Source organism: Streptomyces sp. NPDC039465, from assembly GCF_055639315.1.
Genome location: NZ_JBVKAP010000004.1, coordinates 29,493 through 141,519, shown reverse-complemented (window position 1 = coordinate 141,519; position 112,027 = coordinate 29,493). Strand labels below are relative to the sequence as shown.

Annotated in this window: 103 protein-coding genes, 12 tRNA genes, 1 other RNA gene and 1 pseudogene (1 of these 117 running past the window's edge); 59 read left to right on the top strand and 58 right to left on the bottom strand. The window is 71.5% G+C overall.

What is annotated here, in order from left to right; translation table 11 throughout:
* The 6 genes from efeB to ACZ7LT_RS15075 all read right to left on the bottom strand — a co-directional run.
* A protein-coding gene (gene efeB / locus ACZ7LT_RS15100) for an iron uptake transporter deferrochelatase/peroxidase subunit (RefSeq protein WP_471236478.1) crosses the window boundary here: on the bottom strand, positions 1–185 show its start. The gene continues 1,066 nt to the left of window position 1, outside the view; only the first 185 of its 1,251 coding nucleotides appear in the window; its start codon is at positions 183–185; the stop codon falls past the left edge of the window.
* A 9-nt stretch (positions 186–194) separates the two neighbouring features.
* Complete coding sequence (locus ACZ7LT_RS15095) at positions 195–2,186, bottom strand: copper resistance CopC/CopD family protein (protein ID WP_471236477.1); 1,992 nt, start codon at positions 2,184–2,186, stop codon at positions 195–197.
* Positions 2,187–2,212: 26 nt separating this feature from the next.
* Entirely contained in the window at positions 2,213–2,701 is a 489-nt protein-coding gene (locus ACZ7LT_RS15090) for a copper chaperone PCu(A)C (RefSeq protein ID WP_471236476.1), read from the bottom strand.
* Complete coding sequence (locus tag ACZ7LT_RS15085) at positions 2,698–3,393, bottom strand: SCO family protein (RefSeq protein WP_471236475.1); 696 nt, start codon at positions 3,391–3,393, stop codon at positions 2,698–2,700. The genes ACZ7LT_RS15090 and ACZ7LT_RS15085 overlap by 4 nt, the downstream gene beginning before the upstream one ends.
* A gap of 50 nt (positions 3,394–3,443) precedes the next feature.
* Positions 3,444–4,187: a YcnI family copper-binding membrane protein gene (locus ACZ7LT_RS15080; RefSeq protein ID WP_471236474.1), complete on the bottom strand. Its 744-nt coding sequence runs from the start codon at positions 4,185–4,187 to the stop codon at positions 3,444–3,446.
* A 100-nt stretch (positions 4,188–4,287) separates the two neighbouring features.
* The gene (locus tag ACZ7LT_RS15075) at positions 4,288–5,103 is read right to left on the bottom strand and encodes a hypothetical protein (RefSeq protein WP_471236473.1); all 816 of its coding nucleotides are present in this window, start codon (positions 5,101–5,103) and stop codon (positions 4,288–4,290) included.
* Between the two features lie 206 nt (positions 5,104–5,309).
* Here ACZ7LT_RS15075 and ACZ7LT_RS15070 point away from each other — a divergent pair, with 206 nt between their 5' ends.
* A complete protein-coding gene (locus ACZ7LT_RS15070; protein WP_471236472.1) occupies positions 5,310–5,831 on the top strand; it encodes an ATP-binding protein in 522 nt (173 codons plus the stop codon).
* 90 nt (positions 5,832–5,921) lie between these two features.
* On the opposite strand, the gene ACZ7LT_RS15065 is transcribed toward ACZ7LT_RS15070, so the two are convergent.
* Both ACZ7LT_RS15065 and ACZ7LT_RS15060 read right to left on the bottom strand, forming a co-directional pair.
* Positions 5,922–7,382 carry an aminopeptidase P family protein gene (locus tag ACZ7LT_RS15065; protein WP_471236471.1) on the bottom strand — a complete coding sequence of 487 codons (1,461 nt, stop codon included), beginning with the start codon at positions 7,380–7,382 and terminating at the stop codon, positions 5,922–5,924.
* A gap of 143 nt (positions 7,383–7,525) precedes the next feature.
* A complete protein-coding gene (locus ACZ7LT_RS15060) occupies positions 7,526–9,031 on the bottom strand; it encodes a PP2C family protein-serine/threonine phosphatase (protein ID WP_471236470.1) in 1,506 nt (501 codons plus the stop codon).
* A gap of 452 nt (positions 9,032–9,483) precedes the next feature.
* Here ACZ7LT_RS15060 and ACZ7LT_RS15055 point away from each other — a divergent pair, with 452 nt between their 5' ends.
* Both ACZ7LT_RS15055 and ACZ7LT_RS15050 read left to right on the top strand, forming a co-directional pair.
* Positions 9,484–10,167: a bifunctional DNA primase/polymerase gene (locus ACZ7LT_RS15055; protein ID WP_471236469.1), complete on the top strand. Its 684-nt coding sequence runs from the start codon at positions 9,484–9,486 to the stop codon at positions 10,165–10,167.
* A gap of 252 nt (positions 10,168–10,419) precedes the next feature.
* Entirely contained in the window at positions 10,420–11,007 is a 588-nt protein-coding gene (locus ACZ7LT_RS15050; RefSeq protein WP_471236468.1) for a hypothetical protein, read from the top strand.
* A gap of 261 nt (positions 11,008–11,268) precedes the next feature.
* Here the strand turns inward: ACZ7LT_RS15050 and ACZ7LT_RS15045 are convergent, their stop codons facing one another.
* The 3 genes from ACZ7LT_RS15045 to ACZ7LT_RS15035 form a co-directional block, all read right to left on the bottom strand.
* Positions 11,269–12,237, bottom strand: a complete 969-nt coding sequence (locus ACZ7LT_RS15045; RefSeq protein WP_471236467.1) for a DUF5926 family protein — start codon at positions 12,235–12,237, stop codon at positions 11,269–11,271.
* Positions 12,238–12,479: 242 nt separating this feature from the next.
* A complete protein-coding gene (locus ACZ7LT_RS15040; protein ID WP_471236466.1) occupies positions 12,480–13,085 on the bottom strand; it encodes an ATP-binding protein in 606 nt (201 codons plus the stop codon).
* Positions 13,086–13,208: 123 nt separating this feature from the next.
* Positions 13,209–14,015 carry a glycerophosphodiester phosphodiesterase gene (locus tag ACZ7LT_RS15035; RefSeq protein WP_471236465.1) on the bottom strand — a complete coding sequence of 269 codons (807 nt, stop codon included), beginning with the start codon at positions 14,013–14,015 and terminating at the stop codon, positions 13,209–13,211.
* Between the two features lie 246 nt (positions 14,016–14,261).
* Here ACZ7LT_RS15035 and ACZ7LT_RS15030 point away from each other — a divergent pair, with 246 nt between their 5' ends.
* Complete coding sequence (locus ACZ7LT_RS15030; RefSeq protein WP_471236464.1) at positions 14,262–15,731, top strand: S1C family serine protease; 1,470 nt, start codon at positions 14,262–14,264, stop codon at positions 15,729–15,731.
* Positions 15,732–15,789: 58 nt separating this feature from the next.
* Positions 15,790–15,874: transfer RNA gene (locus tag ACZ7LT_RS15025), tRNA-Ser, on the top strand.
* Between the two features lie 91 nt (positions 15,875–15,965).
* Here ACZ7LT_RS15025 and ACZ7LT_RS15020 read toward each other — a convergent pair.
* Entirely contained in the window at positions 15,966–16,844 is an 879-nt protein-coding gene (locus ACZ7LT_RS15020; protein WP_471236463.1) for a bifunctional DNA primase/polymerase, read from the bottom strand.
* A 306-nt stretch (positions 16,845–17,150) separates the two neighbouring features.
* Between ACZ7LT_RS15020 and ACZ7LT_RS15015 the strand changes: the two genes are divergently transcribed.
* From ACZ7LT_RS15015 to ACZ7LT_RS14980, 8 genes are all read left to right on the top strand, one after another.
* Positions 17,151–17,456, top strand: coding sequence for a hypothetical protein (locus tag ACZ7LT_RS15015; protein ID WP_471236462.1), 306 nt, complete (start codon positions 17,151–17,153; stop codon positions 17,454–17,456).
* Between the two features lie 205 nt (positions 17,457–17,661).
* Positions 17,662–18,885, top strand: coding sequence for an acyl-CoA dehydrogenase family protein (locus tag ACZ7LT_RS15010; protein ID WP_471236461.1), 1,224 nt, complete (start codon positions 17,662–17,664; stop codon positions 18,883–18,885).
* Positions 18,882–19,769, top strand: coding sequence for a bifunctional MaoC family dehydratase N-terminal/OB-fold nucleic acid binding domain-containing protein (locus tag ACZ7LT_RS15005; protein ID WP_471236460.1), 888 nt, complete (start codon positions 18,882–18,884; stop codon positions 19,767–19,769). The genes ACZ7LT_RS15010 and ACZ7LT_RS15005 overlap by 4 nt, the downstream gene beginning before the upstream one ends.
* Positions 19,770–19,771: 2 nt before the next feature.
* Positions 19,772–20,851 (top strand): acyl-CoA dehydrogenase family protein, encoded by a 1,080-nt coding sequence (locus ACZ7LT_RS15000; RefSeq protein WP_471236459.1) that lies wholly within the window; start codon positions 19,772–19,774, stop codon positions 20,849–20,851.
* Positions 20,848–21,243, top strand: coding sequence for a MaoC family dehydratase (locus ACZ7LT_RS14995; protein WP_471236458.1), 396 nt, complete (start codon positions 20,848–20,850; stop codon positions 21,241–21,243). The genes ACZ7LT_RS15000 and ACZ7LT_RS14995 overlap by 4 nt, the downstream gene beginning before the upstream one ends.
* Positions 21,240–22,406 carry a lipid-transfer protein gene (locus tag ACZ7LT_RS14990; protein WP_471236457.1) on the top strand — a complete coding sequence of 389 codons (1,167 nt, stop codon included), beginning with the start codon at positions 21,240–21,242 and terminating at the stop codon, positions 22,404–22,406. The genes ACZ7LT_RS14995 and ACZ7LT_RS14990 overlap by 4 nt, the downstream gene beginning before the upstream one ends.
* A gap of 148 nt (positions 22,407–22,554) precedes the next feature.
* The gene (locus ACZ7LT_RS14985) at positions 22,555–23,109 is read left to right on the top strand and encodes a SigE family RNA polymerase sigma factor (protein WP_471236456.1); all 555 of its coding nucleotides are present in this window, start codon (positions 22,555–22,557) and stop codon (positions 23,107–23,109) included.
* A gap of 193 nt (positions 23,110–23,302) precedes the next feature.
* Entirely contained in the window at positions 23,303–24,952 is a 1,650-nt protein-coding gene (locus ACZ7LT_RS14980; protein WP_471236973.1) for a long-chain fatty acid--CoA ligase, read from the top strand.
* 111 nt (positions 24,953–25,063) lie between these two features.
* Here ACZ7LT_RS14980 and ACZ7LT_RS14975 read toward each other — a convergent pair whose 3' ends face one another.
* On the bottom strand, positions 25,064–28,978 hold the full coding sequence (locus ACZ7LT_RS14975) for a response regulator (protein WP_471236455.1): 3,915 nt from the start codon (positions 28,976–28,978) through the stop codon (positions 25,064–25,066).
* 254 nt (positions 28,979–29,232) lie between these two features.
* Complete coding sequence (locus tag ACZ7LT_RS14970; protein WP_471236454.1) at positions 29,233–29,670, bottom strand: SSI family serine proteinase inhibitor; 438 nt, start codon at positions 29,668–29,670, stop codon at positions 29,233–29,235.
* A gap of 305 nt (positions 29,671–29,975) precedes the next feature.
* On the opposite strand from ACZ7LT_RS14970, the gene ACZ7LT_RS14965 reads away from it, so the two are divergent.
* The 8 genes from ACZ7LT_RS14965 (at position 29,976) to ACZ7LT_RS14930 (ending at position 35,933) form a co-directional block, all read left to right on the top strand.
* Positions 29,976–30,066 (top strand) — tRNA-Ser (locus tag ACZ7LT_RS14965).
* A 242-nt stretch (positions 30,067–30,308) separates the two neighbouring features.
* Positions 30,309–30,381, top strand: a tRNA-Arg gene (locus ACZ7LT_RS14960).
* A 120-nt stretch (positions 30,382–30,501) separates the two neighbouring features.
* On the top strand, positions 30,502–31,314 hold the full coding sequence (locus ACZ7LT_RS14955) for a DUF2797 domain-containing protein (RefSeq protein WP_471236453.1): 813 nt from the start codon (positions 30,502–30,504) through the stop codon (positions 31,312–31,314).
* A 99-nt stretch (positions 31,315–31,413) separates the two neighbouring features.
* Positions 31,414–31,749, top strand: coding sequence for an antibiotic biosynthesis monooxygenase family protein (locus tag ACZ7LT_RS14950; RefSeq protein ID WP_471236452.1), 336 nt, complete (start codon positions 31,414–31,416; stop codon positions 31,747–31,749).
* On the top strand, positions 31,730–32,692 hold the full coding sequence (locus ACZ7LT_RS14945) for an amidohydrolase family protein (RefSeq protein ID WP_471236451.1): 963 nt from the start codon (positions 31,730–31,732) through the stop codon (positions 32,690–32,692). Before ACZ7LT_RS14950 ends, ACZ7LT_RS14945 begins: the two co-directional genes overlap by 20 nt.
* Positions 32,693–32,747: 55 nt before the next feature.
* Positions 32,748–33,488 (top strand): response regulator transcription factor, encoded by a 741-nt coding sequence (locus tag ACZ7LT_RS14940; protein WP_471236450.1) that lies wholly within the window; start codon positions 32,748–32,750, stop codon positions 33,486–33,488.
* Positions 33,489–33,626: 138 nt separating this feature from the next.
* Complete coding sequence (locus tag ACZ7LT_RS14935) at positions 33,627–35,135, top strand: MFS transporter (protein ID WP_471236449.1); 1,509 nt, start codon at positions 33,627–33,629, stop codon at positions 35,133–35,135.
* Positions 35,136–35,165: 30 nt separating this feature from the next.
* On the top strand, positions 35,166–35,933 hold the full coding sequence (locus ACZ7LT_RS14930) for a TetR/AcrR family transcriptional regulator (RefSeq protein WP_471236448.1): 768 nt from the start codon (positions 35,166–35,168) through the stop codon (positions 35,931–35,933).
* Between the two features lie 55 nt (positions 35,934–35,988).
* Here ACZ7LT_RS14930 and ACZ7LT_RS14925 read toward each other — a convergent pair whose 3' ends face one another.
* From ACZ7LT_RS14925 to ACZ7LT_RS14915, 3 genes are all read right to left on the bottom strand, one after another.
* Positions 35,989–36,804, bottom strand: a complete 816-nt coding sequence (locus tag ACZ7LT_RS14925) for a YceI family protein (RefSeq protein WP_471236447.1) — start codon at positions 36,802–36,804, stop codon at positions 35,989–35,991.
* 106 nt (positions 36,805–36,910) lie between these two features.
* On the bottom strand, positions 36,911–39,247 hold the full coding sequence (locus ACZ7LT_RS14920; RefSeq protein ID WP_471236972.1) for an MFS transporter: 2,337 nt from the start codon (positions 39,245–39,247) through the stop codon (positions 36,911–36,913).
* Positions 39,248–39,346: 99 nt separating this feature from the next.
* A complete protein-coding gene (locus ACZ7LT_RS14915; protein ID WP_471236446.1) occupies positions 39,347–39,802 on the bottom strand; it encodes a MarR family winged helix-turn-helix transcriptional regulator in 456 nt (151 codons plus the stop codon).
* 146 nt (positions 39,803–39,948) lie between these two features.
* On the opposite strand from ACZ7LT_RS14915, the gene ACZ7LT_RS14910 reads away from it, so the two are divergent.
* Entirely contained in the window at positions 39,949–40,164 is a 216-nt protein-coding gene (locus ACZ7LT_RS14910) for a hypothetical protein (protein WP_471236444.1), read from the top strand.
* A 22-nt stretch (positions 40,165–40,186) separates the two neighbouring features.
* Here the strand turns inward: ACZ7LT_RS14910 and ACZ7LT_RS14905 are convergent, their stop codons facing one another.
* The 9 genes from ACZ7LT_RS14905 to ACZ7LT_RS14865 form a co-directional block, all read right to left on the bottom strand.
* Positions 40,187–40,939: a hypothetical protein gene (locus ACZ7LT_RS14905; protein WP_471236443.1), complete on the bottom strand. Its 753-nt coding sequence runs from the start codon at positions 40,937–40,939 to the stop codon at positions 40,187–40,189.
* Between the two features lie 59 nt (positions 40,940–40,998).
* The gene (locus ACZ7LT_RS14900; RefSeq protein ID WP_471236442.1) at positions 40,999–41,907 is read right to left on the bottom strand and encodes an RNA polymerase sigma factor SigF; all 909 of its coding nucleotides are present in this window, start codon (positions 41,905–41,907) and stop codon (positions 40,999–41,001) included.
* Between the two features lie 234 nt (positions 41,908–42,141).
* The gene (locus ACZ7LT_RS14895; protein ID WP_471236441.1) at positions 42,142–42,981 is read right to left on the bottom strand and encodes an RNA polymerase sigma factor SigF; all 840 of its coding nucleotides are present in this window, start codon (positions 42,979–42,981) and stop codon (positions 42,142–42,144) included.
* Positions 42,982–43,185: 204 nt separating this feature from the next.
* Positions 43,186–43,479, bottom strand: a complete 294-nt coding sequence (locus ACZ7LT_RS14890) for a Dabb family protein (protein ID WP_471236440.1) — start codon at positions 43,477–43,479, stop codon at positions 43,186–43,188.
* Between the two features lie 8 nt (positions 43,480–43,487).
* Positions 43,488–43,652 (bottom strand): hypothetical protein, encoded by a 165-nt coding sequence (locus tag ACZ7LT_RS14885; RefSeq protein ID WP_019887721.1) that lies wholly within the window; start codon positions 43,650–43,652, stop codon positions 43,488–43,490.
* A 321-nt stretch (positions 43,653–43,973) separates the two neighbouring features.
* Positions 43,974–44,058, bottom strand: a tRNA-Ser gene (locus tag ACZ7LT_RS14880).
* 56 nt (positions 44,059–44,114) lie between these two features.
* Positions 44,115–44,600 (bottom strand): tRNA adenosine(34) deaminase TadA, encoded by a 486-nt coding sequence (gene tadA, locus ACZ7LT_RS14875; protein WP_471236439.1) that lies wholly within the window; start codon positions 44,598–44,600, stop codon positions 44,115–44,117.
* Positions 44,600–45,139 carry a tRNA adenosine deaminase-associated protein gene (locus ACZ7LT_RS14870; protein WP_471236437.1) on the bottom strand — a complete coding sequence of 180 codons (540 nt, stop codon included), beginning with the start codon at positions 45,137–45,139 and terminating at the stop codon, positions 44,600–44,602. Before ACZ7LT_RS14870 ends, tadA begins: the two co-directional genes overlap by 1 nt.
* Positions 45,140–45,281: 142 nt before the next feature.
* The gene (locus tag ACZ7LT_RS14865) at positions 45,282–45,482 is read right to left on the bottom strand and encodes a hypothetical protein (protein WP_471236436.1); all 201 of its coding nucleotides are present in this window, start codon (positions 45,480–45,482) and stop codon (positions 45,282–45,284) included.
* 86 nt (positions 45,483–45,568) lie between these two features.
* Here ACZ7LT_RS14865 and upp point away from each other — a divergent pair, with 86 nt between their 5' ends.
* Positions 45,569–46,204 carry a uracil phosphoribosyltransferase gene (upp, locus tag ACZ7LT_RS14860; protein ID WP_019887715.1) on the top strand — a complete coding sequence of 212 codons (636 nt, stop codon included), beginning with the start codon at positions 45,569–45,571 and terminating at the stop codon, positions 46,202–46,204.
* An 18-nt stretch (positions 46,205–46,222) separates the two neighbouring features.
* Here upp and ACZ7LT_RS14855 read toward each other — a convergent pair whose 3' ends face one another.
* Positions 46,223–46,849, bottom strand: coding sequence for a LytR C-terminal domain-containing protein (locus ACZ7LT_RS14855; RefSeq protein ID WP_471236435.1), 627 nt, complete (start codon positions 46,847–46,849; stop codon positions 46,223–46,225).
* 105 nt (positions 46,850–46,954) lie between these two features.
* Positions 46,955–47,251 (bottom strand): type II toxin-antitoxin system VapB family antitoxin, encoded by a 297-nt coding sequence (locus ACZ7LT_RS14850; protein WP_471236434.1) that lies wholly within the window; start codon positions 47,249–47,251, stop codon positions 46,955–46,957.
* A 95-nt stretch (positions 47,252–47,346) separates the two neighbouring features.
* On the opposite strand from ACZ7LT_RS14850, the gene ACZ7LT_RS14845 reads away from it, so the two are divergent.
* Complete coding sequence (locus ACZ7LT_RS14845) at positions 47,347–48,924, top strand: helicase HerA-like domain-containing protein (protein ID WP_471236433.1); 1,578 nt, start codon at positions 47,347–47,349, stop codon at positions 48,922–48,924.
* Between the two features lie 76 nt (positions 48,925–49,000).
* Here the strand turns inward: ACZ7LT_RS14845 and ACZ7LT_RS14840 are convergent, their stop codons facing one another.
* The 3 genes from ACZ7LT_RS14840 to ACZ7LT_RS14830 all read right to left on the bottom strand — a co-directional run bounded on the left by ACZ7LT_RS14840 (position 49,001) and on the right by ACZ7LT_RS14830 (position 53,638).
* Entirely contained in the window at positions 49,001–50,554 is a 1,554-nt protein-coding gene (locus tag ACZ7LT_RS14840) for a M28 family metallopeptidase (protein WP_471236432.1), read from the bottom strand.
* A gap of 107 nt (positions 50,555–50,661) precedes the next feature.
* Positions 50,662–51,249 (bottom strand): HhH-GPD-type base excision DNA repair protein, encoded by a 588-nt coding sequence (locus ACZ7LT_RS14835; RefSeq protein WP_471236431.1) that lies wholly within the window; start codon positions 51,247–51,249, stop codon positions 50,662–50,664.
* A 124-nt stretch (positions 51,250–51,373) separates the two neighbouring features.
* Positions 51,374–53,638: an ATP-binding cassette domain-containing protein gene (locus tag ACZ7LT_RS14830; RefSeq protein ID WP_471236971.1), complete on the bottom strand. Its 2,265-nt coding sequence runs from the start codon at positions 53,636–53,638 to the stop codon at positions 51,374–51,376.
* A gap of 89 nt (positions 53,639–53,727) precedes the next feature.
* On the opposite strand from ACZ7LT_RS14830, the gene ACZ7LT_RS14825 reads away from it, so the two are divergent.
* Complete coding sequence (locus ACZ7LT_RS14825) at positions 53,728–54,609, top strand: TetR/AcrR family transcriptional regulator (protein WP_471236430.1); 882 nt, start codon at positions 53,728–53,730, stop codon at positions 54,607–54,609.
* Here the strand turns inward: ACZ7LT_RS14825 and ACZ7LT_RS14820 are convergent.
* Positions 54,563–55,258: a TetR/AcrR family transcriptional regulator gene (locus ACZ7LT_RS14820; RefSeq protein ID WP_471236429.1), complete on the bottom strand. Its 696-nt coding sequence runs from the start codon at positions 55,256–55,258 to the stop codon at positions 54,563–54,565. The two genes, ACZ7LT_RS14825 and ACZ7LT_RS14820, sit on opposite strands and share 47 nt — an antisense overlap.
* Before the next feature lie 96 nt (positions 55,259–55,354).
* Here ACZ7LT_RS14820 and wrbA point away from each other — a divergent pair, with 96 nt between their 5' ends.
* The 4 genes from wrbA to ACZ7LT_RS14800 all read left to right on the top strand — a co-directional run bounded on the left by wrbA (position 55,355) and on the right by ACZ7LT_RS14800 (position 59,537).
* Positions 55,355–55,963 carry an NAD(P)H:quinone oxidoreductase gene (gene wrbA, locus ACZ7LT_RS14815; RefSeq protein WP_471236428.1) on the top strand — a complete coding sequence of 203 codons (609 nt, stop codon included), beginning with the start codon at positions 55,355–55,357 and terminating at the stop codon, positions 55,961–55,963.
* A 120-nt stretch (positions 55,964–56,083) separates the two neighbouring features.
* Complete coding sequence (locus ACZ7LT_RS14810; protein ID WP_471236427.1) at positions 56,084–56,524, top strand: VOC family protein; 441 nt, start codon at positions 56,084–56,086, stop codon at positions 56,522–56,524.
* Between the two features lie 73 nt (positions 56,525–56,597).
* Positions 56,598–57,908, top strand: a complete 1,311-nt coding sequence (locus ACZ7LT_RS14805) for an amidohydrolase (protein WP_471236426.1) — start codon at positions 56,598–56,600, stop codon at positions 57,906–57,908.
* Between the two features lie 99 nt (positions 57,909–58,007).
* On the top strand, positions 58,008–59,537 hold the full coding sequence (locus ACZ7LT_RS14800) for an InlB B-repeat-containing protein (RefSeq protein WP_471236425.1): 1,530 nt from the start codon (positions 58,008–58,010) through the stop codon (positions 59,535–59,537).
* A gap of 14 nt (positions 59,538–59,551) precedes the next feature.
* Here the strand turns inward: ACZ7LT_RS14800 and ACZ7LT_RS14795 are convergent, their stop codons facing one another.
* From ACZ7LT_RS14795 to ACZ7LT_RS14780, 4 genes are all read right to left on the bottom strand, one after another.
* Positions 59,552–60,196, bottom strand: a complete 645-nt coding sequence (locus ACZ7LT_RS14795; protein WP_471236424.1) for a hypothetical protein — start codon at positions 60,194–60,196, stop codon at positions 59,552–59,554.
* Between the two features lies 1 nt (position 60,197).
* A complete protein-coding gene (locus ACZ7LT_RS14790; RefSeq protein WP_471236423.1) occupies positions 60,198–61,310 on the bottom strand; it encodes a DNA polymerase III subunit beta family protein in 1,113 nt (370 codons plus the stop codon).
* 83 nt (positions 61,311–61,393) lie between these two features.
* Entirely contained in the window at positions 61,394–62,140 is a 747-nt protein-coding gene (locus ACZ7LT_RS14785) for a TetR/AcrR family transcriptional regulator C-terminal domain-containing protein (RefSeq protein WP_471236422.1), read from the bottom strand.
* A gap of 132 nt (positions 62,141–62,272) precedes the next feature.
* A complete protein-coding gene (locus tag ACZ7LT_RS14780; protein ID WP_471236421.1) occupies positions 62,273–63,235 on the bottom strand; it encodes a helix-turn-helix domain-containing protein in 963 nt (320 codons plus the stop codon).
* Positions 63,236–63,340: 105 nt separating this feature from the next.
* On the opposite strand from ACZ7LT_RS14780, the gene ACZ7LT_RS14775 reads away from it, so the two are divergent.
* The 7 genes and pseudogenes from ACZ7LT_RS14775 to ACZ7LT_RS14745 all read left to right on the top strand — a co-directional run bounded on the left by ACZ7LT_RS14775 (position 63,341) and on the right by ACZ7LT_RS14745 (position 69,198).
* A complete protein-coding gene (locus tag ACZ7LT_RS14775) occupies positions 63,341–64,846 on the top strand; it encodes an alpha/beta hydrolase (RefSeq protein ID WP_471236420.1) in 1,506 nt (501 codons plus the stop codon).
* Between the two features lie 107 nt (positions 64,847–64,953).
* Positions 64,954–65,418, top strand: a complete 465-nt coding sequence (locus ACZ7LT_RS14770; protein WP_471236419.1) for a hypothetical protein — start codon at positions 64,954–64,956, stop codon at positions 65,416–65,418.
* A gap of 8 nt (positions 65,419–65,426) precedes the next feature.
* Positions 65,427–66,941: a hypothetical protein gene (locus ACZ7LT_RS14765; protein ID WP_471236418.1), complete on the top strand. Its 1,515-nt coding sequence runs from the start codon at positions 65,427–65,429 to the stop codon at positions 66,939–66,941.
* Entirely contained in the window at positions 66,938–67,552 is a 615-nt protein-coding gene (locus ACZ7LT_RS14760) for a hypothetical protein (RefSeq protein WP_471236417.1), read from the top strand. The genes ACZ7LT_RS14765 and ACZ7LT_RS14760 overlap by 4 nt, the downstream gene beginning before the upstream one ends.
* 259 nt (positions 67,553–67,811) lie before the next feature.
* On the top strand, positions 67,812–68,600 hold the full coding sequence (locus ACZ7LT_RS14755) for a hypothetical protein (protein WP_471236416.1): 789 nt from the start codon (positions 67,812–67,814) through the stop codon (positions 68,598–68,600).
* 32 nt (positions 68,601–68,632) lie between these two features.
* A pseudogene (locus ACZ7LT_RS14750) lies at positions 68,633–68,803 on the top strand (RNase A-like domain-containing protein); the annotation flags it as partial.
* Positions 68,767–69,198 carry a contact-dependent growth inhibition system immunity protein gene (locus ACZ7LT_RS14745; protein ID WP_471236415.1) on the top strand — a complete coding sequence of 144 codons (432 nt, stop codon included), beginning with the start codon at positions 68,767–68,769 and terminating at the stop codon, positions 69,196–69,198. The pseudogene ACZ7LT_RS14750 and the gene ACZ7LT_RS14745, both read left to right, overlap by 37 nt.
* Before the next feature lie 287 nt (positions 69,199–69,485).
* On the opposite strand, the gene ACZ7LT_RS14740 is transcribed toward ACZ7LT_RS14745, so the two are convergent.
* From ACZ7LT_RS14740 to ACZ7LT_RS14725, 4 genes are all read right to left on the bottom strand, one after another.
* Positions 69,486–69,908, bottom strand: a complete 423-nt coding sequence (locus ACZ7LT_RS14740) for a PIN domain-containing protein (protein WP_471236414.1) — start codon at positions 69,906–69,908, stop codon at positions 69,486–69,488.
* Positions 69,905–70,120, bottom strand: coding sequence for a type II toxin-antitoxin system VapB family antitoxin (locus ACZ7LT_RS14735; protein ID WP_356779433.1), 216 nt, complete (start codon positions 70,118–70,120; stop codon positions 69,905–69,907). Before ACZ7LT_RS14735 ends, ACZ7LT_RS14740 begins: the two co-directional genes overlap by 4 nt.
* Positions 70,121–70,177: 57 nt before the next feature.
* Entirely contained in the window at positions 70,178–72,598 is a 2,421-nt protein-coding gene (locus tag ACZ7LT_RS14730) for a helicase-associated domain-containing protein (protein WP_471236413.1), read from the bottom strand.
* Positions 72,599–72,868: 270 nt separating this feature from the next.
* Positions 72,869–72,956, bottom strand: a tRNA-Ser gene (locus tag ACZ7LT_RS14725).
* Positions 72,957–73,064: 108 nt separating this feature from the next.
* Here ACZ7LT_RS14725 and ffs point away from each other — a divergent pair.
* From ffs to ACZ7LT_RS14695, 6 genes are all read left to right on the top strand, one after another.
* Positions 73,065–73,163, top strand: an RNA gene (gene ffs / locus ACZ7LT_RS14720) — signal recognition particle sRNA small type.
* 45 nt (positions 73,164–73,208) lie between these two features.
* Entirely contained in the window at positions 73,209–75,320 is a 2,112-nt protein-coding gene (locus ACZ7LT_RS14715; protein ID WP_471236412.1) for a DNA polymerase III subunit gamma and tau, read from the top strand.
* Between the two features lie 60 nt (positions 75,321–75,380).
* A complete protein-coding gene (gene purD, locus ACZ7LT_RS14710) occupies positions 75,381–76,631 on the top strand; it encodes a phosphoribosylamine--glycine ligase (RefSeq protein ID WP_471236411.1) in 1,251 nt (416 codons plus the stop codon).
* 326 nt (positions 76,632–76,957) lie between these two features.
* Entirely contained in the window at positions 76,958–78,619 is a 1,662-nt protein-coding gene (locus ACZ7LT_RS14705; protein ID WP_471236410.1) for a M48 family metalloprotease, read from the top strand.
* 190 nt (positions 78,620–78,809) lie between these two features.
* Positions 78,810–80,270: a N,N-dimethylformamidase beta subunit family domain-containing protein gene (locus ACZ7LT_RS14700; protein ID WP_471236409.1), complete on the top strand. Its 1,461-nt coding sequence runs from the start codon at positions 78,810–78,812 to the stop codon at positions 80,268–80,270.
* Between the two features lie 95 nt (positions 80,271–80,365).
* Entirely contained in the window at positions 80,366–81,277 is a 912-nt protein-coding gene (locus ACZ7LT_RS14695; RefSeq protein WP_471236408.1) for a phosphoribosylaminoimidazolesuccinocarboxamide synthase, read from the top strand.
* Between the two features lie 44 nt (positions 81,278–81,321).
* Here the strand turns inward: ACZ7LT_RS14695 and ACZ7LT_RS14690 are convergent.
* From ACZ7LT_RS14690 to ACZ7LT_RS14655, 8 genes are all read right to left on the bottom strand, one after another.
* Positions 81,322–81,397, bottom strand: a tRNA-Gly gene (locus tag ACZ7LT_RS14690).
* Between the two features lie 22 nt (positions 81,398–81,419).
* Entirely contained in the window at positions 81,420–82,034 is a 615-nt protein-coding gene (locus ACZ7LT_RS14685; RefSeq protein ID WP_471236407.1) for a response regulator, read from the bottom strand.
* On the bottom strand, positions 82,031–83,356 hold the full coding sequence (locus ACZ7LT_RS14680) for a sensor histidine kinase (RefSeq protein ID WP_471236406.1): 1,326 nt from the start codon (positions 83,354–83,356) through the stop codon (positions 82,031–82,033). Before ACZ7LT_RS14680 ends, ACZ7LT_RS14685 begins: the two co-directional genes overlap by 4 nt.
* 14 nt (positions 83,357–83,370) lie before the next feature.
* On the bottom strand, positions 83,371–84,138 hold the full coding sequence (locus ACZ7LT_RS14675) for an ABC transporter permease (RefSeq protein ID WP_471236405.1): 768 nt from the start codon (positions 84,136–84,138) through the stop codon (positions 83,371–83,373).
* Between the two features lies 1 nt (position 84,139).
* The gene (locus ACZ7LT_RS14670; protein WP_471236404.1) at positions 84,140–85,057 is read right to left on the bottom strand and encodes an ABC transporter ATP-binding protein; all 918 of its coding nucleotides are present in this window, start codon (positions 85,055–85,057) and stop codon (positions 84,140–84,142) included.
* A 142-nt stretch (positions 85,058–85,199) separates the two neighbouring features.
* Positions 85,200–85,272, bottom strand: a tRNA-Gly gene (locus tag ACZ7LT_RS14665).
* Positions 85,273–85,343: 71 nt separating this feature from the next.
* Positions 85,344–85,415, bottom strand: a tRNA-Gly gene (locus ACZ7LT_RS14660).
* A 112-nt stretch (positions 85,416–85,527) separates the two neighbouring features.
* Positions 85,528–85,881, bottom strand: a complete 354-nt coding sequence (locus ACZ7LT_RS14655) for a histone-like nucleoid-structuring protein Lsr2 (protein ID WP_471236403.1) — start codon at positions 85,879–85,881, stop codon at positions 85,528–85,530.
* Between the two features lie 325 nt (positions 85,882–86,206).
* Here ACZ7LT_RS14655 and purS point away from each other — a divergent pair, with 325 nt between their 5' ends.
* The 5 genes from purS to ACZ7LT_RS14630 all read left to right on the top strand — a co-directional run bounded on the left by purS (position 86,207) and on the right by ACZ7LT_RS14630 (position 90,873).
* A complete protein-coding gene (gene purS, locus ACZ7LT_RS14650) occupies positions 86,207–86,452 on the top strand; it encodes a phosphoribosylformylglycinamidine synthase subunit PurS (RefSeq protein ID WP_471236402.1) in 246 nt (81 codons plus the stop codon).
* A complete protein-coding gene (gene purQ, locus ACZ7LT_RS14645; RefSeq protein ID WP_471236401.1) occupies positions 86,449–87,129 on the top strand; it encodes a phosphoribosylformylglycinamidine synthase subunit PurQ in 681 nt (226 codons plus the stop codon). Before purS ends, purQ begins: the two co-directional genes overlap by 4 nt.
* On the top strand, positions 87,129–89,378 hold the full coding sequence (gene purL, locus ACZ7LT_RS14640; RefSeq protein WP_471236400.1) for a phosphoribosylformylglycinamidine synthase subunit PurL: 2,250 nt from the start codon (positions 87,129–87,131) through the stop codon (positions 89,376–89,378). The genes purQ and purL overlap by 1 nt, the downstream gene beginning before the upstream one ends.
* Positions 89,379–89,492: 114 nt before the next feature.
* Positions 89,493–89,993, top strand: coding sequence for an ArsR/SmtB family transcription factor (locus ACZ7LT_RS14635; protein WP_471236399.1), 501 nt, complete (start codon positions 89,493–89,495; stop codon positions 89,991–89,993).
* A 55-nt stretch (positions 89,994–90,048) separates the two neighbouring features.
* A complete protein-coding gene (locus ACZ7LT_RS14630) occupies positions 90,049–90,873 on the top strand; it encodes a M23 family metallopeptidase (protein WP_471236398.1) in 825 nt (274 codons plus the stop codon).
* A 6-nt stretch (positions 90,874–90,879) separates the two neighbouring features.
* Here ACZ7LT_RS14630 and ACZ7LT_RS14625 read toward each other — a convergent pair whose 3' ends face one another.
* Positions 90,880–91,281 (bottom strand): nuclear transport factor 2 family protein, encoded by a 402-nt coding sequence (locus ACZ7LT_RS14625; protein WP_471236397.1) that lies wholly within the window; start codon positions 91,279–91,281, stop codon positions 90,880–90,882.
* Between the two features lie 72 nt (positions 91,282–91,353).
* Here ACZ7LT_RS14625 and ACZ7LT_RS14620 point away from each other — a divergent pair, with 72 nt between their 5' ends.
* From ACZ7LT_RS14620 to purM, 4 genes are all read left to right on the top strand, one after another.
* Positions 91,354–92,145, top strand: a complete 792-nt coding sequence (locus ACZ7LT_RS14620; RefSeq protein ID WP_471236396.1) for a maleylpyruvate isomerase family mycothiol-dependent enzyme — start codon at positions 91,354–91,356, stop codon at positions 92,143–92,145.
* 53 nt (positions 92,146–92,198) lie between these two features.
* Positions 92,199–93,053 carry an META domain-containing protein gene (locus ACZ7LT_RS14615; protein WP_471236395.1) on the top strand — a complete coding sequence of 285 codons (855 nt, stop codon included), beginning with the start codon at positions 92,199–92,201 and terminating at the stop codon, positions 93,051–93,053.
* A 418-nt stretch (positions 93,054–93,471) separates the two neighbouring features.
* Complete coding sequence (gene purF / locus ACZ7LT_RS14610) at positions 93,472–94,998, top strand: amidophosphoribosyltransferase (protein ID WP_471236394.1); 1,527 nt, start codon at positions 93,472–93,474, stop codon at positions 94,996–94,998.
* Between the two features lie 35 nt (positions 94,999–95,033).
* Positions 95,034–96,101 carry a phosphoribosylformylglycinamidine cyclo-ligase gene (gene purM / locus ACZ7LT_RS14605; RefSeq protein WP_471236393.1) on the top strand — a complete coding sequence of 356 codons (1,068 nt, stop codon included), beginning with the start codon at positions 95,034–95,036 and terminating at the stop codon, positions 96,099–96,101.
* An 83-nt stretch (positions 96,102–96,184) separates the two neighbouring features.
* Here the strand turns inward: purM and ACZ7LT_RS14600 are convergent, their stop codons facing one another.
* Positions 96,185–96,436, bottom strand: a complete 252-nt coding sequence (locus tag ACZ7LT_RS14600) for a DUF3073 domain-containing protein (protein ID WP_471236392.1) — start codon at positions 96,434–96,436, stop codon at positions 96,185–96,187.
* Positions 96,437–96,739: 303 nt separating this feature from the next.
* Positions 96,740–97,837 (bottom strand): Leu/Phe/Val dehydrogenase, encoded by a 1,098-nt coding sequence (locus tag ACZ7LT_RS14595; RefSeq protein ID WP_471236391.1) that lies wholly within the window; start codon positions 97,835–97,837, stop codon positions 96,740–96,742.
* Between the two features lie 140 nt (positions 97,838–97,977).
* On the opposite strand from ACZ7LT_RS14595, the gene ACZ7LT_RS14590 reads away from it, so the two are divergent.
* Together ACZ7LT_RS14590 and bldC are read left to right on the top strand one after the other, a co-directional pair.
* Complete coding sequence (locus tag ACZ7LT_RS14590; protein WP_471236390.1) at positions 97,978–98,823, top strand: DUF8083 family protein; 846 nt, start codon at positions 97,978–97,980, stop codon at positions 98,821–98,823.
* Positions 98,824–99,298: 475 nt separating this feature from the next.
* Positions 99,299–99,505, top strand: a complete 207-nt coding sequence (gene bldC, locus ACZ7LT_RS14585; protein ID WP_003949541.1) for a developmental transcriptional regulator BldC — start codon at positions 99,299–99,301, stop codon at positions 99,503–99,505.
* 312 nt (positions 99,506–99,817) lie between these two features.
* On the opposite strand, the gene ACZ7LT_RS14580 is transcribed toward bldC, so the two are convergent.
* The 3 genes from ACZ7LT_RS14580 to hrpA all read right to left on the bottom strand — a co-directional run bounded on the left by ACZ7LT_RS14580 (position 99,818) and on the right by hrpA (position 104,350).
* A complete protein-coding gene (locus ACZ7LT_RS14580; RefSeq protein ID WP_471236389.1) occupies positions 99,818–100,024 on the bottom strand; it encodes a DUF6274 family protein in 207 nt (68 codons plus the stop codon).
* Between the two features lie 247 nt (positions 100,025–100,271).
* Positions 100,272–100,346: transfer RNA gene (locus tag ACZ7LT_RS14575), tRNA-Asp, on the bottom strand.
* Positions 100,347–100,426: 80 nt separating this feature from the next.
* Entirely contained in the window at positions 100,427–104,350 is a 3,924-nt protein-coding gene (hrpA, locus tag ACZ7LT_RS14570) for an ATP-dependent RNA helicase HrpA (protein WP_471236388.1), read from the bottom strand.
* Positions 104,351–104,630: 280 nt separating this feature from the next.
* On the opposite strand from hrpA, the gene ACZ7LT_RS14565 reads away from it, so the two are divergent.
* From ACZ7LT_RS14565 to ACZ7LT_RS14555, 3 genes are all read left to right on the top strand, one after another.
* The gene (locus ACZ7LT_RS14565; protein WP_471236387.1) at positions 104,631–104,999 is read left to right on the top strand and encodes a hypothetical protein; all 369 of its coding nucleotides are present in this window, start codon (positions 104,631–104,633) and stop codon (positions 104,997–104,999) included.
* A gap of 80 nt (positions 105,000–105,079) precedes the next feature.
* The gene (locus ACZ7LT_RS14560; RefSeq protein WP_471236386.1) at positions 105,080–105,907 is read left to right on the top strand and encodes a DsbA family protein; all 828 of its coding nucleotides are present in this window, start codon (positions 105,080–105,082) and stop codon (positions 105,905–105,907) included.
* Positions 105,904–106,731, top strand: a complete 828-nt coding sequence (locus ACZ7LT_RS14555) for a cytochrome c biogenesis CcdA family protein (RefSeq protein WP_471236385.1) — start codon at positions 105,904–105,906, stop codon at positions 106,729–106,731. Before ACZ7LT_RS14560 ends, ACZ7LT_RS14555 begins: the two co-directional genes overlap by 4 nt.
* 41 nt (positions 106,732–106,772) lie before the next feature.
* Here the strand turns inward: ACZ7LT_RS14555 and ACZ7LT_RS14550 are convergent.
* From ACZ7LT_RS14550 to ACZ7LT_RS14535, 4 genes are all read right to left on the bottom strand, one after another.
* Positions 106,773–106,849: transfer RNA gene (locus ACZ7LT_RS14550), tRNA-Phe, on the bottom strand.
* 24 nt (positions 106,850–106,873) lie between these two features.
* Positions 106,874–106,948, bottom strand: a tRNA-Asp gene (locus tag ACZ7LT_RS14545).
* Between the two features lie 38 nt (positions 106,949–106,986).
* Positions 106,987–107,059, bottom strand: a tRNA-Glu gene (locus ACZ7LT_RS14540).
* Positions 107,060–107,177: 118 nt separating this feature from the next.
* A complete protein-coding gene (locus ACZ7LT_RS14535) occupies positions 107,178–108,614 on the bottom strand; it encodes a metallophosphoesterase family protein (RefSeq protein WP_471236384.1) in 1,437 nt (478 codons plus the stop codon).
* An 85-nt stretch (positions 108,615–108,699) separates the two neighbouring features.
* On the opposite strand from ACZ7LT_RS14535, the gene ACZ7LT_RS14530 reads away from it, so the two are divergent.
* The 3 genes from ACZ7LT_RS14530 to ACZ7LT_RS14520 all read left to right on the top strand — a co-directional run.
* Complete coding sequence (locus tag ACZ7LT_RS14530) at positions 108,700–109,050, top strand: metallopeptidase family protein (protein WP_363310554.1); 351 nt, start codon at positions 108,700–108,702, stop codon at positions 109,048–109,050.
* A 226-nt stretch (positions 109,051–109,276) separates the two neighbouring features.
* Positions 109,277–109,888 (top strand): hypothetical protein, encoded by a 612-nt coding sequence (locus tag ACZ7LT_RS14525; protein WP_471236383.1) that lies wholly within the window; start codon positions 109,277–109,279, stop codon positions 109,886–109,888.
* A gap of 210 nt (positions 109,889–110,098) precedes the next feature.
* On the top strand, positions 110,099–112,027 hold a 1,929-nt coding region (locus tag ACZ7LT_RS14520), incomplete at its 3' end, for a DEAD/DEAH box helicase (RefSeq protein ID WP_471236382.1).

The window sequence follows — 112,027 nt, the reverse complement described above, 5'->3', positions numbered from 1 at the left end:
TGTTTCCCGTGAAACATCGCCTCGGTGGAGCCGACGCTCGTCAGGGCGGTGCCGTCGGCGGACGGCCCGGCCGCCGCCGCGTACACGCCGGCGCCGCCCGCCGCACCCAGGGCGAGGCCCGCGGCGCCTGCCGCGCCCACGGTCCCGAGCATCCGGCGCCGGGAGATTTCAAGGTTCTCAGTCACGGTCGTACGTCAGCCGATCTTCACGGTCTTTTCGATGGTCGTCTGGTCGATGTCCGAGGTCCGCACGGTCACCTGGATGAGCCACTCGCCCGGCATCGGGATCTGCACACCGTTGGCGCTCCAGTGGCCGGTGGCGATCCGGTCCGGCGCGGCGGGCAGCGGGCCGATCTCCTTGGCCTTCAGCGTGAAGGAGACCTTCAGCTCCGGGACGTCCAGCGGGCGTCCGTTGGGCCGTTCGACGAAGACATGCAGGGCGTTCGCGCCGGAGCGGCCCGGGTCGAGGCTGAGCCGCACGGTCCTCTTGCCGTCCTGGCCGCCCGTATCGAAGGGCAGCCGGATGTCGACGGGCCGGTCGGGCACGGCGGGCGAGCCCGCGGCGGTGGACTGGGACCGGCCGGCCTCTTCCTCCGTACGGCCCGGTTCGGTCGAGGTCAGCACGGTCGTCACCGCCAGCAGGACGACGGCGACGGCGGCCTCGGTGAGCACCGAGCGCCGCAGCCCGGCCCGCCGGGGGTCCGCGTCCCGTACCCGCTTCTTACGGGCGGTCGCCATGGCGGCCTGCTGGCGGGCGAGCTGGGCGGCCCGCTCGGGGTCGGTCGGCTGCTGGTCGTCGGCCGTCTCAGCGTCCGGTGCCGCCTCGCCCGTCTCCGGGTCCTGGTCCGGGCCGCCCGCCTCAGGCTCCGCGTCCGGGTCCGGACCGCCCACCTCAGATTCCGCCGAGCCGTCCGTCTCCGGTTCAGCGTCCGAGTCGGCCGTTTCCGCCAGCCGCGCCGTCCAGCGCCGCGAGATCCAGGCGACCCCGACGAGCACGGCGACCAGGGCCACCTTGACCAGCAGCAGCTGCCCGTACGCGGTGCCGGTCAGCGCCGACCAGGAGCCGACCTGGCGCCAGGACTGGTAGAGGCCGGTGGCGGCCAGGACGACCACCGACCAGAAGGCGACCGTCGAGAACCGCCGTACGGCCGCCCGCTCGATGCCCGGCACCGGCGCCCGGTACAGCGCCACCAGCAGCGCGGTCAGTCCGCCCAGCCAGGCCGCCACCGCCAGCAGGTGCAGGATGTCGACCGGCATGGCGATACCCGGCTGGATGCCGGTGGAGGCGTGCTCTGACAGCGCCCACGTCCCGGCGATGCCCGCGGCCACGACCGAGCCGCCGATGGCGAGCCCGAAGGTGAGGTCCTTCTTCTCCTTCTCGTCCTCGCGGCGCGTGTACGCCCCGAACAGGACGGCGACGAAGAGGGCGGCCGCGCCGAGCAGCAGCAGCCGGGAGATCAGGGCGGCCCCGGTCTTGGTCTCCAGGACCGCCTTGAGCCCGCCGAGGTCGAAGGCGTCGCCGAGGTTCCCGGACCCGGTGTACGGATGACGCAGCAGCAGCATCGTCAGTGTGGCGGCGGTCAGCACCACCCACCCCCGGACGACGAGCCGCTGCAGCGGCCGTACGCCCGCACCCCGCGGCCAGCACGCGAGCAGGAACGCGGCGCCGCCGACGAGGACGACGAAACCCGCGTACGAGAGGTAGCGCGCGATCCCGTACAGCGCCCCGACCAGGCCGCCGCCCGCCGGGTCCTCGGTGAGTGCGACGGAGGTCTTGGACGGCGCGCCGATCGAGAAGGTGAACGCGCCGGAAATGGGGTGGCTGTCGGCGGAGACCAGGTGCCAGGCGACGGTGTACGTGCCGTCCGGCAGCCCGGAGTGCAGCCCCACCGCGTATTTGACGACCGATCCGCTGCACAGGTCGTGCAGCTCACCCGTGTCGACGCGCTTGCCGCTCGGGTCCATCACGCGGATGGCGTCGTCGCCGAGGGCGACCTGCTCGGAGAAGGTGAGGCTGACGGACTTGGGGGCCGTGGCGACCACCGCCCCGTCCTTCGGGTCGCTCCCGGTCAGCGCGGCGTGCGCGGACGCGGGGGAGGCGCCGGCGAGGAGCGCGCCGAGGAGCGTGGCCGCGACGAGCAGGAGCCGGGCCAGGGTGGTTCCGAAGCGCGGGGCGGTGGCTGTCATGGTGTCGTGTCAGTCCCTCAAGTAGCTCAGTGCTGCTTCGGGTTGTGGTTCGGGGCCTCCACGGGAAGCTCGACCTTGATCGGGTCGGACTTCTCGAAGCGCAGCTCGACACTCACCTTGTCGCCCTGCTTCGGCTTCTGCTTGATCTTCATGAACATGATGTGGTTGCCGCCGCGTTCGAGCTTCAGCTCTCCGTTGGCAGGGATGTCGAAGGACTTCACCTGCCGCATCTTCTGATCCTTCGTCTCGTGGATCTGTACGTCGTCGGAGAGCGGGCTGCTCACCGAAGTGAGCTTGTCCGCCGTACCGCTGTCGTTCTTGATGACGAGGAACCCGCCCGCCATGTCCATCACCGGCTGCGGCATGAACGCGCCGCTCACCCTCAGCTGCGGCTTGCCGTCCTTGGCGCCGTCGCCGTCGGACGAACACCCGGCCAGGGCAAGCCCCGAGGCCAGGGCTATGCAGGTGGCGAGGGTACGGGTGGTGGTGCGGGTACGGGTGGTGCGGCGGTTCACGGGTTCTCCCCCTTGATGATCTTCGGCAGGTCCTTGGTGTACTCCTCGGCGGTGGTGTCCTCGCCGTACAGGACATAGCCCTGGTCGGTCTTGGGCGAGAAGGCGATCACCTGTGCGCCGTGCATGGAGACGACCGAGCCGTCCTTCTCCTTCTTCGCCGGGTCGATGCCGATGCCCAGCTGGCGCGCGCCGGCCTGGATCTTGGCGAACGGACCGGTGAGGCCGGTGAAGGACGGGTCACCCGCCGCGGGCAGCCACTTGCCGAGCTCGGCGGAGGTGTCCCGTTCGGGGTCGGTGGTGACGAAGACGACCTGGAGCTTGTCCTGATCTGCCTTGGGGAGCTTCTTCTTGGCGATGGCGATGTTGCTCATCGTGAGCGGGCAGACGTCCGGGCAGTGCGTGTAGCCGAAGTAGATCAGCGTCGGCTTGCCCTTGGTCATCGCCTTGAAGTCGTACGGCTTGCCCTTCGTGTCCGTGAGGACGAGGTCGGGCTTCTCGAACGGCCGGTCCAGTACGGTGCCCGGATTGGCGCTGCCGCTGTTCCCGGAGACGTCGGTGACCACGCTCTGGGCGGTGTCGTCACCGCCGCCGCAGGCGGACAGCGTGAGCGCGGCGGCGGCGGCGAGGGCCGCCGCGACCAGCGGAGTGCGCCGGGTGCGGCGGGGCCGCTCGGCGCGCTTCAGGGTGTGCATGAGGGATCTCTCTCGAAGACTCTCGATGGTGGGGTGCCGGTCCGGCCCGGTCAGGCGGAGCGGCGGCGTCCGGCGAGAACGCCGAAGGCGACACCGGCGACACCGGCGGCACCGACGACGATGCCGACGACGCCGAGGACGCGGGCCGTGGTGTCGGAGGCGGCGCCGGCGGCCTCGGTCTGCTTGTCGTCGTGGCCGTCGGCCTTGTGGCCGGCCTTGTCGTCGCTCTTCGCGCCGCCGCCGTGGTGGTCGTCGGTGGCCTCGGACAGCGGGAGCACGGGCGCCGGGTGCTCTGGCTCCGCCGCGCCGTCCTTGGGCTCCTCGATCCAGCGGACGACCTCGTTGTTGTCGTACGTCTGGATGGCCTTGAGCACCAGCTTGTCGGCCTTCTCGGGCAGCTGGCCGAGCGCGAGCGGGAACTGCTGGAACTGCCCGGGGCCGATCTTCGAACCGCTGACGGCGGTCCATGTGACCTTGGAGACGGCCTCGCTGATCTTCTGGCCGTGCATCTCCAGCGGCTTGGCGAGCTTGGTCTTGGTGACCGTGGAGTTCCAGCCCGGGACCGGCTGCGGCATCACGGACGCGAGCGGGTGCTCGGCCGGGAAGTTGACCTCGACCTTGATGGTGGAGGCGTTGTCCCGCTCGTTGGGGACCCTCACGTTGACGGTGGCGTAACCGCCCTTGGCGGCCTCGCCCTGCGGCTGCACGCTGACATGGCCGAAGGCGGTGCCGGAGAACAGCAGGACGGAGGAGGCGGCGACGCCGCCGGCGACCGCGAAACGCGAAACGTTCATGGTGGGAACACTCCAGGAAGCAGTGAGGGGAGGCGTCCGGCGCGCACGGCGCATGCGTGCACGCGGACACGGCGGCCCCACTCCCGTCGAGTGGGCCGCGTCAGGCTGCGAGGACGCACACGGCGGGCGGACCGCGCCTGATCACCGTGTGCTGGAGTGCCCCCGCGAGCGGCGGGGGTGTGGCGTCCCGGCGGGGCCGGTGCGGCCGCGGGCCGGTGGTCGGCACGCCGGGCAGCCCGGCGAGCAGGGCCCGTACGTACGAGAGGGCGGAGCGCAGGGCCCGTACGAGCGCCCCCTCCGCGATCTCGGTGGCGCCCTGGCCGGACAGCGTGGCGAGCCGGCCGAGGGCCAGGTCCCCGCGGCGCAGCAGCCAGCCGGTGGCCAGTGCGGCGAGCAGATGGCCGAGCACCATGGACAGGCTCGGGAACAGCGCCGCGGACTCGGCGGCGCGCGCGGCCGGTACGAGATGCCCGTGGCCGGCCGTCGCCGTCGCGGTGGCGGTCGCCGGGTCGAGGCCGGAGTCGGCGATGATGCGGCTGGCGTCGGCGGGGGTGAGCGAGGCGGCACCCGCCCCGCAGACCAGCTTGGTGGCCATCCGGATCAGCGCGTCGTCGGTCGCCTGCCCCGCGTTCATGCCGAGGTGGCGCTGGCCGAGTCCGAACACGGCGTGCAGGGCGAGCTGTCCGGCGGCCAGGGCCGTGGTGATCACCGGCAGGGACCGCTCGCGGCCCGCGAACGGCGCGGTGAGCGCGAAGACGCCGGCGAAGCCGAGCAGCAGCGTCCACCAGGGGACGGTCGCACAGGCGGCGAGCACATGTCCCAGCGCGGACAGCACGACGCAGACCGCGGTGAACACCGCGGCCCTCAGAAGCCGTGAACCGGCTCCGGCGCGTGCGATCGACGAGGGCGCAGACATGGCTGGGCCATCATCGCACTGCGCTTATACCGTCCACACGGCAGGTCCGGAAGATCACCGTTTGACGTCAGAGGCCCGACATACACCGGCACATGGGACGGTGTGTACCCGCCGAACGGGCGCTGTGTTGTCGGCCGGTGGCTTACATGTCCCAGGGAGCGGCAATACGTAGGGGTATGTCGAGCGGGGGCCCGGGAGGCTGGAGCATGAGCATCTGGTGGTCTCTCCATCTGCGGCGTGAGGCGGCCAGTGTGCCGCTGGCCCGCCGTCTTCTTCTCGGCACCATGGAGACCGCGGGCGTCGATCCGGATGTCTCCTACGACCTGTCGGTCGCGCTGAGCGAGGCCTGCGCCAACGCGGTCGAGCACGGCGGCGGCGCGGCGCCCGGCCAGGCCTCGGAGGCGTATCGGGTGACCGCCTACCTCGACGGGGAGACCTGCCGGATCGAGGTCGCGGACTCGGGTCCCGGCTTCCCGCCCGGCGAGTCGTACGAGTCCTGTGAGCCCTACGAGTCCTGCGGGGCGGTTGGGGGTGCTGCCGCGCGTGAGGCGCGGGTGAGCCGTCCGCCCGTGCCGGACACCTCCGAGCACGGCCGGGGGCTGCGGCTGATCGAGGAGCTCGCCGACCATGTGCACTTCGGGAACCGCGCGGGCGGCCGGGGCGGCGCGGTGGTCAGCTTCGACAAGATCGTCAAATGGCGCCCGGACGCGCCCCTCGCGCTGACCTGAGACCGTCCTGCGGCCCGGGAGCGCCCCGGCACGGACACGGCCCCCGTCGCGATGCGACGGGGGCCGTCCGGCATGAGCGTGGGCCGCGGGTCAGCCCTTGAGCCGCGCCATCCACGCCTCGACCTCGTCGGCCTGGCGGGGCAGCGAGGCGGAGAGGTTCCGGTTGCCGTCCTCGGTGACCAGGATGTCGTCCTCGATCCGGACACCGATGCCGCGGTACTCCTCCGGCACGGTCAGGTCGTCGGCCTGGAAGTAGAGCCCCGGCTCGACAGTCAGGCACATGCCCGGCTCCAGCTTGGCGTCGACGTACGACTCGGTGCGCGCGGCCGCGCAGTCGTGGACGTCCATGCCGAGCATGTGGCCGGTGCCGTGCAGGGTCCAGCGGCGCTGGAGGCCGAGCTCCAGGACCTTCTCCACGTCGAGGTCGCCGAGCAGGCCCCACTCGACGAGCTTCTCGGCGAGCACGCGCTGCGCGGCGTCGTGGAAGTCGCGGTAGTCGGCGCCCGGCTTCACGGCCGCGATACCGGCCTCCTGGGCCTCGTACACGGCGTCGTAGATCTTGCGCTGGATCTCGTTGTAGCGGCCGTTGATGGGCAGCGTGCGGGTGACGTCGGCGGTGTAGAGCTCGGTGGTCTCCACGCCCGCGTCGAGCAGCAGCAGTTCGCCGGAGCGGACGGCGCCGTCGTTGCGGACCCAGTGCAGGGTGGTGGCGTGCGGGCCGGCGGCGCAGATGGAGCCGTAGCCGATGTCGTTGCCCTCGACGCGAGCGCGCAGGAAGAACGTTCCTTCGATGTAGCGCTCGCTGGTCGCCTCGGCCTTGTCCAGGACCTTGACGACGTCCTCGAAACCGCGGGCGGTCGAATCGCAGGCCTTCTGCAGCTCCGCAATCTCAAACGCGTCCTTCACCAGGCGCGCCTCGGAGAGGTACACACGCAGCTCTTCGTCGCGCTCGGCGGTCACCTTGTCGGTGAGCGCGGCCTCGATGGCCGCGTCGTGGCCGCGGACGTTGCGGACCGGGCCGGTGGCCTCCTGGAGCGCGGACGGCAGCTCGCGTACGTCCTTGGCGGGGATGCCGAGCAGCTGCTCGGCCTCGGCCAGCGAGTGGCGCCGGCCGACCCACAGCTCGCCCTGGCCGTCGAGCCAGAACTCGCCGTTCTCGCGGTTGGAGCGCGGCAGCAGGTAGATCGTCGCCGTGTGGCCGGTGGCGGTCGGCTCCAGGACCAGGACGCCGTCCTCGGTCTGGTCGCCGGTCAGGTACGCGTATTCGGTGGAGGCGCGGAAGCTGTACTCGGTGTCGTTCGACCGGGTCTTCAGGTTGCCCGCGGGGATCACCAGACGCTCGCCCGGGAAGCGCGCGGAGAGCGCGGCGCGGCGGGCGGCGGTGTGCTCGGCCTGCGCGATCGGCGCGAGGCCGGTCAGCTCGGTGTCGGCCCAGCCGGACTTCATGTTCTCGGCGAGCTCGTCCGACACTTCCCGGTACAGCCCGTTCTTGCGCTGCTTGATCGGTTCTTCGGTCTCTTCCGGGGTTGCCGGGGTGAGCTCTTCGGCCACGGGTCCGCCTCCTTGTTGGTACGACACTGAACCCCCTCCATCGTACGGTCGCGCGGAAGGGGTCCCAGGGCCCAAAGACCCATTACCAAGATCGTCGGCAATCCACCGGTCGTCGGAATTCACCCGGCTCTTCTGCCGGTCCCTCAGTCGAAACGTGCCGCGAGGAGGACGACGTCCTCACCGTCGTCGGCGCTGTCCAGGCCCTTGGGAAGGACCGTGCGCAGGATGTGGTCGGCGATGGCGCCGGGGTCGCCTCGGTCGGCCTTGGGCACGCCGACCGCCGCCGCGTGCAGCCGGGCGAAGGCCCGGTCCATGGGGTCGCCGGTACGGCGCAGGAGCCCGTCCGTGTAGAGCAATACCGTTTCTCCGGGTGCGGGCGAGATCTCCACGCTCGGGGCCTCCCAGCAGGCCAGCATGCCGAGAGGGGCCGACAAGGACGTCTCGACGAACTCGGTGCGGCGCTCGCCCACGATCAGCGGCGGCGTGTGTCCCGCCCCGGCGAGCACGATCTTGCGCGCGGCCGGTTCGGCGTAGGCGAAGAGCGCGGTGGCCGAGCGGGCGGGTTCGGTGAGCCGCAGCAGCAGCTCCAGGTCGGAGAGGACGGCGACGGGATCCTCGCCCTCCATCACGGCGTACGCCCGCAGGCTGGCCCTGAGCCGTCCCATCGCGGCGAGCGCGCTGGGCCCGGAGCCGGAGACGGAGCCGACGGCGAGGCCGAGCGCGGCCTCGGGCAGCGGCAGGGCGTCGTACCAGTCGCCGCCGCCCCGCGGCCCGCAGTGGTGCCGGGCGGCGAGCTGCACCCCGGGCACCCTCGGCAGCCGGCTGGGCAGCAGTTCCTCGGCGACGGTGGTGACCGTGGTGCGGGCCCGTTCCAGTTCGAGGAGGCGGGCGAGATGCTCGGTGGCGTAGCGCCCGTACAGACCCACCAGATGGCGCTGGCGCTCGATCGGTTCGGCCGGCTCGTCGTAGAGCCAGACCAGGGCGCCGAGTCTGCCCGCGGCCTCGGAGGCGAGCGGCAGGGCGTAGCTGGCGGCGTAGCCGAGGCGGGCGGCGACCTCGCGGTGGCGTGGGTCGAGTTCCGCGTCGCCGAGGAGGTCGGGGACGGCGATCGGGCCGGGCAGGGCGACCGGATCGGGCAGGCCCTCCAGGATGCGGCCGTAGGAGGTGGCGCTGCGCGGCACGGTCTCGATCGTGCCGAGGTCGGCGTGGGCGAGGCCGAGGCCGATCGTGGTGGCCGGGCCGTGTCCGTCGGCCGGTTCGAGGACGGCCATGCCCCGGCGCGCGCCCACCAGGGCGGCTCCGGCGCGCAGCACCTCGTGCAGGGCCTCGTCCAGCGACGCGGTCCTGGCCAGGCGCTCGGTCAGTTCATGGAGGGTGGTGAGGTCGGAGACCCAGCCGGCCAGCCGGTCCTGGAGCAGCGCTCCGGGCGGGGCGGCCGCGGCCGGGACGCCCGGCAAGGGCGTCGCAGTGTGCGTCGGAGCCGGAACCGTTGAATCGATTCCGGCCACTTTCGGCAGGTGAGGGGCGCTCATACCGGTCGGCTTTCCGACCGGTGCGTTTCGTGCAATAGCATCGCAAACCCCCATGTCATTCTGCGCCGCTATCGATGCATCCACATGTACACGCACAAGTGAGGCGATGTCCAGCATTGTCCTCGCGGGACTTGCGGTGTCTGTGGGGCGTCAGGCCGGTGGCGAAGTTGGCTGAAAAATGCCCCCTATGCCCGCTATTTGCGGTCGACTGACGGCGATTGAAAGCGCGTCATTCCGAGCGGGATGGGTACGTACACGGTGATGGCCAGGGGCAGTTGGGACGGCCCCGGAACCTGGCGAAGGGCCCCGGCGTCTTAACCGCCGACGGCCGCGCCCCATCCGAAGTGACCATCCCGAGTGGCGAGGAAAGTTCAGCGGGTCGGTAAGCGCCAGGCGCGCGCCACCCCTCGCCATGCGTTTAATGGACGAGAGCCCCTGAGCCCACGCTCGGGCCCGAGCTCGACGCCCCGCCGAAGGGGCGATGATGCGCCGTTTTGCACGCACAGTGAAGCAACGCACACGTGATGTGATGTGGACCCTCGGCGTTCAACGGAAAGGAACGAGCGCTCATGCGCGAGATCCTCGGAAGGCGACGCAGGCTCCGGTTCCGGCGCAAGGGGAGGTCTGCCCAGCTCGGCGCCGCCCTCACCTGCGCCACCGAGTGGCACTGGCCCGTACTCCCCGGTGTGGGACTGACGGCGGCCGGCAGCCGTGGCGACCGCGGGCGCGGCTGCGCCTGCCCCGACCCCGAGTGCGTCGTCCCCGGCGCGCACCCCTTCGACCCCGGACTCCTCGCGGCCTCCACCGACGAGCGCATGGTCCGCTGGTGGTGGGGTAACCGGCCGGACGCGCCTCTCCTGCTCGCCACCGGAGGCCGCGCCCCGTGCGCGGTGAGCCTGCCCGCCGTCGCGGGCGCGCGGGCGCTGGCCGCGCTCGACCGGATGGGCATGCGGCTCGGCCCGGTGGTGGCGACGCCGACGCGCTGGTCGCTGCTGGTTGCCCCGTACAGCCTGGAACAGCTCGGCGAACTGCTCTACGCGAAGGACAGCGTGCCCAGTTCCCTCCGCTTCCACGGCGAGGGCGGCTATCTGGTGCTGCCACCCTCGGTCGTCGGGACCGGACAGGTGCGCTGGGAACGCGCCCCGCTCGCCGGATCGGCGACGCCCTGGCTGCCGGATGTCGAGGCGGTGGTGGACGCGCTGGTCGAGGCGAGCAGCAGCGCACCGGGCGGCGGCAGCCGCCTCGCCTACTGATCTCCGACCTCCGGTCGGCTTCCGCCGGAGTGTTGTCGCGGCCTTCTGCTATCGCGGTATCGACATGATGCAGTCGGAGTGAGTATCCCCAGTGGGGATATTCATCTGGCAGATCACTCGTACGGGTGTGACCGGGAGCGAGTTGTACGGGAATTGGGCGCGGGGCTCCCCGGCCGCCCGCAATCCGCCGTTATCGTCGGCCTGTCGTCATGAATTCCCGGGCAGTTGGCAGGTTTGGCAGGTGGGGCCACGATGAATGTCCGCACGATCCGCATGATCGGACTCGGGGCCGCCGTCGTGATCGCCGCCTTCGTGCCGCTGGCCGCCTCCGCCGGGCAGGCCGGGAGCCCGCCCGGCGGAGCCCGTGACGCCGACTCCCGCCCCGGATCCTCACCGGACCCGGGGCTGCTCGGGATGATCGGGACGCCCCGATCCGAGGCGTCCGCCCCGGCCACCGGCGCGTCGGAAGGGCCCGCTGTCGAGGCGGCCCGCTCCAGCCGGTGCGGCCCCGAACTCACCTCGCCCGACGGGATCGAGGCGCAGACCTGCGTCATGAGGGAGTCGGCCGACACCTGGGCACGTACGTACTACCGCAACGCGACGGGCGAGGCGCTCAGTGCCGTACTGACTCTGATGGGGCCCGGCGGGCGCACGGTGCAGACGCAGTGCGCGGTGGCGGCGGGGGACGAGCCGGGGGTCTGCGAGACGCCACGCGAGCGGTCCCAGGGGCGGCCCGAGGCCTATACGGCGGTCGCCGAGTTCGCCGGAGCGGGCGAAGGGGCGGAGACCCCGCTGCTGCTGAGGGTGGGAAGCAACGGTGTGGACGCCGAGGTGAGTTGACATATTCGGGCGAGGCCCGGAAACGTGAACGCCCGGTCGCTGGCGACGGGGGATGCACCAGCGACCGGGCTTCTAGAACGGTAACAAGAGATCTGCTGTTCGCAAATTCGATCTCGGATATTCGGACAGGTATTTAAGCCACCGAAGGGGAGTTGTGGCGGAAGTCACCGACCGGCTGGTCTGTCAGTGATCGTCCGCCACGCTCCTCCATCGCCGCGCGACGCCCTGCCCGGGCGGGTCGGCGCGGCGTGACGCGGCGAGTCAGCTCAGCGTCACCTGGCGGTTGGTGAGGCCGCCGCGTGCCCGGCGCTCCTCCGAGGTCAGCGGCGCGTCCGAGGCGAGCGCCGCGGCGAGCCGCTCGGCGAACTCGGCCGCCGGCTTCTCGCACTCCTCGGCGCCCATCCCGCTCGGCAGGTCCCACACCGGCACCATCAGCCCGTGGGCCCGGAAGGAGCCGACGAGACGGGTTCCCTCGCCCAGCGACGACGTACCGGCCGCGTGCAGCCGCGCGAGCGCGTCGAGAAGCCGCTCCTCGGCGTGCGGCATGACCCAGCGCAGATGGTTCTTCTCCGGGGTCTCGCACCAGTACGCGGAGTCCACGGAGGACAGCTTGACCGTGGGGATCGCGGCGGCGTTGGCCCGCTCCAGCGACGCGGCCACCTCGGGGGTGGAGTTCTCCGCCGACTCCGGGATCCAGAACTCGAAGCCGGAGTGGACGGTCGGTGCGAAACCGGCCTCCGCGTCCAGCAGATCCTGCAGCCGCGGACCGTCGGCGGCCGCCCGCTGCGCGGCGACGGGCGTGCCGGGCTCAGCGGTCAGCGCGCGCGTGAGGGTGTCCGCCAGGTCACGGCTGAGGTCGCCGGAGGAGGTGTCGTTCTGCAGCGCGAGCAGGACGGAACCGTCGTCGCGTCGCAGCGCCGGCCAGGCCATCGGCAGGACGGTGGCGAGCGTCACCGACGGCACGCCCTCCGGGAGCCCGCCCTTCAGGGAGAGCTCGGCGGTCGCGGCGGGCACCAGCTCGCGGAGCGCGACCCAGTCGCACTCGCCGGGCAGCCCCTCGAAGGGGCGCTGGACCAGCTCGGTCACGGCGTGGGCGGCCTCCCGGCCGTGACACGCCTTGTAGCGGCGGCCCGACCCGCACGGGCAGGGCTCGCGGGCCCCCACCACGGGGATCTCGCCGTCCGTGAGCTGCGGCTTCCCGGCCTTGGTCTGGGGGCGCTTCTTGGCCATGGTGTGGCTTTCTCCCGATTACGACAGTGCTGTGTCGGGCGCGAGCCTAGCCGCAGGGAGCCGCCGCCGGTCGGCGTACGAGCCGATGACCGCGGTACGTACCGTCGGGGGAGCGCGAGGGGCAGGGAGTCTGCCGGGGGCCGCCCGGGCCGAGGGTTCCGCCCCGGGGCACGTCGTGGCGGGGCTGCGGCCCGCGCGAGGCGTCGGGCGTCGGTCCCGCCCCGTCGGCTCGGCCCCGCCGGTCAGCCCTCGTACGGATCCTCGTAGGTGTCCAGGAACTCGAAGCCGGGTGCGGTGACGCGCGTAGCGAAATCGTCGCGGCGATGGCCTTCCGTCACGACCACCCAGACCGTCACCTCGCCGGCTGCGCCGTCCCGTACGCCCCAGTCCTGGGCGAGCGCGCTGATGATGTTCAGCCCGCGGCCGCCGCGCGCGGTGACCGACGGTGTGGCCGGAACCGGGCGGGTCGGACCGCCTCCGTCCGTCACCTCGACGGTCAGGCCGCCCCGCTTGTCCAGCCGCCAGGCGGCACGGATGTCGCCGTCGCCCACATCGGCCCGGCCCAGCGGCCTGCCGTGCCGGCAGGCATTGCTGAGCAGTTCGGAAAGGATCAGTACCGCGTCGTCGACGACCGATTCGGACATGCCGCTGCGGCGCAGCTGCTCCCGCATACGGTGTCTTGCCTCGCCCACGCCCGCAGGGCCATGGGGCACGGCCATGCTCGACGACGTGGGCACCTCCTGTGCCACCACCAACGCCACCCCCGAGACCTCCTTCACCCCACGCCACGGTGTGGATGCCCCAATGGACTGGACCGGAAACCGGCCAGTACGCCTCCGGTGACGCACTCGTGACGATCGAATACGGTCCGAACGCGCCGGGGCACACCCTGTAACCAGAGAGGCAGGTGTGACCGCGCGGTGCTGGTGGGACGGCTGTGGTCCCGAGGGCCTCGGGGCCCTCTCGGGTCGTTATAGGCGTCCCAGCTGGGTCAGCACCTGCTTGGGCCGGTTGGTGATGATCGCCTCGACGCCGAGACGGGAACAGAGCTCCACGTCTTCCGGGTCGTCGACGGTCCATACATGGACCTGGTGGCCGGCCTGTTGGAGGCGGAGGATCAGCGCGGGGTGGTGGCGGACGATCCGGATCGACGGACCGGCGATCCGGGCACCGGCGGGCAGCCTCCCGTCGCGCAGCCTCGGGGTGACGAACTGGGCGAGGTAGACCGTAGGGAGCGTGGGCGAGGCGGCCGCGATCCGGTGCAGCGACCGGGCGGAGAAGCTCATGACGCGTACCGGCGAGGTGCCCGGCGCGGGGTCGGCGAGATTGAACCGCTTCAGCTGCTGGAGCAGCTTCTCCTCCACCTGACCGGCCCAGCGGGTCGGATGCTTGGTCTCGATGGCCAGCTCGATCCGGCGGCCGGCATCGGCCACCAGCTCCAGGAGCCGCTCCAGGGTCAGTACGGAGGTGAGCTCCGGGTTTCCCCAGTCGGGGCTCTCGCTGGAGTCCTCGCGCCCCTTCCAGGTGCCGAAGTCCAGCGCGGCGAGATCGGCGAGCTCCAGCGCGGAGACGGCTCCGCGGCCGTTGGACGTACGGTTGACGCGGCGGTCGTGGACACAGACGAGGTGACCGTCGGCCGTGAGGCGCACATCGCACTCGAGGGCGTCGGCGCCGTCCTCGATCGCTTTCATGTACGCGGCAAGGGTGTGTTCCGGCGCGTCCTCGGACGCGCCTCGGTGGGCGACGACTTGAATCGTGTGCTGCCGTGCGTGGGTCACCGCGTCATGGTGCCATTGGCGGGTGGGACACCCCTACGGAGGTGTCCGTTCTGTCGGATATAAGGAATGAGGTCCGGGCGCACAGCTCCCGCTTACAGTGGCCTGACGGCCAGTGGGAAAAGCTGACCGCAGACGAGACTTCCGTCGTCACTGTCCGTCGTGGACGACCTGCGCGACCGACCAGCGCGACGAGCAGTCGCGACGACCAGTGCGACGACCTGTGCAGTGAACTGAGGAGAGAGAGCTGTGAGCACCGAGAACGAGGGCACGGCGGTTCCGGCGGACCCGACTGCCCCGTCCGCACCGCCTACACCTCCCATCCCTGCCGCCCCCGCCGTCCCCCCGACGCCTCCCTCCGCGCCGACGGCTCCGGTCGAGTCCGCGGAGTCCGCCGGGCCGGTGGCGTCTTCCGGGGCCGAGGAGCCCGCGACGGCGCCGCTGCCGGTGACGCCCCCGGCTCCGCACACCCAGCAGGGGGGCGAGGGGTGGCCGCCTCCCCCGCCCGCACAGCCCGCGTACGCCGCCGGTGGCGCCGGGGGCCCCGCCTGGGGCGCGCCCGTTCCGGCGGCCGCTCCCTCGTCCCCGCGGCGCCGCGGCGGGCTGGTCGCGGCGGTTCTCGCGGCCGCGCTGGTCGCGGGCGGCGTCGGCGGCGGCATCGGCTACTGGGCCGCCGAGCGCGGCGACAACGCGATCCGGTCGACCACGGTCTCCTCCGGAGACTCTCCGGCCGACTTCAAGCGCGACCCCGGCACGGTCGCGGGCGTGGCCAACCAGGCGCTGCCGAGCGTGGTCACGATCAAGGCGAAGTCCGGCGGCGCTGACGGCGAGGGCGAGGGCGGTACGGGCACCGGCACCGGCTTCGTCTACGACAAGGAAGGCCACATCCTCACCAACAACCACGTGGTGGCCTCGGCGGCGGAGGGCGGCACGCTCTCGGCGACCTTCTCCAACGGCAAGACGTACGACGCGGAGGTCATCGGCCGGGCCCAGGGCTACGACGTAGCCGTGCTGAAGCTGAAGAAGGCACCGGCCGGTCTGACCCCGCTGCCGCTCGGCGACTCCGACAAGGTGGCCGTCGGCGACGCGACGATCGCGATCGGCGCCCCCTTCGGTCTGTCCAACACGGTCACCACCGGCATCATCAGCGCCAAGAACCGTCCGGTCGCCTCCGGTGACGGCTCCGGCGCCAAGAACTCGTACATGAGCGCCCTGCAGACCGACGCCTCGATCAACCCGGGCAACTCCGGCGGTCCGCTGCTCAACGCGCGCGGTGCGGTCATCGGCATCAACTCCGCGATCCAGTCGGCGGGCAACGGCTTCGGCCAGTCGCAGGCGGGCTCGATCGGCCTGGGCTTCGCGATCCCGGTGAACCAGGCGAAGAACGTCGCCGAACAGCTGATCAAGACGGGCCAGCCGGTGTACCCGGTCATCGGCGCGACGGTGAACATGACCGACAAGGGCGCCGGCGCCACCATCGCCGACCAGGGCGCGGGCGGCACACCGGCGGTCCCGGCCGACGGCCCTGCGGCGAAGGCGGGTCTGAAGCCGGGCGACGTCATCGTCCGCTTCGGCGACAAGCAGATCGACAGCGGCCCGACCCTGATCAGCGAGATCTGGACCCACAAGCCGGGCGACACGGTCAAGCTGACCTACGAGCGCGGCGGCAAGGAATCCACGGTCGACGTCACCCTGGGCCAGCGCAAGGGCGACAGCTGACCACCCACCACATGACCGGATAGGCTGTCCTCGCGTCGCCCCGACAGGGGTGGGGCGGGGTGGGTTGCCCGAGCGGCCTAAGGGAACGGTCTTGAAAACCGTCGTGGCGCGAGTCACCGTGGGTTCAAATCCCACACCCACCGCGTACCGATCAGCATGAGTGCTGGTCGTAAGGGGTGCTCCTGACAAGGGGCGCCCCTTTTTCGTGGTTCCGGCCGTGCCGTGGTGGGTAGTTCAGGCGACCCCTGTGGGCCATGCGCGGGCCGACATGCGGGCCGCCGAGGCGATCGTGGCGCGGGCCTCGCGTTCGGTGAGGCCGGTGCGGAGGGCGGCCGTGGTGAGGGCGGGGGCGAGGGTGTCGCCGATGCCGTTCTCGTAGGCGCGGCAGGCCGCCCAGAACAGGCGGGTGTTGCGCTGGCCCTCGTGTGCCGCCAGGACGAAGTGGATCAGACCCTGTCCTTGGGGCGGGTGTGGGGACGCGGGGTGGTGCGGGCGCGCGGGGGGAGCGATCAGTCGGAGCAGCGCGCGGGGGCAGGGTGCCGGGGGGAGGTCGGCGGTGCCGTGGAGGAGGCGGTACGCGCCGTGGGCGGTGACGGAGCCGGGGCCGACGAGGTAGCCCCCGGCGCCGCGGACGTCGATTCCGGGGGCCAGGCGGCTCGCGGAGTTCGGGACGACGGTGTCGGGCGGGCCGGTCAGCCAGAGGTGGCGGCCGCCGCTGGGGGTGAGGACCGTGACCGTGGGCGGCAGTGTGAACAGATGCCGCAGCGCCAGGTGCTGGAGGGCCGCCAGGGAGTCCGTGGAGGACTTGGTGTCGAGGTCGATGCCGATGAGGTGGTGCGGGGGCCGGCCGCAGGCGATGCCGTAGCCGGTGGCCCAGGGCGCGGCGGCGAACAGGGACCGTACGGCGGCGGGGTCGGTGGTGGCGTCGTGGACGCCGTGGCCCGGGCGGCCGCATTCGCCCCGGCAGGCGAACGGCTCGGGATCGTCGCGGTGCGGTGAGGGCAGGGCGGGGAGCTTGGTCGGGGACAGGGGGATGACGGGGAGCCCGCGCTCGGCGGCGGAGAGCGCGTGGGCGAGGGCCAGGGTGGCGATGTGCCGGTCGTGAGTGGCCATGGCTCCATCTTCGTACAACTGTTCGAAGATGGGAAGAGGGAAAGATTGGCTGGAAATGTGCCGAAACGCTTCACCTCTTGTAGTGGCCCGTTTCCTTGGCCGAAACGCGCTGAGCTGCGGGTTCGGCGCCGTAAAGGGGGTTTATCGACTTGTTCTCACGCTTGAGGGGGAATCGGGTACTCGGGGGTGGTTCGCCGGGGATTCGTTGGGCAACTCTGGACTCGCGACGTCGTGAACTCGACCGAGGCGGTCGGCCAACCGCCTTGGAACAAGCCGTACTTCCTTACCGTTCCTGGAGGAACAAACATGGCAAGCATCCGTGCCGCCCGCGTCATCGCCGCTGTCGCCGCTCTCCCGCTGACCGCCGCTCTCTTCGCGGGGGTCGCCCAGGCCGACAACGGCGCTCTCGCGGACGACGGATCGAACGCGACCGTGGCATCGATCGTGGGCAGCGGAGTCGGTAACGACAACAACGGCAACTCGACCACCACCCAGCAGGTGGCCAGTGGTGCCGGCGCCTCCAACCAGGCCAACACGGCCAGCGTGAACGGTTCCGGTTTCACGGCGATCGACCAGGACAACGCCGTCGTGACCTTCGCGAACCTCTGGTAAGGACCGGCCCGACGGGGGGCATGTCTGTGGGGTGCGCAACGGCCTGTGCGGCGGTGCTTCGGCATCGGCGCACAGGCCGTTCCTCTTTGCCGCCGGGCCGGACCGCCCTCCCTGCCGCCTTACCCCGGTGCCGCGCCTCTTGACTCCGTCGCCATTTCTGACGGACAGTCAGAAATCTTGACTGGTCCGTCCGAGAGGCCCCGCCGTGCACCTCGCCCCGACCGAACGGCAGCTACGGCTGCGCTCCGAACTCCGCGCCTACTTCCGCGCTCTCCTGCCGGACGGGCCACCGCCCGCCGACGACACGGCCGAGCAGCGCCGACTGCTGCGCCAGATCGGCGCCGACGGCCTGCTCGGCCTCGGCTGGCCCAAGGAGTACGGCGGGCAGGGCAGGGGCGCCGACGAACAGTTCGTCTTCTTCGACGAGGCCTACCGCGCGGGCGCACCCGTCTCCATGGTCACCCTCAACACCGTCGGCCCCACCCTCATGGCATACGGCACCGAGGAACAGAAGGCGTACTTCCTCCCCCGGATCCTGCGGGGCGAGACCGTCTTCGCCATCGGCTACAGCGAGCCCGAGGCCGGCACGGACCTCGCGGCGCTGCGCACCCGCGCCGTACGCGACGGCGGCGACTGGCTGATCGACGGACAGAAGGTCTTCACCTCCAACGCCCACAACGCCGACTGGATCTGGCTCGCCTGCCGCACCGACCCGGACGCCCCCAAGCACCGGGGCATCTCCATCGTGCTCGTGCCCACCGACGCACCCGGCTTCTCCTGGACGCCGATCCACACCGTCGGCGGGCTGATGACCACCGCGACGTACTACGACGCCGTCCGCGTCCCCGCGGGGAACCTCGTCGGCGAGGAGAACGGCGGCTGGGGGCTCATCACCAACCAGCTCAACCACGAACGGGTGGCGCTGGCCGCGATCGGCATGCAGGCCGAGGACTTCTACGCGTCGGCGCTCTCCTGGGCCCGTACCCCCGATCCGGTGACGGGGAGGCGGCGCATTGACGAGCCGTGGGTGCGGATCCGGGCCGCCGAGGCACACGCACGGCTGGCGGCGACACGCCTGCTCAACTGGCGTCTCGTGGGAGCCTCGGGCGCCGGCGGGCCCGACCCCGGCGAAGCGAGCGGCGTGAAGTTCGCGGGAACCGAATCGGCGGTCGCGGTGTATCGAATATGTCAGGAGATCGCGGGGGACGGGGCGCTCGTCAGGGCCGGATCGCCAGGTGCGCTCGGTGAAGGCACGGCCGGGGACGGCGAGCTCGAGCGGATGAACCGCGCCGCGCAGATCAACACCTTCGGGGGCGGGGTGAGCGAGGTGCAGCGGGAGATCGTCGCGACGATGCGACTCGGCATGCAGAGCGCGAAAACCATGAAGAGCGCGAAGAGCGCGAAGACCGTGAAGAGGGGGCGGCGGTGACGGAGCTCTACGAACAGCTGAAGACGTACGAGGGGCGGCCGGCCGCCACCTCGGGCGTCGGCAAGGACTTTGTCAACACACCCATGATCAGGCACTGGTGCGAGGCCATGGGGGACACGAACCCGGCGTACGCCGGACCGGAGGCCGTCGCCCCGCCGACGATGCTCCAGGCGTGGACCATGGGGGGCCTGTCCGGCCACACGGACCGCTCGGGGGCGTACGACGAGCTGTCCGCCCTGCTCGACGGCGCCGGATACACCTCGGTGGTCGCCACCGACTGCGAGCAGGAGTATCTGCGGCCGCTGCGGCCCGGCGACCGGATCACCTTCGACGCGGTGATCGAATCGGTCTCGCCGCGCAAGACGACCAAGCTCGGCACCGGCCACTTCGTCACGACCCGGATGGACATCAGGGCCGACGGACAGCTCGCCGGGACGCACCGCTTCCGGATCCTCAAGTACGCGCCCGTCGCCCGGGAACCGAAGGGCACCCGCCCCCGGCCGGTGATCAACCGCGACAACGCCGGATTCTGGGAGGGCGTCGGCCGGCACCGTCTGCTGATCCAGCGCTGCGGCGGCTGCGGGGCGCTGCGCCTCCCCTGGCTGCCGGGGTGCAGCGACTGCGGCTCCCAGGAGTGGGACACGGTCGAGGCCCGCGGCGCCGGCACCGTCTACTCGTACGTGGTCATGCACCACCCGCCCTTCCCCGCCTTCGACCCGCCCTACGCGGTGGCCCTGATCGAGCTCGCCGAAGGCGTGCGGATGATCAGCAACGTCGTCGGCGTGCCGTACGACAAGGTCCGCATCGGGATGCCCGTCCAGCTGGAATTCCTCCGGGTGGACGCCGAGTTGGAGCTGCCCGTCTTCCGGGGAGGCGAGGGCTGACCATGGACTTCACACCCACGGAGGAACAGACCGCGGCCCAGCGGCTGGCCGCGCGGATCTTCACCGACCTGTCCACCCACGAACGTCTCAAGGCCGCGGGGACCGGCAGCGACACCGAACTGTGGAAGGCACTGTGCGGGGCCGGACTCGTCGAGGCCGTGGAAGCCACCGGACTCCTCGGGCTGGTCCTCCTCCTGGAGGAGCAGGGCCGGACGACCGCGCAGGTGCCCTTCGCGGCCAGCTGCGTGTACGGAATCCTCGCCCTCACCCGGCACGGCACGGACGGACAGCGCGAGCGGCTGCTCCCCGCCCTGCGCGACGGCTCGGCTGTGGCGACCGGGGCGTTCCCCGCACGACCCGCCATCAGAGCGGTGCCCGCCGGCACCGGCAGCGCGGCGGGCACCCGGGCGAGGACCGCCCGGCTGACCGGCACGGCCGACTGGGTGCCCTGGCTGCGTGACGCCACCCACGTCCTCGTCCCCGACCAGGACCACACCCTGTGGCTCGTACGGACCGAGGACGCCACCGTCGAGCCGGTCGAGCTGACCGCCCCGTGGTCGGCGGGACGGCTCGTTCTCGACGGCGCCCAAGCCGAACGCGTGGGATCCGAACGTCCGGGATCCGGCCACGCCTACCAGGACGTGTTCACCGCCGCGCGCATCGCGTTCGCCGGCCTCCAGGCCGGAGTCTGCGCCGGCTCACTCGCCCACGCCGTCGCCCACACCACCACCCGCGAACAGTTCGGACGCCCGCTCTCCACCCACCAGGGCGTCCTGCTCCGGGCCGCCGACGCCCACATGGACACCGAAGCCATCCGCGTCACCGCCTACGAGGCCGCCTGGCGGTACGACGAAGGGCTGCCCTGCGCGGAGGCGGCGCTCACCACCGCCTGGTGGGCCTCCGAAGCGGGCACCCGCGTCGTCCACACGGGCCAGCACCTCCACGGCGGCCTCGGGGCCGACCTCGACCACCCCGTCCACCGGCACTTCCTGTGGGGACGCCAGCTCGACGCCCACCTCGGCCACGCCACCGAACTCCTCGCAGAGCTCGGCGACGCGATCGCGAAGGGAGAAGACCGATGAGAGTCGGCGACCGACTGCCACCCCTGGAGATCCCGATCACCCGCACGCTGATCGTCGCCGGAGCCATCGCCTCCCGCGACTACCAGGACGTGCACCACGACGCCGAGCTGGCCCGGCAGAAGGGGTCCCCGGACATCTTCATGAACATCCTCACCACCAACGGCCTGGTCGGCCGCTACGTCACCGACCACTTCGGCCCCGAGGCCGTCCTGCGCAAGGTCGCCATCCGGCTCGGCGCGCCCAACTACCCCGGCGACACGATGACCCTGACCGGCACGGTCACCGACCTCGGCGGAGCAAGCGTCCAGGTCCGCGTCGTCGGTGCCAACGGCCTCGGGCACCACGTCACCGGCATCGTCACCGTCACCCTGCCCGAGGAGGCGGGCTCATGAGCGTCCGCCACCGCGACTCCCTCGGCGGCCGGGCCGCCATCGCCGGCATCGGCGCCACTGCCTTCACCAAGGACTCCGGGCGCAGCGAACTCAAGCTCGCCGTCGAAGCCGTGCACGCCGCCCTCGACGACGCCGGGCTCACCCCCTCCGACGTCGACGGCATGGTCACCTTCACCATGGACACCAGCCCCGAGATCACCGTCGCCCAGGCCGCCGGTATCGGGGAGCTGTCCTTCTTCTCCCGTATCCACTACGGCGGCGGAGCCGCCTGCGCCACCGTCCAGCAGGCGGCGCTCGCCGTGGCGACCGGCGTGGCGGAAGTCGTCGTCTGCTACCGCGCCTTCAACGAGCGCTCCGGCCGGCGCTTCGGCTCCGGGGTCCAGCGGCGCGAGCCGTCGGCGGAGGGCGCCGCGCTCGGCTGGCAGCTGCCGTTCGGGCTGCTCACCCCGGCCTCCTGGGTGGCCATGGCCGCTCAGCGGTATCTGCACACGTACGGGCTGACCCCTGAGGTCTTCGGGCATGTCGCCGTCACCGACCGCCGCCACGCGGCCACCAACCCGGCCGCCTACTTCCACGGGAAGCCGATCACGCTCGCCGATCACGCCGCCTCGCGGTGGATCGTCGAACCCCTGCGGCTCCTCGACTGTTGCCAGGAGACGGACGGCGGCCAGGCGATCGTCGTCACCACCCCCGAGCGGGCCCGCGACCTGAGGCAGCCACCCGCCCTGATCGCCGCCGCCGCCCAGGGCGCCGGGCGCCGCCAGGAGGCGATGACCAGCTTCTACCGCGACGGGCTCACCGGCCTCCCCGAGATGGGCGTGGTCGCCCGGCAGCTCTGGCGGAACTCGGGACTGGCCCCGGCCGACATCGATGTGGGCATCCTCTACGACCACTTCACCCCGTTCGTGCTGATGCAGCTGGAGGAGTTCGGGTTCTGCGCACCGGGCGAGGCGGCCGGCTTCGTCGAGGCCGACGCCCTGCCGCTCAACACCCACGGCGGACAGCTCGGCGAGGCCTATGTGCATGGGATGAACGGAATCGCCGAGGCCGTCCGGCAAGTCCGCGGCACATCGGTGAACCAGATACCCGGCGCGGCCAGGACGCTGGTCACAGCCGGCACCGGAGTCCCCACCTCCGGGCTGATCCTGGCCGCCGACGGCTGAGACGCGAGCCGTATACGACCCCGAGAACCCCGAGCCTTCCTCCACCTACAGGAGGTGGGGAGAGCCCCATCCCTACAACCTGAGGCGGAGTCGGGTTCGGGACCTGGGGCCGATCCCCGGAGGTAGTGGGCGCTCCTAGCTTGGAGGTATGACCACTGCCGTCTGCATCGGCGCCAACCAGGCCGCCACCGTAGCCACCGGATTCCCGTCGTACCCGTCGTTCTCGTCGTACGTACGGGCGCGGGGGCCCGTGCTCCTGCGTACCGCTCGCTCGCTGACCGCGAACCCGTGCGACGCCGAGGATCTCCTGCAGACCGCGCTCGCCAAGACCTACGTGGCCTGGGAGCGGATCGAGGACCACCGGGCGCTGGACGGCTACGTCCGGCGGGCGCTGGTCAACACCCGGACCTCGCAGTGGCGCAAGCGGAAGGTCGACGAGTTCGTCTGCGACGAGCTGCCCGAGCCGCAGGGGCTGCCCGAGCCGGACCCCGCCGAGGAGCAGGCGCTGCACGATGCGATGTGGCGTGCGGTGATGAAGCTCCCGGACCGGCAGCGGGCGATGGTCGTCCTCAGGTATTACGAGGACCTCAGCGAGGCGCAGACGGCGGAGGTGCTCGGCGTGTCCGTCGGCACGGTCAAGAGCGCGGTGTCCCGGGCGCTCGGCAAGCTCCGCGAGGACCCGGAGCTCTCGCCGGTGCGATGACCGTCCACCGGCTCGGACGCGCCATCGGTGACCGCCGGTAACAGATGCACCGGAATGATCAGTGCACTGACCATGGAGGTGATCAGCGCTAGTTTTCGTAGGCAAATCTACTCTCGGGTAGTGACATACCACCTGGTACGCGCGCAGAATCACCACACCCTTGTCGCAACGCAGCGCCCACCGGGAGGACGCCGTGCTGAGCACCATGCAGGACGTACCACTGACTGTGACCCGCATCCTGCACCACGGGATGACCATCCACGGGGACTCTCAGATCACCACATGGACCGGCGAGGCGGAGCCGCACCGCCGCACCTTCGCGGAGTCCGGGGCCCGGGCCACCCAGCTCGCCAACGCCCTGCGCGACGAGCTCGGAGTAGTCGCCGACGACCGGGTCGCCACCCTCATGTGGAACAACGCGGACCATGTCGAGGCGTACTTCGCGATTCCCTCGATGGGTGCCATCCTGCACACCCTCAATCTGCGGCTCCCCGCCGAGCAGCTGGTCTGGATCGTCAACCACGCCGCCGACAAGGTCGTCATCGTCAACGGCTCGCTGCTGCCGCTGCTCGCGCCCCTCCTCCCCCATCTGCCCACCATCGAGCACATCGTGGTCTCCGGCCCCGGCGACCGCTCGGCGCTCGACGGTGTCACGCCCCGCGTGCACGAGTACGAGGAGCTGCTCGCCGGCCGCCCGACCAGCTACGACTGGCCCGAGCTGGACGAACGCCAGGCCGCGGCCATGTGTTACACCTCCGGCACCACCGGCGACCCCAAGGGCGTCGTCTACTCCCACCGCTCGATCTACCTGCACTCCATGCAGGTCAACATGGCCCAGTCGATGGGCCTGACCGACAAGGACACGAGCCTGATCGTCGTGCCGCAGTTCCATGTCAACGCCTGGGGACTGCCGCACGCCACGTTCATGGCCGGCATCAACATGCTGATGCCCGACCGCTTCCTGCAGCCCGCCCCGCTCGCCGACATGATCGAGCGCGAGAGGCCCACCCACGCCGCGGCCGTCCCCACCATCTGGCAGGGCCTGCTCGCCGAGGTCACCGCCAACCCCCGCGACCTGTCCTCGATGGCCAGCGTCACCATCGGCGGCGCGGCCTGCCCGCCCTCCCTCATGGAGGCCTACGACAAGCTGGGCGTCCGCCTCTGCCACGCCTGGGGCATGACGGAGACGTCTCCCCTCGGCACGATGGCCAACCCGCCGGGCGGCCTCACCTCCGAGGAGGAGTGGCCCTACCGCATCACCCAGGGCCGCTTCCCGGCCGGTGTGGAGCCCCGCCTGGTCGGCCCCGGCGGCGAACACCTCCCCTGGGACGGCGAGTCGGCGGGCGAGCTGGAAGTCCGCGGTCCGTGGATCGCGGGTGCGTACTACGGCGGGGCCTCGGGCGAGCCGCTCCGGCCGGCCGACAAGTTCAGCGAGGACGGCTGGCTGAAGACGGGCGACGTCGGCGTCATCAGCCCGGACGGCTTTCTCACCCTCACGGACCGGGCCAAGGACGTCATCAAGTCCGGCGGTGAATGGATCTCCAGCGTCGAGCTGGAAAACGCTCTGATGGCCCACCCCGAGGTCGCCGAGGCCGCGGTGGTCGCCGTGCCCGACGAGAAGTGGGGCGAGCGCCCGCTCGCCACCGTCGTCCTCAAGGACGGCGCGACGGCGGACTACGCCGATCTGAAGGCCTTCCTCGGCGAATCGATCGCCAAGTGGCAGCTGCCGGAGCGCTGGGCGATCGTGCAGGCGGTGCCGAAGACCAGCGTGGGGAAGTTCGACAAGAAGGTGATCCGCAAGCAGTACGCGGACGGCGAGCTGGAGGTCACCGAGATCCGGTGACGTTCGCTGTCATCTGTCAGCCGTGATCTGTCAGCTGTGAACTGTCAGCGGTGATCCGTCAGTCGTCATCCGTCCGCCGAGGAATGGATGACGACTGACGACTGACAACCATCAGTTGGTACCGATCTTGGCCAGCAGATCCACGATCCGGGACTGGACCTCCGCGCTCGTCGAGCGTTCCGCGAGGAACAGCACCGTCTCGCCCGACGACAGCTTCGGCAGCTCCGCCTCGTTGAGACCGGCCGAGGTGTAGACGACGAGCGGCGTGCGGTTCAACTGCCCGTTGGCGCGCAGCCAGTCGATGATTCCGGCACGTCGGCGGCGTACCTGCATCAGATCCATCACGACGAGGTTCGGCCGCATCTGCTGGGCGAGGGTCACCGCGTCCGTGTCGGCCCCGGCGCGGGCGACCTGCATGCCGCGCCGTTCGAGGGTCGCCGTCAGCGCGGTGGCGATGTCGTCGTGTTCCTCGATGAGCAGGACCCGGGAGGGGTGCTGTTCGCTGTCGCGCGGGGCCAGGGCCTTGAGGAGTACGGCGGGGTCGGCGCCGTACGCCGCCTCGCGGGTGGCCTGTCCGAGGCCGGCGGCGAGCAGTACGGGGACCTCGGCGGCGACCGCCGCCTGGCGCAGTGACTGGAGCGCGGTACGGGTGATGGGCCCGGTCAGCGGGTCGACGAACAGGGCCGCCGGGAACGCGGCGATCTGGGCGTCGACCTCTTCGCGGGAGTGCACGATCACAGGTCGGTAGCCGCGGTCGCTGAGGGCCTGCTGGGTGGCGACGTCCGGGGCGGGCCACACGAGGAGGCGGCGGGGGTTGTCCAGCGGCTCCGGGGGCAGTTCGTCGTCGACGGGCAGCGGCTGCGGCTTGTTGGTGACCTCGACCGCGCCGCCGGGGCCGTCCAGCGGCTCGGGGCCCTCGGGGCCGTCCTCGTCCGGTGCCCCTATGGCGTAGGCGCGGCCCTCGGGCGGCGTGGAGAGCAGGGGCTGCGGCGGGGTGGCCGGCTGGGGGTGGGGGCGCGCGGTGGTGTCCGGGGGCGTGGGGCGCTCGCCCTCGGGGGGTGCCGCGAGCTTGCGCCGTCGGCCGACGGGCGTGGTCTGCTGCTGTCCCGGCAGCGGCGGTTGGGGCGCGAGCTGCTGGGCGAAGGGGACGCCCTGTCCGAGCGTACGGACGCTGAAGGCGCGGCCCTGGGTGGAGGTGGCGTCGCCGGTGGGTGGTGCCGGGTTCTCCGCGGGCAGGGGCTGCGGCTGGGGCGCCTGTGGCGGCTGGGGCCGCTGCGGGGACGCCGCCGGAGCCGGAGCCGGAGCCGGAGCGGGGGCAGGAGCCGGTGCCGGGGCGGGCTGGGGCTGTACGGGCGGCAGGGGCTGTGCGGCCGGGCTGCCCGTCGACGCCGCGGGGGCGGGCGGGGCGAGGGGCGGCAGGGGATTCGGCAGGGGGTTGGGCAGCGCGGGAGGCAGCGGTACGGAGCCGGTCGCCGCGCGCGTCTCGCTGGGGGCCTCCTGCGCCGCGGGTGCCTGGGGTGCTGCCTGGGGTGCCTGCGGCTCCTGGGTGAGGGCGGCGAGGCCGCCGCCGGAGGTGCCGTTCTCGGCCCACTCGGGTGCGGGGGCGTCCGTACGGGCGCGGCGGCGTCCGGTTGGGGTGGGCAGCGGGTGCGGCTGCGGCGGGGTGTGGTCGGCGTCCGGCGCGGTGCGTACGGCGTCGTGGCGGCCTTCGTCGTCGCCCGGTGCCTGGGGGGCGCGGTCGGCGGCGGCGGGCGGCAGTGCGAACGGGCTGCGCGGCGCCTCGGCCGGTGCCGGGGAGGCGGCCGCGGGTCCGGCGGTGCCGAGGGCGCGTCGGGCGCGGCGGCCGGTGGGCTGGGCCTGGGCCTGCGGGTCCTCGGTCTGCGGAGGGGTGGCCGCGGCGGGGAGCGCGGGCAGGGCGCCGCCCTGGGGTTCGGGGCGGCGGGCGCGGCGGCCGGTGGGGGGTACGGCGTCGGTGGGTACGCCCTGCGGGGGCACGGTCTCGCCGAGTGCGGCCCGTCCCTGGGCGCCTTCGGCCGCGGTGACGACGGAGCCTTCGGCGGCGGGGCGGGGGGCGTCTTCGGCGGGGCTGGGGCGGCCTCGGCGGCGGCCGGTGGGTTCGGTGGCCGGGGCGCCGGTGTTCTGGGCGGGGATGAGTTCGGGTGCGGGGGGCGCGGCGTCGGCCGTACGGCCGCGGCGTCGGCCGGTGGGTTCGCTGCCGCCCTCCGGGGCGACGGCGGGCTCCAGGAAGGCGTCGGTGGAGGCGCGCCGGGCGCGACGGCGCCCACCGCCGACGGTGACGCCTGCGCTCGTACCCCCGACCGTGCCGCCTCCGCTCGTGCCACCGTTCGCCGCCTGATCCCCAGCAGCGGAGCCGGAGCCGGGGTCGGCTCCGGGGCCGGTCTGCTGGGCGGGCAGGGCGGGGGCGGGGGGCGGCGTGACGGTTCCGGCGCCGCTGCCGAGCGGCACCTCCAGGACGTACGCGCTGCCGTTCATGCCGGGCACCTCGTGCGTCTGGAGGACGCCGCCGTGGGCCGTGACGATGCCGCGCACGATCGGTTCGTGGACGGGGTCTCCGCCCGCGTACGGGCCGCGGACCTCGATCCGTACGACGTCGCCGCGCTGGGCGGCGGCGACGACGATCGTGGAGTCGGCGTATCCGCCGCCCGGCAGGAGCTTGGCCTTGCCGGTGGAGTCGACGCCCGCGACGTCCGCGACGAGGTGGGCGAGTGCGGTCGAGAGCCGTCCCGCGTCGACCTCCGCCTCGATGGGCGGGGCGTGTACGGCGAACTGCGCGCGGCCGGGCCCGATCAGCTCGACGGCGCCTTCGATGCCGGCGCTGACGACGGCGTCGAGGAGGGTGGGGTTCTTGTGGAGTTCCTCGGCGCCGGAGTCGAGGCGCTGGTAGCCGAGGACGTTGTCGACGAGGGTGGTCATTCGGGCGTAGCCGGCGGCGAGGTGGTGGAGGACCTGGTTGGCCTCGGGCCAGAGCTGGCCGGCGTCGTCGGCGGCGAGGGTGCTGAGCTGGGTGCGCAGCTCCTCCAGGGGGCCGCGCAGCGATTCGCCGAGGACGGCGGTGAGCTGTTCGTGGCGGGCGGTGAGGGCGGCGTGGGCTTCGGCCTGCTGTTCCCGTTCGGCGCTGTGGCGTTCGCTCTTGTCGGCGAGTTCGGCCTCGTGGCGTTCGGTGAGGGCGGCGAGTTCGGCGGCGTGCTTCTCGGCCTGTTCCTCGTAGGGGCGCCGGTCGGTGAAGGTCATGACGGCGCCGACGAGCTGGTCGCCGTCGCGTACGGGGGCGGTGGTGAGGTCGACGGAGACCGGGGAGCCGTTCTTGGCCCACAGGATCTGGTTGCGTACGCGGTGCTTGCGGCCGGACTTGAGGGTGTCCGCGAGGGGGGACTCCTCGTACGGGAAGGTCTCGCCGTCCGCGCGGGTGTGGAGGATCAGCTGGTGCAGGGCCTGGCCGCCGAGGTCGCTGGCGCGGTAGCCGAGGATCTGGGCGGCGGCGGGGTTGACGAGGACGACGCGGCCGTCGGTGTCGGTGCCGACGACGCCTTCGGAGGCGGCGCGCAGGATCATCTCGGTCTGGCGCTGGGAGCGGGCGAGTTCGGCTTCGGTGTCGACGGTGCCGGAAAGGTCCCGTACGACCAGCATGAGCAGTTCGTCGCCGGTGTAGGCGCTGTACGAGTCGTAGGCCTCGCGGCCGTCCTCGAGGTTGGCGCTGGTGACCTCGACGGGGAATTCGCTGCCGTCCGTGCGGCGGGCGACCATGCGGGTGGGTTTGGTGCGGCCGCGGTCGTCGGCGGCTTCGGGGCGGCGCATGGAGCCGGGGATGAGGCGGGAGTCGAAGCCGGGGAGGAGGTCGAGCAGTCCGCGGCCGACGAGTGCGGTGCCGGGGGTCTCGAACATGCCGAGGGCGATGGTGTTGGCGTTGACGACCGTGCCGTTGCAGTTGACGAGGACGAGCCCGTCGGGGAGGGCGTCGAGTATGGCTGCGAGGCGAGCAGCGCCTCGGGATGGCCTGCTGCTCACGACGACGCTTCCTCCCTGACCTACTGCATCTTGCGGACGGCCGGCCCCATCTTGCCCCTCGGGCCGCAGCCTGTCACTGAAGGAGTCTAAGGGCAGGGTGGGGGCGTGCGGCGGTGGATGAGGGGGAGCTCTCACCAAGGTTGTGTGCACGCGGCGCACGCCTTGGGCACGTGACCTGCGCGTATGAGGGGCCCGGCGCCCTGCTGGAGGCGTGGCCGGGCCCGGTGGTGGTTCGGCGGTGGGGCGGCGGTGGTTCAGCGGCTGAGGATGGGCAGGACGGGCTGGAGGTTCTCCCAGCGGTCGACCTCGCAGCCGTCGGCGCGGCTGAAGTGGGCGTCGATGGTCCGTCCCTGCCAGGTGCCGGTGATGTGGGCGGTGGCGGGTCCGCCGTACATCTGGGTGCACATCTGGTCCTGCGGCAGGGGGGCGAAGGGGTCTTCGTTCTGCTGGGCGAGCTCGTCGAGGCGTGCGCAGGCGGCGTTGGCGGCGGGGTGGTTCCCCTCGGGGGTGGTGCCGCAGGTCAGCTCGAACGTTCCGTCGGCGTTCGCGTACCCGGTCCTGGAGACGGTCACGGTGAGCGAGTCCTCCTGCGGGGTCAGCAGGGGTGGCAGGGGCAGTGCGGATGCCGTGGAGGGGGTGAGGGCGAGGGCGGCGAGGGATCCGGCGGTGGTGAGGACGAGGCGGCGCAGCATGCGAACTCCCGGGGGCGGAGTGGAGCGGAGTGGATACGTGTGGTGCCGGTGGTACGGCTCCGGGGAGGGCGCCCGGAACTCCGTCACGTCTAACGCTCCGCACGCCCGTGCGTTGCGCAAGCCGACCGCCTCCGGCGGGGTGGGGCCGAGGGGGCCAGGTGGGGGAGCGTGGTGGGGTGGGCCGGGGCGGGGGAATGGTCTTTGCCCTGCGGGCGGGGTGCCTAGTACCGTGGGGTGCGATTGGTGGCACCCCACCCGGCTGTGTCATCATCTGCACGCAACACTCGCGCCCGCGCGGGTGTGCTGGAGGCGTCGCCTAGTCCGGTCTATGGCGCCGCACTGCTAATGCGGTTTGGGTCTTAAAGCCCATCGAGGGTTCAAATCCCTCCGCCTCCGCGCATGATCACCGAAGCCCCGGCCCCACGGCCGGGGCTTCGGTCGTTCCGGGGTCGTGTCGCGTCGCTCTTTCGGGGCACGCGCTGTGCCCCGGACGGTTCCCCGGTCTAGGCCTCAGATGCACCCAGGATGACGTTTCCGCAGGTCAGAGGCGGTTTGGGGAATGGATTTCGCGTCACGGCGCAGGTCATGTAATGTTGTTCCCGCAACGCCGACCGGCAAGAAAACGCCGGGAAGCACAAGCACTCGTAGCTTAACGGATAGAGCATCTGACTACGGATCAGAAGGTTGCAGGTTCGAATCCTGCCGAGTGCACAGCCTGAGAGGCCCCCGGAGAAATCCGGGGGCCTCTTGCGTTGGGGTGAGTGGGAGGCTGGTCGGGTGGGACGTGGAGTGTGGGGGTGTCGGGGGCTCAGGTGGGGTGGGGGTGCGCCTGTGTTGCAGTGGGAAGGGGGGCGGGGGTCCCGGCTGGACTACGGGCAGGTCGTCGCGTTCCGGGGTGTCGGGGAGCGGGTGTGTCTCGGGGTGCGGGGGCAGGGGTGTCCCCTGGGGGCTGTCGTCGGGGGGCGGAGTACCGGCGGGCAGTGTGAGGAGTGTGCGCGGCTGGATCGGTCGCGGTCCGTGGCGGCGGACACGCTGGTCGATGATCCGCGGACGTACCGGGTGTATCTGGCGTGGTTCGGGCCCGGCATGGTCAAGGTCGGGATCACGGCCGAGGAGCGCGGGGCGGCGCGGCTGCTGGAGCAGGGGGCCGTGGTGTTCGGCTGGCTGGGGCGGGGGCCGTTGATGGCGGCGCGGCGGACCGAGGAGCTGTTGCGGCATGCGCTCGGGGTGCCGGACCGGATTCCGTACGCGCGTAAGCGGGCCGTACGGGCCGTGCTGCCCGGGCCCGGGGAGCGGCGGCGGGAGGTCGAGGAGCTGTACCGGCGGGCGGTCGGGTTGTCCGGGTGGGCGGAGACGCTGGAGGTCCTGGAGCCGGGTGTCGTCGATCATGCCGGGGTGTTCGGTCTGGACGCGGTGACGGGTGTGGACGGGGTGGTCACCGAGCTGGTCGACGGCGGGTCCGTCGTCGGGGAGCTCGTCGCGGCCGCGGGGCCCGATCTGCATCTCGTCGCCGGGGGCGGGCGGCGGCTGGTGCTCGACACCCGGCTGATGGCCGGATGGGGGCTGGTGGCGGCCGGGGCCGGCGACGGGGTGTCCGTGCCGATGAAGGCAGTGGCCCCCGGCGTGCAGGGCGGGCTGTTCTAGCGGCCGGTCCTGGGATTTCCTTCCCTCCGGCGCTGGACAGGGCATTTCTTTCCCTCCGGCGCTGGACAGGGGGTGCGGGCGCGGCCGAGGGTGATCCATATGAGCGACGATCTCGTGCGCGGTCTCGAACCGCCGTACTACACCGTGGTGTTCACCTCCCACCTCGAAGGCGAGGCCCCCGGCTACGCGGAGACCGCGGCGCGGATGGATGAGCTGGTCAAGGACGTGCCCGGGTTCCTGGGGTCGGAGTCGGCCCGGGTGCCCGGCGGGCTCGGCATCACCGTCGGGTACTTCCGTGACGAGGAGGCCATCGCGGCCTGGCAGCGCAACCTGGAGCATCAGGCCGCGCAGAAGCGGGGGCGGGAGGAGTGGTATCGGCGCTACAGCATTCACGTCGCCAAGGTGGAGCGGAGCTATGACTTCGAGCGGGAGTGACGGGACGGCGGCGCGTGAGGGGGCCGAGGCGGGTGAGGCGGAGGAGGTACGGGCGTTCTGGGGCGGGCTGGGGATTCCCGGGCTGATCGATGTCCACACCCACTTCATGCCCGAGCGGGTCCTGGACAAGGTGTGGGCGTACTTCGACGCCGTCGGGCCGCTCACCGGCATGGAGTGGCCCATCACCTACCGCGAGGAGGAGGACCGCCGGGTCGAGATCCTGCGCGGGTTCGGGGTGCTGCGCTTCACCTCGATGCTCTACCCGCACAAGCCCGGCATGGCGCGCTGGCTCAACGGCTGGGCGGCCGCCTTCGCGGCCCGTACCCCCGACTGTCTGCACACCGCGACCCTCTACCCGGACGCCGACGCCACCTCGTACGTCACGGAGGCGGTGGAGGGCGGGGCGCGGGTGTTCAAGTCGCACCTCCAGGTCGGGGAGTACGACCCCAACGACCGCCGTCTCGACGGAGCTTGGGGGGTGCTCGCCGATGCGGGTGTGCCGGTGGTCGTGCACTGCGGGTCGGGGCCGGCGCCCGGGAAGTACACGGGGCCCGGGCCGGTGGGGCGGCTGCTGGCGCGGTATCCGGGGCTGCGGCTGATCGTCGCCCACATGGGCATGCCGGAGTACACGGACTTCCTGGCTCTCGCTGAGCGGTATCCGCAGGTGCGGCTGGACACCACGATGGCGTTCACCGACTTCGGCGAGCGGTTCGCGCCCTTCCCCGTGCGGGAGCGGGGGCGGCTGCGTGAGCTGGGCGGGCGGATCCTGCTGGGGAGCGACTTCCCGAACATTCCGTACGGGTACGTGCACCAGCTGCGGGCGCTGGAGCGGCTCGGGCTCGGGGAGGAGTGGCTGCGCGGGGTGTGTCACGGCAACGCCCACGCGCTGTTCGGGCCGGCCGCCGAAGCGCCCGCGCCCGCCCCCGGGCCCGTGGATTCTTAGGGAAATCACAGACTCGGGAAAGGGTCTTCTCAGCCTCCGGTTCCAGCGTGGTCGTATGACCACGACCTCGCCCCAGGGGCGTACCGATCTGCTCAGGCCCGACGGCTCCGCCGTGCGGGTGCTCGTCGTGGACGACGAGGCCTCGCTCGCCGAGCTGCTCTCCATGGCCCTGCGGTACGAGGGGTGGGAGGTGCGCAGCGCCGGTGACGGGGCCGGGGCGGTGCGTTCGGCGCGGGACTTCCGGCCGGACGCGGTCGTGCTGGATGTGATGCTGCCGGACATGGGCGGGCTCGCGGTCCTCGGCCGGCTGCGGCGTGAACTGCCGGACGTGCCGGTGCTGTTCCTCACCGCGAAGGACGCTGTCGAGGACCGGATCGCCGGGCTCACGGCGGGCGGCGACGACTATGTCACCAAGCCGTTCGGCCTGGAGGAGGTCGTGGCGCGGCTGCGCGGGCTGATCCGGCGGTCCGGGCCGGCGACGGCGGCGCGCGCCGGGTCGCTGCTGGCGGTCGGGGATCTGACGCTTGACGAGGACAGTCATGAGGTGACGCGGGGCGGGCGGTCGATCCATCTGACGGCGACCGAGTTCGAGCTGTTGCGCTATCTGATGCGTAATCCGCGGCGGGTGCTCAGCAAGGCGCAGATCCTGGACCGGGTGTGGTCGTACGACTTCGGCGGCCAGGCCAATGTGGTCGAGCTCTACATCTCCTATCTGCGGCGGAAGATCGACGCGGGCCGGTCGCCGATGATCCACACCCGGCGTGGGGCCGGTTATCTGATCAAGCCTGGTGAGTAGCGCTGCACGACCTCACGGCGACCTGACGGCCGCCTGGCGATGCCCTGACCCGGCCCGCGTAAATCCCTTGTACAGCGTATGGGGGGTCCTTGTACGGTGTACGGCGCAGAGTCCCTTACACCGTACAAGGAGCGTGGCATGACGGCGACGACCGCCGAGCCCACCACCCCCGCCCCCACCGGCGGCCATCCGCAGCGCTGGCTGATCCTCGGCGTCATCTGTCTCGCCCAGCTCACCGTGCTGCTCGACAACACCGTTCTCAGCGTCGCGATCCCTTCCCTCACCAAGGAGCTCGACGCCTCGACGTCCGACATCCAGTGGATGATCAACGCGTACTCACTGGTGCAGTCCGGTCTGCTGCTGACGGCCGGAAACGCCGCGGACCGCTACGGCCGCAAGCTGATGCTGATGACCGGTCTGGCGATATTCGGCCTCGGTTCGCTCGCCGCCGGTCTTGCGCAGTCCTCCACCCAGCTGATCGCCGCCCGCGCGGGCATGGGTATCGGCGGTGCGCTGCTGATGACCACGACCCTCGCCGTCGTCGTGCAGATCTTCGACGACAGCGAGCGGGTGAAGGCCATCGCGCTGTGGTCCACGGTCAGTTCGCTCGGTTTCGCCGCCGGGCCGCTGATCGGCGGTGTGATGCTGGACCACTTCTGGTGGGGCGCGATCTTCCTGATCAACATCCCGGTCGCGGTGCTCGGTCTGGTGGCCGTCGCCGCGCTCGTACCCGAGTCCAAGCACAAGCAGGGTGACCGGCCCGACCTGCTCGGAGCGCTGCTCTCCACGATCGGTATGACCGCCGTCGTGTACGCGATCATCTCCGGCCCGGAACACGGCTGGGCGTCGGCCGAGGTGCTGGTCTCGGCCGCGATCGGAGTGCTCGTCCTCGGTGCCTTCACGCTGTGGGAGCTGCGTACGGCGCACCCCATGCTGGACATGCACTTCTTCCGCAACCAGCGGTTCGTCGGCGCGGTCGCGGGCGCGATCCTGGTGGCGTTCGGCATGACCGGTTCGCTGTTCCTGCTCACCCAGCATCTGCAGTTCGTGCTCGGGTACGGACCGCTGGACGCGGGTCTGCGGACGGCGCCGCTCGCGCTCACGATCGTCGTCCTCAACCTGACGGGGGTCGGTGCCCGGCTGCTGCCCAAGCTCGGTACGCCGCTGACCATCGCGATCGGTATGGCGCTGGTCGCGGCGGGGCTGGCCGCCATCGCCGTCCTCGGGGGGCAGAACGGCTACGGCGGGATGCTGCTGGGGCTCGTGGTGATGGGTGCGGGGATCGCGCTGTCCATGCCCGCCATGGCCAACGCCATCATGAGCGCCATACCGCCGGAGAAGGCGGGCGTCGGCGCGGGGATCAACGGCACCCTCGCCGAGTTCGGCAACGGCCTTGGTGTCGCCGTCCTCGGTGCCGTGCTGAACGCCCGGTTCACCGCGCTGGTCTCCACCGCGGCCGTATCCCTGCCGGCGGCGCTCGCCGCGGCCGACGGGCCGGCGGAGCGGGCGAGGATCTCCGACGCGTTCGCCTCAGGACTGGAGACGAGTCAGCTGGTCGGCGCGGTCGCGGTGCTCGCGGGTGGTCTGCTGGCGGCGCTGCTGCTGCGCCGGGCGGAGCGCGCCGGCGCCCCTGGGGCGTCGGCATAGCATCGGGGCAGTAGCGCGAGGAGGATCCCCATGGTGTCGGCAGCCGACGGTACGAAGCGTCCGGCGCGGTCGAGTGTGTGGCTGGACGGCAAGGCGGCCCGGGGCCGCAAGGCCGACCAGCCCTCCGGGCTCGACCGGGACCGGATCACCGCGGCGACGGTCCGGCTGCTCGACGCCGACGGGCTTGGGAAGTTCTCGATGCGCCGCCTCGCGGCCGAGCTGAACGTCACCGCGATGTCGGTCTACTGGTACGTCGACACCAAGGACGAGCTGCTGGAGCTGGCGCTCGACGCGGTGGTCGGTGAGGTGGAGCTCCCGGACGTGTCCGAGGCCGCCGACTGGCGCGGACAGCTCCGGGAGCTCGCCGGCGGCTACCGGGAGATGCTCGTGCGGCACCCCTGGGCCTCGCACCTCACGGGCACGTATCTGAACATCGGCCCGAACTCGATGGCTTTCGCGGCCCGCGCCCACGCGGTGATGGCCAACACCGATCTGCCGCCGTACGGCCAGATGGGCGGGCTCGCGGCGGTCTTCCAGTTCGTGTACGGCTTCGGCACCATCGAGGGCCACTTCTTGCAGCGGTGTGTGAGCGCGGGCGTCAGTCAGGACGACTTCTACCGCGAGGCCGTGCAGGTGATGACCGAGCAGCCGCGGTTCGAGGCGAACTTCCCGAACGCGGCGGGGCTGCTCGAGGAGCGGAGCCGGCTGAGCGTCGAGGAGATGCGCGAACGGGACTTCACGTTCGCGCTCGACCTCATCATCAAGGGCATCGAGGCGATGGCCGCCCGCCCGGAGTGAGCCCCTCGGCGCGCGACGGACCCCCGTGGCCCCCGCCGCCCCCCGCGGTCCGTGTTCAGAGCGCGGGCAGGTCTCCCTGGACGGCCTGGATGTCCAGTTCGACCTTGAGGGTCGTGCCGATCGCGGAGATCCCGGCCTGGACGACCTGGTTGTAGTGCAGGGCGAAGTCCTCACGCCGCAGCTCGGCGGTGGCGCGGAAGGCGGCCCGCAGCCCGCCCCACGGGTCCGGTCCGGTGCCGAGGTAGGCGAGGTCCAGTGCCACGTCACGTACGACACCGTGGAGTGTGAGGTGACCGTGCACGGTCCAGCGGTCGGGGCCGGCCGGGGTGAGCGCGGTCGAGACGTAGGTGATCCGTGGGAAGACGGCCACGTCCAGGAAGTCGGGCGAGCGCAGGTGTTTGTCGCGCAGGCCGTTGCCGGTGTCGACGGAGGCCGCTTCGATCACGGCCTCCACCCGGGAGCGGGCCACGTCCTCGGCGATGTCGATCCGGCCGCCGAAGTCGGTGAACCGGCCCCGCACGCTGGAGATGCCCAGGTGCTGGGCGACGGCCGCCACCGACGAGTGCGCCGGGTCCAGGGACCAGGACCCGGGCGGGGGCAGGGCGGCGCCGCCCTGGCGGGCCAGTACGACCGTGCCCGCGTCGGCCCGCCCGGCGGCGGTGACGAAGGCCGTGCGGGCGTCGGGGGCGTATCCGACGGCGGTGACGATCACCGTGTACGGGCCGGGGGCGAGCGCGGTGTCACAGGTGACCGTGCCCTCCTGGTCGGCGGTGGCCCGGGCCACCTGGACGCTGGTGGCGTCGGTCAGCGTGACGACCGCGTGCGGCAGGGCCCAGCCGTCCCGGGTCCTCACCTGTGCGTGCAGTCCCATCCCGTGTCTCTCCTCGCGCAAGAACGATGGCGGGGCGGCAGGCCGTCCCCTGCCAGCCGCCCCGGACCCGGGGGTGTCTCCGCTCGAAGCGCCCCCGGGGGTCGGATCACTCGCCCGGGTGGGCGAGCTCGATGTCGTGGCCGTCGGTGCCGAGGCCGGTGACGGTGAGTGGGCCAGCCACCGGCGGGTAGCCGGAGGCGATGACCGTGTACTCGCCCGCGTCCAGGTCGGTGAAGCCGTAGGCGCCGTCCTCGCCGGTCGTCGCGGTGGCGACGACGTTGCCGGCCGCGTCGACGAGGGTCACCCGGGCGTCGGCCAGCGGCCGCCGTCCGGCCCCGGCACCGGCCCGTACGACTCCCCGGAGCATGGCCCCGGCCCGCAGCGCGGCCTCGACGCGGGTCACGCCCTGGCCGCCGATCTCCACCGGCAGGGCCAGCGGCCGGAAGCCAGCGGCGTTGACGGCGACGGTCACCGCGCCGGGCACGAGCTCGGCGAAGGAGAAGGCGCCGTCCTCGGCGGACCTGCCGGTCGCGAGGACATCGCCCCGTACATCGGTGACGATCACCATGGCGTCGGCGACCGGGCCGCCGGTCTCGGCGACCACCACACCGGTCAGCCCGCTGGTGCCGGACAGCAGCACGTCGTGGGCGAGCGGCCCGTCCCCGACGACGATCGTGGACGCCTGCGGCTGGAAGCCGTCGGCGGAGGCGATCAGGACGTACGAGCCGGTGCCGGGCGCGTCCAGCGCGTAGCCGCCGTCGGCGGGGGCGACCGTACGGCCCAACTGCCGCCCGCCGAGCGAGATCAGGGTGACCGCGGCGCCGGGCACGGCCGCGCCGTCGGCGGTGCGGACCGCACCGCGCACGGGGATCCCGGCCGGCGCGACGGCCTCCACAGCGGCGGCGGCCGTGGGCTCGGCGGCCGTCTCGTCGGGCGTCTTCGACGCGCCGCTCTTGAGGGCGACCTCCTTGATGAAGAGGGTCACGAGGAAGGCGAGCAGCGCGAACGGCGCCGACCAGAGGAAGACGTCGCCCACACCGTGGCCGTAGGCGCTCTCCATGACCGTACGCACGGGCGCGGGCAGCGCGTCCAGGTCGGGGATGCCGCCGCCGCCCGTACCGCCGTGGCCGAGGGCCGCGCCCTTGGGGCCGAGTTCGGCGAAGCCGTCCCGTACGTACGTGGTGACCCGGTTGGCGAGGACGGCGCCGAGCGCCGAGACGCCGACCGCGCCGCCCAGCGAGCGGAAGAAGGTGACGACGGAGGAGGCCGCGCCGAGGTCGGCGGGGGCGACCTGGTTCTGGGTGCAGAGCACGAGGTTCTGCATCATCATGCCGAGACCGAGGCCCATGACGGCCATGAAGACCGCGATGTGCCAGTACTCGGTGTCGTAACGGATGGTGCCGAGCATTCCGAGCCCGGCCGTCACCAGCACGCCGCCGGTGACCAGCCAGGCCTTCCAGCGGCCGGTCTTGGTGATGACCATGCCGGAGACGGTGGAGGAGACGAACAGGCCCGCGATCATCGGGATGGTCATCACGCCGGACATCGTCGGGGACTTGTCCCGGGCGAGCTGGAAGTACTGGCTGAAGAAGACCGTGCCGGCGAACATCGCCACACCCACGAAGAGGGAGGCGAGCGAGGCGAGGGTGATGGTGCGGTTGCGGAAGAGCCGCAGCGGGATGATCGGCTCGCTCGCCCTGGACTCGACGAGGACGAAGAGCCCGGTGAGCAGCACCGAGCCGCCGACCATGACCGCGGTCTGCCAGGACATCCAGTCGTACTTGTCACCGGCGAAGGTGACCCAGATGAGCAGCAGCGAGACGGCGGCGCTGATCACGAAGGCGCCGGCCCAGTCGACCTTGACCTGTCGCTTCACGACGGGGAGCTTCAGGGTCTTCTGGAGGACCAGGAGCGCGATGAGCGCGAAGGGCACGCCGACGTAGAAGCACCAGCGCCAGCCGAGCCAGTCGGTGTCGGTGATGACGCCGCCGAGCAGCGGGCCGCCGACGGTGGCGACGGCGAAGACGGCGCCGAGGTAGCCGCTGTAGCGGCCGCGCTCACGCGGCGCGATCATCGCGGCGAGGATGATCTGGGAGAGGGCGGTGAGGCCGCCGACGCCGATGCCCTGGACGACGCGGCAGGCGATGAGCATGCCGGTGTTCTGGGCGAGGCCGGCCACGACCGAGCCGGCCACGTAGATGACCAGGGCTATCTGGACGAGGAGCTTCTTGGAGAAGAGGTCGGCCAGCTTGCCCCACAGGGGGGTGGTGGCGGTCATCGACAGCAGGGCCGCGGTGACGACCCAGGTGTAGGCGCTCTGGCCGCCGCCGAGGTCCTTGATGATCTCGGGGAGGGCGTTGGAGACGATCGTCGAGGACAGAATGGCGACGAACATGCCGAGCAGCAGCCCGGACAACGCCTCCATGATCTGCCGGTGGGACATCGGAGCGCCGTCGGCGGAGGGCGCGCCTCCGTGCTTGGCGTGGCCGCCCCGCACACCGGTCGGTGTGGTCGTAGCCATGAACTTCCTTCGTGACGGGGTTTACGCGGGTGTACGGGTGGGGTGGGCCCGGCAGTCTCCGAAGGAGTCACGGAGGCGGGCCAGCATCGCGTTGAGCTGTCCGACCTCGTCGTCGGACCAGTCCTTGAGGTAGTGGGCGAACAGGTCGGCGGTGCGGCGGCCGAGGCCGTCGAGCAGGTCCTGTCCGGCGGGGGTGAGCCGCAGGATGCGGGAGCGGCCGTCCTCGGGGTCGGGCGATCGTTCCAGCCAGCCGCGTTCCACCACATGGGCCACATGGCGGCTGGTCACCGACGCGTCGACGGCGAGCAGCTCGGCCAGGCGGCTCATCCGCATCTCGCCGTAACGGTCGACGAGGGCCAGTACGGCGGCGGATCCGGAGGGGCATTCGGCGGGCAGCATGCGCGCCAGGCCTCGCTTCACGGCGCCCACGGCGCTGATCTGCCGGGCCAGTTCCTCGTACTGGCTCCGCTCGGCCATGGGCACCCCCACATCTTGTTGCTTAGGGCAACCATAGAAGCCATTGGTTGCTACAGGCAAATGAAAAAGGGGCGAAGGCGCCTAAAGCTCTGGCAAAGGAGTCGTTCCCTTGGGTCGCGGCCGAGGGTTCGCTAGGGTCCTGCCCCATGGCACACAACCCCCACGCACCGCAGGGTCAGGGCCCCGAGGGCCAGTACGACCCGGCAGGCAGCACCCAGATGTTCCGCGCCTTCGTCGACGAGGCGGCGCCGCGGCGCCAGCAGGCCGCCCCGGCCCCGGCCGGACCGCGGGTCGGGCTGATCGTCGGCGTCGTCGCCGTGATCGCCGTGCTGGCCGGCGTGGCCTGGCTCGCCTTCAGCTAGGTCAGCGACCCGTTCGGCCGGTTCATTTCCAGACGGCGGTGACCTTCTGGGTGTCGACGCGCATGCCCAGGGGGACCCGCCAGGCGTCCACGCAGACCGTGTACGTCTTCTTCGTCACCGCGCCCGCGGCGATCGGCGCGGGCAGCGGCTGAGCCGTCTCGACGGTCGCCCAGTCGACCCCGAGCGCCCCGATGATGTGCGTCGCGAAGGTGACCGTGCCCGAATGCACCGGTGAGCCACCGGTGTTGCGGAACTCCACGGTCACCTTCTCGCACCAGCGCCGGTCGGCGTCGGCGAGCACCGGCACGCCGAGCGTGAGCGCGGCGGGCTTCGCCGGAGGCCGCGGCGGCTCGGTGGTCCGCGGTGGGTCCGTCGTCGGGGGCGCGGGCGGAGGCGGCTTGGCACCCGGGACGGCCGGCGCCGCGGGCGGCGGAGACGTTCCCGGTATGGAGGGTACGGGCGGTACGGAGGGCAGCGGCGCCAGGGGCGCGTGCGTACCCCCACCGGGGCGGCCGGGCGCCTCACCCGTCGGCGCACCAGGGCCCGTGCTCGGCCCGCCGCGGCTCGTACCCGGTCTCGGGGAGGACGTCGACGAGGTCGTCGCCGCCGAGTCCAGCGGTGTGAGCTCGACCTTTCCGGAGGGCGGCGCGGCGGCCGGACCACCGGACCCCGCGGCGCCCACCGCCGCGTAACCGTCCTCGCCACTCCCGCCGCCGCACGCGGTCAGCGCCCCGCCGAGGCAGAGCGCGACCGCCGCCAGACACGTCCGTCGCATCGCGCCAGTGTGGCTGACGGCGCGTCAGACGGGAAGAGGGTGGAGGGTCGGTCGGAGGGTCAGTCGGAGATCAGGCCCTCGCGCAGCTGCGCCAGCGTGCGGGTGAGCAGCCGCGAGACATGCATCTGTGAGATGCCGACCTCTTCGCCGATCTGCGACTGCGTCATGTTGGCGAAGAAGCGCAGCATGATGATCTGCCGCTCACGGGGCGGGAGTTTGGCGAGCAGCGGCTTGAGCGACTCGCGGTACTCGACGCCCTCCAGGGCGGTGTCCTCGTAGCCGAGGCGGTCCGCGAGGGAGCCCTCGCCGCCGTCGTCCTCCGGGGAGGGCGAGTCGAGCGAGGAGGCCGTGTAGGCGTTGCCGACGGCGAGGCCGTCGACGACGTCCTCCTCGGACACGCCGAGCACGGCGGCGAGTTCGGGGACGGTCGGCGACCGGTCCAGCTTCTGCGCCAGTTCGTCGCTGGCCTTGGTCAGGGCGAGGCGCAGCTCCTGGAGCCGGCGCGGTACGCGGACCGACCAACTGGTGTCGCGGAAGAAGCGTTTGATCTCACCGACCACCGTCGGCATCGCGAACGTCGGGAATTCCACGCCCCGTTCGCAGTCGAACCGGTCGATCGCCTTGATCAGGCCGATGGTGCCGACCTGGACGATGTCCTCCATCGGTTCGTTGCGGGAGCGGAAGCGGGCCGCCGCGTACCGCACGAGCGGGAGGTTGAGCTCGATGAGGGTGTCGCGGACGTAGGCGCGCTCGGGGCTGTCGACTCCGGCGGAGTCGAGGGCGCGCAGCCGCAGGAACAGGGAGCGGGAGAGCGTGCGGGTGTCGATGGCTTCCGAGGGGATGAGCTCCGGGATGCCGACGGACGGGACCGGACCGGACATCGTGGCCTCGGACACCGCGGCCTCGGACGCCGCGGGCTCGATCGACGCACGCGTGAGCACCTTCGAGCTGCCCTGTTCTACGGACATGCCACCCCCTTGAGGTCGCGGACGGTCGCGCGGCCGCGACCATCGTTGGAACGCAGCCTCCACCTGAATACCGGCGGTGGGGCTGCGGCAAACGCGGTTCCAGCAAAATGTCACATGTCGGCAACACGCTGTAGTGACATGTCGACATGTCAGGGGTGGATCTGCGCAGGAAATAGGGGGTGTAGGGCATTTGGCGGTGCTTGGAACTGCTCCGAACCGGTCTACCCGTTCAAGCTACGCCTCGATCCGATTTGCGGATCTCAGTCGGGCGAAGCTGCGGGCGAGGAGCCTTGACACATGCATCTGCGAGACGCCGAGTTCCTGGCTGATCTGAGACTGGGTCAGATTGCTGTAGTAGCGGAGCATCAGGATGCGCTGCTCCCGCTCGGGCAGCTGTACGAGCAGATGGCGTACGAGATCGCGGTGTTCGACGCCGGCCAGGGCGGGGTCCTCGTAGCCGAGCCGGTCGAGCAGTCCGGGCAGTCCGTCGCCCTCCTGGGCGGCCTCCAGGGAGGTCGCGTGGTACGAGCGCCCGGCCTCGATGCAGGCGTTGACCTCGTCCTCGGAGATCTTCAGCCGTTCGGCGATCTCGGCGGTCGTGGGGGAGCGGCCGTGGGCCGTGGTGAGGTCCTCGGTGGCGCCGCTGACCTGCACCCACAGCTCGTGCAGCCGGCGCGGCACGTGGACGGTGCGGACGTTGTCCCGGAAGTAGCGCTTGATCTCGCCGACGACGGTGGGCATCGCGAAGGTGGGGAACTGCACCCCGCGGTCCGGGTCGAAGCGGTCGATCGCGTTGATCAGGCCGATGGTGCCGACCTGGACGACGTCCTCCATCGGTTCGTTGCGGGAGCGGAAGCGGGCGGCCGCGTACCGCACGAGCGGCAGGTTGGCCTCGATCAGCGCGCCCCGTACGCGGTTGTACTCCGGTGAGCCGGGCTCCAGCGTCTTCAGCTCGCCGAACAGCACCTGGGTGAGCGCACGGGTGTCGGCGCCCCGGCTCTGCGGTTTGGAGCGGGCCGCGGCCTCGGTGGTGTCGTTCTGGGGCGGCACCTGAGGCGCAGTACTGGCCGGCACGTTCACGCCACCCCTTTCGTCGTCCACTCGCGGTCAACGACGGTCGGTCAACTACGGTCAACTCATCCGTCAAAAGCGGTCATAGCATCACAAGACATGTCCACTGTGTGCAAGCACCGGATAACACCGTGTTGAAGGCATGTTGGGCATACAACGCAAGGCGCCCCTCACCGAGTGGTGAGAGGCACCGAAAAGAGGTATGGCTCAGAACTCGTAGTCCGCGATCACCCAAGTGGCGAACTCCCGCCACAGGCCCGCCGCGGCCTGGTGGTCCGGGTTCTCTATGTACCGCTTGAGCGCATCCGTGTCCTCGACCGCGGAGTTGATGGCGAAGTCGTACGCGATCGGCCGGTCCGTGATGTTCCAGGCGCACTCCCAGAACGTCAGCTCCGGAATCGCCGAACCCAGGGCACGGAAAGCCTCGACCCCGGCCACCACACGCGGCTCGTCCCGCGACACACCGTCGTTGAGCTTGAAGAGGACCAGGTGGCGGATCACACGGACTCCTAGTTGATGAGCTCGGTCATGAACTCGCCGACGCCCTGCGCGGCGCTCGAAATGCCCTCGAACCCTACCTGGACCAGATCCGCCGCCCGGGCGGGGGAGGTGATGATCGTGTACAGCACGAAGACGACGACTATGTACAGCGCGACTTTCTTCGCCTGAACCATCAGCTCTCTGCCTCCCCAGATCAGCACCCGCTCCGCGGACGCGTGAGTCTAACGGCTCTTTTCCCAGGGCTCGGTTCTCCCCCTGGCTTCGCCGGGGGGACCCCCACCGGGCGCTTTGAGCGTGCGCCGACGGTCGATCGTGCTCGGTCCCTCGTTCCTCGGGACCTCCGCGCTCCCCCTACCTCCGGTGGGGGGACCCCCATCCCTTTCGGCACCCGCGCGCCCTTTGGCTCACTCGCCAGGCGGTCGGGGCGGGCGGCCTCGTTTGGGCGTAGGCATGCACGAAGGGCCCCGGTGCTGTGCACCAAGGCCCTTCCAGAGCGGTAGCGGAGGGATTTGAACCCTCGGTGACTTGCGCCACACTCGCTTTCGAGGCGAGCTCCTTCGGCCGCTCGGACACGCTACCGAGAGAGAGCTTAGCCCAAAGGTGCCCCCGCGTAGAAATCCATAAGGACGCGCAGGTCAGCGGTTGCGGAAGAAGGCCGTCAGCTGGGCCGCGCACTCCTCGGCGAGGACGCCGTGGATCACCTCGGGGCGGTGGTTGAGCCGTCGGTCGCGGACGACGTCGACGAGGGAGCCGGCCGCCCCGGCCTTCTCGTCGAGCGCGCCGAAGACCACCCGGTCCACCCGGGACTGCACCAGCGCGCCGGCGCACATCACGCACGGTTCCAGCGTGACGACGAGCGTGCAGCCGGTCAGCCGCCACTCCCCGTGCGCCGAGGCCGCCCGGCGCAGGGCGAGGACCTCGGCGTGCGCGGTCGGATCGCCCGTCGCCTCGCGTTCGTTGTGGCCGGTGGCGAGGACCGTGCCGTCCGCGGACAGCACGACCGCGCCGACCGGCACATCGCCGGCCAGCGCCGCTCGTTCGGCCTCTGCCAGGGCGAGCCGCATCGGCGCCCGCCAGGGATCCCGTACGGGATCGGGTTCCGCGTGTCCTGCCTCGGTCACTAGCGGACGGACTCCAGGACTTCCCCGGCGCCCAGGGCGTCCGCGATCTCCGTCAGGGCGTCGGTGTCCAGGGCCAGCAGCTCCTTCTCGGACAAGCCGAGGTCCCGCAGGATCTCCCGGTCGCCGACCGGGGCCGCGGGCACGGTCTCGACCGCGCCGTCCGGGCCGTCCTCGTCGTCGCCTTCGGTGTCGTCCGCTTCCGGTTCTCCGTCCTCCGTACCGTCGAGGTCCAGCGCGTCCAGGTCGTCCTCGCCGTCCCGGTCCGCGCCCAGCAGTTCATTGGTGAGGATCTCCCCGTACGAGGAGCGGGCGGCCGAGGCCGCGTCCGACACGTAGATACGAGGGTCTTCCTCACCCTCCACCCGGACGAGGCCGAACCACGCGTCCTCCTGCTCGATGTAGACGAGGACGGTGTCCTCGTCCACGGAGGCCTCACGGGCCAGCTCGGTCAGATCCGACAAGGTCTCCACGTCGTCGAGCTCTGTGTCGCTCGCTTTCCACCCGTCTTCGGTGCGCGCGAGCAGTGCGGCGAAGTACACCGTGACTCTCCCACTGATCAGAGGTGTGACGATCCGGCGGCGCCCTCCTGAAAAGCCCCGCCCAATCGGCATCGTGGCAGAAACCCGGGCTTCAGGAGAGGTCTTCCGCTCTTGCGTCGTGCATCAGTCTGACCTTGGGCCCTCACCAGCGGAAAGTACGCATCCGCATCGCCTGGCGCATCCGGGCCGCCCGGGCCCGGCGTGGCTGCACCCGCTCGCGCAGCGCCTTGGCCTCGCCCAGGTCGCGCAGGAACTGGGCGCGGCGCCTGCGGCGCTCCGCGTCGCTCTCCTGCCGTGGGCCCTCCTGCTGGGGCTCGGGGTCCGCCCGGTCCCGTTCCGCCATCTGCACCACCCCCGGCCGCTGGATGTGTACGTCCCCACCTTCCCTCCACGGCGTGGGTTGATGCCAGCGCGGGCTACTGTGGGGGCATGCGTCTCCACGTCGTCGATCACCCGCTGGTCGCCCACAAGCTCACCACTCTGCGCGACAAGCGCACGGACTCCCCGACCTTCCGCCGGCTCGCCGACGAGCTGGTGACCCTGCTCGCCTACGAGGCCACCAGGGACGTGCGGACCGAGCAGGTCGACATCGAGACCCCCGTGACGCCGACGACCGGTGTGAAGCTGTCGCACCCGCGGCCGCTGGTGGTGCCGATCCTGCGGGCGGGTCTGGGCATGCTCGACGGCATGGTGCGGCTGCTGCCGACCGCCGAGGTGGGCTTCCTGGGCATGATCCGTAACGAGGAGACGCTGGAGGCGTCGACGTACGCCACGCGGATGCCGGAGGACCTCTCCGGGCGCCAGGTGTACGTCCTCGACCCGATGCTCGCGACGGGCGGCACGCTGGTCGCGGCGATCCAGGAGCTGATCAAGCGCGGCGCCGACGACGTGACCGCGGTCGTGCTCCTGGCGGCGCCGGAGGGCGTCGAGGTCATGGAGCGCGAGCTCGCGGGCACGCCGGTGACGGTGGTCACCGCGTCGGTCGACGAGCGCCTCAACGAGCACGGCTACATCGTCCCGGGCCTTGGTGACGCGGGCGACCGGATGTACGGCTCCGCGGAGTAGTTCTCCGCGGAGCAGTTCTCAGCAGCGCTTGGGTGCGGGCTTGGGCTTCGTCAGGGCCGCCAGGGCCGCGTCTGCCGTGGGCTTGGTGTTCAGGGTCGTGAAGGCCGTACCGATGATCAGGTCCACGTCCGCGGTCGCGCGGGTGTCCGTCTTCGTCGTGGCGCCCTTCAGCTGGGTGGCCAGGACCGGGAAGGCGCCCTTGGCGGCCGTGGTGGGGCCCAGCAGCAGGCCTGTGCCGGGGACCTTCTTGTCGTAGGCCGCGGGGGCGTTGCCGACCTTGCCGATGACGAAGCCGCGTTTCTTCAGCTCGTCCGCGGTGGACTTGGCGAGCCCGGCGCGAGGGGTGGCGTTGTAGACGTTCACCGTGAGCTGGGCGGGTTTCGGCAGCGGGACCGGTGGGGCGGCCGCGGTGCTCGGGCCCGGCTCGCAGTCGCTCTTGCGGCCGGCCGTGGTCTTCTTGCCCCCGCCGCCGGTGAACACGTCGACGAGCTGCAGGGTCCCCCAGCCGGCGAGACCCAGGGCGATCACGGCGGCGAGGGCCGCGAGGACGATCCTGCGGCGGCGACGGTTGCGGCGCATGCGGGGGTATTTGTCACCCGTGATGCGGTACTTTCCGCCCATCCCTGGGGGAGTGAGCATGCTCATGGGCGCAGCGTAATGCGACTGGGTGGCAATGCCTACTAGATGATCAATCGATCGCGTCCGGATGGGCAGTAACTGACCCCGAACGGTCGAGCGAAGGGGCGGGCGTCAGTCGAGTTCGAGGACGCGTGCGTGGAGCACCTGGCGCTGCTGGAGCGCGGCGCGTACGGCGCGGTGGAGGCCGTCCTCGAGGTAGAGGTCGCCCTGCCACTTCACGACGTGCGCGAAGAGATCTCCGTAGAAGGTGGAGTCCTCGGCCAGCAGCGTCTCCAGGTCCAGCTGGCCCTTGGTGGTCACCAGCTGATCGAGTCGGACCGGGCGCGGCGCGACGTCCGCCCACTGCCGGGTGCTTTCCCGGCCGTGGTCGGGATACGGCCTCCCACTACCGATGCGCTTGAAGATCACACGGAAAGCCTACCGGGCAAGGGGTACCCGGCGCAGCCACGCGGCGCCGGTGCGATGCTGGGGCAAATTGCCGCAAATCCGGAATTGAGGCCTTCATGGGTGCCAGCGAGGAGTCGGTGGAGGAGCTGCCGGAGGCGGCCGCGGGGATCGCCGCCGGATATGCGTTCGAGGGGGCGGCTCTGGAGCTGGGGGCGCTGCTGTGGGACGGGAGGTGCCATCCGGGGGCGCCGATCAGGATCCCGCTGCCGATGCTGAACCGGCACGGTCTGGTGGCGGGGGCGACCGGCACCGGCAAGACCAAGACGCTCCAGCTGATCGCCGAGCAGCTGTCGGGGCAGGGGGTGCCGGTCTTCCTCGCCGACATCAAGGGGGACGTCTCGGGAATCTCCGCGCCCGGTGAGCCGGACGAGCGGGTCCGGGAGCGGGCCGGGCAGGTCGGGCAGGAGTGGGCGGCGAGCGGCTTTCCCTGCGCGTTCTACGGGCTCGGTGGCATCGGCCCGGGCATTCCGCTGCGGGCGACGGTCACCAGCTTCGGTCCCGTACTGCTCTCGAAGGTGCTCCAGCTCAACCGGACGCAGGAGCAGTCCCTCGGGCTGATCTTCCACTACGCCGACGCCAAGGGTCTTGAGCTGGTCGATCTGAAGGATCTGCGGGCGGTCGTGGCCTTTCTGGTGTCGGACGCGGGCAAGCCGGAGCTCAAGGGGATCGGGGGTCTGTCGACGGCCACGGCGGGGGTGATCCTGCGGGCGATCACGGCGTTCGAACAGCAGGGGACGGGCGGCTTCTTCGGGGAGCCGGAGTTCGACACGGCCGAGTTCCTGCGGACGGCGCCGGACGGGCGGGGTGTGGTGTCCCTGCTGGAGCTGCCGGCCGTGCAGGACAAGCCGCAACTGTTCTCGACGTTCCTGATGTGGCTGCTGGCGGATCTCTTCCACGATCTGCCGGAGGTCGGGGACGTGGCCAAGCCGAAGCTGGTGTTCTTCTTCGACGAGGCGCATCTGCTGTTCAACGGGGCGTCGAAGGCGTTCCTGGACGCGGTCACGCAGACCGTGCGGCTGATTCGCTCGAAAGGGGTCGGCGTCTTCTTCGTGACGCAGACACCGAAGGACGTGCCGGGGGATGTGCTGGCGCAGCTCGGCAACCGGGTGCAGCACGCGCTGCGGGCGTTCACCCCGGACGACGCGAAGGCGCTGAAGGCGACGGTGCGGACGTTCCCGAAGTCGGCGTACGACCTGGAGGAGGTGCTGACCGGGCTGGGGACGGGCGAGGCGGTGGTCACCGTGCTCAGTGAGCGGGGCGCCCCGACGCCGGTGGCGGTGACGCGGCTGCGGGCGCCGGTGTCGCTGATGGGGCCGATCGAGCCCGCCGCGCTGACGGCGGCGGTCGAGGCGTCGCCGCTGCATGGGACGTACGCGACGGCGGTGGACCGGGAGTCGGCGTACGAGAAGCTGACGGAGGCGCAGCGGGAGGCGGAGGCGGCGGCGGAGCGGGCGGCCCGGGAGGCCGAGGAGGGGGAGGCGGCGCCGCGCCGTCGGGCGGAGAAGGAGGAGCCGTCCGTGGTGGAGCAGGTGGTGGGCAGCGGGATCTTCACGTCGCTGGCCCGGTCGGTCGGGGCGCAGCTGGGGCGGGAGATCTCCCGGTCGGTGTTCGGCACGGCGCGTCGGCGTCGGTAGTCGGAGCGGTAGTAGCGTCGGTAGGCGCGCGGAGGGGCCCGGTGCGGTGTGCGCACCGGGCCCCCTGGGGTGAGCCTTACTCCGTGACCTCGTGGTGGTCGTCGTGGAGGCCGCCGCCGCTGCCCTCGTCACCCTCGGTGGGGACGGTGACGACCGGCTTGCGCAGGGAGCTCAGGTCGTGCGCGTAGGTGCCGACCGCGTTGGCGATGACGTCGATGTTGATGTCGAACGCCCGCATGTTGATGTTGTCCAGGGTGTCGCCCGGAGCGTGGTAGTTCACGTCGTAGGCGATGCCCGCCGTGCCGCCGTACTTCGCCGCCTGGGTGGGCGTCTTGAGGCCCTCGGCGCCGGTGAACGTGCCGCCGGACGGGATGCCGATCTCGATGAACGGTCCGTAGTCGGAGCGGCCGGTGAAGTCGGTGCCCTCGTGCGGGACGCCGCGCTTGTCCATGAACTCGTTGATGTCGCGCTCGAGCTGGGCCGAGCCCGCCGGTCCGGCCGGGGCGCCGACGCCGTCGGAGTTGTCTCCGTCGTAGACGAACAGGCCGTAGTTGGGCGAGGCGATCATGTCGAAGTTGAGGTAGAGCTTGACTTCCTTCTTGTCCAGCTCGCTCATGTTGGCGACGTAGTGCTCGGAGCCGAGGAGGCCGTTCTCCTCCGCGGACCACCAGGCGAAGCGCACCTTGTTGGCGGGCTTGTCCTTGGACTTGGCCAGCTTCAGCGCGACGTCGAGCAGACCGGCCGAGCCGGAGCCGTTGTCGTTGATGCCGGGGCCCGCGGTGACCGAGTCGAGGTGGGAGCCGAGCATCACGGTGTTGGCCGCGTTGCCGGTCTTCGTCTCGGCGAGGACGTTGTTGGTGGAGCGCTTCTCCTGGAGCTGACGGATCTCCAGGGAGAGGTTGACCGGGCCCTTGGCCAGGTCGGCGGCGAGCTTTTCGCCGTCGGCCTTGGTGAGGCCACCGGTCGGGATCTTGCCGAACTCGGGTCCGCCGAGCGTCCCGGACAGCACACCGTCGGTGTTGTTGTAGATGATCGCGGCGGTCGCCCCCGCCGCCGCGGCCTGTGCCTGCTTGTCCGCGAACGTGCAGCCACCGCGCTGGATCAGCGCGATCTTGCCGGTGAACGCGCCGGCGGCGTAGTCCGTCGCCTCGCAGCCGGTGGTGGCGTCGACCGGGACGGCGGCCAGATCGGCCTTGATGCCGCCGACCGGCGTCGACTTGGTGTATGTCATCGCCTTGACCTCGACGTCACGCGGCGCGGGCGTGACGACGGAGAGCTTCTCGGCCAGGGTCTGCGTGTACTGGAACTCGAACTTCTGGTACGAGACGTTGTACCCGGCCTTCTTCAGCAGCTGGTACACGTACGCGGCGGACGCGTCGTGGCCGAGGGAGCCGGCCGCGCGGTGGCCACCGGCCGAGTCGGCTATCTGCTGGAACTTCTCCAGGTGCGTGAATGCGTCCTTGGCGGACGCCTCGCGGACCAGCTTCTTCGAGAGCTTGGCGGCGTCCTTGGCCGCCGCCTTGCCCGGGTCACGGGTGGCGGAGGCGGGGGAGGCGGATGCCAGGAGGAGCGGGGTCGCGAGTGCGGCTGCGGCCAGGGTGGCCGCGGCTCTGCGGTGGGATGCGTTCACAGAGGTCCTTCCCGGTGCGAACGAGGTTGAGGGGAAGTTAGCGATCTCCGGGCCTCCTGTGAACAGATGTGCCACAACTCACGCCATTGTTCGTAGTTTTGCCTGCATCACTCGCCAGATTTGGCAGCTTTTGCGGCGCGTTTCGCTTCCTGCTTGAAGGCCCGGACCTTGGCGAGGGACTCGGGTCCGGTGATGTCGGCGGCCGAGCGGTGGGCGCCCGCCTCGCCGTACGCGCCGGCCGCCTCCCGCCAGCCCTCGGGTGTCACGCCGTACTGCTTGCCGAGCAGGGCGAGGAAGATCTGCGCCTTCTGCGCCCCGAAGCCGGGCAGCGCCTTCAGCCGGGTGAGCAGCTCCTTGCCGTCGGCCGCGTCCGACCAGACCGCCTCGGCGTCACCGCCGTACTCGTCGACCAGGAACTGGCACAGCTGCTGGATCCGCTTGGCCATCGAGCCCGGGTAGCGGTGCACGGCCGGCTTCTCGGAGAGCAGGGAGGCGAAGGCCTCGGGGTCGTGCGCGGCGATCTGGCCCGCGTCGAGGTCGTCCGTGCCGAGCCGCTGGGCGATGGTGTACGGCCCGGAGAACGCCCACTCCATGGGTACTTGCTGGTCGAGGAGCATGCCGACGAGCGCCGCCAGGGGGCTGCGGGCGAGCAGTGCGTCGGCCTCGGGGTGCTGGGCGAGCCGGATCGTGGTCATGGTCCGATGATCTCCCCGGCGAACCGGTCGAGCGCGGCGGATACGTGCGTACGGGTATCGCCGCCGCCCGTATGGCCCGCGGTGGACCTCGCCCGCGCGAGGTCCACCGCGTTCCGCAGGGGCGTCAGCCGCCGACGTACTCGCGCAGATGGCGGGCGGTCAGGGTGGTGCCGTTCTTGACCAGTTCGGCGGGGGTGCCGGTGAAGACCACCTGTCCGCCGTCGTGGCCCGCGCCCGGGCCGAGGTCGATCAGATGGTCGGCGTGGGCCATGACCGCCTGGTGGTGCTCGATGACGATGACGGTGTTGCCCTGGTCGACGAGCCGGTCGAGGAGGGACAGGAGCTGGTCCACGTCCGCCATGTGGAGGCCGGTCGTGGGCTCGTCCAGGATGTAGGTGGCCGCCTTCTCGGCCATGTGGATGGCGAGCTTCAGCCGCTGGCGCTCGCCGCCGGAGAGGGTGTTGAGGGGCTGGCCGAGCCGGAGGTAGCCGAGGCCGACGTCGTTCAGCCTGCCGAGGATCGTGTGGGCCTGGCCGGTGGGGAAGAAGTCGTACGCCTCGGCGATGGACATGCCGAGGACCTCGCTGATGTTCTTGCCGTTCAGGAGGTAGGTCAGCACCTTGGGCGTGTAGCGCTTGCCCTCGCACTCCTCGCAGACGGAGGAGACGCCGGCCATCATCGCCAGGTCGGTGTAGACGAGTCCGATGCCGTTGCAGTTGGGGCAGGCGCCTTCCGAATTGGCGCTGAACAGGGCCGCCTTGACTCCGTTGGCCTTGGCGAAGGCCGTACGGATCGGGTTCAGCAGTCCGGTGTACGTCGCCGGGTTGGAGCGGCGCGAGCCCCGGATCGGGGACTGGTCGGCGACCACGACGCCGTCCCGGCCGGGCAGGTTGCCGTGGATGAGGGAGCTCTTGCCGGAACCCGCGACGCCGGTGACGACGGTCAGCACGCCGAGCGGGATGTCGACGCTCACGTCCCGCAGGTTGTGCTGGTTCGCGCCCGTGATGGAGAGGTGGCCCCGGGGCGTGCGGACCCGCTCGCGCAGCTGGGCGCGGTGGCCGAGGTGGCGGCCGGTGAGGGTGCCGGAGGTGCGCAGGCCGGCCAGGTCGCCGCTGTAGCAGATCTCGCCGCCGCCCGAGCCGGCGCGCGGGCCGAGGTCGACGACGTGGTCGGCGATCTCGATGACCTCGGGTTTGTGCTCGACGACGAGGACGGTGTTGCCCTTGTCGCGCAGTTGCAGCAGGAGGTCGTTCATCCGCCGGATGTCGTGCGGGTGCAGGCCCACGGTCGGCTCGTCGAAGATGTACGTCACGTCCGTGAGCGACGAGCCGAGGTGGCGGACCATCTTCACCCGCTGCGCCTCGCCGCCCGAGAGGGTGGAGGACGTCCGGTCCAGGCTGAGGTAGCCGAGGCCGATCTCGACGAGGGAGTCGAGCAGGTCGCGCAGGTTGGCCAGGAGCGGTGCGACGGAGGGCGCGTCGATCTTTCGGATGAACTCGGCCAGGTCGCTGATCTGCATCGCCGAGCACTCGGCGATGTTCACGCCGTCGATTGTCGAGGAGAGGGCGGCCGCGCTCAGCCGCGTACCGCCGCAGTCGGGGCAGTCGGTGAAGACGACGGCCCGGTCGACGAAGGCCCGGATGTGGGGCTGCATCGCGTCCCGGTCCTTGGACAGCATGGTGCGCTGGACCTTCACGAGCAGGCCCTCGTAGGTGAAGCTGTTGGCGCCGACCTTCACCTTGAGCTGCGGCTTGTGGAGGAAGGTCGCCCATTCCTCCTCCGTGTAGTCCTGGAGCTTCTTGTCCCGGTCGAAGAAGCCGGAGTGGGCCATGATCTGCCAGTACCAGGAGTCCACCGCGAAGTTGGGCACGGTGATCGCGCCCTCGTTGAGGGACTTGGTCCGGTCGACGAGCTGGTCGACGTCGATGTCGGAGATCTGGCCGATGCCCTCGCAGCGCTGGCACATGCCGTCGGCGCTGTTGAAGCTGAAGGCGCTGGAGGTGCCGATGTGCGGGGTGCCGAGGCGGCTGTAGACGATCCGCAGCATGGTGTAGGCGTCGGTGGCGGTGCCGACCGTGGAGCGTGAGTTGGCGCCCATCCGCTCCTGGTCGACGACGATCGCCGCGCTGAGGTTGTGCAGTCCGTCGACGTCCGGACGGCCCAGGGAGGGCATGAATGACTGGATGAACGCCGTGTACGTCTCGTTGATCAGGCGCTGCGACTCGGCCGCGATGGTGCCGAAGACGAGCGAGGACTTGCCGGAGCCGGAAACGCCGGTGAAGACGGTGAGCCGGCGCTTGGGGAGGTCGACGGAGACGCCCTTGAGGTTGTTCTCGCGGGCGCCGCGCACCTGGATGACGTTGTGGCTGTCTGCCGGGCCGGCCTGCATACGTACTCCGTCCAAGAGGTGTGCCATTGCGCCGCAAGGGTACTCTATACAGCGTACAAAGTAATGGGACGCGGTCCTGAGCTGCGAGAATGGGCGTCATGTCGAAGGCGAAGGCCGGGGCCGGGGAGCGCGGTGGCGGGGCTGACCCCGCGCGCACGATGGAGCTGCTGTGGCGCGAGCCGGGGCGTCCGCCGGGCGCCGGGAGCGCCGGGCGGCGCGGGCCGCGCCAGGGGCTGACCGTCGACGCGGTGGTGGAGGCGGCCGTGGAGCTCGCCGACGCCGGGGGGCTTGAGGCCCTGACGATGCGGGCGGTCGCCCAGCGCCTCGGCGTGACGCCGATGACGCTCTACACCTACGTCCCCGGCAAGGCCGAGCTGCTCGATCTGATGCTGGACGCGGTGCTGCTGCGGATGGAGCGCACGCCGACCGGCGGGGAGCCGTGGCGCAGGCGCGTGACGGCCGTCGCCGACGAGAACCGGGCGCTGTTCCTGCGCCACCCGTGGGTCGCGGCGCTCCGACTGGCGAGGCCCCCGCTCGGGCCCGGGGTGCTGGCGAAGTACGAGCATGAGCTCGCGGCCTTCGACGGGCTCGGCCTCGACGATCTCGCCATGGACGCGGCCCTGACCTTCGTCCTCGGCTTCGTGGCCTCCGCCGCCCGCGCCGAGCTGGACGCGCGGGCCGCGACCGGGGAGGGCGCGATGACCGACCACGAGTGGTGGGGGGCGCACGAGCCGCTGCTCGCCCGGGTCTTCGACGTGGAGAGGTACCCGCTGGCGGCGCGGGTGGGCGGCGCGGCCGGGGAGGCGTACCAAGGGCCGTACGACCCGGAGTACGCCTACACGTTCGGCCTGGGCCGGGCCCTGGACGGGCTCGCGGCGCTGATCGAGGGGGCCGGGGAGACGGCGGTCGGTGCCGGGGCGGCGGTCAGGGGGGACAGGACAGGCGCAGCATCGCCGCCAGCCCGTCCTTGATCCGTTCGGCGTCCACCTTCTGGTCCACCGCGAGGTGGCGCACCAGCGCCGGGGTGAACGGCGCCAGCACGAGATGGGCGAGGAGCGCCCGGTCGGAGCCCGGCCGCATCATTCCTATCAGCATCGCCACATGGGTGTGCATGGTGAGGTAGGCGCCGCTGGTGTAGCGGGCGCTCGGGGCGGTCGCGGCGGCGGCGTACAGCAGCTCGCGCTGTTCGACGACCCGGTCGGTGAGCGCGTTCAGGAACGCGCTCAGCCGCTCCTGGGGCTCCGCGCCGGGGCCGAGCGGCGGCGGTCCGGCGAGGAAGGCCTCCTGGAACTGCTTCTCGCGCTCGTCGAGGAGGGCGAAGACCAGCTGGGCCACGTCCCCGAAGCGCCGGTAGACCGTGCCGACGCCGACGCCGCTGGCGTGCGCGACGGCGTTCATGGTCAGGGCCTCGGGGCCCCGATCGGCGACGATGCGCGCGGCGGCATCGAGGATCTTGCGTCGGTTGCGGGCCGCGTCCGCGCGTTCGCCGGGCTGGCCGGTGGTCGGCAGCTCGGTCCGGTGCGGTTCGCCAACGAACTCACTCACGTCCGGTTCGCCCTTCTTCTTGCAGTACCTGCCCCCCTGTGTACCGGAGGTCCGCCCCCCTGACACGGTGAGCATAACGGAGCGCTATCCGGTTACGCCTTGCAGACGGATCGTTATCCGGTTAAGTTGAATCCCGAAGTGGAAAGCAATCCAGTTCTGGAGAGGTCCGCCATGTCTGTCAAGGTTGCAGTCGTCTACTACTCGGCCACCGGAAGCGTGCACCAGCTCGCCCAGGCCGTCGCCGAGGGTGCGGAGAAGGCCGGCGCCGAGGTCCGCCTCCGTCGCGCCCCCGAGCTTGCCCCCGCCGCCGCCATCGACTCCAACCCGGCCTGGCGTGCCCACCTGGAGGCCACCGCCGATGTCGAGGTCGCCACGCTGGACGACCTGACCTGGGCGGACGCCTACGCGCTCGGTTCGCCGACCCGCTTCGGCAACATCGCCGCGCAGCTGAAGCAGTTCATCGACACGACCGGCGGCCTGTGGTCGCAGGGCGTCTTCATCGACAAGCCGGCGACGGCCTTCACCAGCGCGCAGAACACCCACGGCGGCAACGAGTCGACGCTGCTCGCCCTCTACAACTCCTTCCACCACTGGGGCTCGGTCATCGTCTCCCCCGGTTACACCGACCCGTCGATCTTCGCGGCCGGCGGCAACCCCTACGGCACCTCGCACGCCAGCGGCAACGGCGGCCCGGAGGAGAACATCCTCGCGGCCGCCCGCTACCAGGGTCAGCGCCTCGCCAACATCACGGCCCGCCTGAAGGGCCTCGCCCAGGACTGACGCCGCGGCGCGGACATGGTGGCGGGGGCCGGGATTCCGTACGGACGGGATCCCGGCCTCCGCGCGTGCTGGCGTGAACACGTCGGCCGGAAAAGGCTGTTGCGAGGAGGGCGGAACGGGGTGACCCTCTTCCGCGTCCAGCACAGCCCTCCAGGTCAGGAGCCCGCCCTGAACGTCACCGCCACTATCGTGTCCCTCACCGTCGACGACGTCACCGCCTCCCGCGACTTCTTCGTCACCCACCTCGGCTACCAGGAGACGGCGGCTGCCGACGGCTTCGCCTCCCTGCGCCGCGAGGACGCCGCCGCCGACATCGTCCTGCTCCGCCGGGGCATCGAGGTCCTCCCGCCCGACCAGCGCGACCGGCACGCGACCGGCCTGATCGTGGCGTACACCGTCACCGCCGTCGAGGCCGAGGAGAAGCGCCTACGCGCCGCGGGCGTCCCGATCACGCTGCCGCTGCGCGAGGAGCCCTGGGGCGAGCGGCTCTTCCAGGTCACCGACCCGAACGGGATCGTGATCCAGTTCGTGGAGTGGGCGACGGCCCCCGACGGCGACTGAGGATCACCGCTCCCGGTCACCCTCCTGTGCCCTTTCGGGGGCGGAAGCCGCGTCCGCGGCCCAGCATGGGGGGATGAACACGGCCGATAACGCGATGAGTTCACAGGCGACCGCCCGGGCCCGGGTCCTGCGGCCGTTGTCCGGGCTGCGGGGCGGGCTCGGCGAGGTCTACCGGGTGCTGCACGCCCACCCCGAGCTGTCCTTCGCCGAGCACCGCACCGCGCGGGCCGTCGCCGGGCATCTGGAGCGGCTCGGGATGCGGGTCACCACCGGCATCGGGGGCACCGGAGTCGCCGGGGTGCTCGCCAACGGAGACGGGCCCACCGTGCTGCTGCGGGCCGACATGGACGCCCTGCCGGTACAGGAGCGGACCGGGCTGCCGTACGCCAGCACGGTCGACGGCGCCATGCACGCCTGCGGACACGACATGCATGTGACCTGTCTGCTCGGCGCCCTCGAACTGCTCGCCCTCGGCAAGGACAGCTGGTCGGGGACGGTCATCGGCGTCTTCCAGCCCGGCGAGGAGGTCGGCGGCGGGGCGCGGGCCATGGTCGACGACGGGCTGTTCGAGAAGACGGGCAAGCCCGACGCCGTCCTCGGGCAGCATGTGGTCCCGCTGCCCGCGGGCACGATCGGCTACCACGCGGGCCCCGCCCTCGCCGCGACGGACTCGCTGCACGTGCGGATGTTCGGCAAGGGCGGGCACGGCTCGCGCCCCGAGACCGCCGTCGACCCCGTGGTGATGGCCGCCTCGACCGTGATGCGGCTGCAGACCGTCGTCTCACGGGAGATCGCCGGCAACGAAACCGCCGTCCTCACCGTCGGTGCCCTCAACGCGGGCAGCAAGGACAACGTCATCCCCGACGAGGCCGAACTCAAGATCAATATCCGGACGTACACCGAGGACGTACGCCGCACGGTCCTCGCCGCCGTCGAACGCATCGTCAAAGGGGAGGCGGCGGTCGCGGGCGCCGAGCGGGAACCGGAGATCACCCCCATCGACAGCTTCCCCGTCCTCGTCAACGACGAGGCCGCCACCGCCCGGACCGTCGCCGCCTTCCGCGACCACTTCGGCGCGGACGCGGTCGTCGACACCGGCCCCGTCACCGGAAGCGAGGACTGCGGCAACCTCGCCACGGCGGCCGGGGCGCCGCTGTGCTACTGGTTCTTCGGCGGCTGGGACCCGGTGCGGTACGCGGCCGCCGCGGCAAAGGGCACGACCGCCCGGGACATCCCCTCCAACCACTCCCCGTACTTCGGCCCGGTCCTCGAACCGACCCTGACCACCGGTGTTACGGCGATGACCGTGGCCGCGCTCACCGCCCTTTCCGTGCACGTCGGGGTGCCTCCCGCGGACGGCGCGCGGGGGGCCTCGTTGGGGTGAATCGGCGCGCGGCCCGGCTGTTTCGTACGGGCCTCCCGCCGCCCCTCTCGTTGAACTTCGGGTTGCCTCTCCCCACCCCCTGCGACCCGAAGGAGTCCCATGCCCGCGCGCCGCCGGGCGGCGATGGGAGCCGGTCTGCTGACCCTGCTCTCGCTCGCCGCCCTCTTCTCCCCCACGCCGTCCGCCGCCGACGGCACCGCCCCCGACGCCAACCGGCCCTGGGTCCTGCGCAGCCGCACCGTCCAGGCCGACCCGAAGGCGTACGCCCCGCTCTGCGCCCGCCAGCAGGACGGGCCCCCCGCCGAACGTACCGTCGAGCTCTTCCCCGACGTCCAGGTCAGGGCCGTCGCGGACGGCGTCGACGTCGACGAGCACGGCACCGCGACCTTCACCGGCCATGTCGCGGACCGCCCGGCCGAGCGGGTCTATCTCACCGTCACCGGCGCCTGCGCCCGGGGACGGGTGGCCGCCGGCCCGGCCGTCGACGGTCTCGTCACCCTCGGCGCCCGTATGTACACCCTGGCCCCGGACCCCGGTCGGCCCGGCCATGTCGTCATCACCGAGCAGGACCCCTCCCGGCGCCCCGCCCCGGTCGATCACGAGATCCAGAAGCGGTTCACCGAGGGCCGCCCGCTCAGCCCCCGGCGCCCCCCGTCGAGCGACCCGGTCGTCATCGACATGGTCGTCGGCTGGACGCCGCGCGCCGCCGACCGGGTCGGCGGCACGGCCGGTATGCGCTCCCGGGTCGCGCTCGCCGAGGCCACGCTCAACCGCGCCTTCGCGGACAGCGGGATCAGGGCGAGCGTGGACGTCGTGGCGACGTACGCGCCGGAGTACTCCGGCGGCGAGCGCGCCGCCGAGGTGTACCGCAAGCTGGCCGACCCCCGCGAGCGGCGGCTCGGCGCCACCGCCGCGGCCCTGCGCGAGAAGCACTCCGCCGACCTGGTCGCCCTGCTGGTGAGCGTCCCGCGCGGGACGAGCAGCGGACAGGGCAGCCTGCCGATGCCGCCGTCGTCAGCCACGGACCGGGAGGTGTACTCCGTCACCGACGTCGACAGCGTCGTCGACTGGTACAACTTCGGCCACGAGGTGGGGCACAACCTCGGCCTCTGGCACGACCGCGCCACCCTCGACGCGCAGGCCCACGGCGTCGACTACACGCCGTACCTCACCACCCCGTACAGCACCGGCTGGGTCACCCCGGACCGGCGGTTCCACACGCTGATGGCCTACAGCTCAGCCTGCGGGCAGCCGTGCGCGGCCGTCAACCGGTACTCGAACACCGCGCACCCCTGGGAAGGGCAGCCGCTGGGCGACGCGCGCAGCGACAACGCCCGCGTCGCCCAGGCCACGACCCCGATCGTCGCCGCCTACCGCGAACCGGCGACCCCACGCACCCGGCACGCGCTCACGCTCGCCGTCTCCCCGGCGGACGGCGGCACGGCCGCGCCGAGCGCGTGGGGCCCGTACCGCCCCGGCGGCCAGGTCACGATCACGGCCACCCCGCGCCCCGGCCACCGCTTCACGGGCTGGATCCTCGACGGCACGCGCCACGCGCACACCCGCCCCACGATGGCGCTGACGATGGACCGGGCGCGCACGGTGACGGCGCTGTTCGAGAAGGCGTGAGACCTCCGGCCCTGTCAGGCCGCCGACCTCAGGGCGATCGTCTCGGCCAAGACGTGCTGTTCGGCCGCCGGCAGGCGGCGTTCGGCGTGGAGCATGCGTAGGAGCGTGGTGAGGCGTTCCTCGTCCTCGGGGCGGCCCAGGCCGCCCAGGTAGGCCGGGAGCAGCAGGGCCAGCGCCTCCAGGTCGGCCCGTTCACAGAGGCGGTCCATCAGGTCCCGGACCCGAACGTCGGTGTCGTCCGTCGCGGCGGTGGCCCGCAGGCCCCGGGCGACGCGGAGGCGGAGCCAGTCGGCGTACGGGCCCGGGGGCAGGTCCGCCAGGCGGGCCGCGGCCGACGTGAAGTGGGCACGGGCCTTCTCGGGCTCGCCCAGGTCGAGGTGGGCGCGGCCGATCGTGCCGTGGAGGGAGGCGTAGAAGCCGCGTACGCGCTCGTCGCCGACCCGGTCGGCGCGCCTGAGGCACTCCTCGTTCCAGTGCAGGGTCTCGCGCGGGGTGGGCTGGTGCCGGGCCAGGTAGTGGGCGGCGACGCAGGCCTCGTAGTCGTCCCCGGCCGCGTCCCAGGCCTGCTGGAACAGCGCGCGTGCCGTGTCGTCCCGGCCTTCCGCCTCGGCGCCCATGCCGCGGGCGCAGAGTTGTACGACGGTGTTGTCGGGGTCCATCTCAGACGGCTCCTTCGACGCCGGTTGTCGCGTCGGCGACGGGCATCACCAGCGTGGTGAAGCTGCCCTGGTCGGCGGAGCGGACCACGACCGGAAGGGTCGCGGCGGCGATCTCCAGGAGGACGTCCGGGCCGACCCCGGCCTCAAGGGCGGGGGCGAGGACGGCGGGATCGAAGGCGATCCGCACCGGGGGCGGGCCCTCGGCGCAGAGGGCCGGCAGGGCAGTGGTGCCGTTCACCACGATCCGGTCCCGGCCGATCTCCAGGCGCGTCACGGGCCCGCTCCGCGCGACGGCGGCAAGCAGGGCGTTCCGGTCGACGATCGCCCGGTGGGCGGGGGCTTCCAGGGCGGCCAGCATGGCGCGGTGGTCGGGGTATCCGTCGTCCGCCTCGGCGGCCAGGCGGCGTACCTCGTCGCCGCGCCGTACCTCCACCGAGCCCGAGCCCGAGTCCAAGCCCGGACCCACCTCGATGGTCACCTCGGCGGCGGGCGCGGCCGACCGGGCGGCCCACGGCCCGAGCCCGAGCAGCGCGTCCGCGGAGACCAGGAACCGGCAGGCCGGGCCCTCCACCGCCGTCGGCCGCAGGACCCGCATCGCCAGGCGGTAGCGGTCGGTGGCCACGAGCCGGACCTCGTCGGCGTCGGCCTCGACGAGGACGTGGCTCAGTACGCGATGCTCCTTCCCTTCCCCGACGGCCGGGGCGACCTGCCGGGCGGCTCCGGCCAGTTCGGGGCCGCCGATCCGGATCCGCGTAGGGACCGAGGCGGCGGTACCGGGCAGCGAGCGCAGTACGTCGTCGAGCGTGGCGACCGCGGCCCGCGACCGGTTCCGTACGTCCTCGCGGTGGCGGGCGAGGACCGCGCGGGCGTCCTCGGTGCCGCCGTCGAGGACGAGCGAGACGTCGGCCAGGGGCAGCCCCGCCTCCCGCAGGGCGCGCAGGAGCCGGGCCCTCGGCTCCTGGGCGGGGCTGTAGGAGCGGTAGCCGGTGACGGCGTCGACGTGCGCGGGCGGCAGGACCCGGCAGTCGTCGTAGAAGCGCAGCGCGCTGGGTGCGAGCCCGACGCGCCGCGCGAAGGCGCTGATGCCCAGGAGCTCGGTGGTGGTGGGGTCCATGCCGTCGATGGTGGACGTTCAGGCGGCTTGAGGGTCAAGCCGAGCCGTGCCGGACCCGTTCCGTGCCGCGCACCCCCGCCCGCTTACCCTTCACGCCCCAGCCGGGCCGCCACCCCGTCGAGGATGCAGGCGAGGCCGACCTCGAAGTTGTCCTCGCGCAAGCCGCCCGCGGTCGCGCTCCGCTTCGTGGTGTACAGCTCGCGCAGGCGCGGGAAGGGCTGTACGGCCCGCTCGGCGGCCGGCCACAGGGCCTCCGCCCACTCCTGCTCGTTCTGGCCGCTGCGCGCGAGCATCGCGAGGTACGCCGCCTCGCTGCCGGCGATGCCGATGACGTAGGAGAAGACGGTGTTGGTCGCCTGGTCGGCGGCCTCCAGGGAGAACCCCGCCTTCTCGAACACGCCGAGGAACCCCTCGGAGAGCCGCAGCAGGTTCGGGCCCAGCGCGGCGACGCCGATCTCGCCGAGCACATGGACCATCCACGGGTGGCGGTGGAAGGCCGTACGGAAGCTCTGGGCGCAGCGGGTGGTGGCGGTGCGCCAGTCGTCGGGGCCGTCGGGGTCCGGGACGTCGATCTCGCCGTAGACCTCGTCGACGACGAGTTCGATGATCTCGCCCTTGTCGGCGACGTGCGAGTACATCGAGGTGGCGCCGGCGTTCAGCCGGGTGCCGAGCTTGCGCATGCTGAGGGCGTCGATGCCTTCGGCGTCGAGGAGTTCGAGGGCCGCGGAGACGATCTGGTCCCGGCTCAGCGACGGCTGTTCCCGTCGGCGGCGCTCCGGGCGGGTCCACACCGACGAGTACGGCTGCTTGTCGGCTTTGTCGGCTGGCATCGCGGTCTCCTCGTTCGTCCGTGGCGCGGCCAGGATAGCCGAGTGCGCACACTGTGCCCCGTGGTGTACGGCGTTCGACACCCGTACGGCGTTCGGTCAATGTCCCGCCGCTGACCCCTCACGCCGTACGGGCTACGCCCCCAAGGCGAGCTCCGCGTCCAGTGCGGCGCGGAGCCAGTCGTGGGAGACACCCGGGTTCGGCTCCGCGGGGCCCGATATCTCGGCGACGAGCTGCCAGTACTGGTCGATGCGGGGGTCCGCGGCGAGCTGGCCGCCGAGGCGGTGGCGGAAGCCGGGAGTGTCACGCAGCCCGCACGCGCGCGCGTACGCGGCGACGAAGCAGTCCAGCGCCTCGCCCGCGCGCGGGAGCCGTCCGGCTCGCAGGTCGGGTGCGGCCAGGGCGAAGGCCTCGACGAGGCCGTCGTAGAGGACGGACGGGCGGTAGCCCTCGTCGGTCTGGTGGGCGGCGGGCTGGCAGTGGTCGCCGCCGCCGCAGTCCCTGGTGACGAAGGCGTGCAGCCGGGCGAAGGCGAGGACCTGCGCCGGGCTCGGGTCCGGCGGGGGCTGCGGCACCGCGTGATCGAGGATGGCGGAGACCTGCCGGGCCGGGAGCCGTACGGGCAGCCAGCGCCGCCAGAAACGCGCGACAGCGTCCGTGCTCGGCGGCACGGACACAGCGCCGATCAGCCGCAGCCGCTCGGGCCGTTCGGCGGGCGGGCAGTCGTGGAGCAGCTGGAGCGCGGCCTCCCGCCAGCGCAGGGCGGTCAGTTGGGCGCCGAGATCGTCCAACTGCCGTGCGATGGCGTCCTCCAGCGCGTTCCCCAACGAGTTCCCCAGGGCGCCTTCCACCGCCCCGTCCGCGCCGCCCCCCTGGTCGAGGATGCGGCCCACCTCGGGCACCGGCAGGTCGAGGGCGCGCAGGGAACGGATCAGACGGATCTGGTCGAGCGCCTCGGGGCCGTACCGGCGGTGGCCGCCCGAGCTGCGGCCCGCCTCGGGCAGCAGACCGCGGTCGGAGTAGAAGCGGACGGTCTTGACGGTGACACCCGCGCGCTCGGCGAGCTCTCCGATGCTCCACGTGCCGTCGGACACCACGACTTGAACCTCCCTCAGGGGGAGTTCCTACCGTACCGGCGAGCGCGGACAGCCCGGCGGGCCGACCGCGCGGACCGAGATACGCAGAGGGAGAGGGGGCCGGTCATGACGGCGCAGACGGCGTTCGTGCTGGTGTCGGAGTGCTTCACGGGTGGCTGGATCTGGCGGGAGACGGCGGCGCGGCTGCGGCGGGCGGGGGCGGAGGTGCATCCGGTGACGCTCACCGGCATGGGCGACCGGCGCCATCTGGCGGGGCCGGGGACGGACCTGGAGACCCATGTGGAGGACGTGGTCCAGCTGATCGACCACGTGGACGCTGCGGAGCTGGTGATCGTCGGCCACGGCTACGGCATCCATCCGGTCCTGGGCGCCGCGGACCGCCGCCCGGAGCGGATCGCCCGGATCGTCCACCTGGACGCGGGCGCGCCGCAGGACGGCGACGTGCCGCTCGGGCTCGTACCCGACCAGGAGGTACGCGATCTGCTGGCGTCCGGCGAGGAGTGGCGGATCCCGGCGCCGGCGGAGGCGGAGGCGTGGGAGCGCTGGGGCAGTACGGACGGGGTGCCGGAGCGGGGCCTGGCCCGGCTGACCCGGCTGGCCGCCCCGCAGCCGGCCGGCACGCTCACCCGGCCGCTGCGGCTGACGGGGGCGGCCGCGGAGCTGCCGTCGACCGGTGTGTTCTGCACCGGCAACGGTCTGAACATCGCGCTGGTCCAGTCACTGGTGGAGTCCGGACCGCCGCAGTTCCGGGCGCTGGCCGTCCCCGAGAAGAGCTTCTTCGACCTGGAGACCGGGCACTGGCCGATGCTGTCGGTGCCGGACGAGCTGGCCGACGTACTGCTGCGGGCCGCGGCGGGCGAGGGGCACCGGCTGACCGCGCCGGCGGACGAGGAGCACCCGTACCTCCGGCCCTTCCCCCTCGACGTACCGGAGTGCCCGCGCGAGCGGACGGGCCGGGTCGACCTCCACCTCCCGGAGGGGGACGGCCCACGCCCGGCGGTCATCTTCGTCCACGGCGGCCCGCTCCCCGCCGACCTGCGGCCCACGCCCCGCGACTGGCCGCTCTACACGGGCTACGCGCGGTACGTGGCGAGCCTGGGGGCGGTCGGTGTGACGGTGGACCACCGCCTGCACGGCCTGGGTGACTACCCCCGCGCGTTCGACGACATCACCGAGGCCGTCGAGCTCGTCCGCGCGGATCCCCGCGTCGACCCGGACCGGATCGCCCTGTGGCACTTCTCCGGCGCGGGCCTCCTCACCACGGACTGGCTGGCGGCACCCCCGCCGTGGCTGCGCTGCCTGGCGGCCACGTATCCCGTGCTCGCCCCCCTGACGAGCTGGCCGGGCGTGGATGCCCGCTTCCGCCCGGCGACCGCGGTCCGCACGGCGGGCGACCTGCCGATCGTGCTGACCAGGGCGGGCCTGGAGATCCCCGAGATCGCGGCGACTGTGGAAGATTTCGTCACGGCGGCAAACACGACAAACGCGAACCTCCACCTCATCGACGCCCCCAACGCCCACCACGGCTTCGAAACCATCGACCTCACCCCGGAGTCCCGCACGGTGGTGACAACGGCGGTCGAGGCGGTCCTGTCCCACCTGAAGCCCTGATGTGAAGTGCCCGTCGCCTGTGGTGGGTTGATAGGTTTGCGCGAGCGACGACAGAAAGCCGTTGCAAGGCCCGCCGCAGGTCGACGGGGGACGGAACGGGGGACGAATTGGCTTGGGACGAGTGGGAGAAGGCGAAGGCCGCCGCGTCGGAGGGGCAGGCCACGCGGATGCGGCTGAATCAGGCCGCGCCGGGAGGGTCCAGCGACTCGGACCTCATGGTGTACCAGGACGACCTCGGGGCCGTCGGTCACGAGGCGTTCGTTCTCCACAGCGAGCTGAAGAAGAAGGCGGACATCGCGGGGACGGGCGCGGACAAGAACGGGTCCGGAACCACCATGCAGGCGGCCGCCGCGCTCAAGAGCCACAACTTCGGGCTCGGCTCGGAGCTGGAGTCGACCGTCGAGATATGGACCTCGCAGGTGAAGCACGTCCTGCAGGCCTGCGCGCACATCTCCAACCACCTCAACTACAGCAAGAACTCGCACGAGCAGGAGGAAGCCAGGATCGCCACCGAGATCGGTGGCCGTACGGGACCGGTGTCCGTGTCCGCGTTGAACGACTACTTCAAGTAGGAAGCGCCATGGGAAACTTCTCGTACTCCGACCTCATGGCCCTGGACCTCTCCAAGCTGGGCACCGCCGCGGCCGACTGGACGACGATGGCCGGCGAACTGGCCAAGCTCACGACCGTCGCACGGGACGGCCTGACCAAGAAGTCCGACGAAGCCCGCTGGAAGGGCGTCAACGCCAGCGTGACCAAGGACTTCGTCCGCAAGTCGGCCAAGGAGTTCTCCGACCTCCACGCGGAGGCCGTGAGCATCGCCGCCGTCCTCACCGACGCCCACGGCGAGCTCACGCGCTACCAGAAGCAGGCGAAGACCCTCACCGACTCGGCGCGCAAGGGCGACCCGTCCCACAATCCGCCGGACCCCGGACTGATCGTCTTCGACGGCCCGGGCGGCACGGTCCGCGTCTCGGAGGCGATGTGCACCGCCGAGGGCCCCGACCAGCGCACCAAGGACCGTATCCGGTGGTACGCGGACACGCTCACCGGAATCGTCCAGCACGCCGCCGAGGTCGACGCGGCGGCCGTACGCGCGCTGCGCAAGAGCCACGGCAACGACCCGTACAACGCCGGCCACGCGAAGTACACATCCCTCGACGAGGAGCAGCTTCCGCGGGCGAAGGAACTGGCCGCGCTCGGCAAGGACGCGAACCCGAAGCAGCAGGCCGAGCTGCGTCGCCTGTGGGATTCCCTCAGCCCCGAGGCGCGGGCGCAGCTCTGGCTGTCCCAGAAGGACAAGCTGATGGCGGCGGGCATTCTGAACCCCACCATGCCGCAGATCGCGGCGGACGCGGGCGCCGGAAAGTACGACTCCGAGTCGCCGGGCTTCGACCAGTGGGTCACCAAGCAGAAGATGGAACTGATTGCGGAGGGCGCCGACTGGAAGGGCATGACGGACGCGTCCCGTCACATGGCGCACTATCTGAACAACAGCGGCAAGCCCATGGACCTGCCCGTCGACAAGATGATGTCGGACGTCCCCTCTTTCAAGACGTACGTCGACGACACGATCCGGATGAACCAGGACGACTGGCGCCAGCAGGCCCTGGAGGAGTTCAGGAAGAACGGCGGAAAGCCGGTCGCCTTCCCGGTCGAGGCCAAGCAGCCCGAGGGCTTCTACTTCGGCCAGGGAGTCAACGAGAACTGGTTCTACGCGGTGGGCGGCGCCAACAGCAACGTCACCGGCGTGGTGACGGCCGTTCCGGATGCCAACGGCAACCCCAAGATCAGCATCGACTACCAGGCGAACGTCTGGGACCGCTACAACTGGGACGAGGGCAAGGGCGTCAACGTCGGCCCGATGAACATCCCCGACGGCGAAATGGCCAAGCTGCACCGCGTGGGCTACGCCCAGGAGTTCGACATGTCGGGCAGCAGTAGCGTCAAGCACTACGATCTCGGTTCCTCGGCGCCCAACGGCGACCCGCTGCCGGGCCCCGGCGAGAGCAGGGACGGCCGCGAGAACCCCGCCCGAGAACAACAGCAGGACCGCACGACGCACCGCCCGCCGGGAAGGACGCCCGTCCGATGAACAACCTCTACGCACACCGGACACGGCGCGTCGTCGCCGTGGCCGCCGGCGTGCTGGCCCTCGCGGCGGCCCTGACCGCGTGTGGCGGCGACACGTCCGGCGGCTCCACCTCCGGCGGCCGGGCGGCGGAACGGTCGTCGGACGGTAAGTGGGCCCCGGGGATCACGCCGAAGTGGATGAGCAAGCAGATGGGCCTCACCGTCCCGGCGACGGCCGGGTCGCCCCAGGCGGCGTACGAGATCACCTCCCAGTTCGACAAGGGCCTGCTCACCTTCACGCTGACGAAGCCCGAGGCGGAGGCCTACCTGAAGGCGAACCCCCCGTCCGGCAAGTGGCTGGAGCCCACCGCCGCCCAGACCGACGTCAAGCCCCACGACTTCGCCCACCTCGGCCTGCCGGAACCGGAGACGTTCAAGGACGGCCTGCGCTACGGCTACGTCTGCCCAGCCGCCCCCGAGTCCACCGAGCCCCCCGCCGGTACCTCGGAGGAGCGCTGCGTCCGCCTGTACGCCCACGACTACACCCCGCAGCGCACCCGCATCTACCTCCGCGCCCACTTCGAACCGGGCATCAGCCCTCTCCCGGGGGCCCCGTCCACCCCGGCGGGCTGACGCGAGGGGGCCGGGACCAGGGCGAAGGCCCGTTTCTGGGCCATCCACCGACGAGGTGGTACACCCGGCCCCATCCGGTCGCCGCCTAGCGTGATCCAGCCGCTGATGACGGTGCTGAACGACACCGCCACGGCGATCGCCAACCTCCTGTACGAGTACGCCGAAGCTGCGTGTCGAGCTGAACCACGACGCCTTCGAGGAGGTCAAGAGGGCGCTGCGGAAGGCGGCCACGAAGATCCTGGAGGACCTCACCAGGAGGGTGAAGGCGCTCAGGCCCGCCCTGGAGGAGGCGGACCTCAGTTCCCCGAAGTTCGAGGCCGTCGTCGCCCGCGCCCACGGCTTCGGCGCCCGCGACCTGGAGGACTTCAAGCTCCGCAGCGGTGGATGGAGCAGGGATCGAGTACGACTCCAGGCTCGACCCGCCCTACGTGATCTACACGTCCATGCCGTCTCCGTGAGCGACCGAACCGGAAGCCAGATGAACCCCCTTCACAGCAGTGCCTGGGACGCCGCGCTGAGGCGGCTCCTCGACGACGTCTACTCCTTCGCCATGACCGGGCCACGCCTGCACGAGGACTGGGCGCAGGACGTCCTGGCCGTCATGGACCGGACGGTCGTCGACCCTCGGGGCGGCTGCGTGCTGGAGTGGCAGATCGACAGGGAGGTGCGCGAGAACGTCCGCCCCTCCTATCCCTTCCTGCCACTCACGGCCGAAGAGGTGCGCGCCTGGACGTACCCGGTCACCGCCGACGCTGCCGTGGAGCTGCTCGCCTCGCTGGCCCAGGAGTGGTTCTTCGAGACGTCCCTGGTCCGGACCCGGGCGGACCGGGACCAGGTGCTGGCCGACGCCCGGACGGTGCTCGACCGCTTCGGCGCCGACGCGGTCTTCCTGACCTCCTCCGACCTGGCCCGGACCTCCGACTCGCCGGACTTCCTGGCCGGGGAACTCGCCGGGGGCCGCGCCTTCACCGACCACATGATGGACCTCGGCCTGATCGCGGTGAGCGCGGACGAGGTCGGGGTCTTCTGGTCGTTCAACGCGAACTGAGAACGTTCCCCGGGGCGAATGCCCCGGCCCCGCTGACCCGATCCGCCACCTACCCCGACCGGGAGACCGCCCAGTGGGCCACCCAGGCCGTGGTGACCGCCAATGAGCAGGTCATCCACCGCTGGCTGGCGCAGGGGACCCGGGCCCGGCTCACCATCGAGGCAGCGTGGCCGTCCCGGGAGGAGCCCGTCGGGCGGGTGCTGCGCGCTTCCCCGAGACCGGGCAGCTGCTGGGCGGCTGGTTCTCGCAGGACGTCGTCGACGAGTTCCCCGGCCACGAGGCCGCGGTGGCCGACTACGCCGCGACCACCGATCCGCACCTCGTGGCCCGGCTCGTCGGCGAGCTCCACGAGCTGATCGCGCTCCCGCTGGAGGAGCCGGAGGACGCCCTGACAGCCGCCGAGCTGGGCATGGAGGTTTCCCCTCCGGAGCCTGGTTCAAGTCCGTGGCAACCACTCTCGCCGCCGGCTCCAGCGCCGCCGGTACAGACACCCCACCCACCGAGTAGGAGAGCTCCCGCAGGGCGGTCAGGAGGGGTGGCAGTGCGTGCCCAGCGGCGACTGCCACCGCCTGTTGACCGAGGATGCCGGCCAATGTGACGGGAGTCACTCCCATTGGTTCGTGCTTGCGCTGTGCGCACCCAATGTCGAAGGGCCCCACCGCAAGCGGTGGGGCCCTTCGACAACGTGCCCGGTGAGGCACTGGCGGAGGATACGAGATTCGAACTCGTGAGGGGTTGCCCCCAACACGCTTTCCAAATGTTCGTACGGGGGTACGGAGCGATCCGTACCCGCCCTGATCTGCGGCGGAGCGTCCAGCCTGGCCACGTCCGAACAGCTCCGGACGGGGGCGAATGAGACCAGGACTGAGACCGCCAGGCGCACGTTCATTTACCGGCCTCCGGGCCATACCACTGCGTGGCTTGGCCTGTGACGGCGGCGATGCAGTCGAAGTCGTGGTCGCGGTGGAGAAGGGTGAGCCCCTGCAGTTCCGCCGTGGCGGCAACGACGAGGTCCACTGCGCCTGCACTGCGATGCTGTCCACGCTGGGTCAACAGCTCTTGGACTCGCCAGGCGCGGTCGTAGGCCCGGTCGTCGACAGGTACCCAGCTGAATACGAGCCGCATGTCCTCGATGCCTCGCGCACGGTCCGCGGCAGAGCGGGCGCTGTAGAAGAACTCCAGCTCGTTGATCGGGCAGGTCGCGATGAGCCCGGCCGCCGCTGCTTGGTCCCAGCCGTACTGTTCGGCGTCGCCGCGCAGGAATCGCGCGAGTGCGCTGGTATCGATCAGGAATTGTGCCGCGCTCACCGCCGGTAGTTCCGCTTGTCCTCGAAGAGGTCCAGGTCGAAGGAGCCGTCTGCGGCGGCAGCCCGCAGCCTGGTGAGCGCCAGGGCCCGCCGCCGGTTCTCCAGCACCTCGCGCAGGGCGGTGTTGACCGTCTCTTTCTTGGTGCTGGTCCCGAGAGCCTGAGCCACGTCGGCCAGCAGCTCGTCATCGAGGTCGATCACGGTTCGACTCATCCAGGCACCTCCTGTGATATCAGCTTGCGCGTTAAGTATATCCAGAAGGTCATCGCGCTACGCGGGCATGACGCCGTGGACGCGGGACAGCGTGAAGACTCGTTCGGCATCACGCAGATGGCACCAGGCTTCGAGGTAGGGCGGGTCGAGTTCGAGGCGGCTGAGGGTGCGCACGGTGCGGCTTCCCGACGCGGCTACGTATTCGACGGTGATGGCCATACCGGTGTCGATGGCGTGGCAGAGCTGGCGGACGTCTGTGTACGTCAGCTGCTTCGCGTACCCGGCGACGATCTCCTCGGTATCCGTACCGAAGGGGACCCCGGTGCCGAAGGGATCGGGCTCCGGGGCGGTCGGCGGGGCGGTCAGCAGCCGGGCCACCACGGCGTACGACTCGGCGGCCGACGCCTCCGCCGCTCGGTACGTCGAGCGTCCGGTGCCGGCCTTGGTGGCGGCCTTCCGCGGGGCCGGAACGGCGGCGGCCCGTCGAGGGGGCACCTTCTCGATGCGTACGGTCCCGTCCGGGGCCTCGGCGACGGGGGCATAGCCCTGGTCCCGGAGCGCGGACAGGGTCTTGTCGGGCGGGCTGTCGCTGACGAGCACCGTCGGGGCGAGCTGCCGTAGCCCGAGCGCGGAGAGTCCCCGGTGGGCGGCGAGCTCGGCCAGGAGCGCCGGTTCGTCGGCGTGGATGACGCAGGCGGCGGGGGTGACGCGCACGTGGCCGTGGCGGCGTGCGGCATCGGCGATGAGATAGGACAGGGGCTGTGGCAGAGCGCCGTCGGCGATGGCGGTCAGCTCGACCGAGATCTCGTCCGGAGCGTGGCCGGCGTCCAGTGCGCGGCGGATGCTGTCGGCGCTGAACCGCCATACCGAGGCCGTGCCGCTGATCTCCCGGTCCGCGGTCGCATCCAGGAACTCCGCGAGGCGTGCCGAGGGCGTGCCGGTGACGACGGCCGTGAGGTCGCCACCGAGCCGGGCCGTGTCGGTGGCCTCGGGCAGCAGGAGCCGGCAGGCGGCGGTCAGTTCCTCAGTGTCACCGGCCAGCAGAGCCGCACCGAGCCGGGAGAGGGCGCCTCGGGCGATGACGCCCATCAGCTCGGCCTCGCGGACCGCCGCGGCGAAAGGCGTCTCGTCGTGGAACGACAGATGAGCGAGCGGACGGTGCCATGCCACGAGCGGCCCCAGATCCGTGGCGGCCTTCACGCACTGACCTTCGGCAAGCGTTGCCGCCGCTGCGAGCAGCCCGCGCCGAGCCTGTAGACAGCCGCCGCAGGGAGGAGCCCCGGCCACGGCGGGGAGCGCCTTGTTGTCCTCGTCGCGGGCCTGCGAGGGAGTGAACTGCAGGTTCCACCATGTGTGAAGCAGCTCGGCGAACCGCGCTGCGGGTTCCTGCGCCGCCCAGGTGTCGTACGCCGCGGTGGGTGCGACGCGGTTGCCGTCCGCGGCCAGCACCCCGGCCGAGTACGCGATCTCCAGGGTGATGCGTACCACCGCGTCGTCGGCCTGTGCCGCCTTGCCGATCCGAGCCAGTTCACGTGCGCCGATCCCGCCGGACTTCAGCCGGGCCGGGGGAGCCGCCGAGCAGGCTGACAGGAGCGAGGCGGCGTGGGCCGCGAACGCCGTGGCAGCTGCCGCTGCCTCCCGGTCCACCTCCACCGCGGGGACGGACACTAGCTCCGGGGCAGGCGGTACGGGCGCGAACGGGGCATGCCAGTCGGGCCCGCGCAGCGCGAGCGCCACTTCGACGGGCATGCGGGCCGGCCCGTATCCGTGGCGGTTCCGGACCAGGAAGCCGCGGTCCAGAGCCCATCGCTCGTCCGGCCGGGAAGCGGCCTCGGGAGCTCCGAAAATGATGAACTCCGTTTCTCGCGGTGCGGACTTCGCTCGGCGCTCAAGCAGCTGCCGGGCGGCCGGAGGGGCCTTCGCGATCACGGAGACGACGCGTTGCGGATCGCCATGGTGTTCCAGGACGGCGGCCGTGCGCTGTTGCCTGGTGCCGGGCGGCTTGATGCCCAGTGCCGCGAGCATGCCGCGCAGCTCCTCGGAGGTCACGCCTTCCAGAAGCTCCTCCAGCGGAGCGTCCAGCCCCAGGGGCGTCTCCCACGCCTGCCGCAACGGCGCGGCCATGTGGAGCCTTCCGTCGCTGTCCGGCCAGACCAGGGCATGATCGGCCAGAGTCTCCAGCACGCCGTCCAGTTCCCGAGTGGCAGTGGCTGCCGTCGCTCCCAGCGCCCTCGCCAGGGCGCCGCGCGACATGGGCGTTCCCAAGGCGGCCAGGGCCTCGGCCACCTGGAGGCACGGCAGGGGAAGCTGCGGCAAGGCGAGCGCCACCGAGCCGGGTCGCAGAAGACGTTCCGACAGTTCCTCCATGGAGCGCGGCTCCGGTGGCACCGCGGCGTCCTTCCGCATCCCGAGTACGCGCGCCAGCTGTGGGGCGTCGAGACCGCCCAGCCGGGCTGTCACCGTGGATAGGGACGTCATGGGGAACACCTCGCGAGGCCGGGAACGCGGCTGGGGACAAGCGGCCCGAGTGGAGCCAAGGATTGCGCATTCGATGGGTCCGCCGTCGGCACTCGGAAGGGGTTCACCCACGGAGGGGAGCTCCTGATGGGCCGGAGTGAGGGCGGTCCCTGGCACACCGTGTGAGATGTCGTGAATGTCGGAGATAAAAAAGACCGGAAGTGAGACCAGGGCATGCAGAAGACCCCGGCCGGTTTCCCGGTCGGGGTCTTCAAGTGCCCGGTGAGGCACTGGCGGAGGATACGAGATTCGAACTCGTGAGGGGTTGCCCCCAACACGCTTTCCAAGCGTGCGCCCTAGGCCTCTAGGCGAATCCTCCGCCGCAAACAATACAAGACGTTGAGGAGTGCTCGCGAACCCGTTCCCCGGGGGCCTCCTCCGAGGCTCAGGGGGTGGTCGGAGGGCGGCTCGGATCGGGTACTCTGGGCGGAGCCCCTCACGTGGCGCTATCTGACTGAACTCCCCCAGGGCCGGAAGGCAGCAAGGGTAGGTCGGCTCTGGCGGGTGCGTGGGGGGCGCTTGCGTTCCTGGGGCGTCCCGGTTGTCGGTGGGCGCCTATAACCTCGTAAGCGTGTCGTCTCTCGCGCTCTACCGCCGCTACCGCCCCGAGTCGTTCGCCGAGGTCATCGGGCAGGAGCATGTCACCGACCCGCTGCAGCAGGCGCTGCGGAACAACCGGGTCAATCACGCGTACCTGTTCAGCGGGCCCCGTGGCTGCGGAAAGACGACCAGTGCCCGGATCCTGGCCCGCTGTCTGAACTGCGAGCAGGGGCCCACCCCCACCCCGTGCGGGGAGTGCCAGTCCTGCCGGGACCTCGCGCGCAACGGGCCGGGGTCGATCGACGTCATCGAGATCGACGCCGCCTCGCACGGTGGCGTGGACGACGCCCGTGACCTGCGGGAGAAGGCCTTCTTCGGGCCCGCCTCCAGCCGGTACAAGATCTACATCATCGACGAGGCCCACATGGTCACCTCAGCGGGCTTCAACGCCCTGCTGAAGGTGGTCGAGGAGCCGCCGGAGCACCTCAAGTTCATCTTCGCCACCACCGAGCCCGAGAAGGTCATCGGGACGATCCGGTCGCGTACGCACCACTATCCGTTCCGGCTCGTCCCGCCCGGCACGCTCCGTGAGTATCTGGCCGAGGTCTGTGGCCGTGAGGGCATCCCCGTCGAGGACGGGGTCCTGCCGCTGGTCGTGCGGGCCGGCGCCGGGTCCGTGCGTGACTCGATGTCGGTGATGGACCAGCTGCTCGCCGGGGCCGCCGCGGACGGTGTGACATATGCCATGGCGACGGCTCTGCTCGGGTACACCGACGGGTCCCTGCTCGACTCCGTCGTGGACGCGTTCGCGGCCGGTGACGGTGCGGCGGCGTTCGAGGTCGTGGACCGGGTCGTCGAGGGGGGCAACGACCCCCGGCGGTTCGTGGCCGATCTGCTGGAGCGCCTGCGGGACCTGGTGATCCTCGCCGCCGTGCCGGACGCGGCGGAGAAGGGGCTGATCGACGCCCCCACCGATGTGATCGAGCGGATGCAGGCTCAGGCGTCCGTCTTCGGGGCGGCCGAGCTCAGCCGCGCCGCCGACCTGGTCAACACCGGGCTGACGGAGATGCGCGGCGCGACCTCGCCCCGGCTGCAGCTGGAGCTGATCTGCGCCCGCGTGCTGCTGCCGGTCGCGTTCGACGACGAGCGGTCCGTGCAGGCCCGGCTCGACCGGCTGGAGCGGGGCGCCGGTGCCGGTGCGATGGCGGCCGCCTTCCAGCCCTCCGGTCCGGGGCCCGCCATGGGGTACGTGCCCGGTCCCGAGGCCCACGTCCAGGCCCCGCCTGCCCCGGCCCCGGCCCCCGTACAGCCCCCGGCCCCGACCCCGGCTCCCGCCCCGGCCCCCGTACAGGAGCCCACCCCGCAGCCTGCCCCCGCCGCGCAGCCCCCGCAGCCCGCCGCCGCCACCCCCGGCGCCTGGCCCGGGGCCGCCACCCCTGGGGCCTGGCCCGGCGCGCGGACCCCCGGCCAGGGGCCCGCCCCGCAGCCCGCCCCCGCCGTACAGCAGACCCCGCAGCCCTCGCAGCCCGCCGCGACCGGCCAGGGCATGGCCCAGGGCGCCGCCCAGGTGCGGAACATGTGGCCGCAGATCCTGGAGGCGGTCAAGAACAGGCGCCGCTTCACCTGGATCCTGCTCAGCCAGAACGCCCAGGTGGCAGGGTTCGACGGGACCACTCTCCAGCTCGGCTTCCTCAACGCCGGTGCCCGCGACAACTTCGCGAGCAGCGGCAGCGAGGAGGTCCTCAAGCAGGCGTTGACCGAGCAGTTCAACGTCAACTGGAAGGTCGAGGCGATCATCGACCCGTCGGGCGGCTCCGCGCCCCCGCCGGCCACCCCCGGATACGGCTCCCGGCCCCCGGCCGCCCCCGCCGCCCCGGCTCCCGGACCGCAGCAGCCCATGCAGCCCCCGGCGCCCGTGCCGCAGCAGCCGCCCGTGCAGCAGCCGTCCCGGCAGGCCGGGCACGCCCAGGGACAGCCGTCCCAGCAGCCGCCCGCCCAGCACCACGCGCCGCCGCCGGTCGCGCCGGAGGACGACACTCCGGAGGAGGACGACCCGGACCTCGTCGACTCCGCCCTCTCCGGTCACGACCTGATCGTGCGCGAGCTCGGAGCCACGGTGGTGGAGGAATACACAAACGAGTAGGCCTGTCCGTTCGGTGGCCCGCACAAAGATCACGGTCTTCCGCGGGCTACCCTGGCTGGCGTGAAGGTCCTCGTCATCGGCGGCGGCGCCCGCGAACATGCCCTGTGCCGCTCTCTCTCCCTCGATCCCGACGTCACCGCTCTGCACTGCGCGCCCGGCAACGCCGGAATCGCGGAGGTCGCCGAGCTGCATCCGGTGGATGCGCTCGACGGCGGCGCCGTGGCCCGCCTGGCCGGCGAGCTCCAGGCCGACCTGGTCGTCGTCGGCCCGGAGGCGCCGCTCGTCGCCGGGGTCGCCGACGCCGTGCGCGCCGCCGGCATCCCCTGCTTCGGCCCGTCGCAGGAAGCGGCGCTGCTCGAAGGCTCCAAGGCCTTCGCCAAGGACGTGATGGCCGCGGCCAACGTCCCGACCGCCCGCTCCTACGTCTGCACCACCCCCGCCGAGATCGACGAGGCCCTCGACGCCTTCGGCGCGCCGTACGTGGTCAAGGACGACGGTCTCGCCGCCGGCAAGGGCGTCGTCGTCACCGACGATCTGGACGTCGCCCGCGAGCACGCGCTCGCCTGCGGCCGCGTGGTCATCGAGGAGTACCTGGACGGCCCCGAGGTCTCCCTCTTCGCGATCACCGACGGCTCGACCGTGCTGCCGCTCACCCCCGCCCAGGACTTCAAGCGCGCCCTCGACGGCGACGAGGGCCCCAACACCGGTGGCATGGGCGCCTATTCGCCGCTGCCGTGGGCCGACCCGAAGCTGGTCGACGAGGTCATGGCGACGGTCCTCCAGCCCACCGTCGACGAACTGCGCCGCCGCGGCACGCCGTTCTCCGGGCTGCTGTACGCGGGCCTGGCGATCACGAGCCGGGGCGTACGGGTCATCGAGTTCAACGCCCGCTTCGGCGACCCCGAGACGCAGGTCGTGCTGGCCCGGCTGAAGACGCCGCTGGCGAGCGTCCTGCTCAACGCCGCGAACGGCACGCTCGACAACGAGCCGCCGCTCAACTGGCGTGACGAGGCGGCCGTCACGGTCGTCGTCGCCTCGCACAACTACCCCGCCACCCCCCGCACCGGCGACCCGATCGAGGGCCTGGACGAGGTCGCGGCCGAGGACGCGCCCCACGCGTACGTCCTGCACGCCGGTACGAAGAAGGACGGCGACGCGGTCGTGAGCGCCGGCGGCCGTGTCCTGTCGGTCACCGCGACCGGCAAGGACCTGGCACAGGCCCGCGAGCGGGCGTACACGGCGGTGTCCCGGATCCGGCTCGACGGCTCCCAGCACCGTACGGACATCGCGCTCAAGGCCGCCGGAGGCTGACCCCCTCGGGCCTGCGGCCCCGGCCCGAGCCTGAGGCCCCGCGACCAGCCCTGACGCCCCAGGAGCCGCATGGGGCACAGAGTTCGCACGGCGTCACCACCTTTACCCATAGCCATTCCATCGAGTGACGACTCGGCCATCCGGATGACGGCCGCCGAACCCCCAACTAGGGTGCGGCGCAGGCATTCCGGCACTTGGCCCACCGGCATTGCGATGTCAGTGGCGGGTGCCACAGTGGGGGAGTGAGCAATCCCGCCGCAGGCTGTCCGCCGCAGGGCAAGAGGGGGTGACGTCAGGCCGTGTCCGGTTCAGGTTCGGACCCCGGTATGGGGGAGGAGCTGGGCGCGCGTGCCGCGCGTGCCCGGGCTCTGGCCGTGCTGCGCGTCCGCAGCAGGGCGACCGTCCTCGCCGTGCTGCCCGCTGCCGTGGCCGTCGTGCTCCTGGTCGGCGGTGTCACGGGCCGGATCGGCGGCGAGGTCTTGGACACCGTCCGCTGGGTGGTGACCGCGCTGGCCGTCGTGGTGCTGCTGGCCGCCGCGGCCGTCGCCGCGGTGATCGCCCGGTCGGGGCCGGCCGTCACTCCGACGGTCGAGATCGCCGAGAAGTCCGCCCCGGATCTGTATCGGATGGTGCGGGACCTGGCGGACCGGCTCGATGTCCCCGCGCCCTCCGCGATAGCCCTGACGCCCGACTGCGACAGCTGGCTGGAGGACCGCACACACCCGGCGACCCGCTCCGGTCCGGTGCCGGGGGGCGGCGGCGCCGACGCTCCCGTGCTGGTCATCGGCTCGCCCTTCCTGTGGTGGATGCGGGTCGGCGAGCTGCGGGCGGTGCTCGCGCCGGTCGTCGCCGGTACGGGTCCCTCCGCGCACCCCGACATAGCCGCGGCCCGCCGTTTCGTACGGGGCCTCGACGCCGCGGTCGCCGTGCCCGCCCGGCCGGACCTCGATCCCGTACGGCGGCTGGGCGCCCGGTTCACCGGCTGGGTCGCCGCGATCCTGCTGCGGGGCTGCCGCGGGCACGCGGCCGAGATGGAGCGGGGGGTCGCCGCGGCCGGGTCCGAGCGCGCACAGGCTGTGGACTACGGTCTGCGGATCGTCGCGCAGGAGCAGGTGGGCCTCGCCTACGCCGGCTGGGACCGGCTGCTGACCCGGGTCGCTCTGCCCGCGTGGCGGATGGGCCGCTGGCCCTCGCGGCTGGACGCGGGCGTGGTCTCCGCGCTGACCGAGCTGTCGCGGCGGGACCGGCTGGCCGAGGGGTTCGCGTCCCGGCTGGGTGAGCGGCCCGCCTGCGATCTGCTCGAAGAGCCCGGCGCGGTCGACGAGGCCACGTCCCTGCTCGCGGCCCGCCTCTTCCACGGCGGCCCGGCCGAGGCGGGCCCCGACTGGTCTCCGGTCGACTGGCAGCGCTATCCGGAGGAGGTCGTGGACCGTAAGTGGCGTACGGACGCCGCCCGGCTCCACCGCGTCCTCGACCGACTCGGCGACGCCCCCGCCGCCGGCCTCGGCCGGAGTTCCGGCGGTCCTACGCTCGCCCGGGTGATGGACCACCTGGCCGCCGCGCACGGCGGCGACGCCGGGGAGGCCCTCGCCGCCCGGATCAGCGCCGAGGTGGCCCGCGAGGAGGCATCGCGGCCGCCGGTGGAGCGCCAGGGGCACGGCCCGGCCATGGTCCAGGGCGACCCGGACGGCCCGTACATCTTCGGCACCGACCCGCTGCCGCTGTTCCCGCTCCAGCCGCCCCGCAGCGGCCGTGAGCTGCTTGCCGACCATGTGACCGCGATGGTGTGCTGCGCCGCCGTCGACACCGCGGGCGCCGCGCCCGGTCTGGACTGGCTCGACGGGCCCGCTCTGCTGGTCGGCGGCGCGCGTCGCACGGATCTGACCGGTCGTGTGCTGACCCTGATCGAGGACGCCGACCCGGAGCCGCTGCGGAGCTGGCTCACGGAGATCGGGGTCCGCGCCGAGAAGCCCGTCCGGCTGGTCTGACGACCGGCAGGGCACCGCCCGGCCGCCCTCACCCCACCCCACCCCCCACCCCGCCAAACGGAATCAAAAGTTCCGTTCTCGTCAATTAACGACGAACGGTGACGGAGTGCGTGCGTTATGTGATGTGCTGGGGAGCGCTACGGAAGTGCAGGACCGCCAGAAACCACGGGGGAGTCGAGGGAGGGGCGCCATGGGGGCGGAGCAGATCCGGCGATGGGAGTCAGGGGCCCTGGCCCACGCCGTCACGGACCCCTTCGGTCAGGGCCCGCTGCCCTGGCTGCGCGGCAGCGAGCACTACTTCGACGACACCGGGCAGGTCGTGCCCTGGTACGCCGACCAGAAGCTCGCCCGCGGCGGCAGCGGCGGCCCGCGCACCGCCGACGACGTCCGCCGTCAGATCAAAGGGTTCGTCTCGGACGGCGCGGTCGCCCCCGGTGAGTCGATCGACTTCCACATCACCGTGGACCCGCCGCAGCAGTTCTCGGTCGACATCTATCGCATCGGGCACTACGGCGGCGACGGCGCCTGCAAGATCATCACGAGTCCGCGGCTCTCCGGCATCGTCCAGCCGCCCCCGCTCACCGCCGACCGCACGGTCTCCTGCCACCACTGGTGGCTCTCCTGGCGGCTGCAGATCCCGTCGTACTGGTCGATCGGCGCGTACGTCGCGGTCCTCACCACCGTGGACGGCTACCGCTCCCACATCCCCTTCACCGTCCGCGACGAGCACCCCGCGGATCTGCTGCTGCTCCTGCCCGACATCACCTGGCAGGCGTACAACCTCTACCCGGAGGACGGCCGGACCGGCGCCAGCCTCTACCACGCCTGGGACGAGGAGGGCCGGCTCCTCGGCGAGCGGGACGCCGCCACCACGGTCTCCTTCGACCGCCCCTACGCGGGCGCGGGACTTCCGCTCCACGTCGGCCACGCCTACGACTTCATCCGCTGGGCGGAGCGGTACGGCTACGACCTCGCCTACGCCGACGCCCGCGATCTGCACGCGGGCCGGATCGACCCGACCCGCTACCGCGGCCTGGTCTTCCCTGGCCACGACGAATACTGGTCGGTCCCGATGCGCCGGACCGTCGAGTCCGCCCGGGACAACGGCACGTCCCTGGTCTTCCTCTCCGCCAACACCATGTACTGGCAGGTCGAGCTCGGACCGTCCCCCTCGGGCGTCCCCGACCGGCTGCTGACCTGCCGAAAACGCCGCGGCCCCGGCCGCCCCGCCCTGTGGCGGGAGGTCGACCGGGCCGAGCAGCAGCTGCTCGGCATCCAGTACGCGGGCCGGGTCCCCGAGCCGCACCCCATGGTCGTACGGAACGCGGAGCACTGGCTCTGGGAGGCCACCGGCGCCGGGGAGGGCGACGAGATCGCCGGCCTGGTCGCGGGCGAGGCGGACCGGTACTTCCCGCGCACCGCGCTCCCCGAGCACCAGGGCCGCATCCTGCTGGCCCACTCGCCCTACCGCGACGGCGAGGGCGCCGTGCGCCACCAGGAGACGTCCGTCTACCGGGCTCCGTCCGGGGCGCTGGTCTTCGCCTCCGGGACGTTCGCCTGGTCGCCGGCGCTGGACCGGCCGGGCCATGTCGACACCCGGATCCAGCGCGCTACGGCCAATCTCCTCGACCGCATCTGCAAGCGCGACTGACGGGCCCAGGGACACCCCCGGCCCCCGGTCCGGCCGGCTCGGCCCGCGTGCGAGAGAATCGGAGACGCTCCTGGATCAACCTACGCGGAGGAACCGTGTCCGGATTCGTAGAAAAGCCCGAGCCGCTTCAGGTCCCGGGCCTGACCCACCTCCACACGGGCAAGGTGCGTGACCTCTATCGGAACGAGGCCGGCGACCTGGTGATGGTCGCCAGCGACCGGATCTCCGCGTACGACTGGGTGCTGCCGACCGAGATCCCCGACAAGGGCCGGGTCCTCACCCAGCTGTCGCTGTGGTGGTTCGACCAGCTCGCCGATCTCGTGCCCAACCACGTGCTCTCCACCGACCTCCCGCCCGGCGCTCCCGCCGACTGGGCAGGCCGCACCCTCATCTGCAAGTCCCTGCGGATGGTCCCGGTCGAGTGCGTCGCCCGCGGCTACCTCACCGGCTCCGGCCTCGTCGAGTACCAGCAGACCCGGACGGTCTGCGGGCTCGCCCTCCCCGAGGGGCTCACCGACGGCTCCGAGCTCCCCGCGCCGATCTTCACCCCGGCCACCAAGGCCGCGGTCGGCGACCACGACGAGAACGTGCCGTACGAGGAGGTGGCCCGCCAGGTCGGTGCGGAGACCGCCGCCCACCTGCGCCAGAGCACCCTCGCCGTCTACAGCCGGGCCCGGGACATCGCCCGTGACCGGGGCATCATCCTCGCCGACACCAAGTTCGAGTTCGGCTTCGAGGCCACCGAGTCCGGTGAGCGGCTGATCATCGCGGACGAGGTCCTGACCCCGGACTCCTCCCGCTTCTGGCCCGCCGCCACCTGGGAGCCGGGCCACGCCCAGCCGTCGTACGACAAGCAGTTCGTCCGGGACTGGCTGACCTCCCCGGCGTCCGGCTGGGACCGCAAGAGCGAGCAGCCGCCGCCGGCCCTCCCGCAGGACGTGGTGGACGCGACCCGCGGCAAGTACCTGGAGGCGTACGAGCTGCTCACCGGCAGCCGCTGGCACTAGGACACGAAGAAGCCCCCGGTCGGATCGACCGGGGGCTTCTTTCATGGAGCGGACGACGAGATTCGAACTCGCGACCCTCACCTTGGCAAGGTGATGCTCTACCAACTGAGCCACGTCCGCATGCGCCGTAGCGCGGAGACCACTATACCCAACCTCGCTCCCGCGCGAGACGCACCGCCGTGTGCCGGTTCTCCGCGCCGAGCTTCGCGGCCGCCGAGGAGAGGTAGTTCCGGACCGTCCCCGGGGAGAGCGAGGCCCGCTCGGCGATCTCCGCGATGGGTGCTCCGTCGGCCGCGAACTCCAGCACCTCGGCCTCCCGGGCGGTCAGCGGGGAGTCCCCCGCGGAGATCGCGTCGGCCGCCAACTCCGGGTCCACGTATCGGTTTCCGGCGTGCACGGCCCGGATGATCTCGGCGAGCCGCTGGGCGCTGACGGTCTTCGGGACGAAGCCCCGCACTCCGGCCGACAGGGCCCGCTTGAGGTGGCCGGGACGGCCGTGACTCGTCACGATCATGGTCCGGCAGGAGGGAAGTTCGTCCCGCAGAGATGTGGCGACCTTCACACCGTCGAGGCCGCCGGGCATCTGCAGATCGAGCACGGCGACGTCCGGCCGGTGGGCGCGGGCCATCGCGAGCGCCTCCGCGCCCGAGGCCGCCTCGGCGACCACGACGAGATCGTCCTCCAGGGCGAGGAGCGCGGCGAGCGCACCCCGGATCAGATGCTCGTCGTCGGCGAGCAGGACACGTACGGCCGTCACTCGGTCTCCTCCATGTCGGCGGGGCGGGCGGGGCGCGGGATCCGGTCCATGTCGGCGGGGCGGGCGGGGCGCGGGGTCCGGTCCATGTCGGTGAGGTGGGCAGGGCGCGGGGTCCGGTCCGGGTCGGTCGTGTCGGCGGGGCGTGGGATCCGGGCCGTCACGCGGAAGGTGCCGTCGGGGCCGGGGGCCGCGTCCAGCGTGCCGCCGACGGCCGCCAGGCGTTCCCGCAGCCCGGCGAGGCCCGTGCCGCGCCCCATCCGACTGCCCCGCACGCCGTCGTTCTCCACGGTCAGCCGTACGCCCCCGGCCTCCTCGGCCAGCGAGATCGTGCACCGCCGCGCGTCACCGTGCCGCAGCACGTTGGTGGTGCTCTCCCGGACCACCCAGCCCAGGGTCGAGAGGATCCCCGGAGGCAGTTCGGGGTTCTGGGCCTCGACGGCGCAGTCGATGCCCGCCGCCTCCAGCACGCCCCGGGCGCCTTCGAGTTCCACCCGCAGATCGGCCTCGCGGTAGCCCCGGACGACGTCGCGGACCTCCCGCTGGGACTCCTGGGCGATCCGCTGGACCTCGGTCATCTGGTCGACGGCCTCGGGGCGGCCGCGCCGGGCGAGCTGGACGGCCAGCTCGCTCTTGAGGGCGATCACCGCGAGGTTCCGGCCGAGGACGTCGTGCATGTCACGGCCGAACCGCAGCCGTTCCTCGGCGACGGCGAGCCGGGCCTGGGTGTCCCGGGCGGCCCGCAGCTCCAGCATCACGTTGAGCACCCACAGCGAGATCCGGACGGTGACGGCGAGCCAGCCGGTGACCATGCCGGTGGTCAGGGTGGCGAGGACCGCTTCGAGGGTGCCCCGGCCGGTCAGCGGCAGCAGCGCCCCGACGGCGGTCAGGGCGATCGCCTGGTGCAGGACGCTGATCCGGCCGCGGACGAGCAGGCAGTGGCCGCAGACGAGCGGCATCAGCGCGGAGCTGAGCATCATCGGCACCATGCCGGTCAGATCGGCGAGCCCGGCCAGGACGAGCACGCAGACGGTGCTCGCCGCGGTGGCCGCCCCGGCGAGGAGCGCCGCGCGCCGGTCGGTGACGCCGAGGCCCAGATAGGTGTCCATCGCCTGCCGCGTGAAGCGGTGGCACAGCGCTCCGTTGACGACCGCGAGCAGGGGCGCGGCCACGGCCAGGACGGGCGGTCCGCCGCGGACGTCCGGGGTCAGCTCCCCCATGACGAGGACGAAGACGGACGACCACAGCAGGAAGTACACGGTGACCCGCGTGTAGAGGTCCACCTTCGCCAGGCCGCTGCGGCGGCTCCAGCCCTTCACCCGCACGTACGCTCCCCCGGTCAGCGTCGCGGCTCCCAGCGGAACCACCGCTGGACAGCAAACACCGAGATCACCGTCCAGGCCAGCGCGGTGAGCGCCGCGCCCAGGAGCTCCTTGGTGTCCCCGCCGCCGAGCCAGCCGGCCCGTACGAGCCTCATCACGCCGCTCAGCGGCAGCAGTTCGCAGACCGAAGCGATCCGCTCGGGGAAGACCTGAAGGGGTACGAAGAGCCCGGAGCCCATCGCCGAGATCAGGAACATCGGCAGGGTGGTGAGCTGCGCGCTGTCGACGCTGCGGGTGACGGCGGAGGTCGCCGCGGCGAGGGCCGTCATCAACACCAGGCCGAGCAGCACCCCGGCGACGAGCAGCTCGGGCCGCTGCGGCGCCCGTACGTCCAGCAGGGCCGCGCCCCCGGCCACCAGCAGCGCGCACTGGGCGAGGGCGAGGGCCAGGGACGGCAGGGCGATCCCGGTGAGGATCTCCCGGTCCGAGGGCTCGCCGGTGCGCAGCCGCTTGAGGACGAGGCCCTCGCGCCGGGCCACGTACGCCGAGACGAGGTTGGTGTGGACGACCATCAGCAGCACCATGCCGATGCCGCCGGTCAGCGCCGCTTCGAGGACGCTCATGCCCGCCGCGCCCAGATCGACCTCGTCCAGGGAGGACCTGATCACCAGGACCATCATCAGCGGCATCAGCAGCGCGACGAAGAGCGCCGTCCGGTTCCGTACGAGCAGGGTCAGCTCGGCCCGCCCCAGGGTGCCCAAGTGCGCGGTCGTGTTCGCCGCCATGTCACACACCTACCGTTTCGTGCCGCTGCGAGCGCGCGATGTCGAGGAAGGCCTCTTCGAGGGAGGCCGAGCGGGCGTCGAGCCCTTCGAGCCGTACGTCCGTCTCCCGCGCCCAGGCGAGCAGGGCGCCGAGCGTGTCCTGGAGTTCGTGGGTACGGATCTCCACCTGGCGGCCGTCCGTCGCAGCTCGCAGTTCGAGCGGCAGCCGGGCCGGGGAGACCGTCTGGGGGAGGGCGAACCGGATCCGGGCGGGCCGGGAGGCGGTGACCTCGGCCGGCGTGCCGTGGGTGACGATCCGGCCCTGGTGCATGATCGCCAGCCGGTCGGCGAGCGCCTCGGCCTCCTCCAGGTGGTGGGTGGTCAGCAGGACGGTCGTGCCGCCGTCGCGCAGTGCGCGGACCAGCTCCCAGGTGTCGCGCCGGCCCTCCGCGTCCAAGCCGGTGGTCGGTTCGTCGAGGAAGAGCACCTCGGGGCCGCCGAGCAGGGCGAGGGCGAGGTCGAGGCGCCGCCGCTCACCTCCGGAGAGCTGGCTGACGCGGACGCTCTGCCGGGCCGTGAGGCCGACCAGTTCCAGGGCCTCCCCGGTCGGCCGGGCTCCGGTGGTGCAGCCCGCCCACATGCGTATGGTTTCGGCCACGGTCAGATCGGACGGGAAGCCGCCCTCCTGGAGCATGATCCCGATCCGGGGCCGTACGGCGGCCCGATCCCGGTACGGATCACGGCCCAGCACCCGTACGGCGCCGCCGCTCGGCCGGGCGAGGCCTTCGAGGAGCTCGACCGTGGAGGTCTTCCCGGCGCCGTTGGTGCCGAGCAGGGCGAAGATCTCGCCCTGGGGCACGGTGAAGGTGAGGCCGCTCACGGCCTCGAACCCGCCGGCGTAGGTCCGGCGCAGCCCGTCGGCCTCGATCACATCTGTCATGCGTCAAGCGTTCCGCGCGGGGCGGCGGCGGGTCAGTGCGTGCTGTCATCGCCGCTGATGACAAATGTCATCGGCGCCCCGTCGGTTTCGACGGGAACACGACGAAGGCCCCGGTCGTGATGACCGGGGCCTTCGTTCTCTGAGCGGACGACGAGATTCGAACTCGCGACCCTCACCTTGGCAAGGTGATGCTCTACCAACTGAGCCACGTCCGCATGTGCCCCGCTGTTGTGCGGTGCGAACACCACTGTACCTGATCCATTGAGGAGGTCGGTAAGCGATGCAGAGCGGGTGACAGGAATTGCACACTGCGCCTTCCCCCTGGAAGGGGGATGTTCTACTACTGAACTACACCCGCACGCTGCGTCGGACCTGGCCTTTCGGCCGTGCCCTTCGGCGTGATCCAGACTCTAGCGGATCAGCGGGGGTGCATGGCAAATCGACGGCCGACGGAGGGTCAGGGGCCCGGCTCAACTGGCCTGGCGGAACGCCTCGTAGACCCGCTTGGGGATGCGGCCACGGGCCGGGACGTCCATCTTGTGGGACTGTGCCCAGGCACGGACGGCGGCCGGATCCGGTTCGAGGGAGGTGAAGGTGCGCTCCTTGGGTGCCTTGGCCGTGCGGCCCGCCCGGCCGGGCCCGCCGCCGGTGCTCTGCTTTCGCCCGGCCGCCATGTAAGGGGCCAGTGCCTTGCGGAGTTTCTTTGCATTGGCGGGATTCAGGTCGATCTCGTACGCCTTCCCGTCAAGGCCGAACGTGACCGTTTCCGCCGCTTCTCCGCCGTCGATGTCGTCGAAGAGTGTGACCACTACGCGCTGCGCCACGGATATCGGTCCTTTCCTGCGGCTCGCCGGGTCAGACTCGCCGTGGTGCGCGTCTGACGTGCGGCGATACCGGGTTTCCGGCTGTTGAGGGGCAATGCGGCGTTCCTCGGCATTCCTCTGCATTCATTTGTACAGCGGTTGGCGGCGCATTGCGAAGCTCCGCCAATTGCATCAGCGTGTCCCGCTCACTGCAATGGGCGGCGCGATATTTCACCGGGATTTTTCCCAGGCGCCTTTGTAGGGTCCTCCAGTTATCTACTCGCGTAGATTTTGGAGACAGGTACGCTGAGGGAACCGCCCACGCAACACACCACCGGGAGTGCCAGTGGCACGCGTCGTAGTCGACGTCATGCTCAAGCCGGAGATCCTCGACCCGCAGGGCCAGGCGGTGCAGCGCGCACTGCCCCGCCTGGGTTTCCAGGGGATCGCCGACGTCCGTCAGGGAAAGCGCTTCGAGCTGGAGGTGGAGGGACCGGTCGATGACGCCGCCCTCGCCCGCATCCATGAGATGGCCGAAACGTTCCTCGCCAACACCGTCATCGAGGACTTCGTCGTGAAGGTGGAGTCGTGACCACTCGTATCGGAGTCGTCACCTTCCCCGGCACGCTCGACGACCGGGACGCACTGCGCGCCGTCCGCGTCGCGGGCGCCGAGCCCGTCTCGCTGTGGCACCGCGACAAGGACCTCCACCAGGTCGACGCGGTGGTCCTCGCCGGCGGCTTCTCCTACGGCGACTATCTGCGGGCCGGAGCCATCTCCCGCTTCTCGCCGGTGATGGAGACGATCATCGAGCAGGCGAAGGCGGGCATGCCCGTCCTCGGCATCTGCAACGGCTTCCAGATCCTCACCGAGGCCCATCTGCTGCCGGGCGCGATGCTGCGCAACAACCACCTGCACTTCATCTGCCGTGACCAGAAGCTGCGGGTGGAGAACGCGCAGACCTCCTGGACCGCCGACTACACGGCCGGCCAGGAGATCTCCGTACCGCTGAAGAACATGGACGGGCGGTACGTCGCCGACGAGCGCACGCTCGACGAGCTGGAGGCGGAGGGCCGCGTCGCCTTCCGCTACCTCGACGTCAACCCGAACGGCTCGCTGCGTGACATCGCGGGCATCACCAACGCCGCCGGGAACGTCGTGGGGCTCATGCCGCACCCGGAGCACGCCGTGGAGCCGCTGATCGGCACGGGCGGCACCGACGGCCTCGGTTTCTTCACCTCGATCCTCAAGAAGCTGGTCAACGCCTGATGACCCTCGATACCGTCAAGCACGCGACTGAGACTCCGGACGTCGAGCAGCCCTGGAAGGAGCTCGGCCTCAAGGAGGACGAGTACGCGCGGATCCGCGAGATCCTCGGCCGCCGTCCCACCGGCGCCGAGCTCGCCATGTACTCCGTGATGTGGTCCGAGCACTGCTCCTACAAGAGCAGCAAGGTCCATCTGAAGCAGTTCGGCGAGAAGACCCCCGAGAACGACGCCATGCTCGTCGGCATCGGCGAGAACGCGGGCGTCGTGGACGTCGGCCAGGGGTACGCGGTCACCTTCAAGGTCGAGTCGCACAACCACCCCTCGTACATCGAGCCCTACCAAGGCGCGGCCACCGGCGTCGGCGGCATCGTCCGCGACATCCTCGCCATGGGTGCCCGCCCGGTCGCGGTCGTCGACCCGCTGCGCTTCGGCGCGGCCGACCACCCCGACACCCGGCGTGTCCTGCCGGGCGTCGTCGCCGGCATCGGCGGCTACGGCAACTGCCTGGGGCTGCCCAACATCGGCGGCGAGGTCGTCTTCGACTCCTGCTACCAGGGCAACCCGCTGGTCAACGCCGGCTGCATCGGCGTGATGAAGCACGAGGACATCCACCTCGCGAAGGCCTCCGGCCCCGGCAACAAGGTCATCCTGTACGGCGCCCGTACCGGCGGCGACGGCATCGGCGGCGTGTCCGTCCTGGCCTCCGAGACCTTCGACGACACGAAGCCGACGAAGCGCCCGGCGGTCCAGGTCGGCGACCCGTTCCAGGAGAAGCTCCTCATCGAGTGCACGCTCGAGATCTTCAAGGAGAAGCTGGTCGCGGGCATCCAGGACCTCGGTGGCGCGGGCCTGTCCTGCGCGACCAGCGAGCTGGCCTCGGCCGGCTCGGGCGGTATGCGGGTCGAGCTGGACACCGTGCCGCTGCGTGACGCGACGCTCTCGCCCGAGGAGATCCTCATGAGCGAGTCGCAGGAGCGCATGTGCGCGATCGTCGCGCCGGAGTACGTCGACCGGTTCATGGAGATCTGCGAGAAGTGGGACGTCATCGCCACCGTCATCGGTGAGGTGACCGACGGCGAGCGGCTGGAGATCTTCTGGCACGGCGAGCAGATCGTCGACGTGCCGCCGCGCACGGTCGCGCACGAGGGCCCGGTCTACCACCGGCCGTACGCGCGCCCCGAGTGGCAGGACGCGCTCCAGGCGGACGACGCGGGCAAGCTGCCCCGGCCGGCCTCCCCCGAGGAGCTGCGTGCGCAGGTCCTCCAGCTGGTCGCGCACCCGAACCAGGCCTCCAAGGCCTGGATCACCGACCAGTACGACCGGTTCGTGCAGGGCAACACCGTCCTCGCGCAGCCCGAGGACGCGGGCATGGTCCGGATCGACGAGGAGTCGAATCTGGGCGTCGCCATGGCGACCGACGGCAACGGCCGGTACGCGAAGCTCGACCCGTACACCGGCGCGCAGCTCGCGCTGGCGGAGGCGTACCGCAATGTCGCCGCCTCCGGTGCCAGGCCGCTCGCCATCTCGGACTGCCTGAACTTCGGCTCGCCCGAGGACCCGGCGGTGATGTGGCAGTTCGCCGAGGCCACCCGTGGTCTTGCGGACGGCTGCTTCCAGCTCGGCACGCCGGTGACCGGCGGCAATGTCTCCCTCTACAACCAGACGGGCGACATCGCCATCCACCCCACCCCCGTGGTGGCGGTGCTCGGTGTGATCGACGACGTGAACCGCCGTACGCCGATCGCCTTCGCGGAAGAGGGCCAGCTCCTCTACCTGCTCGGCGACACGCGTGAGGAGTTCGGCGGCTCGGCCTGGTCCGAGGTGGTCCACCAGCACCTGGGCGGTCTGCCGCCGGCCGTGGACCTCGACCGGGAGAAGCTGCTCGGCGAGATCCTGATCTCGGCCTCCCGTGACGGCATGATCGACGCGGCGCACGACCTGTCCGACGGCGGTCTCGTGCAGGCGGTCGTCGAGTCGTGCCTGCGGGGCGGCAAGGGCGCGCGGCTCGTGGTCCCCGACGGTCTGGACGCGTTCACCTTCCTGTTCAGCGAGTCGGCGGGCCGTGCGGTCGTGGCCGTGCCGCGCAGCGAGGAGCTCCGCTTCACCGACATGTGCGGAGCGCGGGGCCTGCCCGCGACCCGGATCGGTGTCGTGGACGGTGCCGAGGTCGAGGTGCAGGGCGCGTTCAGCATCTCGCTGGAGGAGCTGCGTACGGCGCACGAGGCGACGATCCCGGGTCTGCTCGCCTGATCGAGGCATGACCTGACAGACGCATGACGGGAGCCCCCGTCCGGATTCACCTCCGGCCGGGGGCTTCTTCATGCTGGGGTTGCACGTAATTACGTAAGTACGTAATCTCTAGCCATGGAGCTTGAGGAGCGCGTCGCCGAGCTGGAGCGGCGCATCGCGGCACTTGAGGGCGCCCCGCGCCCCGCGCCGAGGATGGACGAGGGTGACTTCTGGGCCCTCGAAGGACTGAAGGCGCAGCTCGCCGAGGCCGGGGCGGCCGACGGCGGCGTCCTGTTCACCGGAGCCGTACGGCTGCCCACCGGGGAGCGGTACGACTGGCAGTACGGCGCCCTCACCGAGGACCTGTTCGCCGGGGACTGGTCCGAGGTCACCGACTCCCTCGCCGCGCTCGGCCATCCCGTACGGCTGCGGCTGCTGCGGGAGATCCTCGGCGGGCTGCGGACGGCGGCCGAGCTGGCCGAGCTCGCGGAGATCGGCACGACCGGCCAGATCTACCACCACCTGCGCCAGCTCACCGCGGCCGGCTGGCTGCACACGACCGGGCGGGGCCGCTACGAGGTCCCGGGGACCCGGGCCGTGCCGCTGCTCGTGGTGCTGACGGCCGCCCAGCCGTAGTCCAGCGTGCTCGTCCACATTCGTCATTCACGTGTTGTTCAGGGGGAGAAGAGACATGACCGTACGGATATGCGGCGCTGTGCTCGTCCGGCTGCTGCTGGCGGCCTTCGTGGGCCAGTTCGTCCTGTCGTTCTTCGTGGAGGTGCCCTACCGGCACTGGTTCGTGCTGGGGACGCTCGTGGCCGCCATCGGCCTCCAGGTCGCGCTGGCCCGCACGGCGCCGCGCCGCGCGGCGGGGGACATACCGGAGCCGGTCGAGGTCGATCCGCCGATGGCGGGCCGCTGGCTGGCGATGAACAGCCCGGCCGACAAGGTGCCCAGCCACGGCACCCATCAGTTCGGGCAGACGTACGCGATCGACGCCGTGGCCGAGCCGGAAGGCGTCGAACGCCCCGGGTTCCGCTGGCTGTGGCCGCTCGCCCGGCGCAACAGCGCCTTCCCCGCCTTCGATGCCCCGCTGTACGCGGTCGCCGACGCGACCGTCGTACACGCCGAGGACCGGCAGCGCGACCATCTCAGCCGCAACTCCCTGCTCGGGCTGCTCTATCTGATGCTGATCGAGAGCGATGTGCGCGGCCTCACCGGCGCGCGCCGGATCACCGGCAACCACCTCGTCCTGGACCTCGGCGGCGGTACGTACGCCATGTACGCGCATCTGCGGCGCGGCTCGCTCACCGTCCGCGCGGGCGACCGGGTCACGGCCGGGCAGGTACTGGCCCGCTGCGGGAACTCCGGCAACTCGACCGAGCCGCACCTGCACTTCCAGCTGATGGACGGGCCCGACCTGAACACGGCACGCGGCGTTCCCTTCCGCTGGCGCGGCGTCGGAGTGCCGGCCGGCGGGGAGCCGTTCACGGTGCCGGCGCCCGAGCGGGTCTGAGGGCTCCTAGCCCTTTCCCCAGAAGGCGTCGGACTCGTCGATGTCCTCGACGCACTCGTCGATGTCGGAGATCTTCCCGCCGACGATGGTGAAGACGAGCGCGCCCTTCATCTCGATGCCGCGGTCGCCCTTCTCGGCGAAGAACTTGTTCGCCGCCACGGCGTGGCCGCGGCCGTCCACGGAGATGCTGTCCAGCTCGACCCGCATCTTGCCGCCGGTGAGCTCGAACTGCTTGCGGTACATGCCGATGACGTTGTCCCGGCCCTTGAAGTGCCCGGAGATCTGGCTCTCGCCAGGCTGGTGATGCGTACAGTCCGCCGTCATCAGGGAGCCGACGGTGTCCATGTCTCCTCGGGTCCACGCTTCGAAACCCCTGCGGACCAGGGCGGCGTCAGGGTGCTCGGCCATGACTGCTCGACCCCTCTCGTGCGCGTAGAAATGCTGACCCCTTCCCTCCAGTCTCCGACTACCCTCGCCCCTATGCCACCGGCCAAGAAGCGCACCCGCAGCTACGACTCCGCGAAGATCCGGGACGCCGTGCTCGCCCAGTTCAGGCACGTACGGGACGGCGTGCTCAGGCTCACGCCCGAGCAGCTCGACGGGCCGACGCGGCTCGGGGACTGGACCGTACGGGAGCTCGCCGCGCACATCGCGATGGTGACCGGTCTGGTCGGCCGCTACCTCGGCGAGCCGGAGGCCGCGAAGCAGGAAGTCGCGCTGCTGGACTGGCCGTTCGCCACGGTCACGGCGGCGGACACGGTCGACGACCAGACCAAGTCCTTTGCTCAGAGCGCCGAGTTGGCCGAGCTGTACGCGCGCGCCGAGGCGCTCTACACCGAACGCGTCCCCCAGACGGCCGACGACCGGCTCGTCGCCATGCGTTTCGGCGGGATGCGGTTCGCCGACTTCCTGGTCACACGGACCGTCGAACTGACCGTCCACACGGACGACTTGAACGACGCGACCGGGATCGGTGTGCCGTACGACAAGCAGGCGCTCGCGGCCTGTGCGCGGCTGCTCGTGGACGCGCTCGCGGTGAAGGCGCCGGGTGGCGCGGTCGAGGTGCGGATCCCGCCGTACGCGGTCGTGCAGTGCGTCGAGGGGCCGCGGCACACCCGGGGCACCCCGCCGAACGTCGTCGAGACCGATCCGCTGACCTGGATCCGGCTGGCGACCGGCCGTACGACCTGGGCCGAGGCGCTCGACGCGGCGCAGGTCTCGGCGAGCGGTGAACGGGCGGATCTGTCGGGCGTGCTGCCGATCCTGGGCTGAGCCCGGGCCAGAGGGACGCGACCGGGGCAGGAAGAACGGAACCGTCCTCCGGGATGCCCCGTCCCACCGGTATGCAGAAGCCGCACAGCACCGCCCTCGCCGCCGTGGCCCTCCTCGGGCTCCTCACCGCCTGTGGCACGCAGACCGGTTCCGGGAGCGGAACCGTCACCACCCCGCTGCCCGTCACCGGCACCGACTGGACCGTCGAAAGCGTCACCGTCGACGGCCGGAAGACCGCCGCGCCGAGCGGCGCCCATGTCGAGATCGCGACCAAGGGGGCCGCCAAGGACGGGACGAAGGGCGAGGCCAAGGGCTCCAGCGGCTGCAACCAGTTCCGGGCCGACGTCGCCATCGGCGGCGACAGCCTCACGGTCACCCCCGGCGAGACCACGGAGATCGGCTGCCCGGCGGACCTCCAGGCCTTCGAAGCGGCCCTGGGCAAGGCCTTCACCGGCACGCTCAAGGCCAAGCTCACCGACGGGAAGCTCACCCTGACCGGCAAGGAGGGCACCACCATCGCTCTGACCGCCCGGCCGCCCGAGCCGCCGGCCCCGCTGGAGGGCACGAGCTGGAAGGTGGACTCCCTCACCTCCGGCGACACCGTCTCCTCCGTCCCCGCCGGTACGGAGGGCAAGGCCCACTTCACCCTCGGCGCGGACGGATCGATCCGCGGCAACCTCGGCTGCAACAGCTTCAACGCGACCGCCAAGAAGGACGCCACGACCCTGACCGTCGGACGGCTCGCCACCACCCGGATGCTGTGCCAGGGCCCCCGGGGCGAGCTGGAGAGCGCGGTCGGGCAGGTGCTCCAGGGCAAGATCACGTACAGGGTGGAGGGCAGGACGCTCACCCTCACCGGCGAGAACGGCAAGGGCCTGACGGCCACGGCCGCCCCGGCCCGTAAGTAAGCAACCGCGTACGTGACCGGCAGGCGGTGAACCGGGGGCGTACGGGAGCGATCGGGCGGGGCACGGAAGCAGCCCCGCGTCCGCCTGTTCCCGGGCGCCCGCCGGTCCACCAGCGTGACCGCGAGGTCACCGAGAGCTGCGCGAGCCCACCCGCCCGGCCACTGTCAAAGGAGTTTCGCCCACCGGACGCCGCCCGTCCGAAGCCGGTGCTGCGAACTGCGTCACACCCGCCGAGCAGGCTCCCCGCACCGCCGCGGTCGGCCCCTCGCACCGTACTGACCTGCGCATACGCTTTCCGGGCGGGTCGGGTCACCCCTGAGCGCGCCGCGCGCCAGGTGGATCCCTCCACGCGCTCCCCGTGCGCCCCGGCCCCATCCCCAATTCGGACCAGTGGTCGATCTCGCCTACACTCGGTGGCGTGCCACGTGGTGACGGTCGACTCAATCACGATCTGCTTCCCGGCGAGAAGGGCCCCCAGGACGCTTGCGGCGTCTTTGGTGTCTGGGCTCCGGGGGAAGAGGTCGCAAAGCTCACGTACTTCGGGCTCTACGCCCTCCAGCATCGGGGCCAGGAATCCGCGGGAATCGCGGTCAGCAACGGCTCCCAGATCCTCGTCTTCAAGGACATGGGCCTTGTGTCCCAGGTCTTCGACGAGACCTCTCTCGGTTCCCTCCAGGGTCACATCGCGGTCGGTCACGCCCGCTACTCGACCACGGGCGCATCCGTGTGGGAGAACGCGCAGCCGACGTTCCGGGCCACGGCCCACGGCTCGATTGCGCTCGGTCACAACGGCAACCTCGTGAACACGGCGCAGCTCGCCGAGATGGTCGCCGACCTGCCGAAGCAGGAAGGCCGCACCACGCGCGTGGCGGCCACCAACGACACCGACCTGCTCACGGCGCTCCTCGCCGCCCAGGTCGGCGACGACGGCAAGCCGCTCACCATCGAGCAGGGCGCCGCCAAGATCCTCCCCGACGTCCGGGGCGCCTTCTCCCTCGTCTTCATGGACGAGCACACCCTCTACGCCGCCCGCGACCCGCAGGGCATCCGCCCGCTGGTCCTCGGCCGGCTGGAGCGCGGCTGGGTGGTCGCCTCCGAGTCCGCCGCCCTGGACATCTGCGGCGCCAGCTTCGTCCGTGAGGTCGAGCCTGGCGAGCTGATCGCGATCGACGAGAACGGCATCCGCACCTCTCGATTCGCGGAAGCGAAGCCCAAGGGCTGTGTCTTCGAGTACGTCTACCTGGCGCGTCCCGACACGGACATCGCCGGCCGGAACGTGTACCTCTCCCGCGTGGAGATGGGCCGCCGCCTGGCCAAGGAGGCGCCGGTCGAGGCCGATCTCGTCATAGCGACGCCGGAGTCCGGCACCCCGGCCGCGATCGGCTACGCGGAGGCCTCCGGCATCCCCTTCGGCGCCGGTCTGGTGAAGAACGCCTATGTCGGCCGGACCTTCATCCAGCCGTCCCAGACCATCCGCCAGCTGGGCATCCGGCTGAAGCTGAACCCGCTCAAGGAAGTCATCAAGGGCAAGCGCCTGGTCGTGGTGGACGACTCGATCGTCCGCGGCAACACCCAGCGCGCCCTGGTCCGGATGCTCCGTGAGGCGGGCGCCGCCGAGGTCCACATCCGGATCTCCTCCCCGCCGGTGAAGTGGCCCTGCTTCTTCGGCATCGACTTCGCCACCCGCGCGGAGCTCATCGCCAACGGCATGACCGTCGACGAGATCGGCAAGTCCCTCGGCGCCGACTCGCTCTCGTACATCTCCCTCGACGGGATGATCGAGGCGACCACCATCGCCAAGCCGAACCTCTGCCGCGCCTGCTTCGACGGCGAGTACCCGATGGAGCTTCCCGACCCCGAGCTGCTGGGCAAGCAGCTTCTGGAGTCCGAGCTGGCCGCGGGCCCGGCCGCGACGGCCGCCGCCGACGCGCTGCGCCGCCCGTAAGACCCCCCGCAGTACGACACGAAAGCTCTGAACCCATGTCTCAGACCACTGGTGCCAGCTACGCAAGCGCGGGCGTCGACATCGAAGCGGGCGACCGCGCCGTCGAGCTGATGAAGGAGTGGGTGAAGAAGACGCAGCGCCCCGAGGTCCTCGGCGGCCTCGGCGGTTTCGCCGGCCTCTTCGACGCCTCCGCCCTCAAGCGCTACGAGCGTCCGCTGCTCGCCTCCGCCACCGACGGTGTCGGCACGAAGGTCGACATCGCCCGCCAGATGGGTGTGTACGACACCATCGGCCACGACCTCGTGGCGATGGTCATGGACGACATCGTCGTCTGTGGCGCCGAGCCGTTGTTCATGACCGACTACATCTGCGTCGGCAAGGTCCACCCCGAGCGGGTCGCGGCCATCGTCAAGGGCATCGCCGAGGGCTGCGTCCTCGCCGGCTGCGCCCTGGTCGGCGGCGAGACCGCCGAGCACCCCGGCCTGCTGGGCCCGGACGACTTCGACGTGGCCGGCGCCGGCACGGGCGTCGTGGAGTACGACCGGCTGCTCGGCGCGGATCGTATCCGTACGGGTGACGCGGTGATCGCGATGGCGTCGTCCGGCCTTCACTCCAACGGGTACTCCCTCGTCCGCCACGTGGTCTTCGACCGCGCCGGCATGACGCTCGACCAGCAGGTGGACGAGCTCGGCCGGACCCTCGGCGAGGAGCTCCTGGAGCCCACCAAGATCTACTCGCTGGACTGCCTGGCGCTCACCCGTACGACCGATGTGCACGCGTTCAGCCACATCACCGGTGGCGGTCTGGCCGCGAACCTGGCCCGGGTCCTCCCGGACGAGCTGCACGCCACGGTCGACCGGTCGACCTGGGCCCCCGGTGCGATCTTCGACCTGGTCGGCAAGGCCGGTCAGGTGGAGCGCCTGGAGCTGGAGAAGACGCTGAACATGGGCGTCGGCATGATGGCCGTCGTCCCGGCCGACTCGGTCGACGTGGCCCTGACCACCCTCGCGGACCGTGGCGTGGACGCCTGGGTCGCCGGTGAGATCACCGAGCGTGGCGCGCACACCACGGGTGCGACGCTGGTCGGCGACTACGCGAGCTGACGCGGTCCGGCCCACCCGGGCCGGACAGCACAGAAACCCGGTCCGGGTGGGCCCGGACCGGGTCAATGTGGATCAGCGCGAGGTCAAGCGCGGCGCGGTGACGCCGCAGGACCGGACTCGTCGTCCTCGTCCTCGTCGTCGTTGTACAGATCCGCGTACTGCGCGTACGGGTCGTCTTCCTCGTCGTCGTCCTCGAACGGCTCGCCATTCGGCGGCTGGCTCGAAGTCGAAGCGCCCAGCTCATTGGCCAGACGCGCCAGGTCCGTCCCGCCGCTGCTGTACTTCAGCTGGCGGGCGACCTTCGTCTGCTTGGCCTTTGCCCGGCCGCGCCCCATGGCTCGACCCCCTCGGTGACGGGGCTCGACGGCCCCAGAGTCTTGACACGCGTTCATGATTCGGAACGGGCTCTCCGCAGAGAGACCGGTCCGTAGGGCTTCAACGGTACCTGCTTCCGCGGTCATACGGTACGCCGCCCGCATCACGTGCCCGGCTGCAGAACCCTCGAGGAGCCCCGTCCTCGCTGGTCAACCGCGATTTTAACTCCTTCTTGAGGGCCGACCCGCCGACCGGCGTGAGCCATGTCTCGCTTTCGGCGAACGTCGGGGGGCCGACCCTGTCAAGCGGGAGGCGTGCCGAGATCAGCCGCGGCGCGCCTCCGCCATCCGCTGCTCGGCGATCCGGTCGGCCGCGGCGGCCGGCGGAATCCCGTCAGTCTTCGCACGTGCGAATATCGCCAGAGTGGTGTCGAAGATCTTCGAGGCCTTCGCCTTGCACCGGTCGAAGTCGAAGCCGTGCAGCTCGTCGGCGACCTGGATGACCCCGCCCGCGTTGACGACGTAGTCGGGGGCGTAGACGATCCCGCGGTCCGCGATGTCCTTCTCGACACCGGGGTGCGCGAGCTGGTTGTTGGCCGCACCGCAGACGATCTTCGCGGTGAGGACGGGCACGGTGTCGTCGTTGAGAGCGCCGCCGAGCGCACAGGGGGCGTAGACGTCCAGGCCCTCGATGCGGATCAGCGTGTCGGTGTCCGCGACCACGGTGACCTGCGGGAACTTCTCGATGATCCGGCGCACCGACTCCTCGCGGACGTCGGTGACGACGACCTCGGCACCGTCCTCGACGAGGTGCTCGACCAGGTAGTGACCGACCTTGCCGACGCCCGCGACACCGACCTTGCGGCCGCGCAGCGAGGGGTCGCCCCAGGCGAACTGGGCCGAGGCCCGCATGCCCTGGAAGACACCGAAGGCGGTGAGGACCGAGGAGTCGCCGGCGCCGCCGTTCTCGGGGGAGCGGCCGGTGGTCCAGCGGTTCTCCCGGGCGACGACGTCCATGTCGGCCACGTACGTGCCGACGTCGCAGGCGGTGACGTACCGGCCGCCGAGCGAGGCCACGAACCGGCCGTAGGCCAGCAGCAGCTCCTCCGTCTTGATCTGCTCCGGGTCACCGATGATCACGGCCTTGCCGCCACCGTGGTCGAGGCCGGCCATGGCGTTCTTGTACGACATGCCGCGGGAGAGGTTGAGCGCGTCGGCGACGGCCTCTTCCTCGGTGGCGTACGGGTAGAAACGGGTGCCGCCGAGGGCCGGGCCCAGGGCGGTGGAGTGGATGGCGATGACGGCCTTCAGGCCGGAGGCGCGGTCCTGGCAGAGCACGACTTGTTCGTGGCCCCCCTGCTCCGAGTGGAACAGGGTGTGCAGGACGCCGTCGGTCACATCGGTCACTGTGGTGACTCCCAAGTACGAAGCGGCGATTGAAGTCCCCCCTGCGGGTGGGGAGGGACCGGTTGGGCAAGAGGGTAAGTCCTACGGGTGCGTAGATCCGACCCAGTGCCGAGGATCACCCCCTGCCGGAGTACCCGCGTGGAAGGATTTACGACATGTCGGTCGTCTCGTCGGTGCTCGTTCCGTACGCCGCCTACCTACGGGTGTACGAGCCGCTCGCGGCCTTTCCGGAGCCGGAGCGGGGTCACTGGGCCCGCTACGCCCGGCGCCGGACGATCCCCACGGCCCAGGACGAACTGCGCCGTTCGCTCGCCGACTTGCTGCCCACGCCGCCGGTGGCCGTGCCGGTCCACGAGAGCGGTGACGCCTTCGTGGCGTATGTGGACGGGGTGGTGTGCGTCTGTCCGTGGCGGACCAGGCTGCGGGGGTGGCTCGCGCTGGAGGAGCTGGCGGGGCAGCTCCCGCCGCTGTTGCTGGACGCGGTGCTGCCGCCGGTGGTGCGGGGGCAGGCGGCGGCGGACTTCGAGCGCTGGCGCGAGGGCAACCCGGACGCCCGGCCGTGGATCAGGACGGCGGTGTGGCAGGTGCCGGTCCGATGGTTCACGGTCTTCGCCGACGAGGAGCGGGAGTACGTGCCGGCGGCCGGTGCGGGGGCGCCGCCGCGGCTGCGCTACCGGACGCCGATGGTCGAGGCGCGGCGGCGGCTGGCGCGGGCGCTGCGGACCCTGCGCGAGGCGTCGGTCGAAGGTCCGCTGACCGAGGGGCTGGTGGAGGTGGGCCGCTGGCTGGAAGAGTTCCATCCGCGCTCGCTGGTCGAGCTGGACTACGGCGGGCTTGTGCATACCCTCACGGAGGAGCAGTTGGCGAAGGACCGGTCGGCGGCGGACGTGGCCGAGGGGATCGCGGCGCTGCGGGACGGTGACGGGCCCGGCGCGCAGGCGGCGTACGAGCGCCTCGCGGAGCGGTGGCGGACGATCCGGGACCGGCAGTTCGCCAACTGAGGCTGCTGTCTTCGGCTCGGGGCTCCGTTCAGGACGTAGGTCCCGATCCGGGCCTTTGGCTCAAGCGTGACGGACTGCACTAACGGTGCCCTTGCGCCCATCGCCCACCCTCGTGCCAAAATAGGACAAGGAGTCCGGGGAGGGTTCCTTCCGTCCTGCATTGGGACGGAACGCTCAGCATTGCACTCTATGGGGGGTCTGACGACTCCTGATCGCTCTGTGACTGATCGTCACTGTGACGTGACTGTCCGCTATGGCATGGTCCATCGGCTTCCGCCGCTGATGAACACCTGAGAGGGCAATTCCATCGGTTTGGCCGACGTGGCTGGACAGATGGTGTAGTTGTAGTGCCGAGGACAAGCCGTTCGTCCTATAACCGACTCGGCTCGCGTCTGCCATTTCGGGCAACGCGGGTCAAGGTGCAGAATTTAGAGGAAAGAACCGAGAAGGTTCGGTTCTCCCGAGGAGGCCGCTCATGACCGCTCGCACCCCTGATGCCGAGCCGCTGCTGACGCCCGCTGAGGTTGCCACGATGTTCCGCGTGGACCCGAAGACGGTGACCCGCTGGGCGAAGGCGGGCAAGCTCACGTCCATCCGCACGCTGGGTGGACACCGTCGGTACCGCGAGGCTGAGGTCCGCGCACTGCTGGCGGGTATTCCGCAGCAGCGCAGCGAGGCCTGAACACCCCGATAGACCGGGCGTTTCCAGGTCCCCCAACCTGACCGCCCGCCCATAGCTCCATCGACGGTTGCCTGCCCCAACAGGTCTTCGTCATCGATCGCGCTGGACTCCGCCGGGTCCAGCGCGATCTTTTTTATGCCCGCCCGGAGGCCGCCCCAAGGCCGTGCAATTGCACATATTAAATCGGGCCCATGTAGGGAGGGTGTAAGCGGACACCTTTCCGAAACTCGTTCGGTGACTCCCGTCACACGGTCAAACTCTTGCCATGGGAAGAGCCTGCCACTTCGGGAAGTCGCCGCAACCAGCCGATGGTCATGGGCCGGTGGGACCTTCGTCCTCGGTGTCCGGTGGCGGTGCCACGGCGTCGCCGGTCTCGTCGGCGGGTAACTCCATGGCGAGCCGCAGGAGGCGGTGGCAGACAGGGCAGAGCCGGGTGACATGGCCGTAGCGGGACGCGGCCGCCAGATGGGCGCGCAGCAGCGCGCGCGTCTCGTGCCTCGCAGTGGATGCCGCCGCCATGCGCGCACCTCCGGTGTGGGACCCCGCTTCCCTGATGTCTGGGGTACCGGCGGCAGATGACCCCGTCAAGGGATGGGACACGAAGAAGGCCCGCACCAATCGGTGCGGGCCTTCTTCTACTGCGGTCCTGACGGGATTTGCTGTGTCGATTCGCGGCTCCGCCGCGTGGCGCGGCCTTCCGGTGTCGTCCAGGCGGCCTCGCCACATGCAGAGAGCCCGCACCGATCGGTGCGGGCTCTCACGCTTGCGGTCCTGACGGGATTTGAACCCGCGGCCTCCACCTTGACAGGGTGGCGAGCACTCCAAACTGCTCCACAGGACCAGGTTTCGCAGCCGGATTCGTGCTTGGCTGCGAGAGAGACTGTACAGCAGGTCAGGGGGTGGGGTCGAACCCGATCGTGGTCAGGAGCCGACGACCGCGTCGATGGCCTTCACGATCCGCTTGTCCGACACCGGATAGGCCGTGCCCAGCGCGTGCGCGAAGTAGCTGACCCTCAGTTCCTCGATCATCCAGCGGATGTCCAGGACCTCGCGCGGCACCGGCCGCCCCTGCGGCAGCTGCTCCAGGAGCCAGGCGTACTCGTCCTGCATCTCGTGGACCTTCTCCATGCGCGTGGTGTCGCGCTGGGCCCCCGTCGGCATCTGCTGCAGACGGCGGTCCACGGCTACGAGATAGCGCATCAGGTCCGGCAGTCGGCGCAGGCCGGTCTTGGTGACGAAGCCCGCCGGCATGAGCCACGCCAGCTGGTCGCGGACGTCCTGGACGTTGTTGAGGAGCACCAGGCTGTTGGTGGCCTTCAGGCGGCGCTCACACGCCTGCCAGGCCGCCAGGATCTGCTGGACCTGCCCCACGGTCCGTACGGTCGTGTCGACGAGGTCCGCGCGGACCTTGTCGAAGAGCTTGCGGAACGATTCCTCGTCCCACGCCGGCCCGCCGTGGTCGGCGATCAGCTTGTCCGCCGCGGCGGTCGCGCAGTCGTCGAAGAGGGCCTGCACCGAGCCGTGCGGGTTGCGGGAGAGGGCGAGCTTCTGCTGGTTGCTGAGCTTGTCCGAGGCGAACTTCGCAGGGTTCACCGGGATGTTCAGCATGATCAGCTTCCGGGTGCCCTGCCACATCGCCTGGGCCTGCTCGGCCTCGGTGTCGAAGAGGCGTACGGCCACGGTCTCGCCGGCGTCCACGAGCGCGGGGTAGGCCTTCACGGGCTGGCCGGCCCGGCGGGTCTCGAAGACCTTCGTCAGCGTGCCGATCGTCCAGTCCGTGAGGCCCGTGCGCTCGATGGACTCGCCCGAGGGCCCCGCGGTCGCCGCGGCGGCCTTGGAGAGGGCCTGGCGGGCCTTGGGGCGCAGCTGGAGCTTGAGCGTCTCCAGGTCCTTGTTCTCGGCGAGCTTGCGGCGCCGTTCGTCGACGATCCGGAAGGTGATCTTCAGATGGTCGGGGACGCGGCTCAGGTCGAAGTCGTCCGCCTCGACGGGCACCCCGACCATCCGCTTCAGCTCGCGCGCCAGCGTGACCGTCAGCGGCTCCTGGAGGGGGACCGCCCGCTCCAGGAAGCGGGTGGCGTAGTTCGGCGCGGGGACGTAGTGCCGGCGGATCGGCTTGGGCAGTGACCGGATCAGCTCGGTGACGACCTCTTCCCGCAGGCCCGGGATCTGCCAGTCGAAGCCCTCGTCCGTGACCTGGTTGAGGACCTGGAGCGGGATGTGGACGGTGACGCCGTCCGCGTCCGCGCCCGGCTCGAACTGGTACGTCACCTTGAACTTGAGCTGCCCCTGCCGCCAGGAGTCGGGGTAGTCGTCCTTGGTGACCCCGGCCGCCTTCTCGGTGAGCAGCATCTCCCGCTCGAAGTCGAGGAGTTCGGGCTCCTCGCGCTTCTTCTGCTTCCACCAGGAGTCGAAGTGCGCCCCGGAGACGACATGGTCGGGGATGCGGTGGTCGTAGAAGTCGAAGAGGGTCTCGTCGTCGACGACGATGTCCCGCCGCCGCGCCCGGTGTTCCAGCTCCTCGACCTCGGTGAGCAGCTTGCGGTTGTCGGCGTAGAACTTGTGGTGGGTGCGCCAGTCGCCCTCGACCAGGGCGTTGCGGATGAACAGCTCGCGGGAGACCTCGGGGTCGATCCGGCCGTAGTTGATCTTCCGCTGGGCGACGATCGGGACGCCGTAGAGCGTGACCCGCTCGTAGGCCATCACGGCCGCCTGGTCCTTCTCCCAGTGCGGCTCGCTGTACGTGCGCTTGAGCAGGTGCTGTGCGAGCGGCTCGACCCACTCGGGCTCGACCTTGGCGTTGACCCGGGCCCACAGCCGCGAGGTCTCCACCAGCTCGGCCGACATCACGAACTTCGGCTGCTTCTTGAAGAGCGCCGAGCCCGGGAAGATCGCGAACTTGGCGCTGCGGGCGCCCAGGTACTCGTTCTTGTCGGTGTCCTTCAGACCGATGTGGGAGAGGAGGCCGGCGAGCAGCGACACATGGACGTGCTGCTCGGGCGCGTCCTCTTCGTTGAGGTGGATCCCCATCGACTTGGCGACCGTGCGCAGCTGCGAATAGATGTCCTGCCACTCGCGGATCCGCAGGAAGTTCAGATACTCCTGCTTGCACATCCGGCGGAAGGAGGACGAGCCGCGCTCCTTCTGCTGCTCGCGCACGTACCGCCACAGGTTCAGATACGCGAGGAAGTCGGAGGTCTCGTCCTTGAAGCGGGCGTGCTGCTGGTCGGCCTGGGTCTGCTTGTCGGCGGGCCGCTCGCGCGGGTCCTGGATGGAGAGCGCGGCCGCGATCACCATCACTTCCCGTACGCAGCCGTTCTTGTCGGCCTCCAGGACCATCCGGGCCAGCCGCGGGTCGACCGGCAGCTGGGCCAGCTTCCGCCCGGTCTGCGTCAGTCGCTTCTTCGGGTCCTTCTCCGCCGGGTCGATCGCACCGAGCTCCTGGAGCAGCTGTACGCCGTCGCGGATGTTGCGGTGGTCCGGCGGGTCGATGAAGGGGAACTTCTCGATGTCGCCGAGGCCGGCCGCGGTCATCTGGAGGATGACGGAGGCGAGGTTCGTCCGCAGGATCTCGGCGTCGGTGAACTCCGGGCGGGCGTTGAAGTCGTCCTCGTCGTACAGCCGGATGCAGATGCCGTCCGACGTACGGCCGCAGCGGCCCTTGCGCTGGTTGGCGCTGGCCTGGCTGATCCGCTCGATCGGGAGGCGCTGGACCTTGGTGCGGTGGCTGTAGCGGGAGATACGGGCGGTGCCCGGGTCGATCACGTACTTGATGCCCGGGACCGTCAGCGAGGTCTCGGCGACGTTGGTCGCGAGGACGATCCGGCGGCCGGTGTGGGGCTGGAAGACACGGTGCTGCTCGGCGTGCGAGAGGCGGGCGTAGAGGGGGAGGACCTCGGTGAATCGGTATTGCTTCTTGTTGAGCGCGTCCGCGGTGTCGCGGATCTCGCGCTCGCCGGAGAGGAAGACCAGGATGTCGCCGGGGCCCTCGCCCTGGAGCTCGTCGACGGCGTCGCAGATCGCGGTGATCTGGTCGCGGTCGGAGTCCTCGGTGTCTTCTTCCAGCAGAGGGCGGTAGCGCACCTCGACGGGGTACGTCCGGCCGCTGACCTCCACGATCGGGGCGTCGCCGAAGTGGCGGGAGAAGCGCTCCGGGTCGATCGTCGCGGAGGTGATCACGACCTTGAGGTCGGGGCGCTTCGGGAGCAGCTGGGCGAGGTAGCCGAGCAGGAAGTCGATGTTGAGGGACCGCTCGTGGGCCTCGTCGATGATGATCGTGTCGTAGGCACGCAGCTCGCGGTCCGTCTGGATCTCGGCGAGCAGGATGCCGTCGGTCATCAGCTTGACGAAGGTCGCGTCCGGATTGACCTGGTCGGTGAAGCGGACCTTCCAGCCGACCGCCTCGCCGAGGGGGGTCTTCAGCTCGTCCGCGACCCGCTCGGCGACCGTGCGGGCGGCGATCCGGCGGGGCTGGGTGTGCCCGATCATGCCCCGGACGCCACGCCCGAGCTCCAGACAGATCTTGGGGATCTGGGTCGTCTTTCCGGAACCGGTCTCACCGGCGACGATCACGACCTGATGGTCCCGTATCGCCTCCAGGATCGTGTCCTTCTTCTGACTGACCGGGAGCTGCTCGGGGTACGAGACCGGGGGCACCCGTCCCGCGCGCAGCGCGACCCGCTCCTTGGCCTTGCCGGCCTCGGCGGCGATCTCGTCCAGGACGGCGTCCCGGGCCTCGGGCTTACGGATGCGGCGGGCGCCTTCGAGACGGCGGCCGAGCCGGTGTGCGTCCCGCAGCGAGACCTCGGCCAGCAGTGTCTGGAGAGCGGCGAAGGAAGTAGACATACGGAGACCAGGGTCTCACCCGGGCCGCGAGGGTGGCGAACCCATTTCCGGCTCTCGGGCGCCGGGCCGTGTAGGGCGGGGCGGATGGCCGGTGGCGGCGGGCTCTGCGGGGCGGGGCCGGGCCTGGTGGCGGTGGGCTCTGCCGGGGCAGCGCCGGCGGCCGGTCGGTGGTGCCGGGGGCCGGGTTCTGCCGGGCCGGGGCCGGTGGCCGGGCTCTGCCGGGCAGAGCCGGTGGCCGGTTGGCGGCGGCTCCCGGGCGGGGACCCGTACCATTTCGGGCATGACTCGCGCCTCCAGCCCCGTGCGCCGCTTCGCGGCCCTGGCGCTGGTGGTGCTCGGGGCGCTCCTGGGGCTCATGGTCTGCTCGGGGGTGTCGGCGGCCGAGACCAGGCCCGCCCCCGCCGTGACCGTCGTCGACCACCAGCAGGCGCCCGGCTGCGGCAAGAGCGCCCCCGACGGCGGCGGCGCGGGGCCCGCCACCCCGCCGCGCGCCGGTTCCTCGGCCGAGCTGCTGCCCGCGCTCCATGACATGCGGGGTGCGGCCGGTGCCTGGGGCGCCGACGCTCCCATACGGAGCCTCGTCCCCGGCCATGAGCCGCCGGAGCTCGTCCCGCCCTCTCCCGTGGACCTCTCGATCCTGCGCGTATAGCCCGGCGCCGACGGGACCCGTCCCCTCTCCGCCATCCCTTTTGTGCCTTTTCGTAATCGCATGCGCTCAGGAGTTCCCTCATGTCCACGTCCACGTCCAGGTCCACGTTCAAGCCGCTCGCGCTCGGTGCCGGGGTCGCCGTGGCCGCCGTCCTGCTCGGCGTCGTCTCGTACACCGCGACCCGGCCCGACCAGGGCGGAGAAGCCGGCTCCGGCCCGGCCGCCGTGAGCTCGGCCGGGCCGCGCGCGGGGGTTTATCCGGAGCTGGAGAAGTACGCCCGCCGTGACGCCAAGGACCCGCTCGCCGTGGGCCGCGCGGACGCGCCGGTCGTGCTCATCGAGTACGCCGACTTCAAGTGCGGGTACTGCGGGAAGTTCGCCCGGGACACCGAGCCCGCGCTGATCGAGAAGTACGTCGGCGACGGCACCCTGCGCATCGAGTGGCGGAACTTCCCGATCTTCGGCGAGGAGTCGGAGGCGGCCGCGCGGGGCTCGTGGGCGGCCGGGCAGCAGGGGCGGTTCTGGGAGTTCCACAAGGCTGCCTATGCCGAGGGCGCCAAGGAGAAGGGCTTCGGCAAGGACCGGCTCAAGGCGCTGGCCCAGGAGGCCGGCGTGCCGGACCTGGAGCGGTTCCTGCGGGACACCGACGGCGCCGCGGCGCGGGCGGCGGTGAGCAAGGACCAGGAGCAGGCGTACGCGCTGGGCGCGACCTCGACCCCGTCCTTCCTGGTCAACGGCCGTCCGATCGCCGGGGCCCAGCCCATGGAGGCCTTCACCCAGGCCATCGAGGCGGCCAAGGCGGACGCGGCGAAGAAGCCGGGCGCGAAGCCCGGCGGGGCGGCGGGTGCCTCGTCCGGGGCGACGCCGTCCTCCGGTGCCTCCGCCTCCCCGGAGGAGACCGGCCGGTGACCCCCGACATCGGCTATCTGGCCGCCTTCCTCGGCGGCCTCCTCGCCCTGCTCAGCCCGTGCAGCGCCCTGCTGCTGCCCGCCTTCTTCGCGTACTCGATCGATTCCACGACCCGGCTGGTGGCCCGTACCGGCATCTTCTACGCCGGTCTCGCCACCACCCTCGTCCCGCTGGGCGCCGCCGGCTCCTTCGCCGGGCGGCTGTTCTACGGCCACCGGGACCTGCTGGTCGCCCTCGGCGGCTGGCTGATCATCGTCCTCGGCGTGCTCCAGGTCCTCGGCATCGGCTTCGCCTCCCGCCGGATCGCCGAGGCGAGCGGCCGCATCCGTCCGACGAGCGCCCTGTCCGTCTACGCCCTGGGGCTGGTCTACGGCCTGGCCGGGTTCTGCGCGGGGCCGATCCTCGGCAGTGTCCTGACGGTGGCCGCGCTCAGCGGCTCCCCGGCGTACGGCGGGCTGCTCCTCGCGGTCTACGCGCTGGGGATGGCCGTGCCGCTGTTCCTGCTCGCGCTGCTGTGGGAGCGCTACGACCTGGGGCGCCGGCGGTGGCTGCGCGGGCGGGCCGTGCGCCTCGGACGCGTCGAGCTGCACACCACGTCGCTGCTGTCCGGGCTGTTCTTCCTCGCGCTCGGCACGCTCTTCCTGGTCTTCGACGGCACGACGGCCCTGCCGGGGCTGCTCTCCGTGGACGACTCGTTCGCCGTAGAGCAGCGGGTCTCCGGCCTCGGCCGGGCCGTACCGGACTGGGCGCTGCTGATGGCGGTGGTCGCGGTCGTCTCGCTCGTGCTGGGTGTGCGTGGGTGGCGCCGCCGGGAGAGGGCGTAGGGGAACGGCGAAGGCCCCGTCCATCGGACGGGGCCTTCGGGTGGTGGCTGGGGCCGGGGTCGAACCGGCGACCTATCGCTTTTCAGGCGATCGCTCGTACCAACTGAGCTACCCAGCCACGCGATCACTCGCGTGACCACAGCGGTCCTGACGGGATTTGAACCCGCGGCCTCCACCTTGACAGGGTGGCGAGCACTCCAAACTGCTCCACAGGACCAAGCGTAGTGCGAGACGAGTCTCGCACACGGTAAAGCGTGCCCCCAACGGGATTCGAACCCGTGCTACCGCCTTGAAAGGGCGGCGTCCTGGGCCACTAGACGATGAGGGCTAAGGGCCCACCTGGGCGCTTTGCAGCGCGTCGGGGACGTGAGAAGCATATGGGATGCCGGGGGCTATCGCCAAAACGGTTTCCGGGCGGGGCCCGCGGCCCCGCCCCCCGGGCCGGTTCACGGCCCTGGCAGATGGCGGCTGACCTCGGCCGTCGTCAGGCCCAGGCCGCCGAGGGTGATCTCGTCCCAGGCCTGAAGGCGGCGGTTGGTCCGATCGAGGTAGAGGACCGAGGCGTGCACCTTCTCGGGGGTCTCGTTCTGCACGGCGCGCAGCCCGCCGCCGCCGGTCGAGCCCTCGATCTTGAGGCGGGTGCCGCCGGGCAGGGCGGAGAACTCCCGGCGGTGCACATGCCCGGCCAGGACCAGCGGCACCGCGCCGTCGGTCTCGCGGGCGGCGACGGGGTTGTGGGCGACGGCGATGTCGACGGGGGTGCCGGCCCGCTGCTGGGCGCGCAGGGCGGCGGCGAGCCGGCTCCCGGCGCGGCGCTCGGCGTCGTCGCCCGGGGCGAGGACCGAGCGGTCCGGGGTGAACTGCGGATCGCCGATGCCCGCGATCCGCACCCCGCCGACGGTGACGGCCCGGCCGTCGTCGAGGACGTGGGTGTTCTTGAGCCGGGACAGGTAGCTCTGGGTGGTCCGCGAGTCGTGGTTGCCCCGCACCCAGACGTAGGGCGCGCCCAGGTCGGGGATGGCGTCGAGGAAGGCGTTCTCGGCGGCGCTGCCGTGGTCCATGGTGTCGCCGGAGTCGATGATCACGTTGATGTCGTACTGCTCCACAAGGGAGCTGATGATGTGCCAGGCCGCCGGGTTGAGGTGGATGTCGGAGACGTGCAGGACCCGCATCGTGCCGGGGTCCGGCTGGTAGGTGGGGAGCGTGGAGGTGGCGTCGTACAGCCGGGTGACGTTGGTGACCAGGCGCGCCAACTCCTTCTGGTAGACGTCGAATTCGGTGACGATCGAGCGGGCGTTGCCGACCACGGAGGGGGCGCTGCTCAGCAGGCCGGAGAACTTCGGCTCCAGGACGGACTTCGGGTTCCAGGTGGCGTACGCGCTGATGCCGCAGGAGGCGAGCAGGGCGAGCGCGAGGCCGCCGCAGGCGAGGGCGCGGCGGGGGGTGCGGAAGACGACGAGGCCGAGGGCGGTGGCGCCGGTGACGATGGCGACGGCGGAGCGCAGGGCCAGGTCGCGGGCGCCGGTGGTGACGTCCTGGGCGATCTCCTCCTGGAGGCCCGAGATGCGTTCGGGGTGCTCGACCAGCGCACGGGAGCGGACCGGGTCGAGGCGGTCGACGGCCACGTCCAGCCGCAGGGGCGCGGTGTGTGAGGCGAGGTCGAGTGCGCCCAATGGGGGGACGTCGATTCGGGTGCCGCCGTTGAGGGAGGGCTCCAGGGCCATCCGGGTGTCCACGGGGCCGACGGGGGTGCGGATGCCCCCGAGGCCGGTGATGCTGCCGACGACGAGCAGGCCGAGCCAGGCGCCGAGGACGGCGACGGCGGCGAGGGCGAGCACGCGGCGCAGGGGTCGTGCACGGGCGAGGGAGAGATCTCGGACCATTGGTCCCGTATGCCCGGTCGTGACCGCGGGCATGCCCCCTCCGCGCCCCTCTGTGGGCCGGTGTGAACTGCGTGACAATGGTGGGGTGCTGGAGATGACACGCGAGGAGTTCGAGGAGCTGGTCGCCGAGGCGTTGGACCGGATCCCCCCGGAGCTGACGCGGCTGATGGACAACGTCGCGGTGTTCGTGGAGGACGAACCCCCGGCGGAGGATCCGGAGCTGCTCGGGCTGTACGAGGGGACTCCGCTGACGGATCGCGGTGAGTGGTACGCGGGGGTGCTGCCGGACCGGATCACGATCTACCGGGGGCCGACGCTGCGGATGTGCGAGTCCCGCGAGGACGTCGTGGCCGAGACGGAGATCACCGTGGTCCACGAGATCGCCCATCACTTCGGCATCGACGACGAGAGGTTGCACGCCCTCGGGTACGGGTGAGCGGCGCGCGCGGACCCGGGTGAGCGGCGCGGTCGTGGGCTGACCTGGGGCGGGCTTCGGGTGCGGGCGCGCGGCGGGGTGACGGTCGGCCCGGGGCGGGGCGCGCGGCGGCGCGTGCGGTGGCGGACGGTGGGGCGCGCGGGCGTGTCCCTTGCGGTGCGCCGGGAGTTGGGCAGGGGGATCCCTTGCCCTTGCCCGCCGTTCCGTGCCCCCGGAGGTGCCCCTCGTGCGCCAGTTGTCCGCCCTGCCCGCACCCGTCAGATGGGCCGTCACCGCGCTCGCGGTCGCGGCCTCCGCCGGCAGCCTGAGCGGCTGCATGAGCGTGAGCGACGACGCAAGCAAGCCCACGCCGTCCAAGTCCGCCGACCGGCGGGGGGAGGCGGCCGACCCGGACGCCGGTGCCGAGCGGTCCGGCGGGGCTCATGGCCGTACGGGGCACGACCCGGTGGGTACGTCGGGCGAGTCCGGCGCGCCGGAGGACGAGGCCGCCGAGCCGGGCAAGGGTGGCAAGGCCTCGGCCGCCCCCGGGGCCTCGCCGGCGCCGTCCGGGAAGCCCGCGGGCCCTGGCCGGCCGGGTGGCGACCCCTCGCCGCAGCCCCGGCCGCCGGAGCCGAGCGGTGGGGGCGATCCGGTGCCGCCGGAGGAGGAGCCGACTCCGCCCGCGTCCACCCCGCCGGTGGAGGAGCCGCCGCCGAGCCCGACGCCGGAGCCCCCGAAGCCGTCCGACCCGCCCTCCGCGAGCCCGGCGGCGGAGACCCACATGGGGGCGATGAAGGCGGCGGACGGGGAGGAGACGCATACGGAACCGGAGGCATCGCCGCAGGTCGGACCGGTGTGACGGAGGTCAGTTTGCGTTGGGTGGGGGAGGGTGCGTATGGTGGTAGATCGTTTGATCCCATTTGCCCGGCCCTCTTGGTGGAAAAGCCACAGAAGAGCGCCGCGTGGCGCGTTCTCTCCCTTGCCGTGGCTGACCGCATTGAGGCGGTCGTAGTGCGAAACACGGAGTTGACGGGCGCGTGCCGAGACTCCGGAAGGTTTCGCATTTCGCATGTCCATTTTCAGTTCTGACCACACCGTCCTGCCCCAGAACGACGAGAACGACGAGATCGTCGTCTCCGACGCCGTCGAGACCGTCATCGAGGCGGCCGTCGAGGCCGCGGACGCCGCCGACGACGTCGAGGCCGAGGCCGCCGAGCCGACGGTCACCTTCGGCGACCTGGGCCTGCCCGAGGGCGTCGTGCGCAAGCTCGCGCAGAACGGTGTGACCACGCCCTTCCCGATCCAGGCGGCGACCATCCCGGACGCCCTGGCCGGCAAGGACATCCTCGGCCGTGGCCGTACCGGCTCCGGCAAGACCCTCTCCTTCGGTCTGCCGACGCTGGCCCAGCTGGCCGGCGGCCACACCGAGAAGAAGAAGCCCCGCGCGGTCATCCTCACCCCGACCCGTGAGCTCGCGATGCAGGTCGCGGACGCCCTCCAGCCCTACGGCGACGTGCTCGGCCTGAAGATCAAGGTCGTCTGCGGCGGTACGTCCATGGGCAACCAGATCTACGCCCTGGAGCGCGGCGTCGACATCCTCGTCGCCACCCCGGGCCGTCTGCGCGACATCATCAACCGCGGCGCCTGCTCCCTGGAGCAGGTCAAGGTCGCGGTCCTCGACGAGGCCGACCAGATGTCCGACCTGGGCTTCCTGCCCGAGGTCACCGAGCTGCTCGACCAGGTCCCCGAGGGCGGCCAGCGCATGCTCTTCTCCGCCACCATGGAGAACGAGATCGGCACGCTGGTCAAGCGCTACCTGAACAACCCGGTCAGCCACGAGGTCGACAGCGCCCAGGGCAACGTCACGACCATGACCCACCACGTCCTCGTCGTGAAGCCGAAGGACAAGGCCCCGGTCACCGCCGCCATCGCCGCGCGCAAGGGCCGCACGATCATCTTCGTACGGACCCAGCTGGGCGCCGACCGCATCGCCGAGCAGCTCGTCGAGGCGGGCGTGAAGGCGGACGCGCTGCACGGCGGTATGACGCAGGGTGCCCGTACCCGCGTCCTGGCCGACTTCAAGGACGGCTACGTCAACGCGCTGGTCGCCACCGACGTCGCCGCCCGCGGTATCCACGTCGACGGCATCGACCTGGTCCTGAACGTGGACCCGGCCGGTGACCACAAGGACTACCTGCACCGCTCGGGCCGTACCGCCCGCGCCGGCCGCTCCGGTGTGGTCGTCTCGCTGGCGCTGCCGCACCAGCGCCGCCAGATCTTCCGTCTGATGGAGGACGCGGGCGTCGACGCCTCGCGCCACATCGTGGGCGGCGCCGGGGCGTTCGACCCGGAGGTCGCCGAGATCACCGGCGCCCGTTCGCTGACCGAGGTCCAGGCCGACTCCGCCAACAACGCCGCCAAGCAGGCCGAGCGTGAGGTCGTGGACCTCACCCGCCAGCTGGAGCGCGTCCAGCGCCGCGCGGCCGAGCTCCGCGAGGAGGCCGACCGTCTGGTGGCCCGCGCCGCCCGTGAGCGCGGCGAAGACCCGCAGGCCGCGATCGCCGAGGTGACGGAGGCCGCCGAGGCCGAGGTCGCCGCCGCGGCCGCGCCGGTGGTTGAGGAGCGCCCGGAGCGCCAGGAGCGTCCGGCGTTCGAGCGCCGCGACGACCGGGGCAACTTCGACCGCCGTGACCGCCGCGACGACCGCGGTGGTGACCGTCGTGACGACCGCGGTGGTGACCGTGGTGGCTTCCGTCGTGACGACCGCCCCTCCGGTGGTGGCTTCCGTCGGGACAACGACCGTCCGTTCAACCGTGACCGTCGTGACGAGCGCCCCTCGGGTGGTGGCTTCCGTCGGGACAACGACCGTCCGTCGGGTGGTTTCCGTCGTGACGACCGTGACGACCGTGGTGGCTTCCGTCGTGACGACCGCCCCTCCGGTGGTGGCTTCCGTCGGGACAACGACCGTCCGTTCAACCGTGACCGTCGTGACGAGCGT

Coding starts and splice junctions, on each gene's coding strand:
- ACZ7LT_RS15095 (WP_471236477.1), bottom strand. CDS start 2,186: ATGACAGCCACCGCCCCGCGCTTCGGAACCACCCTGGCCCGGCTCCTG.
- ACZ7LT_RS15085 (WP_471236475.1), bottom strand. CDS start 3,393: ATGCACACCCTGAAGCGCGCCGAGCGGCCCCGCCGCACCCGGCGCACT.
- ACZ7LT_RS15080 (WP_471236474.1), bottom strand. CDS start 4,187: ATGAACGTTTCGCGTTTCGCGGTCGCCGGCGGCGTCGCCGCCTCCTCC.
- ACZ7LT_RS15075 (WP_471236473.1), bottom strand. CDS start 5,103: ATGTCTGCGCCCTCGTCGATCGCACGCGCCGGAGCCGGTTCACGGCTT.
- ACZ7LT_RS15070 (WP_471236472.1), top strand. CDS start 5,310: ATGAGCATCTGGTGGTCTCTCCATCTGCGGCGTGAGGCGGCCAGTGTG.
- ACZ7LT_RS15060 (WP_471236470.1), bottom strand. CDS start 9,031: ATGCTGGACATCGCCTCACTTGTGCGTGTACATGTGGATGCATCGATA.
- ACZ7LT_RS15055 (WP_471236469.1), top strand. CDS start 9,484: ATGCGCGAGATCCTCGGAAGGCGACGCAGGCTCCGGTTCCGGCGCAAG.
- ACZ7LT_RS15050 (WP_471236468.1), top strand. CDS start 10,420: ATGAATGTCCGCACGATCCGCATGATCGGACTCGGGGCCGCCGTCGTG.
- ACZ7LT_RS15045 (WP_471236467.1), bottom strand. CDS start 12,237: ATGGCCAAGAAGCGCCCCCAGACCAAGGCCGGGAAGCCGCAGCTCACG.
- ACZ7LT_RS15020 (WP_471236463.1), bottom strand. CDS start 16,844: ATGGCCACTCACGACCGGCACATCGCCACCCTGGCCCTCGCCCACGCG.
- ACZ7LT_RS15015 (WP_471236462.1), top strand. CDS start 17,151: ATGGCAAGCATCCGTGCCGCCCGCGTCATCGCCGCTGTCGCCGCTCTC.
- ACZ7LT_RS15000 (WP_471236459.1), top strand. CDS start 19,772: ATGGACTTCACACCCACGGAGGAACAGACCGCGGCCCAGCGGCTGGCC.
- ACZ7LT_RS14995 (WP_471236458.1), top strand. CDS start 20,848: ATGAGAGTCGGCGACCGACTGCCACCCCTGGAGATCCCGATCACCCGC.
- ACZ7LT_RS14990 (WP_471236457.1), top strand. CDS start 21,240: ATGAGCGTCCGCCACCGCGACTCCCTCGGCGGCCGGGCCGCCATCGCC.
- ACZ7LT_RS14985 (WP_471236456.1), top strand. CDS start 22,555: ATGACCACTGCCGTCTGCATCGGCGCCAACCAGGCCGCCACCGTAGCC.
- ACZ7LT_RS14970 (WP_471236454.1), bottom strand. CDS start 29,670: ATGCTGCGCCGCCTCGTCCTCACCACCGCCGGATCCCTCGCCGCCCTC.
- ACZ7LT_RS14950 (WP_471236452.1), top strand. CDS start 31,414: ATGAGCGACGATCTCGTGCGCGGTCTCGAACCGCCGTACTACACCGTG.
- ACZ7LT_RS14945 (WP_471236451.1), top strand. CDS start 31,730: ATGACTTCGAGCGGGAGTGACGGGACGGCGGCGCGTGAGGGGGCCGAG.
- ACZ7LT_RS14940 (WP_471236450.1), top strand. CDS start 32,748: ATGACCACGACCTCGCCCCAGGGGCGTACCGATCTGCTCAGGCCCGAC.
- ACZ7LT_RS14935 (WP_471236449.1), top strand. CDS start 33,627: ATGACGGCGACGACCGCCGAGCCCACCACCCCCGCCCCCACCGGCGGC.
- ACZ7LT_RS14930 (WP_471236448.1), top strand. CDS start 35,166: ATGGTGTCGGCAGCCGACGGTACGAAGCGTCCGGCGCGGTCGAGTGTG.
- ACZ7LT_RS14925 (WP_471236447.1), bottom strand. CDS start 36,804: ATGGGACTGCACGCACAGGTGAGGACCCGGGACGGCTGGGCCCTGCCG.
- ACZ7LT_RS14920 (WP_471236972.1), bottom strand. CDS start 39,247: ATGTCCCACCGGCAGATCATGGAGGCGTTGTCCGGGCTGCTGCTCGGC.
- ACZ7LT_RS14915 (WP_471236446.1), bottom strand. CDS start 39,802: ATGGCCGAGCGGAGCCAGTACGAGGAACTGGCCCGGCAGATCAGCGCC.
- ACZ7LT_RS14910 (WP_471236444.1), top strand. CDS start 39,949: ATGGCACACAACCCCCACGCACCGCAGGGTCAGGGCCCCGAGGGCCAG.
- ACZ7LT_RS14905 (WP_471236443.1), bottom strand. CDS start 40,939: ATGCGACGGACGTGTCTGGCGGCGGTCGCGCTCTGCCTCGGCGGGGCG.
- ACZ7LT_RS14900 (WP_471236442.1), bottom strand. CDS start 41,907: ATGTCCGTAGAACAGGGCAGCTCGAAGGTGCTCACGCGTGCGTCGATC.
- ACZ7LT_RS14885 (WP_019887721.1), bottom strand. CDS start 43,652: ATGGTTCAGGCGAAGAAAGTCGCGCTGTACATAGTCGTCGTCTTCGTG.
- ACZ7LT_RS14865 (WP_471236436.1), bottom strand. CDS start 45,482: ATGGCGGAACGGGACCGGGCGGACCCCGAGCCCCAGCAGGAGGGCCCA.
- upp (WP_019887715.1), top strand. CDS start 45,569: ATGCGTCTCCACGTCGTCGATCACCCGCTGGTCGCCCACAAGCTCACC.
- ACZ7LT_RS14855 (WP_471236435.1), bottom strand. CDS start 46,849: ATGAGCATGCTCACTCCCCCAGGGATGGGCGGAAAGTACCGCATCACG.
- ACZ7LT_RS14845 (WP_471236433.1), top strand. CDS start 47,347: ATGGGTGCCAGCGAGGAGTCGGTGGAGGAGCTGCCGGAGGCGGCCGCG.
- ACZ7LT_RS14835 (WP_471236431.1), bottom strand. CDS start 51,249: ATGACCACGATCCGGCTCGCCCAGCACCCCGAGGCCGACGCACTGCTC.
- ACZ7LT_RS14830 (WP_471236971.1), bottom strand. CDS start 53,638: ATGCAGGCCGGCCCGGCAGACAGCCACAACGTCATCCAGGTGCGCGGC.
- ACZ7LT_RS14825 (WP_471236430.1), top strand. CDS start 53,728: ATGGGCGTCATGTCGAAGGCGAAGGCCGGGGCCGGGGAGCGCGGTGGC.
- ACZ7LT_RS14820 (WP_471236429.1), bottom strand. CDS start 55,258: ATGCTCACCGTGTCAGGGGGGCGGACCTCCGGTACACAGGGGGGCAGG.
- wrbA (WP_471236428.1), top strand. CDS start 55,355: ATGTCTGTCAAGGTTGCAGTCGTCTACTACTCGGCCACCGGAAGCGTG.
- ACZ7LT_RS14805 (WP_471236426.1), top strand. CDS start 56,598: ATGAACACGGCCGATAACGCGATGAGTTCACAGGCGACCGCCCGGGCC.
- ACZ7LT_RS14800 (WP_471236425.1), top strand. CDS start 58,008: ATGCCCGCGCGCCGCCGGGCGGCGATGGGAGCCGGTCTGCTGACCCTG.
- ACZ7LT_RS14795 (WP_471236424.1), bottom strand. CDS start 60,196: ATGGACCCCGACAACACCGTCGTACAACTCTGCGCCCGCGGCATGGGC.
- ACZ7LT_RS14790 (WP_471236423.1), bottom strand. CDS start 61,310: ATGGACCCCACCACCACCGAGCTCCTGGGCATCAGCGCCTTCGCGCGG.
- ACZ7LT_RS14785 (WP_471236422.1), bottom strand. CDS start 62,140: ATGCCAGCCGACAAAGCCGACAAGCAGCCGTACTCGTCGGTGTGGACC.
- ACZ7LT_RS14775 (WP_471236420.1), top strand. CDS start 63,341: ATGACGGCGCAGACGGCGTTCGTGCTGGTGTCGGAGTGCTTCACGGGT.
- ACZ7LT_RS14765 (WP_471236418.1), top strand. CDS start 65,427: ATGGGAAACTTCTCGTACTCCGACCTCATGGCCCTGGACCTCTCCAAG.
- ACZ7LT_RS14760 (WP_471236417.1), top strand. CDS start 66,938: ATGAACAACCTCTACGCACACCGGACACGGCGCGTCGTCGCCGTGGCC.
- ACZ7LT_RS14735 (WP_356779433.1), bottom strand. CDS start 70,120: ATGAGTCGAACCGTGATCGACCTCGATGACGAGCTGCTGGCCGACGTG.
- ACZ7LT_RS14730 (WP_471236413.1), bottom strand. CDS start 72,598: ATGACGTCCCTATCCACGGTGACAGCCCGGCTGGGCGGTCTCGACGCC.
- ACZ7LT_RS14705 (WP_471236410.1), top strand. CDS start 76,958: ATGGGGGAGGAGCTGGGCGCGCGTGCCGCGCGTGCCCGGGCTCTGGCC.
- ACZ7LT_RS14700 (WP_471236409.1), top strand. CDS start 78,810: ATGGGGGCGGAGCAGATCCGGCGATGGGAGTCAGGGGCCCTGGCCCAC.
- ACZ7LT_RS14675 (WP_471236405.1), bottom strand. CDS start 84,138: ATGGCGGCGAACACGACCGCGCACTTGGGCACCCTGGGGCGGGCCGAG.
- ACZ7LT_RS14670 (WP_471236404.1), bottom strand. CDS start 85,057: ATGACAGATGTGATCGAGGCCGACGGGCTGCGCCGGACCTACGCCGGC.
- purL (WP_471236400.1), top strand. CDS start 87,129: ATGACCCTCGATACCGTCAAGCACGCGACTGAGACTCCGGACGTCGAG.
- ACZ7LT_RS14635 (WP_471236399.1), top strand. CDS start 89,493: ATGGAGCTTGAGGAGCGCGTCGCCGAGCTGGAGCGGCGCATCGCGGCA.
- ACZ7LT_RS14630 (WP_471236398.1), top strand. CDS start 90,049: ATGACCGTACGGATATGCGGCGCTGTGCTCGTCCGGCTGCTGCTGGCG.
- ACZ7LT_RS14625 (WP_471236397.1), bottom strand. CDS start 91,281: ATGGCCGAGCACCCTGACGCCGCCCTGGTCCGCAGGGGTTTCGAAGCG.
- ACZ7LT_RS14620 (WP_471236396.1), top strand. CDS start 91,354: ATGCCACCGGCCAAGAAGCGCACCCGCAGCTACGACTCCGCGAAGATC.
- ACZ7LT_RS14615 (WP_471236395.1), top strand. CDS start 92,199: ATGCCCCGTCCCACCGGTATGCAGAAGCCGCACAGCACCGCCCTCGCC.
- purM (WP_471236393.1), top strand. CDS start 95,034: ATGTCTCAGACCACTGGTGCCAGCTACGCAAGCGCGGGCGTCGACATC.
- ACZ7LT_RS14600 (WP_471236392.1), bottom strand. CDS start 96,436: ATGGGGCGCGGCCGGGCAAAGGCCAAGCAGACGAAGGTCGCCCGCCAG.
- ACZ7LT_RS14590 (WP_471236390.1), top strand. CDS start 97,978: ATGTCGGTCGTCTCGTCGGTGCTCGTTCCGTACGCCGCCTACCTACGG.
- bldC (WP_003949541.1), top strand. CDS start 99,299: ATGACCGCTCGCACCCCTGATGCCGAGCCGCTGCTGACGCCCGCTGAG.
- ACZ7LT_RS14580 (WP_471236389.1), bottom strand. CDS start 100,024: ATGGCGGCGGCATCCACTGCGAGGCACGAGACGCGCGCGCTGCTGCGC.
- hrpA (WP_471236388.1), bottom strand. CDS start 104,350: ATGTCTACTTCCTTCGCCGCTCTCCAGACACTGCTGGCCGAGGTCTCG.
- ACZ7LT_RS14565 (WP_471236387.1), top strand. CDS start 104,631: ATGACTCGCGCCTCCAGCCCCGTGCGCCGCTTCGCGGCCCTGGCGCTG.
- ACZ7LT_RS14560 (WP_471236386.1), top strand. CDS start 105,080: ATGTCCACGTCCACGTCCAGGTCCACGTTCAAGCCGCTCGCGCTCGGT.
- ACZ7LT_RS14535 (WP_471236384.1), bottom strand. CDS start 108,614: ATGGTCCGAGATCTCTCCCTCGCCCGTGCACGACCCCTGCGCCGCGTG.